The 113,670-nt window shown below is 59.6% G+C and carries 109 protein-coding genes and 1 tRNA gene (2 of these 110 only partly in view); 57 read left to right on the top strand and 53 right to left on the bottom strand.

What is annotated here, in order from left to right; translation table 11 throughout:
* A protein-coding gene (locus BLQ09_RS14650; protein ID WP_092357562.1) for a LysR family transcriptional regulator crosses the window boundary here: on the bottom strand, positions 1-92 show its start. Its footprint begins 838 nt before the window's first position; only the first 92 of its 930 coding nucleotides appear in the window; its start codon is at positions 90-92; its stop codon lies beyond the left edge, outside the window.
* Positions 93-321: 229 nt separating this feature from the next.
* Between BLQ09_RS14650 and BLQ09_RS14655 the strand changes: the two genes are divergently transcribed.
* Together BLQ09_RS14655 and BLQ09_RS14660 are read left to right on the top strand one after the other, a co-directional pair.
* Positions 322-1,608 (top strand): dicarboxylate/amino acid:cation symporter, encoded by a 1,287-nt coding sequence (locus tag BLQ09_RS14655; RefSeq protein WP_092357708.1) that lies wholly within the window; start codon positions 322-324, stop codon positions 1,606-1,608.
* 10 nt (positions 1,609-1,618) lie between these two features.
* The gene (locus tag BLQ09_RS14660) at positions 1,619-3,091 is read left to right on the top strand and encodes a cysteate racemase (protein WP_092357564.1); all 1,473 of its coding nucleotides are present in this window, start codon (positions 1,619-1,621) and stop codon (positions 3,089-3,091) included.
* A 265-nt stretch (positions 3,092-3,356) separates the two neighbouring features.
* Here the strand turns inward: BLQ09_RS14660 and BLQ09_RS14665 are convergent, their stop codons facing one another.
* The 3 genes from BLQ09_RS14665 to BLQ09_RS31610 all read right to left on the bottom strand — a co-directional run bounded on the left by BLQ09_RS14665 (position 3,357) and on the right by BLQ09_RS31610 (position 7,231).
* Positions 3,357-4,712 (bottom strand): hypothetical protein, encoded by a 1,356-nt coding sequence (locus tag BLQ09_RS14665; protein WP_139202115.1) that lies wholly within the window; start codon positions 4,710-4,712, stop codon positions 3,357-3,359.
* A gap of 302 nt (positions 4,713-5,014) precedes the next feature.
* Positions 5,015-6,430 carry a hypothetical protein gene (locus tag BLQ09_RS31605; protein ID WP_256568788.1) on the bottom strand — a complete coding sequence of 472 codons (1,416 nt, stop codon included), beginning with the start codon at positions 6,428-6,430 and terminating at the stop codon, positions 5,015-5,017.
* 174 nt (positions 6,431-6,604) lie between these two features.
* Positions 6,605-7,231 (bottom strand): hypothetical protein, encoded by a 627-nt coding sequence (locus BLQ09_RS31610; RefSeq protein WP_256568789.1) that lies wholly within the window; start codon positions 7,229-7,231, stop codon positions 6,605-6,607.
* A 424-nt stretch (positions 7,232-7,655) separates the two neighbouring features.
* Between BLQ09_RS31610 and BLQ09_RS14675 the strand changes: the two genes are divergently transcribed.
* Genes BLQ09_RS14675 through BLQ09_RS14685 form a run of 3 tightly spaced genes read left to right on the top strand, consistent with a single transcriptional unit; the run spans position 7,656 to position 11,678 of the window.
* Positions 7,656-9,221, top strand: a complete 1,566-nt coding sequence (locus BLQ09_RS14675) for an ATP-dependent nuclease (protein ID WP_092357567.1) — start codon at positions 7,656-7,658, stop codon at positions 9,219-9,221.
* On the top strand, positions 9,206-10,237 hold the full coding sequence (locus tag BLQ09_RS14680) for an AAA family ATPase (RefSeq protein WP_092357569.1): 1,032 nt from the start codon (positions 9,206-9,208) through the stop codon (positions 10,235-10,237). Before BLQ09_RS14675 ends, BLQ09_RS14680 begins: the two co-directional genes overlap by 16 nt.
* Positions 10,176-11,678: a Shedu immune nuclease family protein gene (locus BLQ09_RS14685; RefSeq protein WP_175472315.1), complete on the top strand. Its 1,503-nt coding sequence runs from the start codon at positions 10,176-10,178 to the stop codon at positions 11,676-11,678. The genes BLQ09_RS14680 and BLQ09_RS14685 overlap by 62 nt, the downstream gene beginning before the upstream one ends.
* Positions 11,679-12,053: 375 nt before the next feature.
* On the opposite strand, the gene BLQ09_RS14695 is transcribed toward BLQ09_RS14685, so the two are convergent.
* From BLQ09_RS14695 to BLQ09_RS14705, 3 genes are all read right to left on the bottom strand, one after another.
* Entirely contained in the window at positions 12,054-12,437 is a 384-nt protein-coding gene (locus tag BLQ09_RS14695; protein WP_092357576.1) for a hypothetical protein, read from the bottom strand.
* A 91-nt stretch (positions 12,438-12,528) separates the two neighbouring features.
* The gene (locus BLQ09_RS14700; protein WP_256568790.1) at positions 12,529-12,819 is read right to left on the bottom strand and encodes a hypothetical protein; all 291 of its coding nucleotides are present in this window, start codon (positions 12,817-12,819) and stop codon (positions 12,529-12,531) included.
* Between the two features lie 210 nt (positions 12,820-13,029).
* Positions 13,030-13,425, bottom strand: a complete 396-nt coding sequence (locus tag BLQ09_RS14705) for a DUF6957 family protein (protein ID WP_092357580.1) — start codon at positions 13,423-13,425, stop codon at positions 13,030-13,032.
* Positions 13,426-13,594: 169 nt separating this feature from the next.
* Between BLQ09_RS14705 and BLQ09_RS14710 the strand changes: the two genes are divergently transcribed.
* Complete coding sequence (locus tag BLQ09_RS14710; RefSeq protein ID WP_092357582.1) at positions 13,595-14,059, top strand: helix-turn-helix domain-containing protein; 465 nt, start codon at positions 13,595-13,597, stop codon at positions 14,057-14,059.
* A 137-nt stretch (positions 14,060-14,196) separates the two neighbouring features.
* Here BLQ09_RS14710 and BLQ09_RS14715 read toward each other — a convergent pair whose 3' ends face one another.
* The 4 genes from BLQ09_RS14715 to BLQ09_RS14730 form a co-directional block, all read right to left on the bottom strand.
* Positions 14,197-14,850, bottom strand: a complete 654-nt coding sequence (locus BLQ09_RS14715; RefSeq protein WP_139202116.1) for a hypothetical protein — start codon at positions 14,848-14,850, stop codon at positions 14,197-14,199.
* Between the two features lie 4 nt (positions 14,851-14,854).
* Positions 14,855-18,262, bottom strand: a complete 3,408-nt coding sequence (locus BLQ09_RS14720; RefSeq protein ID WP_092357586.1) for a hypothetical protein — start codon at positions 18,260-18,262, stop codon at positions 14,855-14,857.
* Complete coding sequence (locus BLQ09_RS14725) at positions 18,255-19,601, bottom strand: tyrosine-type recombinase/integrase (RefSeq protein WP_256568791.1); 1,347 nt, start codon at positions 19,599-19,601, stop codon at positions 18,255-18,257. Before BLQ09_RS14725 ends, BLQ09_RS14720 begins: the two co-directional genes overlap by 8 nt.
* Before the next feature lie 969 nt (positions 19,602-20,570).
* Positions 20,571-20,658: transfer RNA gene (locus BLQ09_RS14730), tRNA-Ser, on the bottom strand.
* Positions 20,659-20,943: 285 nt separating this feature from the next.
* On the opposite strand from BLQ09_RS14730, the gene BLQ09_RS14735 reads away from it, so the two are divergent.
* Positions 20,944-21,615, top strand: a complete 672-nt coding sequence (locus BLQ09_RS14735) for a Bax inhibitor-1/YccA family protein (protein WP_027607314.1) — start codon at positions 20,944-20,946, stop codon at positions 21,613-21,615.
* A gap of 63 nt (positions 21,616-21,678) precedes the next feature.
* On the opposite strand, the gene murB is transcribed toward BLQ09_RS14735, so the two are convergent.
* The 8 genes from murB to BLQ09_RS14775 all read right to left on the bottom strand — a co-directional run bounded on the left by murB (position 21,679) and on the right by BLQ09_RS14775 (position 28,534).
* Positions 21,679-22,698 (bottom strand): UDP-N-acetylmuramate dehydrogenase, encoded by a 1,020-nt coding sequence (murB, locus tag BLQ09_RS14740; protein WP_027607315.1) that lies wholly within the window; start codon positions 22,696-22,698, stop codon positions 21,679-21,681.
* On the bottom strand, positions 22,695-23,159 hold the full coding sequence (locus BLQ09_RS14745) for a low molecular weight protein-tyrosine-phosphatase (RefSeq protein ID WP_027607316.1): 465 nt from the start codon (positions 23,157-23,159) through the stop codon (positions 22,695-22,697). Before BLQ09_RS14745 ends, murB begins: the two co-directional genes overlap by 4 nt.
* On the bottom strand, positions 23,159-23,923 hold the full coding sequence (gene kdsB, locus BLQ09_RS14750; RefSeq protein ID WP_027607317.1) for a 3-deoxy-manno-octulosonate cytidylyltransferase: 765 nt from the start codon (positions 23,921-23,923) through the stop codon (positions 23,159-23,161). The genes BLQ09_RS14745 and kdsB overlap by 1 nt, the downstream gene beginning before the upstream one ends.
* Entirely contained in the window at positions 23,920-24,105 is a 186-nt protein-coding gene (locus BLQ09_RS14755; protein ID WP_003174668.1) for a Trm112 family protein, read from the bottom strand. The genes kdsB and BLQ09_RS14755 overlap by 4 nt, the downstream gene beginning before the upstream one ends.
* 23 nt (positions 24,106-24,128) lie before the next feature.
* Positions 24,129-25,139: a tetraacyldisaccharide 4'-kinase gene (gene lpxK / locus BLQ09_RS14760; RefSeq protein ID WP_074847165.1), complete on the bottom strand. Its 1,011-nt coding sequence runs from the start codon at positions 25,137-25,139 to the stop codon at positions 24,129-24,131.
* Entirely contained in the window at positions 25,139-25,567 is a 429-nt protein-coding gene (locus BLQ09_RS14765; protein WP_027607319.1) for an ExbD/TolR family protein, read from the bottom strand. Before BLQ09_RS14765 ends, lpxK begins: the two co-directional genes overlap by 1 nt.
* Positions 25,564-26,199, bottom strand: coding sequence for a MotA/TolQ/ExbB proton channel family protein (locus tag BLQ09_RS14770; protein WP_027607320.1), 636 nt, complete (start codon positions 26,197-26,199; stop codon positions 25,564-25,566). The genes BLQ09_RS14765 and BLQ09_RS14770 overlap by 4 nt, the downstream gene beginning before the upstream one ends.
* Positions 26,200-26,308: 109 nt before the next feature.
* Positions 26,309-28,534 (bottom strand): ComEC/Rec2 family competence protein, encoded by a 2,226-nt coding sequence (locus BLQ09_RS14775; protein WP_256568792.1) that lies wholly within the window; start codon positions 28,532-28,534, stop codon positions 26,309-26,311.
* 135 nt (positions 28,535-28,669) lie between these two features.
* Here BLQ09_RS14775 and BLQ09_RS14780 point away from each other — a divergent pair, with 135 nt between their 5' ends.
* Positions 28,670-29,185, top strand: a complete 516-nt coding sequence (locus BLQ09_RS14780; protein ID WP_065940048.1) for a DUF2062 domain-containing protein — start codon at positions 28,670-28,672, stop codon at positions 29,183-29,185.
* 3 nt (positions 29,186-29,188) lie between these two features.
* Here BLQ09_RS14780 and BLQ09_RS14785 read toward each other — a convergent pair whose 3' ends face one another.
* On the bottom strand, positions 29,189-30,556 hold the full coding sequence (locus BLQ09_RS14785) for a sensor histidine kinase (protein ID WP_092357590.1): 1,368 nt from the start codon (positions 30,554-30,556) through the stop codon (positions 29,189-29,191).
* The gene (locus BLQ09_RS14790; protein ID WP_092357592.1) at positions 30,546-31,274 is read right to left on the bottom strand and encodes a response regulator transcription factor; all 729 of its coding nucleotides are present in this window, start codon (positions 31,272-31,274) and stop codon (positions 30,546-30,548) included. The genes BLQ09_RS14785 and BLQ09_RS14790 overlap by 11 nt, the downstream gene beginning before the upstream one ends.
* Before the next feature lie 205 nt (positions 31,275-31,479).
* Here BLQ09_RS14790 and BLQ09_RS14795 point away from each other — a divergent pair, with 205 nt between their 5' ends.
* The 4 genes from BLQ09_RS14795 (at position 31,480) to BLQ09_RS14810 (ending at position 36,159) form a co-directional block, all read left to right on the top strand.
* Positions 31,480-34,233, top strand: coding sequence for a response regulator (locus BLQ09_RS14795; protein ID WP_092357594.1), 2,754 nt, complete (start codon positions 31,480-31,482; stop codon positions 34,231-34,233).
* 23 nt (positions 34,234-34,256) lie between these two features.
* The gene (locus BLQ09_RS14800) at positions 34,257-35,246 is read left to right on the top strand and encodes a 2-hydroxyacid dehydrogenase (RefSeq protein WP_092357596.1); all 990 of its coding nucleotides are present in this window, start codon (positions 34,257-34,259) and stop codon (positions 35,244-35,246) included.
* A 71-nt stretch (positions 35,247-35,317) separates the two neighbouring features.
* Complete coding sequence (locus BLQ09_RS14805) at positions 35,318-35,758, top strand: hypothetical protein (RefSeq protein WP_092357598.1); 441 nt, start codon at positions 35,318-35,320, stop codon at positions 35,756-35,758.
* Entirely contained in the window at positions 35,755-36,159 is a 405-nt protein-coding gene (locus BLQ09_RS14810) for an META domain-containing protein (protein WP_092357600.1), read from the top strand. Before BLQ09_RS14805 ends, BLQ09_RS14810 begins: the two co-directional genes overlap by 4 nt.
* A gap of 140 nt (positions 36,160-36,299) precedes the next feature.
* On the opposite strand, the gene BLQ09_RS14815 is transcribed toward BLQ09_RS14810, so the two are convergent.
* Positions 36,300-36,761, bottom strand: coding sequence for a TlpA disulfide reductase family protein (locus tag BLQ09_RS14815; RefSeq protein ID WP_032889653.1), 462 nt, complete (start codon positions 36,759-36,761; stop codon positions 36,300-36,302).
* Between the two features lie 115 nt (positions 36,762-36,876).
* On the opposite strand from BLQ09_RS14815, the gene arsC reads away from it, so the two are divergent.
* From arsC to BLQ09_RS14830, 3 genes are read left to right on the top strand one after another with little or no spacing between them, the layout of a single operon-like run.
* Positions 36,877-37,230 carry an arsenate reductase (glutaredoxin) gene (arsC, locus tag BLQ09_RS14820; RefSeq protein ID WP_092357602.1) on the top strand — a complete coding sequence of 118 codons (354 nt, stop codon included), beginning with the start codon at positions 36,877-36,879 and terminating at the stop codon, positions 37,228-37,230.
* Positions 37,227-37,841, top strand: coding sequence for an NAD(P)H:quinone oxidoreductase (wrbA, locus tag BLQ09_RS14825; protein ID WP_092357604.1), 615 nt, complete (start codon positions 37,227-37,229; stop codon positions 37,839-37,841). Before arsC ends, wrbA begins: the two co-directional genes overlap by 4 nt.
* On the top strand, positions 37,825-38,232 hold the full coding sequence (locus tag BLQ09_RS14830) for a DUF2069 domain-containing protein (protein ID WP_092357606.1): 408 nt from the start codon (positions 37,825-37,827) through the stop codon (positions 38,230-38,232). Before wrbA ends, BLQ09_RS14830 begins: the two co-directional genes overlap by 17 nt.
* Before the next feature lie 7 nt (positions 38,233-38,239).
* Here BLQ09_RS14830 and BLQ09_RS14835 read toward each other — a convergent pair whose 3' ends face one another.
* Both BLQ09_RS14835 and ttcA read right to left on the bottom strand, forming a co-directional pair.
* Positions 38,240-38,911: a DNA-3-methyladenine glycosylase I gene (locus BLQ09_RS14835; RefSeq protein ID WP_027606358.1), complete on the bottom strand. Its 672-nt coding sequence runs from the start codon at positions 38,909-38,911 to the stop codon at positions 38,240-38,242.
* An 80-nt stretch (positions 38,912-38,991) separates the two neighbouring features.
* The gene (gene ttcA / locus BLQ09_RS14840; RefSeq protein ID WP_092357608.1) at positions 38,992-39,816 is read right to left on the bottom strand and encodes a tRNA 2-thiocytidine(32) synthetase TtcA; all 825 of its coding nucleotides are present in this window, start codon (positions 39,814-39,816) and stop codon (positions 38,992-38,994) included.
* A 264-nt stretch (positions 39,817-40,080) separates the two neighbouring features.
* Here ttcA and BLQ09_RS14845 point away from each other — a divergent pair, with 264 nt between their 5' ends.
* Together BLQ09_RS14845 and BLQ09_RS14850 are read left to right on the top strand one after the other, a co-directional pair.
* A complete protein-coding gene (locus tag BLQ09_RS14845; RefSeq protein ID WP_027606356.1) occupies positions 40,081-40,683 on the top strand; it encodes a Yip1 family protein in 603 nt (200 codons plus the stop codon).
* A 129-nt stretch (positions 40,684-40,812) separates the two neighbouring features.
* On the top strand, positions 40,813-41,307 hold the full coding sequence (locus BLQ09_RS14850; protein ID WP_027606355.1) for a SprT family zinc-dependent metalloprotease: 495 nt from the start codon (positions 40,813-40,815) through the stop codon (positions 41,305-41,307).
* Positions 41,308-41,340: 33 nt separating this feature from the next.
* Here the strand turns inward: BLQ09_RS14850 and BLQ09_RS14855 are convergent, their stop codons facing one another.
* Positions 41,341-42,516, bottom strand: coding sequence for a CaiB/BaiF CoA transferase family protein (locus BLQ09_RS14855; RefSeq protein WP_027606354.1), 1,176 nt, complete (start codon positions 42,514-42,516; stop codon positions 41,341-41,343).
* A 157-nt stretch (positions 42,517-42,673) separates the two neighbouring features.
* Here BLQ09_RS14855 and tusD point away from each other — a divergent pair, with 157 nt between their 5' ends.
* The 6 genes from tusD to BLQ09_RS14885 all read left to right on the top strand — a co-directional run bounded on the left by tusD (position 42,674) and on the right by BLQ09_RS14885 (position 46,110).
* Entirely contained in the window at positions 42,674-43,066 is a 393-nt protein-coding gene (tusD, locus tag BLQ09_RS14860; RefSeq protein ID WP_092357610.1) for a sulfurtransferase complex subunit TusD, read from the top strand.
* Between the two features lies 1 nt (position 43,067).
* Complete coding sequence (gene tusC, locus BLQ09_RS14865) at positions 43,068-43,418, top strand: sulfurtransferase complex subunit TusC (RefSeq protein ID WP_027606352.1); 351 nt, start codon at positions 43,068-43,070, stop codon at positions 43,416-43,418.
* Entirely contained in the window at positions 43,418-43,696 is a 279-nt protein-coding gene (gene tusB / locus BLQ09_RS14870) for a sulfurtransferase complex subunit TusB (protein ID WP_027606351.1), read from the top strand. Before tusC ends, tusB begins: the two co-directional genes overlap by 1 nt.
* A complete protein-coding gene (locus BLQ09_RS14875; RefSeq protein WP_027606350.1) occupies positions 43,693-44,028 on the top strand; it encodes a TusE/DsrC/DsvC family sulfur relay protein in 336 nt (111 codons plus the stop codon). The genes tusB and BLQ09_RS14875 overlap by 4 nt, the downstream gene beginning before the upstream one ends.
* Positions 44,025-45,026 carry a glycosyl transferase family protein gene (locus tag BLQ09_RS14880; RefSeq protein ID WP_027606349.1) on the top strand — a complete coding sequence of 334 codons (1,002 nt, stop codon included), beginning with the start codon at positions 44,025-44,027 and terminating at the stop codon, positions 45,024-45,026. The genes BLQ09_RS14875 and BLQ09_RS14880 overlap by 4 nt, the downstream gene beginning before the upstream one ends.
* A gap of 88 nt (positions 45,027-45,114) precedes the next feature.
* Positions 45,115-46,110, top strand: coding sequence for a glutathione S-transferase family protein (locus BLQ09_RS14885; RefSeq protein ID WP_027606348.1), 996 nt, complete (start codon positions 45,115-45,117; stop codon positions 46,108-46,110).
* A gap of 50 nt (positions 46,111-46,160) precedes the next feature.
* On the opposite strand, the gene cysG is transcribed toward BLQ09_RS14885, so the two are convergent.
* From cysG to BLQ09_RS14915, 6 genes are read right to left on the bottom strand one after another with little or no spacing between them, the layout of a single operon-like run.
* The gene (gene cysG, locus BLQ09_RS14890; RefSeq protein ID WP_027606347.1) at positions 46,161-47,555 is read right to left on the bottom strand and encodes a siroheme synthase CysG; all 1,395 of its coding nucleotides are present in this window, start codon (positions 47,553-47,555) and stop codon (positions 46,161-46,163) included.
* Positions 47,556-48,836: a serine--tRNA ligase gene (gene serS, locus BLQ09_RS14895; protein WP_027606346.1), complete on the bottom strand. Its 1,281-nt coding sequence runs from the start codon at positions 48,834-48,836 to the stop codon at positions 47,556-47,558.
* 16 nt (positions 48,837-48,852) lie between these two features.
* Entirely contained in the window at positions 48,853-49,227 is a 375-nt protein-coding gene (crcB, locus tag BLQ09_RS14900) for a fluoride efflux transporter CrcB (protein ID WP_027606345.1), read from the bottom strand.
* Positions 49,227-50,549, bottom strand: a complete 1,323-nt coding sequence (locus BLQ09_RS14905) for a replication-associated recombination protein A (RefSeq protein ID WP_027606344.1) — start codon at positions 50,547-50,549, stop codon at positions 49,227-49,229. The genes crcB and BLQ09_RS14905 overlap by 1 nt, the downstream gene beginning before the upstream one ends.
* Positions 50,550-50,576: 27 nt before the next feature.
* Positions 50,577-51,200 (bottom strand): outer membrane lipoprotein periplasmic chaperone LolA, encoded by a 624-nt coding sequence (lolA, locus tag BLQ09_RS14910; RefSeq protein WP_027606343.1) that lies wholly within the window; start codon positions 51,198-51,200, stop codon positions 50,577-50,579.
* Positions 51,201-51,254: 54 nt separating this feature from the next.
* Positions 51,255-53,663 carry a DNA translocase FtsK gene (locus tag BLQ09_RS14915; RefSeq protein ID WP_027606342.1) on the bottom strand — a complete coding sequence of 803 codons (2,409 nt, stop codon included), beginning with the start codon at positions 53,661-53,663 and terminating at the stop codon, positions 51,255-51,257.
* A gap of 498 nt (positions 53,664-54,161) precedes the next feature.
* Here BLQ09_RS14915 and aat point away from each other — a divergent pair, with 498 nt between their 5' ends.
* The 3 genes from aat (at position 54,162) to infA (ending at position 55,924) form a co-directional block, all read left to right on the top strand.
* Complete coding sequence (gene aat, locus BLQ09_RS14920) at positions 54,162-54,842, top strand: leucyl/phenylalanyl-tRNA--protein transferase (RefSeq protein WP_027606341.1); 681 nt, start codon at positions 54,162-54,164, stop codon at positions 54,840-54,842.
* A 55-nt stretch (positions 54,843-54,897) separates the two neighbouring features.
* Entirely contained in the window at positions 54,898-55,605 is a 708-nt protein-coding gene (locus tag BLQ09_RS14925; protein ID WP_027606340.1) for an arginyltransferase, read from the top strand.
* 100 nt (positions 55,606-55,705) lie between these two features.
* Complete coding sequence (gene infA / locus BLQ09_RS14930) at positions 55,706-55,924, top strand: translation initiation factor IF-1 (RefSeq protein ID WP_002553999.1); 219 nt, start codon at positions 55,706-55,708, stop codon at positions 55,922-55,924.
* 163 nt (positions 55,925-56,087) lie between these two features.
* On the opposite strand, the gene clpA is transcribed toward infA, so the two are convergent.
* Positions 56,088-58,358: an ATP-dependent Clp protease ATP-binding subunit ClpA gene (gene clpA, locus BLQ09_RS14935; protein ID WP_027606339.1), complete on the bottom strand. Its 2,271-nt coding sequence runs from the start codon at positions 58,356-58,358 to the stop codon at positions 56,088-56,090.
* A 29-nt stretch (positions 58,359-58,387) separates the two neighbouring features.
* Positions 58,388-58,756, bottom strand: coding sequence for an ATP-dependent Clp protease adapter ClpS (gene clpS, locus BLQ09_RS14940; protein WP_010567912.1), 369 nt, complete (start codon positions 58,754-58,756; stop codon positions 58,388-58,390).
* A gap of 225 nt (positions 58,757-58,981) precedes the next feature.
* Between clpS and cspD the strand changes: the two genes are divergently transcribed.
* Positions 58,982-59,260, top strand: a complete 279-nt coding sequence (gene cspD, locus BLQ09_RS14945; protein ID WP_043293603.1) for a cold shock domain-containing protein CspD — start codon at positions 58,982-58,984, stop codon at positions 59,258-59,260.
* Between the two features lie 81 nt (positions 59,261-59,341).
* On the opposite strand, the gene icd is transcribed toward cspD, so the two are convergent.
* Entirely contained in the window at positions 59,342-60,598 is a 1,257-nt protein-coding gene (icd, locus tag BLQ09_RS14950) for an NADP-dependent isocitrate dehydrogenase (protein WP_027606337.1), read from the bottom strand.
* Between the two features lie 493 nt (positions 60,599-61,091).
* Between icd and BLQ09_RS14955 the strand changes: the two genes are divergently transcribed.
* Positions 61,092-63,317, top strand: a complete 2,226-nt coding sequence (locus BLQ09_RS14955) for an NADP-dependent isocitrate dehydrogenase (protein WP_092357612.1) — start codon at positions 61,092-61,094, stop codon at positions 63,315-63,317.
* 57 nt (positions 63,318-63,374) lie between these two features.
* Here BLQ09_RS14955 and BLQ09_RS14960 read toward each other — a convergent pair whose 3' ends face one another.
* Together BLQ09_RS14960 and BLQ09_RS14965 are read right to left on the bottom strand one after the other, a co-directional pair.
* The gene (locus BLQ09_RS14960) at positions 63,375-64,247 is read right to left on the bottom strand and encodes a LysR family transcriptional regulator (RefSeq protein WP_027606335.1); all 873 of its coding nucleotides are present in this window, start codon (positions 64,245-64,247) and stop codon (positions 63,375-63,377) included.
* A 72-nt stretch (positions 64,248-64,319) separates the two neighbouring features.
* Positions 64,320-65,216 (bottom strand): DMT family transporter, encoded by an 897-nt coding sequence (locus tag BLQ09_RS14965; RefSeq protein WP_092357614.1) that lies wholly within the window; start codon positions 65,214-65,216, stop codon positions 64,320-64,322.
* Positions 65,217-65,405: 189 nt separating this feature from the next.
* On the opposite strand from BLQ09_RS14965, the gene BLQ09_RS14970 reads away from it, so the two are divergent.
* The 21 genes from BLQ09_RS14970 to nuoN all read left to right on the top strand — a co-directional run bounded on the left by BLQ09_RS14970 (position 65,406) and on the right by nuoN (position 89,034).
* A complete protein-coding gene (locus BLQ09_RS14970) occupies positions 65,406-65,852 on the top strand; it encodes an NUDIX hydrolase (RefSeq protein WP_027606333.1) in 447 nt (148 codons plus the stop codon).
* 59 nt (positions 65,853-65,911) lie between these two features.
* Complete coding sequence (mnmA, locus tag BLQ09_RS14975; protein WP_092357616.1) at positions 65,912-67,036, top strand: tRNA 2-thiouridine(34) synthase MnmA; 1,125 nt, start codon at positions 65,912-65,914, stop codon at positions 67,034-67,036.
* The gene (gene hflD, locus BLQ09_RS14980; RefSeq protein ID WP_027606331.1) at positions 67,033-67,656 is read left to right on the top strand and encodes a high frequency lysogenization protein HflD; all 624 of its coding nucleotides are present in this window, start codon (positions 67,033-67,035) and stop codon (positions 67,654-67,656) included. The genes mnmA and hflD overlap by 4 nt, the downstream gene beginning before the upstream one ends.
* 125 nt (positions 67,657-67,781) lie before the next feature.
* A complete protein-coding gene (gene purB, locus BLQ09_RS14985) occupies positions 67,782-69,152 on the top strand; it encodes an adenylosuccinate lyase (protein ID WP_027606330.1) in 1,371 nt (456 codons plus the stop codon).
* A gap of 83 nt (positions 69,153-69,235) precedes the next feature.
* A complete protein-coding gene (locus BLQ09_RS14990; protein WP_027606329.1) occupies positions 69,236-70,402 on the top strand; it encodes a ribosomal protein uL16 3-hydroxylase in 1,167 nt (388 codons plus the stop codon).
* Complete coding sequence (locus tag BLQ09_RS14995; RefSeq protein ID WP_027606328.1) at positions 70,395-70,817, top strand: GNAT family N-acetyltransferase; 423 nt, start codon at positions 70,395-70,397, stop codon at positions 70,815-70,817. Before BLQ09_RS14990 ends, BLQ09_RS14995 begins: the two co-directional genes overlap by 8 nt.
* A gap of 126 nt (positions 70,818-70,943) precedes the next feature.
* Positions 70,944-71,681 (top strand): secretin N-terminal domain-containing protein, encoded by a 738-nt coding sequence (locus BLQ09_RS15000; protein WP_027606327.1) that lies wholly within the window; start codon positions 70,944-70,946, stop codon positions 71,679-71,681.
* Between the two features lie 494 nt (positions 71,682-72,175).
* Positions 72,176-73,501: an isocitrate lyase gene (gene aceA / locus BLQ09_RS15005; protein ID WP_003219577.1), complete on the top strand. Its 1,326-nt coding sequence runs from the start codon at positions 72,176-72,178 to the stop codon at positions 73,499-73,501.
* Positions 73,502-74,095: 594 nt separating this feature from the next.
* Complete coding sequence (locus tag BLQ09_RS15010) at positions 74,096-74,509, top strand: NADH-quinone oxidoreductase subunit A (RefSeq protein WP_003219575.1); 414 nt, start codon at positions 74,096-74,098, stop codon at positions 74,507-74,509.
* Positions 74,510-74,519: 10 nt separating this feature from the next.
* Entirely contained in the window at positions 74,520-75,194 is a 675-nt protein-coding gene (locus tag BLQ09_RS15015; protein WP_003174719.1) for a NuoB/complex I 20 kDa subunit family protein, read from the top strand.
* Between the two features lie 72 nt (positions 75,195-75,266).
* Positions 75,267-77,051 carry an NADH-quinone oxidoreductase subunit C/D gene (gene nuoC, locus BLQ09_RS15020; RefSeq protein WP_027606326.1) on the top strand — a complete coding sequence of 595 codons (1,785 nt, stop codon included), beginning with the start codon at positions 75,267-75,269 and terminating at the stop codon, positions 77,049-77,051.
* A 2-nt stretch (positions 77,052-77,053) separates the two neighbouring features.
* A complete protein-coding gene (gene nuoE / locus BLQ09_RS15025) occupies positions 77,054-77,551 on the top strand; it encodes an NADH-quinone oxidoreductase subunit NuoE (RefSeq protein WP_010566874.1) in 498 nt (165 codons plus the stop codon).
* A complete protein-coding gene (gene nuoF, locus BLQ09_RS15030) occupies positions 77,548-78,903 on the top strand; it encodes an NADH-quinone oxidoreductase subunit NuoF (RefSeq protein ID WP_027606325.1) in 1,356 nt (451 codons plus the stop codon). Before nuoE ends, nuoF begins: the two co-directional genes overlap by 4 nt.
* Positions 78,904-79,038: 135 nt before the next feature.
* Complete coding sequence (gene nuoG, locus BLQ09_RS15035) at positions 79,039-81,753, top strand: NADH-quinone oxidoreductase subunit NuoG (RefSeq protein WP_027606324.1); 2,715 nt, start codon at positions 79,039-79,041, stop codon at positions 81,751-81,753.
* Entirely contained in the window at positions 81,750-82,757 is a 1,008-nt protein-coding gene (nuoH, locus tag BLQ09_RS15040) for an NADH-quinone oxidoreductase subunit NuoH (RefSeq protein ID WP_017137518.1), read from the top strand. The genes nuoG and nuoH overlap by 4 nt, the downstream gene beginning before the upstream one ends.
* Before the next feature lie 11 nt (positions 82,758-82,768).
* Positions 82,769-83,317 (top strand): NADH-quinone oxidoreductase subunit NuoI, encoded by a 549-nt coding sequence (gene nuoI / locus BLQ09_RS15045; RefSeq protein ID WP_003174725.1) that lies wholly within the window; start codon positions 82,769-82,771, stop codon positions 83,315-83,317.
* Between the two features lie 9 nt (positions 83,318-83,326).
* Positions 83,327-83,830, top strand: coding sequence for an NADH-quinone oxidoreductase subunit J (nuoJ, locus tag BLQ09_RS15050; protein WP_003174726.1), 504 nt, complete (start codon positions 83,327-83,329; stop codon positions 83,828-83,830).
* Positions 83,831-83,832: 2 nt separating this feature from the next.
* Positions 83,833-84,141: an NADH-quinone oxidoreductase subunit NuoK gene (gene nuoK, locus BLQ09_RS15055; protein WP_003174727.1), complete on the top strand. Its 309-nt coding sequence runs from the start codon at positions 83,833-83,835 to the stop codon at positions 84,139-84,141.
* On the top strand, positions 84,138-85,991 hold the full coding sequence (gene nuoL, locus BLQ09_RS15060) for an NADH-quinone oxidoreductase subunit L (RefSeq protein WP_027606323.1): 1,854 nt from the start codon (positions 84,138-84,140) through the stop codon (positions 85,989-85,991). The genes nuoK and nuoL overlap by 4 nt, the downstream gene beginning before the upstream one ends.
* Positions 85,992-86,030: 39 nt before the next feature.
* Complete coding sequence (nuoM, locus tag BLQ09_RS15065; protein ID WP_017527174.1) at positions 86,031-87,563, top strand: NADH-quinone oxidoreductase subunit M; 1,533 nt, start codon at positions 86,031-86,033, stop codon at positions 87,561-87,563.
* Positions 87,564-87,570: 7 nt separating this feature from the next.
* On the top strand, positions 87,571-89,034 hold the full coding sequence (gene nuoN / locus BLQ09_RS15070; RefSeq protein ID WP_003174731.1) for an NADH-quinone oxidoreductase subunit NuoN: 1,464 nt from the start codon (positions 87,571-87,573) through the stop codon (positions 89,032-89,034).
* Between the two features lie 124 nt (positions 89,035-89,158).
* Here nuoN and BLQ09_RS15075 read toward each other — a convergent pair whose 3' ends face one another.
* Both BLQ09_RS15075 and BLQ09_RS15080 read right to left on the bottom strand, forming a co-directional pair.
* Positions 89,159-89,911 carry an outer membrane beta-barrel protein gene (locus BLQ09_RS15075; RefSeq protein WP_027606322.1) on the bottom strand — a complete coding sequence of 251 codons (753 nt, stop codon included), beginning with the start codon at positions 89,909-89,911 and terminating at the stop codon, positions 89,159-89,161.
* A 123-nt stretch (positions 89,912-90,034) separates the two neighbouring features.
* Positions 90,035-90,874: an arylamine N-acetyltransferase family protein gene (locus BLQ09_RS15080; RefSeq protein ID WP_092357618.1), complete on the bottom strand. Its 840-nt coding sequence runs from the start codon at positions 90,872-90,874 to the stop codon at positions 90,035-90,037.
* 120 nt (positions 90,875-90,994) lie between these two features.
* Here BLQ09_RS15080 and BLQ09_RS15085 point away from each other — a divergent pair, with 120 nt between their 5' ends.
* Positions 90,995-91,231, top strand: coding sequence for a DUF6555 family protein (locus BLQ09_RS15085; protein ID WP_027606320.1), 237 nt, complete (start codon positions 90,995-90,997; stop codon positions 91,229-91,231).
* 32 nt (positions 91,232-91,263) lie between these two features.
* Here the strand turns inward: BLQ09_RS15085 and BLQ09_RS15090 are convergent, their stop codons facing one another.
* On the bottom strand, positions 91,264-91,464 hold the full coding sequence (locus BLQ09_RS15090) for a DUF6021 family protein (RefSeq protein WP_027606319.1): 201 nt from the start codon (positions 91,462-91,464) through the stop codon (positions 91,264-91,266).
* Between the two features lie 12 nt (positions 91,465-91,476).
* Positions 91,477-91,656 carry a hypothetical protein gene (locus BLQ09_RS15095; RefSeq protein WP_027606318.1) on the bottom strand — a complete coding sequence of 60 codons (180 nt, stop codon included), beginning with the start codon at positions 91,654-91,656 and terminating at the stop codon, positions 91,477-91,479.
* Between the two features lie 134 nt (positions 91,657-91,790).
* Between BLQ09_RS15095 and BLQ09_RS15100 the strand changes: the two genes are divergently transcribed.
* A complete protein-coding gene (locus BLQ09_RS15100) occupies positions 91,791-92,312 on the top strand; it encodes a DUF3087 domain-containing protein (protein WP_092357620.1) in 522 nt (173 codons plus the stop codon).
* A gap of 1 nt (position 92,313) precedes the next feature.
* Here the strand turns inward: BLQ09_RS15100 and BLQ09_RS15105 are convergent, their stop codons facing one another.
* The 4 genes from BLQ09_RS15105 to BLQ09_RS15120 all read right to left on the bottom strand — a co-directional run bounded on the left by BLQ09_RS15105 (position 92,314) and on the right by BLQ09_RS15120 (position 96,499).
* Complete coding sequence (locus BLQ09_RS15105) at positions 92,314-93,447, bottom strand: MFS transporter (protein ID WP_092357622.1); 1,134 nt, start codon at positions 93,445-93,447, stop codon at positions 92,314-92,316.
* 57 nt (positions 93,448-93,504) lie between these two features.
* A complete protein-coding gene (locus tag BLQ09_RS15110; RefSeq protein ID WP_027606315.1) occupies positions 93,505-94,872 on the bottom strand; it encodes an MFS transporter in 1,368 nt (455 codons plus the stop codon).
* A 144-nt stretch (positions 94,873-95,016) separates the two neighbouring features.
* Positions 95,017-95,472: a hypothetical protein gene (locus BLQ09_RS15115; RefSeq protein WP_092357624.1), complete on the bottom strand. Its 456-nt coding sequence runs from the start codon at positions 95,470-95,472 to the stop codon at positions 95,017-95,019.
* A 151-nt stretch (positions 95,473-95,623) separates the two neighbouring features.
* Complete coding sequence (locus tag BLQ09_RS15120; RefSeq protein ID WP_027606313.1) at positions 95,624-96,499, bottom strand: Dyp-type peroxidase; 876 nt, start codon at positions 96,497-96,499, stop codon at positions 95,624-95,626.
* Between the two features lie 151 nt (positions 96,500-96,650).
* Between BLQ09_RS15120 and BLQ09_RS15125 the strand changes: the two genes are divergently transcribed.
* Positions 96,651-98,267, top strand: coding sequence for an NADP-dependent glyceraldehyde-3-phosphate dehydrogenase (locus BLQ09_RS15125; RefSeq protein ID WP_027606312.1), 1,617 nt, complete (start codon positions 96,651-96,653; stop codon positions 98,265-98,267).
* 90 nt (positions 98,268-98,357) lie between these two features.
* On the top strand, positions 98,358-99,419 hold the full coding sequence (locus BLQ09_RS15130; RefSeq protein WP_092357626.1) for an FUSC family protein: 1,062 nt from the start codon (positions 98,358-98,360) through the stop codon (positions 99,417-99,419).
* A 166-nt stretch (positions 99,420-99,585) separates the two neighbouring features.
* Here the strand turns inward: BLQ09_RS15130 and BLQ09_RS15135 are convergent, their stop codons facing one another.
* Positions 99,586-100,338, bottom strand: coding sequence for a TetR/AcrR family transcriptional regulator (locus BLQ09_RS15135; RefSeq protein ID WP_027606310.1), 753 nt, complete (start codon positions 100,336-100,338; stop codon positions 99,586-99,588).
* A 362-nt stretch (positions 100,339-100,700) separates the two neighbouring features.
* Here BLQ09_RS15135 and BLQ09_RS15140 point away from each other — a divergent pair, with 362 nt between their 5' ends.
* The 4 genes from BLQ09_RS15140 to BLQ09_RS15155 are packed head-to-tail and all read left to right on the top strand — an operon-like array spanning position 100,701 to position 105,303.
* Complete coding sequence (locus BLQ09_RS15140) at positions 100,701-101,405, top strand: ABC transporter ATP-binding protein (RefSeq protein ID WP_027606309.1); 705 nt, start codon at positions 100,701-100,703, stop codon at positions 101,403-101,405.
* The gene (locus tag BLQ09_RS15145) at positions 101,402-102,601 is read left to right on the top strand and encodes an ABC transporter permease (protein ID WP_027606308.1); all 1,200 of its coding nucleotides are present in this window, start codon (positions 101,402-101,404) and stop codon (positions 102,599-102,601) included. The genes BLQ09_RS15140 and BLQ09_RS15145 overlap by 4 nt, the downstream gene beginning before the upstream one ends.
* Positions 102,594-104,072: a TolC family protein gene (locus tag BLQ09_RS15150; protein WP_092357628.1), complete on the top strand. Its 1,479-nt coding sequence runs from the start codon at positions 102,594-102,596 to the stop codon at positions 104,070-104,072. The genes BLQ09_RS15145 and BLQ09_RS15150 overlap by 8 nt, the downstream gene beginning before the upstream one ends.
* Positions 104,062-105,303 carry an efflux RND transporter periplasmic adaptor subunit gene (locus tag BLQ09_RS15155; RefSeq protein ID WP_092357630.1) on the top strand — a complete coding sequence of 414 codons (1,242 nt, stop codon included), beginning with the start codon at positions 104,062-104,064 and terminating at the stop codon, positions 105,301-105,303. The genes BLQ09_RS15150 and BLQ09_RS15155 overlap by 11 nt, the downstream gene beginning before the upstream one ends.
* A 76-nt stretch (positions 105,304-105,379) precedes the next feature.
* Here BLQ09_RS15155 and BLQ09_RS15160 read toward each other — a convergent pair whose 3' ends face one another.
* The 8 genes from BLQ09_RS15160 to BLQ09_RS15195 form a co-directional block, all read right to left on the bottom strand.
* Positions 105,380-106,774 (bottom strand): FAD/NAD(P)-binding protein, encoded by a 1,395-nt coding sequence (locus BLQ09_RS15160; protein ID WP_092357632.1) that lies wholly within the window; start codon positions 106,772-106,774, stop codon positions 105,380-105,382.
* A gap of 12 nt (positions 106,775-106,786) precedes the next feature.
* On the bottom strand, positions 106,787-107,554 hold the full coding sequence (locus tag BLQ09_RS15165) for an ABC transporter ATP-binding protein (RefSeq protein ID WP_027606304.1): 768 nt from the start codon (positions 107,552-107,554) through the stop codon (positions 106,787-106,789).
* Between the two features lie 3 nt (positions 107,555-107,557).
* The gene (locus BLQ09_RS15170; RefSeq protein ID WP_065940088.1) at positions 107,558-108,898 is read right to left on the bottom strand and encodes an ABC transporter substrate-binding protein; all 1,341 of its coding nucleotides are present in this window, start codon (positions 108,896-108,898) and stop codon (positions 107,558-107,560) included.
* Between the two features lie 18 nt (positions 108,899-108,916).
* Positions 108,917-109,966: a branched-chain amino acid ABC transporter permease gene (locus BLQ09_RS15175; protein WP_092357634.1), complete on the bottom strand. Its 1,050-nt coding sequence runs from the start codon at positions 109,964-109,966 to the stop codon at positions 108,917-108,919.
* Between the two features lie 4 nt (positions 109,967-109,970).
* Complete coding sequence (locus BLQ09_RS15180) at positions 109,971-110,852, bottom strand: branched-chain amino acid ABC transporter permease (RefSeq protein ID WP_092357636.1); 882 nt, start codon at positions 110,850-110,852, stop codon at positions 109,971-109,973.
* A complete protein-coding gene (locus BLQ09_RS15185; RefSeq protein WP_065940090.1) occupies positions 110,852-111,622 on the bottom strand; it encodes an ABC transporter ATP-binding protein in 771 nt (256 codons plus the stop codon). Before BLQ09_RS15185 ends, BLQ09_RS15180 begins: the two co-directional genes overlap by 1 nt.
* A complete protein-coding gene (locus BLQ09_RS15190; protein WP_027606299.1) occupies positions 111,619-112,467 on the bottom strand; it encodes an AMP-binding protein in 849 nt (282 codons plus the stop codon). Before BLQ09_RS15190 ends, BLQ09_RS15185 begins: the two co-directional genes overlap by 4 nt.
* Positions 112,468-112,582: 115 nt before the next feature.
* Positions 112,583-113,670 carry the 3' portion of an LLM class flavin-dependent oxidoreductase gene (locus tag BLQ09_RS15195; protein WP_092357638.1) on the bottom strand. It continues 361 nt past the right edge of the window, so 1,088 of the gene's 1,449 nt are visible here — the last part of the coding sequence; the start codon falls outside the window, past its right edge; the stop codon is at positions 112,583-112,585.

Raw genomic sequence — 113,670 nt, forward strand, 5'->3', positions numbered from 1 at the left:
GCCGACTGGGTCACACAGCGAACCTCGGCAGCCCGAGAGAAATTCTTCCACTCCGCGACCGCTAAAAGATCATCCAGCCATTTGATTTGCATAACCACACCTCATGTCCCGAGTGAGCAGTTTACGGCCCCGGAGTCAGCGCAAAGCAGCGATTTCGAAAACTATTCCAAAAACGCATGAGCCTATCGGGATTACTCATCATGCCCCTGCAAACCCGACCATAGAATCGAAATCGTAGAAGCGAGGCCGAAGAGCTTCGACCGAATGACACTTGTCTCCTGCCAAGTAAAAAAAGCAAAAAAACCACTTGAGGATAGCTCCGTGAAGAAAAATAAACTTCCGCGTCGGATTGCAATTGGCATCGCCTTAGGCGTGCTTGTCGGTTGGGCGTGCCATCACTTCGCAGGGAGCGAACAAAACGCCAAAGAGATAGCGTCTTACTTCTCGATGGTCACTGACATCTTTTTACGCATGATCAAGATGATCATCGCTCCTCTGGTGTTCGCCACCTTGGTCGGCGGAATTGCCAGCATGGGAAACTCTCGCTCCGTTGGCCGCATTGGCCTAAGAGCCATGGTCTGGTTCGTCACCGCTTCGGTGATCTCGCTGGCAATCGGCATGGGCCTGGTGAACCTGTTTCAGCCTGGCGCAGGACTGAACATGGAGGTCGTCCAGCACTCGGCGAGTCCCGTTGTAAACACCGGGGATTTCAGCCTCAAGGTTTTCATCAGCCACGTGTTTCCACGCAGCATCGCTGAAGCAATGGCCAACAACGAAATCCTGCAAATCGTGGTCTTCTCGTTGTTCTTCGGTTTTGCCTTGGCGGGTGTGAAGCGAGCAGGTTACACAACGATAGTCGATGGCATCGAAGAGCTGGCCAAGGTGATGTTCAAGGTTACGGACTTCGTCATGGCCTTCGCGCCCATCGGTGTATTTGCAGCCATCGCATCAGCTATCACCACTCAAGGCCTCGGATTGATTGTTGATTACGGCAAGCTAATTGCCGAGTTCTACCTGGGCATTGTGATTCTGTGGTGTGTGTTGTTCGGTGCTGGCTACCTGTTCTTGGGCCGCTCGGTATTTACATTGGGTAAGCTGATTCGCGAACCTGTTCTGTTAGCGTTTTCTACTGCCAGTAGCGAGTCTGCATATCCCAAAACCATGGAGGCACTAGAGAAATTTGGTGCGCCAAAACGCGTTTCCAGCTTCGTTCTACCGCTGGGCTACTCATTCAACCTTGATGGTTCAATGATGTATCAGGCGTTCGCCATCATGTTCATTGCCCAAGCCTACAACGTCGACCTGAGCTTTACACAGCAACTGCTAATCCTGCTGACGCTGATGATTACCAGCAAGGGGATGGCAGGTGTAGCGCGAGCATCGGTGGTTGTGGTGGCGGCGACGTTGCCCATGTTCAACCTTCCCGAAGCAGGCATTTTGCTGATCCTCGGCATTGACCAATTCCTCGACATGGCCAGAACTGCCACCAACGTGGTTGGCAATAGCATTGCAACTGCAGTGGTTGCCAAATCAGAGCCACATGAAGAGGCTGAAGACGAGCCCGAAAACGCATCTGCAATCCCTACCCAAACTGTAGCCAGCGCTTGAGAGCATAGAGATGAAAGGTAAATCGAAGCCGTCCAGCAAGTCATCGTTTGCTCGCAAATTAGGTATCGTCGGCGGACTTGGATCACTGGCCGGCGGCGATCTTTTCTACAAGTTGGTGAAGTCCAGAGCGGTTTTGGAAGATCAAGGCCGCTACCACTTCCTGTTTGAGCAACACCCCTTCAAGGACGTCCTGATGCCCCTTGATCAGGGCGCCAACATGAGCTCCAGAAAGTTCTACGTGTTCCAGGTTTGCCAGACATTCGAGGCCAGCGAAGTAAACGCAGTATTACTGCCTTGTTTCGCCAGCCACACGTTTCGTGAGGAGATCCAGGAAGAGATAGGAATACCTGTCTTGGACATGATGACGGCATTGCGCAAGCACATCGATCATGTCGCGGAGCCTGGTACCACGTTGGGCATCGTCGCTTCGGACTATGTCAGGCACTCCGGGTTGTTCGAGCGCTATTTTGGCACCGACTTCAAGCTGGTCTATCCCCGTGACACCGAGCAGACTGGGTTAATGGACGCCATGTATGGGGTCAACGGCATCAAAGATGGACACCTTGATGGGGTGCCAGTGGAGTGCGTGTATCAGGCATGCCTCTCACTTCAGGATCAGGGTGCCACGATAATTCTGCCCGGCATGACTGAGCTCTCATTGGTCTGCGGCGATCTTCAAAGACGTGGCCTGACTGTCCTAGATATCAACGAGATTTATGCGACTTTTGCCACCTTGGAAAAAGGCCAGTCAACCCGCCCGCCATTTAAGCTTGGGATAGTAGGCGGAGTTGGGCCGGCGGCAACGGTCGACTTCATGGGTAAGGTCGTGGCACACACACCCGCAGGCCGCGACCAGGAGCACATCAAAATGGTGGTAGAACAAAACCCCCAGATCCCTGATCGCACGGCCAACCTGCTGAATGACGAAACTGATCCAACGATGGCGATGTACGCAACATGCAAGCGGCTGGAAAGCGCAGGCGCCAATGCCATAGCCATTCCTTGTAATACCGCTCATGCATTTGTTGAGCGCATCCAGACACATCTGCGTGTGCCTATCGTGAATATGTTGACTGAGACAGTAGAGGCAATCGTGCACAGGTATGGCGCAGGCAAAACCGTTGGCCTGCTTGCTACTTCCGGCACGATAAAAAGTCAGGTGTATCACGAAGCAGCGCGACGGGCTGGACTTCAAATCATCATCCCCGGCACGAACTACCAAACGCTGGTGATGGAGTCGATCTACGGAGATCACGGAATCAAGGCGGGTTTTACGGAGGGCATCTGTAGAGATCAGTTACTCACCGCCGCAGAGCATTTATGTGAACTGGGTGCAAATGTACTCATCCTGGGGTGCACAGAGCTTCCGTTGGTGCTCGAGCATAGCGAATCCTACATGATCAAAAATCATGAGGTTGCATTGGTCGACCCGACAACCATTTTAGCATTGAAGTGTATCGAGCTAGCACAAGCAAATCGGTAGCTGGTCGGCAGTGCTCCATTATCCCAATTTCCCGCGCACGTTAGCTGAAGTGTCTAAGGCGATCCGTGCGCGGGCGTGCTCAGCTGCCAGAACCAGTGGCCTCACATCACGAATGTCGACTATGACCTCATAAATTTTCTCAGCTTGTCCATTCGTCACCATGTTGAGCCCAGCAAGATGTTTCGCATTTGCTTGTAAATGCTTTTCAAACTATTGGAAAACAATAAATTTCGAGATTTTGGCCATTCAGCCTTTTAATTTCCGATCAATCTGTATGATCGAAGGGCGAGCTATAGATTATAGGATCGTTTGGTAATCTGTAAAATTTAGTTGCACTATCTCCACGACAAAGTTTATCTATATCCACAGAAATAGACGCATAATTCAACAGATACTCTTCCACATCGATATCAATCCTATTCGGAGGACAGGCGACACTTCCATCCTCTAAAAAAAAATCCATCAGTTTGAGCTTATCGAATCCAACACTAGCCATATTACCAAAACTTAACGCAGCTCTATTAAATTTGGATTCAGCATACAACTTGAATTCCTCCTCAAGCAAGCAAAGTGAATACATATTTTTATACTGAACATCAAACTCATAGTCGGTAAGTTCTTTCGACAGAGTCGTCATACCAATAGAGCTCCAGCAGTGCTCAATGGCGAGTTGAGGATTTTGCTTGAGCAATTGATCATGATGTGACCTAGCATGAGAGCTAATAGCATTTCGCCATCCATGCATTATGAGTATTGTTTTAAATGCAACAACTGCTCTCGATGCCCCCCTACGCATGTCATCCGATATAACTTCACCTGCATACTTACTTTCAATTGAACGCTGCACATAATTCGCCATTTCTGACATTTCAAAGCTATTTAGATCCAGTGTAAACTTTACAAGCGCATTCATTAACAGCATCAACTGCTTGGTATCAAGTAGAGGAAAATGGAGCTTTGCGAGTGAAATCAGCACTGTATATACGGATTGACCCGGATCATCTAAAACGCCCTCAAAATCATCCTCCGCCTCTTGTAGGGCAATCGCTCGAGCGACAGGGTCTACTAAGCGCTCTGCATCGTAGATTCGTGACAAGATCTCACATGCGTACGCATTCGCCTCTAGCACTGCCATCATGCTAAGCGGGACAGACTGGATTATTTCTTCTTCGACATTGTAATATATGAATATTATTGGCCCAAATCGTTCATCAATTACAACTTCGTGATTCATCAGCGTAGTCTTTAAAAGCCCTACACCGCTTGTTCGAACGAGTTGTTCATGAGCATGGAGCTCGGAAACATTTATCAACGAAACATCTTTTCGCGTGTGGATTTCACCATCGTCAGCGATAGCTTTAGCTAATAAATTTTTACGAGCAATGTATTCCATGCCCCACAAGGTAGTCGTGAGATCTAGAAAGTGCACATACTCGTGAACCACCAATGACTTCATAGTGCGTAGCACTTTGGATTCTGGCTGCTCTATCTCTTCAAAGACACCCGAAATCGCTCGCTCAATTAGCTTCCGCGCACTTGCATTGTACTTTTTGATCTCAATCATATTGGCAGTGAAATCAAATACGCCATTCTTGTCCGAAACCTTCATAAATCCTGTCACTTCAGACCACCTATATGTAAGATCTCTTTATTATCTTTCAACAACACTAAGAACAGACTGCATCACCCTTGAAATTCAGATCATGGCATGAGCCAATCATCCACATTCCAAATGTATGGCACAATAAGCGCAACAGCCGCTAAACGTCAATAAAACAGCCGCCTAACATCATGTCAACCTCACTTCGGGTATTATTGCTTCGTCCTACTCTCAATTCAACTTTGGAATTTTATGGAGATCCCGATTTAAACTAAATCCCTTCCTTCCTCAAAAACCAAGAGGCAGAGTTTGGCGATCCCAATTTACAGTGTGGCCTCGTACCCCTGGCTTCGCTTGGCATGAAACTCTTTCACCTCATTCCACGTCATCTTGATCGCGATGTTCATTGCTGAGGACTCATCTAGTACATAAACCTCAATTTCAGGATCACTGATAGGAGAAAGGAGCCTAAAAGGCTCAACTAGGCGACAACTGCCTACCATCCCATCCTGGCTAAAAACGATAGCTGGGCAATGATCCCCGCTTTCAAACAACGCCCTGATGCCGCCCTTCAGCCATTCCCAGTCAACCAGCACGGGGAAAGGCGCACGAGTCTTGTGTAGGACTACAGGGATAATGGAGTCTGCGCCTTTTACGACACTAATTGGAAAGCTAGCCAGTAGCACATCGGTCGGGATAGCCTCAATCACTTCATTAATTTCTTGTGCATTGCCAAGGTTGATCCCATCGTCAAAATAAGGATCAAGGAAAGCCATAAAATCTACGAACCCGGAGGATTGGAACATTTGCCCTTGGCTACCCTCCGCACGAGAAAGCAGCGCCTTGACAATATTGCGGGTGATTGATGCTGCTGCCTCATAGTCGCTCGGGTCAGCCTGATCAGCGTGTTGCGCCGCCAGCAAGTTAAATAGCCAGGCTTGTCGGTAACCTAGATCGAAGCATGCTTGGTGAAACGGATGCCGATTACTAATGAGATCCGTGCTAATCCATTGGGCTAGCTCCACCGTGGCCTGCACGCGCTTAGCTGGATCTCTAGAAAGCACGGGCATTGGTGTAATTATTTCTTCCGTGATGTCGTACATTTGCTTCATCTCTATCGCGAACCGCAGCGCCTCCAACTGAGCCCACTCCACCAAGGGCTCAAATTTCGCCGCTAGCTCCTTATCAGGAGCAGTGTTGAAGGCTGCACCTAGGAGATCCCCAAGCACGCGTCCGACCAAAAACGCGTCGCTGCACTTGATTACCCCTCTTGGAAACGGATTTCCCTGTGATAGGTTCGTCACTAGCGTCATCGCAACTGCGGGATCCGTCCAATCCAACTGGTTGAATCCTACAAAGGGCATGTAATTGTTCCGAACAGCAGGATTGCACACAAATTCGCGGGCGTGCTGTCCGAGGCTACCCCAGAAATCAAACCTCGTAGGTACGGCTCTATGGCGATACTGGCGTGTCTTCAGGTGCCAATGGAAATCCCCGCCAAACTCGGGATCAAAGTGTTCCTTGAGTATCGGAAATGCAGCTTTAGCGATGTCATAGACAGTCGTGGGCGTTTGCCCCGAGAGGTCACCTCTGCGCTCATGAAGAAAAGCTGCTGCTTCAGATTCTCTCTGCGGCAGACCATTGTCTCGGCACCAGGCGTGCATTGTGTAAGGATCAATGGCCGCAAGGGTGATGCACCAGCGACCACGGCCAAAGCCATTTACGTCACGCCAAAGCATCATAAAACCATGCGACCCAGCCCTATCCCCAGCCCGTGAAATCACATCCATGGCGGTAAGAACAACCCTCGGGGGCGATGCTACGTCATCGTCATCTTCCCTGACGGAATCGACATCGTCTTGGTCGGCTCCAAAACCATCGTCGATACCTTTGTAAGCGAGATAAAGATCGATTTAAGGAAGTGCCTCTACCGGGAGATTTGTACTACCGGTTAGGTGCCAGGCCTCAGGAAGATGAGCTACCAAGCCGAAGCCAGCGTCATCATTGGTCAGCTTGAGTGCCAAGCATTGTTTTCCAGACCAGGCGTTCATGCTGCCAACCGCATGAACAAGAAGTGTCGACCAGTCAGCCGCTACGACTACAAAGCACACGTCGAAACCGCCTAGGAACGGAAGCATGTTTCGAAGCTCCTGTTCGTACCCTGCAAGCTCAGTGACAGTTTGACGCTCGGTTTCGCTCGCTCGCTTGACCTCAAATACCACCAGCGTTTTGGTTTCAGGATTGAAACAAAGAATGTCCGGGCGTAGCACCTCTCCAGTGGTCAATGAAATGCTGGTGTTGATCGATATGATTTCCAGCAAACTCAAGCGACTCAGCACAAAGTCTGCTGCCTCCGCTGAGGCTCGTCGAGAGATGTAATCGATGCCAAAGCACGGAAGGAAATGCTCCTGAATAACAGTGTCCGTCAAGGATGTGATCACTTCTTGCCCTGTGATCGACTCGAGCAATTCCTCATTCTCGATGATCTGTTTTAGCCAGGAAACTACCTCGGACTCTGGGGGGAGCTTTGCCTTTGACATAATTCTTCCTTGGGTTGATAGCGGCCAACGCCCCTTAGACGCGAGAGGGAGCTGGGTCAGGTTAGCTGACCCTGCCTAGGGAAACCAATCGACAGCCAAGGTGCCTCTAGGCTTGCGCAGCCGCCTAGCGAAGCATCGCAATGGGGCAGCAGCCCCTGCGTTAATCAAACGCCGGACGTATAGAAGCAAAGCGCTAAACCAGTTCGCTCAATGGCTTCCCTCACCTCCACCCTAGCGCCTCTATAACTTTGTAACGTCTTTTGGTTTTCAGCACTCGATCCCAGTCGAGAAATTAGGTATCAATAGGCTATCAGCTTCAGATTCCGCCTCGTCGAGCGATGCCACCTCGAGCAGATCACAGAAGCCCGCATCAACCTGGGCGATCAAGTGTCCAGACTATGGAAGCTCCGAACAAGGATTAGAGATGCCGGCGATCACCAAACTGATGCTTCAAAATTTCAAGCAGTTTTCTTCTCTCCTGATGGACTTTGACCCTGGGACGAATGTGCTCATCGGTGATAACGAAACAGGCAAAAGTACCGTATTGCTCGCAATCGATTTAGTGAATGGCGCTAGTCGAAGCCGGGTAGAGACACTAGGACTTGAAGCACTCATCAACCGCCAGGCAGTCCTAGCTTTCCTCAATAGCGAGAGGAAAGTCTCGGACTTGCCAGTGGTGATAGTCGACGTTTTCCTGCAAGAGGGTGATCAACCTTATTGGAATGGTCGACAGAACCAGGCAGGTGACGATTACGATGGCATACGGATGAAAATAGCAGTATTAGATGACTACCATCTCGCGATCAAACAGATGTTAGAGGACGATCCTCAAAACTTTCCTTTTGAATATTACTCCGTCAGTTTCCATACCTTTTCCGGAGAGCCGTTCAACAGCTATCGGCGCCCGTTCAAGCACCTTCACTTGGACAGTTCTCGCATCGATAGTGAATATGCCGCCAAAGAGTACACAAGAGCGGTCTTCGGTCTCAATACAGAAATTGCCGAAAGACACAGACTTGAGAACCTTTACAGGAGAGGCAAGGAAGGCTTCCGGGACAAACAGCTAGCTGAACTCAATAGAAAATTCCCTCCTTATGCGTTTGGGATCCGCAGCAGCATACGGGCGAGTTTGGAAACGGATTTAGTCATTACCCAAGACGGGATATCGATTGAAAATCGAGGCAAGGGCGCACAATGTTTTATCAAAACTGAGTTCGCTTTAGGTCGACGCGATGTGCAAGGAGGCCTTGATGTGTTGCTGCTTGAGGAGCCTGAGAATCACCTCAGCCATTCCAACATGAAAAGGTTGGTCGAACAGCTATCTCACACCGGATCAACACAGCTTTTCATCGCCACTCACAGCAGCCACATCTGCTCCAGGCTCGATCTCCGTAACGCACTACTGCTCGGAACTCTTCAAAATACAGGCCGACTAAAAGCGCTTTCTCCTAAGACCGCAGGGTTCTTTATGAAAGCGCCAGATAACAACGTGCTGGAGTTTGCCCTTTCAAAGAAGGTCATCTTGGTCGAAGGTGACGCTGAGTTCATCCTTATGGAGGAACTATACAAACGCATCTCTGGTGGCTGCACACCCCAAGCCGACCAAGTCCACATCATTTCGATTGGCGGCACTAGCTTCAAGCGCTATCTGGAACTCGCGAGACTTTTAAACATCAAGGTCGCAGCGATCAGGGACAACGACAGAAACTATGAACAGAACTGCGTAGAAAATTACGAAGGGCACACATCCGACAACGCCAAAATGTTCTCTGACAAGGATGGCCAGCGCTATACCTTCGAGGTCGGTCTGTACCTAGACAACAAAGAAATCTGCGACGAGCTCTTCGGCAAGGATCGAAAGACGCTAAGCGTTCAGGACTACATGTTGAAGAACAAGGCAGAGGCGGCCTTTGCGCTGCTCGAAGATAATCATCAAAACCTAACTGCTCCCGACTACATCAAGGAGGCAGTATCATGGATAAGAGAGTAATTTTTGCGGTCGCTGGATCTGGGAAAACTAGCGAGATTATCAACAGACTGAACGCAGGCAAACGCGCCATCCTCATAACCTACACTGAAAACAACTACAAGCATCTCCGAAACAAGGTGATGGAAAAATTTGGGTACATTCCAAGCCACATCAGTGTTATGACCTATTTTTCATTTCTGCATGGTTTCTGTTACCGCCCAATGCTCCAGCAGAAAATGAAAACCAAAGGCCTCTATCTCAAGCTGCCTGCAGAGTCGGTAACACGGGCCAGAGACAAAATGTCTCACTACCGCCACTCCAGTGGACGGCTCTACTACAACAGGCTTGCGAAATTTCTCGATCAAACCAGGTCATACGAGGACGTCATAAAACGCTTGGAGCGGTTCTACGATCAAATCTTTGTCGATGAAGTTCAGGACTTTGCTGCAAACGACTTTAATTTTTTGATGGCCCTATCTCCTGCCAAGATAGAAATGCTTTTAGTTGGTGACTTTTACCAACACACCTTTGACACCAGTCGAGATGGAAACATCAACTGCAGTCTTCATAAAGACATAGGAAAATATGAAAAACGGTTTACGACAGCGGGATACGAGGTCGACAAGGAAACACTCAAGGAAAGCTGGAGATGCGGAACAACAGTTTGCGATTTCATCAGGGAAAACCTTAAGATCGAGATTTACCCGGCCAATCAAAAGCATACTGGAATAATAAATATTCAAGATCAGACTTCTGCTGACCTTATTCGCAGCGACAACAGCACTGTAAAACTATTCTACGATACGCACCACCGCTACGAATGTCATTCAAATAACTGGGGAGCATGCAAGGGTCTAGATCACTACGAGGACGTTTGCATTATCCTGAGCGAAACTCAGTGGCGGCAATACCAAAACGGGCAGCTATATAAAATGAAGCCCAGAACTAAAAATAAGCTCTATGTGGCGTGTACTCGTGCGCGCGGAAAAATCTATTTCTCACCAGAACATTTTTTCGCAGAGCGCAAAAAAAACTGAGAACTTCAACAATGGATCTTTTATGCCTTCAATGACGCCCTCCGAATACGCAATGCAGCTTCGAAATGACGGTGGCCCGTTCGTTAAGTTTGAGCTACTGGACGCTAACGAAAACATTATTACTGGGCGATCCGAGAAAGACCTGGAGCACGCCGCATCTTCTAAAATCTATTATCGCGACGTGCCGAACTATAACGGGAGAGATCTCACCTGGTTGCTTATTATCGAAGCACACAGAGACATAGTTATAACTTACCCAATACAAGCCAGGATAGGAAAACAAAACTATGGAGAGCCGAAGTATAACGCCATAACCAAAATTGTTTTCGATGATAACGTCTCCGGAAACTTACCTTTCGAAGAAAATGGACTTGAAGAGCTACTTAAAAAACTTCCTAAGGGTTTCATCAAAGACTGGAGATTTGGATTAGGCATCCTCTACGACTATAGATACATACCCTACGCTATTGAAGATATTGACGAAATCACCACCATCATGGTCATAAGTGGTAATGAGCCTTGCGCACAGGCGCCTGACGGGGATGTGTTTATCCTCAGTGAGAAACGGTTTGAAACTCTCAGGGCAAAAATAGATCAGCTTGATGGTAAATACAGTCGCGAGCGCAGGAGCGATATGCAACTGCTTTGCTATTCATCGTTGCTCCATGAATCCATGCCCAATAAATATCCTGCAAAAGCAAGAAAGCTCCCCCCTGACCTCTTGGCCGAACTGGTGGCGTTGGGAAGCACTAACCCTACCCTAACCCAGCGTGACCGAAAAACAGTGGTTGATCTGGTGGAAAAAAATCTTCCCCCACTTGCCAAGGATGAACGGAGAGCCCTCTATAAACTAAAAGCCGATATTGAACTCGTTACCTTGAGTGAGCTAATCACGGTTTTTGAAAAACTACTTGATGCGAATAGCAATGAGGAACGCTGGCAGCAATTCCTGGCCGAAAATATTTTTATACTGGACTTAGCTTTCGGCTACCCAGTCAAAATTATTGGAGAAAAACCGTATGTTGGTGGCAAAGGATTTAATGGACAAGGCGGCCAGTTTAGCGATTTCGTAATGGCATCAGAATCTACCTCCAGTCTAGCAATAATCGAAATCAAGGCTCCTTCGAAAGAACTTTTATCTTCGACTGAATACCGAGCGTCCGTATATGCACCATCAAGGGAGCTAAGCGGCTCTGTGAGTCAGGCACTAAGCCAAAAAATGTCTCTTCAACAAAATTTCTTTTCATTGGCTAACAGACTTACAGAACGTGTCAATGCAGTATCTGTCCCCATAGTCATAATCATAGGGCGAAATCCGGTTGAAGATTCAAAGAAAATCTCCTTTGAATGTTACCGAAACAGCCTGCGTGACGTATTAATTATTACGTTCGATGAGCTTTTGTTGAGACTAAAAACAATCTACAGAGCACTGCAGCCATAGTGGTAGCTGACAACTGCGAGCAGGGGTACGGTAGGACACCTTAAATGGTCGTCTTTCTCCTCTCCCAGCCCGAACTCACTTAAGCCGCCTAAGTAGATTTTTGGGCACGGCATTACGGAAGTCACGACTTGGGCGGGAAGCATCCAGGGATTTCATACACGAGCCCAGGCACCTCCATGTCACCTTAAACGCATCCTTAGTCTTGTCTACAAATAGCTCGAGAACGAAGTCTCGCATGACCGTGAAAGGGTTGTCTCTGTCGTACGCTTCATAGATACCAGATGCGATAGAGATCACCTCGCCCGCTTTCAAGACCATGGCGGACATATACCCATCGACTCCCTCAGTCCTCGACTGTCCCGGACAACCACTCCCCTACTGCAACACGTGCGGGGACAGATGGTGATGCCTCCTAGACAACCGCAGAAACTGGCGAAGGCTCGCACGCCCATTGTCACGCTGGAACGTAGCTAGCACGTACCGCGAATTTACGGTTGTCATCACCCAGAACCGGCCTTCACGCTCGATTTTGACTACATCAGAAGTGCGGATCAAATGACCATCTCCAAACCGCCCATACTGGTCTTTTCTCTTGTGGCCAAAAACAACACCGATGCCTGCGCGAGACCTGATGGAAACACCGCATAGATAGGCGGTCACTGGCACATCAAAGCCTTGCTCCTGAGCTTTTATAATTCGTTTGAGATCAAAATCTGTATGGCGCTTTCCGTGAAAATTGACATCAATGGTGTCGAGCATATATGCGCTCCAATGGGCAGTCCATATGGCGTTATCAGGAATCTCACACGCAACCAGAGGTGCTGGTATCGTGCGGAATTCTTGGTAAATTTCAGGCAGATCGAATCATGCTTGAGAGAAAGACGGGCCTCAGGTTAGCCAGCGCTTCAATCTTGAAATCTCGCTGGTGTGAGGTGTGATACACCGCCCCTTTAGCCACTTCCAGCAAGCAAACCTCAGAACCAAACCTGTCCTCACCTACGGTTACTCTGGTTAACCGTTCCATCTGCCAGCCTCCGGACTTATTCATCCAAGATGGCGTCACAGCCATAATCTCGGTGATAGCTAAATCCACACCTTGGCTTACCAACATTTTTTGAAGCTGGTGGGTGTCGTCAATCATCACCGCGCACTCGCTGAGCCGACCCTCGTTTTCGACGCTAAGGGTTAAGTGATACCAAGGCGTTCGGAGCAGCCTTGAGACTCCACGCCAATGGGACACGCCCTCCCCGAACATTCCTGGGACGCCTATCAGGTCGTTGTGTAAGGTTCTGAACATGTGTTGCCTCAAACTGCTGGAGCACGTCAGTTGCCCAGCAGAACCGGTGGGTAATCAGAAAAGAGAAAATATCGCTTCGATAGAAGCAGACTTACGATGGCCTGGGCCAAGCAAGACGTAGACCGTGTTGCGTGTTTCGAATAGGTAGCCTTCTTTGAAAGCGGTGCCCATGCTTGAGCGCACCCAATGACCTGGTTCGAAACGCCGCTGCTCGTCATCCACAACTTTGTGGGCAAACATAAACATTGGTTGGCAGCCTGCTGCGGTAACTTTCGCTCGCTCTTCGTCGGTGACGATGGCATCTAGGACGATCCACTCCTCGACGACGCATAGGGGCATCCATTTGTAGCGCTTTCTGGCTACATTAAGGGCCTCGTCTATAGCGAGTCTGCAGCCTTCCAATTTAGTCCCATCATCCCCCAACAGCCCATCGTCGATAAGACTGCCCATCCACTCCTCCCTAATTGCATGAATTGACGACACCCACCAACAGCAGCAGAGATCGATTGCGGCGCAATACTCACATGTCATCTTGACCAATGCGCCACTCATATCAATATATAGATTTGTGTGACGCTAGGCAAACACGGCATACCGTCTACTTTTGCGGGTATGGAAAATGTCGCTGCGTAAATCCTTCGCAGCAGCGCTCAAGCTGCTTCGCACACAAAGTGGTTTTTCTCAGGTTGAGATCTCCAAAACCGTTGTGCAATCCCACGTCAGTCAGCTCGAGAGTGCATTGACCACTGCTACAGTCGACGTGAGCTACGAGCTCGCCTGCGCCCTAAGTATTCAACCACTGACGTTGTTCACGCTGACACTCGCTGGACACGAGCAAAAGACGGGGCGCCAAATGCTTCTAGACTGCTTGGCTGAGCTAGAAAAATTAGATTTAGCGGATACGCTCCTACCAGATGAACCACCAGCAAAAATGACGCCAGCGATGGTAGAAGCTAGAAAGAAGTGGGTCGCAGTACAGGAAATGAAAGCTCAAGGTTTAACCCAAGCAGAGGTGCGCAAGCGACTAGCCCTACCTGAGCCGACAGTTCGTAGGCTCTGGCATCGAGAATCGGCGGGCGACTAAGAGGACGGCAGACGAGTGCAACCTTAGATTAGATAGCTATCCATCAACCAGAAAAAGTGCTTTGAGTTGAGATGTGCTAAATCGTAAAAGATTTATTTTAAATACGGAGCTACTCCATATTTTCCTAGGGTAAAGTTTTATAAATCCAGTTTCTGACGCAAGCCCTCAAGCCGCAATAGGTCATCGTACGTAGCAATCAAGTCCATCGGCCCATGCAAGCCAGCAACCGTGAAATCTTTATCTTCCTCACCTGGCATTTTCGTAACAAACATCCCGCCTGCGCCACTTAATACGTCATCAAGCATACCAATAACGAACTTAAGATCGTCTGATAAGCAAGCATTATCTTTTAGCAATTTTTCGCCATCTAGACTCGATACAGAGTCGCCTGAATCAAGATTTCGGATCGTCAGTTTAAGCTGTTCAATGTGGCCCGCCAGACTAGCATTTCGTATTTTTAGCGCTTCGAAGTCCGAGGAGCTTATCGAGACTGGAACGCAAGATTCCACATTCTGACCTAGATGCTGCTCAAGGATTTGCCGGTACTTATCATTTCTCAACAGCGTGATGTGACTGATAGGTTTAAAGACTTTAGCTTGGATCTCACTTGGCAAGCCTAAATAGTTCCTTAACTCAATTTCGGCGACGATTTTGGCAACTGCTTTAGCCAAATTAGTTATATTTTCATAGTTAGCAGATGACAAAACATCCAAGGCACTTTGGATACGTGCAATTCGAGCAGCCCTAGCCTCCTCCCTGTGTTCTTCAAATGTATCAACGCGCGATGCCAAGAGATTACCCCTCCGGTAGAATGACCCCAATTTTAGCAGACATGGATTGCACAGGCTTAGCTTCCAAGGACGGATTAGCAGCAGCGTGTCCAATTTTAACCACATCCCTCACATTCAGCACTCCGGCGGTAAGCATGCTCGCAATCTGGGAGGATAGCTGATGGCTCGGAGGCCTGGGGTCGACACGCAACAGTTCTTCAAACTTACCTTGCCGCACAAGCATCATGCTACGCATGTAAGCAAATTTTTGATCAAGACGCGCACTGTTAACATCAGGAAAGTTTTGAACGTCGATAAGACGCTTCAGCAGGTGCTCACCTTCTGAAAGGTGAATTTTCTTATAATGAGCGGTCAACCCTTTCTTATCCGTGAGAAATAGGCTTTTGACATCCCCATCAGTAGCCATTTTGTAGAGCTGTTGTTCAATTGCTTCAAGAGCACAAGCCTCCCTAGCATGGCGGTCGTATTCACTATTGAGCGTCTCCTCCACCTGGTGATTCCGAGAGGACGGTTTCAGAGCCTGGTACTCCCTCAGTTTGTCCAAGACACCCCGCATCATTTCTTTAGACTTATCTTTTTCCGCACACACGGCTGCCAGATGATCAACGCCTCGAATTGCGTAGGGGCAAAGTGCGCACGGTCTACCCACGCCGAGTTGATCCACAACCTCTTTCGGACAATGGTTGTTAAAAGGACAGATATGACAGTTGTTATATGCCAGTGTTGTGTAACGTTTGGCGCGCAAAACCTCCAGGCCGTTTTGCTCTTCCTTAACACCAGTCAAGCTCATCAGACCATGAGTCTCAATAGCCTTAATTGGGTCTTGATGTACGCTGTCCTTCAACCTTGCATTCAGCTTGAGAACCGCCTGCGCAAGTTCTGGCGCTTCACCACCTTGAAGCTTGTCCATATTCTTGGTCATATAGTCAGCGAGTAGCTTCTGGTGGTCGGGCATATTTTCATCATCGAAAATGGTGTAATACCATACCAGCTCTTCCGTCTGCCCCGTCATAAATTGACCAATGATAGAAGGTGGCAGGAAGCGCATCGCCTCAGTCACAAATCCAGCACGCAAACCGTGAGGGGTATGCGGACTGCTGAGTGAGCTCACTGAAACCTTACTCAGAGACAAATCGTCGTATCCTGCGATAGGCGTTTTCTCATTCGGTGCGGTCTTAATGAAAACCAAATCCTCACCAGAGTCATCTTCCATAATGATCTTGATGAAATACTGAAGAATCATCAAAAAAATAGGAAAATGCCGGTTATTTTTCCAGTTACTGTCTGTGGTACCTGAATTACGAAAAAGAGGTTTGTATTGACCAAATTTCGAACCCTCTGTCATACCATACCAGAGATCTTCCTTATAAGACTCGGAACTGCACGAGTCATACCATTTCTTTTGTCGATCCATGATATGGATAACATGCCTGGACACAATGGCAGTCCATTCACCATGAGACTTATCTGAACTTACGAAAAGCGGCGCTAAAGGACTCTTCCAGTAGCGATCCAGAACACAATCATATTTATCCTTGTTAAGCCACGCGAGGTGGTGCTGACGAAGCCCCGTCTCGCACATAAGCTGTGTCAATCGTACCTCGTTGGGAGAGACGAGTTGCAACACACGCCCTCCAATTTCGAAGTCAACAATTTTATAAAAGCGGGGTAAGAAATCAAACCTATATATCTGTTTCTCATGATAAAAAATAGGCGTGTAATTCAACAGGGATTGGTTGACCTGTTCCATGCCCTGAACCTCCCGCGAAATCAACCCCGCCCATGCATGGGAGTGCAGAAGGTCAGCCATAGACGGCTGAAGTAGCTTTCCATCCATTACGCCGTAATTGATGTCCATTTCCTTCCGACCTGCGACGAATGGCATCAAATTGATATGCTCGGCCAGGTACTCAAGGCTATAGAGCATGCTGAGAAATGTGGCGAAATAAGGGCGTGGGATAGGGCGCTTCACTGTTCCCGACTTCTTTTCAATCGACGGAAAGCAAGAACTTGTGAAAGTACACTTAGATTCGTTAGCGTCAGGCAAGGCAAGACGATTATCTTCAACATACTCACAGAAGTGCTGCATAATCAACACTCGCGAATAGTGAGTTTCATTAGTCCAACCATGCGCTCTAGCGAACGCCTCCACATATGTCAAAAAAGTATGAGGCGGAACCCGCAAATATTTGATAACGCCGTCTAAAAAAATTGATTCACGTGTAAAATACAGACTACAAGAAAATTCATTAAGTGTCCTGGGATAGTTTTCAAGCGACCCGTCACGGCGCATGAAGAAATTCGGTAGGTAGGCTAACAAATAGCTCATAAGCATACCAAGCATGAACGTGTGGCCGTCCGACTTCTGCAACCGCTTAGACTTCAAAAAAGATCTGAAAACGGCGTCAATATGAAGCGCAAACGCCTGTACTTGCGGATGCGACCATTCAAAAAAAGGGAACCGGGCGCCCTCCTCTCCTAAACTGAAGATTTCTCTGATACGAGGTGAGGGGAAGTGGGCTTTGAACGTTTCTTTGAAGTCGAAATCACGATTTCCAGAGGCTAACTGTTGCGCTACTTCAAACGACCTCAAAACCGACTCTTCAGCTGCAGTCTTTACCTTCACCTTAGTCGAGACGCGACGTCCCAAGCGAACACGCTCCGGCTTTGCTACTAGCTTAGATATCTTGTATTGGGCAAAGATCGCTTCTACTAACGCCTTTTTTTCTTCGCACGCGGCAGTAACACTCAGGAGGAAGTCGTTGACGTAATACCTACGAAGCGGCAAGACGCCAACACCGTTCGCACTATCAAATAACTTCTGACAGTCCTCCGACTGGATATCATCCACACCATAAAAGTTTGTACTCAGCAGCAACCTCAGCCAAAAATTAACTCGACTACTTCCGTCATTGAATTCGCCTCTTTTGAAGATACTCGCGATCTTTGACTCAGGATGCAGGCCCCGAATCAAGGTGAGCGACTCAACATCAAGCTTCTCACAGAGCATATCAAAACACTCAATCTGATGATTGATTGTCTGAATTGACAACGGTGCAATCAGCACTCTCCGCCCCCAAAGGGCAATGAACACCATACGAAAAAATTGGCTCAGTGCCGGGCCGTAGGAGGGTGGTGTATTTGCGAGCGTGCGGTCGACATCGCTAAGCGTGACTTCACTATCACGAAATGTCACTTGCAAAAGAGCATCGAGTTCTAGTCTTCCCCACCTACTGATATCGACGCCACAATTCAAAACCACCTCAACCTTATAAGCTAAGGAAGTGGTGCTGCTTACACCATGAACTTTCCTGTAAATTTGGTGTACAAGCGAGACGGCCTGTCGAAACTCGCCATTCAGTTGCTCGTCGGAAACCAACCAAATAGCGCTGTTCTTATTCAAATTAATCATGCCGCCTCCCTACAGAGATCAAAAGCTTCAACTGCTCAATTTCACTCTCCAGATGTTCGATCTGCACTTGAGTTACGCTGAAATTAGATGCAGACATTCGAAGCATGTTAATCGCGGCAAATGTCGCTTCGAGCATTTTTGCATCCTTGCGCGCGTAACGTTCCGTAGATTTAATTGACTTATGCCCCATCAACGTCTGCACCACTTTGAGCTCCAACCCGAACTTGTTTTTACCCGCTGGATTAGGACAATGATTAACAAGATAATAGGCGTACATATGGCGCAATGAATGGAAGCCATAGCTAGTGCCCGTCAAGTTGGCTGCGGCTCTACTGAATCGTTCCCAAACTGCTTGGTAGGATAGAGGCATAGCATTGCCATTTTTGAGGTTACGAAAAAGAAAACGATGCAGAACTGGACGGCGCCGTTCTTTTTCCTTTGCACGCTGCTCTTCGTTGTAGAGACCAAGGTTGTACCAAAACATCGAGGCAAATGGCTCAATTAGGAAAGTACCGGGCTTGTCCCTTCCTTTATGATTAAGCTTATTCAGATCTGCTTCAGACATGTAATCAATCAGCACATCCCGACGCGTATCAGGATCTACGATATATATCTTGTTCAGATTCGGATGCTCAGTGTCGATTTCAATATCATCAAGCAGTACCGTCAGGGCTTCTGAAATCCTACAACCAGATGCAGCGATTAGCGACCACAGCACCTTGTCTCTCAGACAAAGTGCACAGTCGATCAGAGCTTTGCACTTATCAATAGGAAATGCTATCTCGTCGCCCCCAAACTCATCTGTGCGCGCCAAAGTTGACGCCTTTGATTTGGGTGCAAGATTTTGCATCTTGATTCGCTTCGCACCGCCTGCAAGGCAACCCGCTAACCAACTATTAGCTTTAATAGATGCACTGACAGCCTTAGGAGCATCAATGTGTTTAGAGATAGTAAGGGGCATCATCGAGATCGCCGCTTCAGATACATAACCGCTGCGCTGCATTTGAAGCAAGCCGTCTCGCATAGCCTCACTAGCAGCGATGAAACGGTTTACTGCAACAAGATGCACACCGACAGATGCCCCCGAAATTTTCGGGGAACCCAGCGCCTTTGCGGCTTCACGAGCGATCGGTGCATCACTACCTTCTCCGAAGACCAGATAACTTTCATAGCTATCCAAAGCATCATTGAGAAGAGTCGGGGTAAGGCCATGGTTATAGATGCTGACTTGGTGCATAAAGTTAAGAAGGCTTTGAACCGCATAGCAGTACGCCTTAACGGTTTTGAATTTCTTCAATTTGGCTAGTTGATAAGCCCAGCTATCGAAAAATTCAGACATCGCCTGATCCGGACAGAGGAGCCGGAAAGTAGGGATACCGTTACGGGTGGTTTCATACAGTTCTACGTGTTTCATAACCTGACATGCGCCCTTATATAGTTCTTCAGAGCATGACTGGCTCCAAATTTCGGGCGCATCCTTTCACATCAAAATGATCAACGCAATAAGATGCAATAAATTAGTTGCATCTTACAGTATGCTCGCAGCATACCGTTTTTTAAACGCTCAATGAGGGCAGCTCTGATTGCGTGACACCGCTCCCAATAGAGGGCTAGCCATATCGTCGCAATTAACAGTGACGGACGAAACAGGTGGCTCTGCGTCCAAGCGAATGCTTTGTCAGCTCGGGCTCTCCTATGACGCACATCCCATCTCGTTTACCGCTGCTAAGGGAACGGAAGCTTTTTAAGACAAGAAATGGATTCAAGCTGGCGCCACATCGGCGGCTTCTCGCTACCAAAAATCCAGCGACATCGTGCGGGGAGGAGGAGCCGGGAATCGGAGGAAATCGGTCTCTGAACGAAGACTCTGCACGGAACGTAATTTTGCCGAAGGAGGAAGCCAATCAGTTCGCCAATCTGAAAATGTCCCTACCGAGCATCTTACGCCGCAGCTTTTTCATTCTTCTAGTCATCAACGGGGCATCACAATGTGCACATGCCCTCTCCTTTGGCCACATCAGACTCTGGGCTCTAGCTCATATTAGGATTGCGGCAAATCGCCCGACCAGCGAACCACGTTCATTTATTGGACGTGCGTCTAGGGGAAGCACAGAGAGAAGTGAAAGGTAGTTACCCCCCCCAAAGCGTCAATTGAAAGGATTGATAAGGTGCAACTGGAATTGTTGCACTCTTAGAGACCACTCATTTTATCCAGTGAGTGGAACGCCCTACCCCATCTCTCGGCCGAAAAAACACAAAAAAAGGGCCTAGATTTTCATCTAAGCCCTTGATTTTGTTGAGTTCGCGGCGGGAAACCAGGGATTCGAACCCTGGGAACGCTATTAACGTTCGCCGGTTTTCAAGACCGGTGCATTCAACCACTCTGCCAATTTCCCGTTTATTCCGATGAAGCAATGAAGCGGTACAACAAGGTGCAACTGGAGATAGCCTTAGATAAGAACCCTGGGAACGCTATTAACGTTCGCCGGTTTTCAAGACCGGTGCATTCAACCACTCTGCCAATTTCCCTTGTGCATCACAGGATTAGGATAGCCCATCCTGTCTCAGCGGGCGCCATAATACCCGAATGAAACACACTGTCAAACTCTCGCCATCGCTTGTTACAGAGCGTCTGTTATGATCTTTGCGACTGAACGTTTCAAAACCGAAGGAGTGTCGCCATGCGCGAACAGAATTACGCAGTGAATGGTAACGCGCAGGCTGAGCAGCTTGAAGTCAGCCGCGTGTTGCGCAACACCTATGGACTGCTCGCCCTTACCCTCGCATTCAGCGGCTTAATGGCGTTCGTGGCCCAGCAGATGCACGTCGGCTACCCGAATATCTTTGTCGTACTGATCGGTTTCTATGGCCTGTTCTTCCTGACCAACAAGCTGCGTGACTCGGCCTGGGGCCTGGTGTCGGCGTTTGCCTTGACCGGTTTCATGGGCTTTATCCTCGGCCCGATCCTCAACCGTTACCTCGGCATGGCCGGTGGTGCGGAAGTGGTCAGCTCGGCGTTTGCCATGACCGCCCTGGTGTTTGGTGGTCTGTCGGCCTACGTGCTGGTCACCCGCAAGGACATGAGCTTCCTGGGTGGTTTCATCACCGCGGGCTTCTTCGTGTTGCTGGCGGCGGTGGTGGCGGGCATGTTCTTCCAGATCAGCGGCCTGCAACTGGCGATCAGCGCGGGTTTTGTGCTGTTCTCCTCCGTGTGCATCCTGTTCCAGACCAGCGCCATCATCCACGGCGGTGAGCGCAACTACATCATGGCGACCGTCAGCCTGTATGTGTCGATCTACAACCTGTTTATCAGCCTGTTGCAGATCTTCGGCATCATGAGCCGCGACGACTGATTTACTTGTTGCATAAAAAATGCCCCGTATCGAAAGATGCGGGGCATTTTTGTTTTCACTGCATTAGTACTGGTTGGGTTCCATTTCCAGCTCGACCTTGAAACGCTGGGCGATGTCGCGCTGGATACGCTGGGCCAGGTTGGCAATATCGTGCCCTGTGGCGCCGCCATAGTTGACCAGCACCAGCGCCTGCAGGACATGCACGCCGGCATCGCCGTCACGAAAGCCCTTCCAGCCGGCCTTGTCGATCAGCCAGCCAGCGGCCAGCTTCATCTGCCCATCCGCCTGCGGGTAAGCTACCAGGTCCGGATACTGCGCCTGTAACTCTTCAGCCAGGGCCTTGGACACCAGCGGGTTCTTGAAGAAGCTGCCGGCATTGCCAAGCACTGCCGGGTCGGGCAATTTTTCGCTACGGATACTGCAAATCGCGCGACTGACATCGCTCGGTGTCGCCTCGGTGATCCCCTGCCCTGCCAGGCGCTGCTGCACTGGGCCGTAGTCGAGCTTGAGGCGGCTGGCGCGACTCAGGGCGAAGCGTACCCGCAGGATCAGCCAGCGCCCGGTTTCGTGCTTGAACAGGCTGTCGCGGTAGGCAAAGTTGCATTCTTCCAGGCTGAAGTCACGCAACTCGCCCGTCTGGCGATCGAGGGCGGTCAAGCCGGCAAAGACGTCCTTGATCTCCACGCCGTAGGCACCGATGTTCTGCATGGGGGCAGCACCGACGGTGCCGGGGATCAGGCTGAGGTTTTCCAGGCCGCAGAAGCCCTGCTCCAGGGTCCACAGTACAAACGGGTGCCAGGCTTCGCCGGCTTCGGCTTCGACCACCACCTGCATGCCATCATCCTGAAGCACCCGAATGCCCTGGGTGGCCATACGCAACACCAGAGCAGGAATGTCCTGGGTCAGCAGCAAGTTGCTGCCACCGCCAATCACCAGCAAGGGCAACGCCTGGGTCGACGCATAGGCCAGTGCCTCGCGCACATCGGCGTCACTGCGGGCCTCGGCGAAGAGTTGGGCACGCACATCAATGCCAAAGCTATTGAATGGCTTGAGCGACACCTGCGTCCGCACTTGCAAGGTCATAACCGTCCCTTCAATTCGATCACCAGTAAATCGCACGCCCGCTCGATCAGGTCCAGGACCCGTTCGAAGCCTTGTTCACCTTCGTAGTAGGGATCCGGCACCTCGTCCACTTCAGCCTCATAGCGGCGCAGGAACAGGTCCAGCTCCGCCTTGCCCTGGCCGGGCTGCATGGCCTTGAGGTTGCGCAGGTTGCTGTGGTCCATGGCCAGGATCAGGTCGTAGCGCGCAAAGTCGGCGCGGGAGACCTGCCGGGCCCGCTGGGCCGACAAATCGTAGCCGCGCACCAGCGCCGCACGTTGGCTGCGCGGGTCCGGCGGGTTGCCGACATGCCATTCGCCGGTGCCGGCGGACGCAACATCGACCTGCCCCGCCAGCCCGGCTTCGCGCAATTTATGGCGCAGTACGCCCTCGGCGGTGGGCGAGCGGCAGATATTGCCCAGGCAGACAAACAGAACCTCCATCAGGCCCCCAGCAGGCGACGGACGCGCTCAAGGTCTTCCGGGGTATCGACACCCGCAGGCGGTGCTTCCAAGGCGTCCCCCACGTGGATACGTACACCGTGCCAGAGGGCTCGGAGCTGCTCCAGGGATTCGGTGTTTTCCAACCAGCAAGGCCCCCAACTGACGAAGTCATGCAGGAAACCGGCACGGTAGGCGTAGATGCCGATATGGCGACGGTACGGCACGCCTTGCGGCAACAGGTCAGGGTTCCTGGCGAAGGCATCACGCGCCCAGGGCAAGGTCGAACGGCTGAAAGTCAGCGCCAGGCCGTTGACATCACTGACCACCTTGACCACGTTCGGGTTGAACAGGGTGTCGATGTCTTCAATCGGCTCGGCCAGGGTCGCCATACGCGCTTCACCATGGGCGGCCAGGTTGGCGGCCACCTGGTCGATCACGCCCGGCGGGATCAACGGCTCGTCACCTTGCACATTGACGACGATGGCGTCGGGCGCCAGGCCCAACTGCGTGGCCACTTCGGCCAGGCGATCGGTGCCGGAGTTGTGATCTTCACGGGTCAGCACCGCTTCGGCGCCGAACCCTTTGCAGGCTTCGATGATGCGCGGGTCATCAGTGGCCACCACGACACGCTCAGCGCTGCTTTTGCAGGCCTGCTCCCACACCAGCTGGATCATCGGCTTGCTGCCGATCAGTTGCAGTGGCTTGCCCGGCAGGCGTGTCGAGGCGTAGCGGGAAGGAATGACAACGGTAAAGGCTGTGGTCATTTATCCAGGCGCTCGTCGGTGGTCAGGGTGCGGGCTTCGCTTTCCAGCATCACCGGGATGCCATCACGGATCGGGTACGCCAGGCCGGCGCCCTTGCTGATCAGCTCGGTTTTATCGGCGCTGAGCTTGAGCGGGCCTTTGCAGATCGGGCAAGCGAGGATGTCGAGCAGTTTGGTGTCCATGAGTGTTTCCTGGATAGCAGCGTTTAAGGCAAAAGACGGGCGGGCAGCAGACGCATCAGCTGCGTGTCGAACCAGGCGACGAACGCCGGCGACGGCACCGCATCCACCGCAAGGTACCACCAGTCGGGCTGGGCAAAGGCGCGGCACTTCACCGCGTCCTTCTCGGTCATGACCAGTGGCAATGACGGGGTAAAACTCAAGACCTCGGCACTGTAGGGCGCATGGTCGGCGAAAGCATGGGGAATCGGCTGCCAGTGTAGCGTTTCGAGGGTGTTGAAGAAACGTTGCGGGTTGCCGATACCGGCAACCGCATGTACCTGCTGCCCCTCAGGAAAGTAAGCCAGCGACTGGCGCTCGCCGCTGTGCAGGTTGACCAGTGCGGTGGGTTGCAGGCGAAACCCAAAGCCATCGTCGCGATCCGAGCCGGCACCGTTGTAGAGCAATGCATCCACACTGTGCAAACGCTCAACCGGTTCGCGCAATGGCCCCGCCGGCAGGCAACGGCGATTGCCCAGGCCCCGGGCGGCGTCGATCAGCACCAGTTCCAGGTCACGGGCCAGGCGGTAGTGTTGCAGCCCGTCGTCGGAGAGGATCAGGTCGAGGGTCTCGCTGGCAAGCAGGGCCTGCACCGCACGACTGCGATCGGGATCGATCATCAGCGGCACGCCGCAGCGCTGCACGATCAGCAAAGGCTCGTCGCCCGCCACAGTGGCGCTGTGGCTCGCCTCGACGCGCCATGGCAACTGCGGCGGCTTGGCGCCATAGCCGCGACTGACCACACCCACCCGCAGGCCACTGCGCCGACAGTGTTCGATCAACCACAGGATCAACGGCGTCTTGCCGGTGCCGCCCACGGTGATATTACCGACCACCACCACCGGCACCGGCGATTGATAGATCTCGCCCTCTCCCGCCAGGAACCGCGCGCGCTTGCGCTGCACCACCCGGCGATACAAAGACTCCAGTGGCCGCAACAACGCCAGCGCCGGATGGCCCTCGTACCAGGCCTTGAGCAAACGATCGGACATGGCCATCAGGGTTGGCTCGCCGCCTCGACAGTGCTCATGCGCAGATGGCTGAAACCGAGCTTGCCGGCGGCGTCCATCGCCGTGATCACGGCCTGGTGCTGGGTCTTGCCATCGGCACTGATGGACAACGGCATCTTGGTATCGCCGCCGGACTCTTTCTCCAGGGCCGCCATGAGGCTGGCGAGGTCGTTTTTCTCCAGCACCTGGTTATTCACCGAAAACGCCCCGTCGGCGCTGATGGCGATGTCCAGTTGCTTGACTTCCTGGTCTTCGGCCGGCGAACCACTCACGGCTTCCGGCAGGTCGACGCGCAGTTCGGTCTGCCGGGTGAAGGTGGTGGTGACGACAAAAAACAGCAGCAGGATAAACACCACGTCGATCAACGACGCGAGGTTGATGTCGACATTTTCCCGTTGCTTGCGGCGAAATTTCACGCTTTGCCCCCAACCAGGTCCACATCACGGTCGCCCTGCACCACTTCCACCAGCTTGATGGCTTCCTGCTCCATACCGACCACCAGTTCATCGATGCGCCGCTGCAGGAAACGGTGGAAGAACACCGAAGGAATACCGACCATCAGGCCCGCCGCCGTGGTAATCAGGGCCTTGGAGATACCGCCGGCCAGCACGGCCGCGTTGGTGGTCATGCCCGAGCCCATGAACGAGCTGAAAATATCGATCATGCCCAGTACCGTCCCCAGCAAGCCGAGCAACGGCGCCATGGCTGCGATGGTGCCGAGGGCGTTGATATAGCGCTCAAGTTCATGGATAACCCGGGCGGCGGCCTCTTCGATGCATTCTTTCATGATCTCGCGACCATGCTTGGAATTGGCCAGGCCGGCGGCGAGGATCTCACCCAGGGGCGAGTTGGCGCGCAGTTCCTTGAGTTTGTCCTTGTCCAGTTGCTTGTTCTTGATCCAGCTCCAGACCTGCCCCAGCAGATGCTCGGGGGTGACGCGACTGGCGCGCAGGGTCCACAAACGTTCGGCAACGATGCCGAGTGCGGCGATGGAGCTCAGGATGATGGGCAACATCATCCAGCCGCCAGATTTGACCAATTCCCACACAGTGAATGTCCCCTCGAAAAAGTGCGCCACTTTACCATATAGGTTCGGCGGCGGGGTTCGTCGGCCATGGACCCGTCTGTCCCAGGCGCCGGTCTTTGGCATGGCCGGCTCAGGGTAACGTTTCGCGCCAAAAACGGCGTTGACTACGCGCAACAGTCGGTGGCTGGAAAGCCCCTAATTGCACACGCACCGCGCCCTGCTCGGCACTGTCGTATATCTGGCTGCCCAGTCGCTGGTAGCGCTCTACTACCTGCGGGTGAGGATGGCCGAACGCATTGCCACGCCCACGGGAAATCAGCACCGACGTGGGCGCCAGCCGCTGTAGAAAAGGCCACGACGACGAACTGCGGCTGCCATGGTGAGGCGATTGCAGCCAATCGGTGCGCACTGCCAGCGAAGACGCGAGAAATGCTCGCTCGGCAGCCCGATCAATATCCCCCGTGAGCAGCAGCCGCTCACCATTGGCCTGGACCTGCAGAACACAGGACTTGGGATTGCCATCAATCGCATCAGGCCACTGCCACAGCTCGAATGCCACACCGTCCCACTCCCACCGTTCGCCGCTGACACAGGGCTGGGTGGCGAGAAACCCGGGCAACCCCTCGGTTTCACCGCCCACGACACGCCGGATCGGCAACCCTCGGGCCACAGCCGACGCCCCACCGGCATGATCGGCGTCGGCGTGGCTCAGCAGCATCATATCCAGCGTCCCGACGCCGAGTTTTTTCAACGCAGGCACTACCACACGGGCACCAAGGTCAACCGTCCCCGAACGCGGGCCGGCATCGTAGAGCAACGTGTGATGGCGGGTACGCAGGATCAAGGCCTGACCTTGCCCGACATCCAGTTGCACCACCTCCACCCGCCCATGGGGCACGAGCTCGCGGGGTGGAAACACGGCCAACAACAGCAGCGGCAAGCCCAGGGGCCGAAACGGCACGCCGCTGGGCAGCAGTAACAGCACCGCGCCGACCAGGCTGATCAGCCAGTAACCCAGGGGCACCTCGGCCGGTATCCAGGCAGGCATTAGCCCAGCGAGCCATGCCAAGCTCCGGAACAACCCGTCAAGCGCCCCACCCGCCAGCCACAACAAGCCCTCACCCGCATACGGCAGCGGCAACAATGCGCTCCCCAGCAAGGCCAGGGGCAACACCACCAGGCTGATCCACGGCACGGCAACCAGGTTGGCCAGCGGCGCACTGACGCTGACGGGCAAGCCGAGCACCAGCAACACAGGAAACAGACCAACGGCAATCAAGCACTGGGGGCGTGTCCATGCCTGCCAGACACTCCACGGCCCCAAGCGCCCACCAAATCCCAGGACCAGCACCGCGACAGCCATGAAGGACAGCCAGAATCCGGGTTGCAGGCTGGCCAGTGGCTCCAGGATCAGCACGCCATTGAGTGCCAGCAACAACGGCCACCAGAAGCCCAGATGACGAAAGCGCAGGCGCCACAACAACACCAGCCCCACCATGGCGCAGGCCCGTTGCACCGGCACGCCAAACCCTGCCAGCAGGCCGTACCCCAGCGCGGCGGCAAACGCCAGGCCGCACGCCCAAGGCAGCCACGGCCAGGTACGGGGCCAGCAGCCGTAGCGTGCAAGTAGCGCGACCAAGCCGTAGATCAACCCCGCCAGCAAGCCAATGTGCTGGCCGGAAATCACCAGCAGGTGCACCGTGCCAGTGTCCTGCAACACCTGCCAGTCTTCGGCCGCCAGCCCGGAGCCATCCCCCAGCACCAAAGCCGCCAGGCCCGCCTCGCGGCCTTGGGCGTCCACCGCCATCAGGCGTTGGCGGACCGTGTCACGCCAGGCATGACGCGCCGGCGCCAGGCGCTCACCATCCTTCACCGAGCCGGTGGCGCCAATGCGCTGGGCCAGCAGCCAGGCCTCCTGATCGAAACCGTGAAAATTGAGCAGCCCGGCAGGCCGTTTCAGCGTTACGGCCAGACGCCAGCGCTCGCCGCTGCGTATCGGCGGCCCGCCGTGCCAAAACACCCGGATGCGCTTGGGCAACCGGGCGTTGCGCGCCTGGCTGTCGGCCAGCTCAAAACGCACGCCCTTCCCTGTCTGCTGCGGCAACCCGGTTACACGGCCTTCCAGCCATCGCGTCTGGCCATCCAGCACCGGCCGTAGTCGATCATCCAGCGCCCACTGCGCGCTGATGCAGGCCCAGCTCAAGCCCAGCAGGAAAAATGCCAGTGGCGACGTACGAAAAGGCAATAGCATCAATGCCAGCACCAACATGGCTATCAGCCACCCCGTCGACGGCAACGCCGGTAGAAAGCGCAAGGCAAGCAACCCCAGCGCGAGCGCGAACATCCCTGTCTTCATGAACCCTCCTTTTCAAGTGATCCACTCAGTCTTAGACGAGGGCCCAGCGTGTCCTATGATGTTTTGTCACAAAGTCTGAATTTTCTGTTTATAGAATGCGGGCATACTTGCCCCTCGAACTGACCTGGACCCCCTATGCCTCGGCGCTTATTCAAACGGTACATGCCCGACCCCACCAGTATCAGGGAACACAAGTCATTACAGTTTCTTGGCACGTTGCTGCACGACCCGAACCTCTGGCACCTGAACCGGCACTCCGTGGCACGCGCCATGGCCGTGGGTTTGTTCGCGGCGTTTATCCCGATCCCGTTGCAGATGCTGCTGGCGGCAGTGCTGGCGATCACCGTGCGCGGCAATATGCCCATCGCCATCAGCCTGGTATGGCTGACCAACCCGATCACCATGCCGGTGGTGTTCATCTGCACCTACATGACCGGCGCCTGGCTGATGAATGTGCCACCGCGCAGCCTGCCCGACGACCTGACCTGGGAATGGATCAGCGGCCAGTTGAGCACCCTGTGGCAGCCCTTCCTGCTGGGTTCGGTGGTGTTGGGGCTGGTGCTGGGCGCACTGGCCTACTGCCTGACCATGGGGTACTGGCGCTGGTGGGTCGCGCACCAATGGAAAAAGCGCAGGCAGCGCCGAGGCTGAGACCTATCGCGCCGGCAACCGCAGGTGCACACGCAGGCCCTGGCCGGTATTTTCCGCCCACAGGCTGCCGTCCTGGCGTTGCACGGCATTGCGCGCGATGCTCAGGCCCAGCCCGAAGCCACCATCGCCGGGCCTCGAACCGTCCAGCCGCGTAAACGGCGCAAAGATTCGCTCCAGATCCTGCTCATCGATTCCCCCGCCCTGGTCTTCCAACCAAAGGTGCCAATACTCCCCTTCGCGGCATCCATCCAGGCACACGACCCCCTGCGCCGGGGAATGGCGTATGGCGTTGCGCAGGATATTCTCCAGGGCCTGGGCCAGGGCATTCAGGTTGCCCCGCACCCAACTGTCGGCGCCCAGAAAGCAGGGCAGCCGCGATGCCGGCCAACCGCTTTCAAAGCACGCGTTCTCGCGCAGCATGTCCCACAGCGCCTGCACCTGAATATCTTCTTTGGGCAGCGGCGCCCGCTCGGTATCCAGCCAGGCCAGTTGCAGACTGTCTTCCACCAGGCGCTGCATGGCGTCGATCTCCCGCCCCAGCCGCTCACGCAGGCGCGCAAGATCCTGCTCACTGTCACAGGCCACCCGCAAACGGCTCAAGGGCGTGCGCAGTTCATGGGACATGTCCCTTAACAGCTGCTGTTGCAGCATCACCGTACCCTGCAAGCGCTCGGACATATGATCAAACGCGCGCCCCAGCTCGCCCAATTCGTCCTGGCGGCTGGTGGCGTCGTGGGACATCCGCGTATTCAACTGATCGGCACGCCATGCGTTGGCCTGCTCGCGCAGTTGATTGAGGGGCATGATCAGCAACCGATAGAGGCCGATGCACAGCAACAAGGTAAAAAGGCCGGGAATCACGCCGTTGGTCAGCACCCGCCAGAACAGTTGGTAGCGCCCCGGCATAAAGCGCTGCGGCAGTTCAATCACCAGCGAACCGGCGCCCGGATCCACCGCAAACGGGATCTTCAACCACGGCAACCCCTTGACGTGGCGACTGACCGGCCAGTCCAGGCCCCGCAGGAAGGTCAGGCGCTGGCTTTCCGTATCGGTCAGCGGGTAGCTGCTCAACGACTGCAAGTCATTGCCGATCACCCCGACCCACGTGCTTTCGCGCTTGCCCATTGCCTGCAGCCACGCATCGACGCCGGCATTGCCGCCCTGGTTCCAGGCCTGCTCGGCGCCTGCCGCATAACCACTCAAGGTGCTCCTGGCCTCATCGGACAGGTAGGCGTTCTTTTGCTCCATGTACCGACCCCAGGACCAACTGAGCCAGATCATCAGCAAACAGAAGGCGATCAGCAGGCAGGCGAGCTTCCAGAATAACGAGTGCCTGCCCGGCAGCCGTTTCAGCGATGCCTCAAAGCCCATGGTCGTGACCGCTCAGCACATAGCCCTTGCCCCACACCGTGCGCACCTCACGCTCGGTGTAGCCGATGGCCTTGAGCTTGCGGCGGATCTGGCTGATATGCATGTCGAGGCTGCGATCATGGGGCGCATAACCCCGTTGCAACACGTGCTGGTAGAGGAAGGCTTTGCTGAGGACTTCTTCAGCGTTGCGATGCAGGGTTTCCAGCAGGCGGTATTCGCTACGGGTCAGGCCCGCCCAGCGCTCCTGATGAAAAACATCGCACAGCTCATCATCGAAACGCAGCGTGCGGGTGTCCTCGCGCACGGGCGCAAGCGTCGGCAACGGGCGCCGATCCAGGGCCACCCGACGCAGGATGGCTTCGATACGCACGCGCAGCTCAACCATGCTGAAGGGCTTGGGCAGGTAATCATCGGCCCCCAGGCGAAAACCGCTGACGCGATCGGTTTCAGCGCCCAGGGCCGACATCAGGATCACCGGAATCGAATGGCTCCGGCGCAAATGGGTGAGGATCGACAAGCCATCCAGGCCCGGCAGAAGAATATCCATCAACACCACGTCGAATGCCTGGTCGCGCGCCATCTCCAGGCCCTGCTGACCGTTCTGGCACCAGGTGACCTGGAAGCCACAGCGCCCCAAATGCTCGTGCACATAGGCACCCAGCACGGGGTCATCTTCAATTGTGAGGATACGGGGTAGGCCAACTGCCGCGGGATTCATTAGCGTCTGCAAGTCATTCTCAATCACTGATTATTCAAGATAACCCCGCCGCAGGCAATCGCCACACGGTGCCCAACGGCCCGAAGATTGCCGTCTGTCATTAATTTGCAAGATTCCAGGCCGCGCAAATGGCTACACTGCGCAGGTGGCGCGGGCCGGATGCCGGCGCGGAAGATTGATATCAGTGTGGTAGCAGGAGAGTGGCGTGCTTAAACGAATGGGGATAAAAGGCCGCGTACTGTTGCTGACCTTATTACCGACCAGCCTGATGGCCCTGTTGTTGGGAGGGTACTTCACCTGGATGCAGCTCTCGGAGTTGCAGGCCCAACTGCTGCAACGCGGCGAAATGATCGCCGAGCAGCTGGCGCCCCTGGTGGCCCCCGCCATGGGCAGCAGGAATACCGACCTGCTGGAGCGTATCGCCACCCAATCCCTGGAACAGACGGACGTGCGCACCGTGGCATTCCTGGCGCCGGACCGCACGCCCCTGGCCCACGCCGGCCCGACCATGCTCAACCAGCCGCCGGTCGGCAACAGCTCCCACCTGCTGCAACGCACCGGCAACGACGCCACGCGCTACCTGCTGCCGGTGTTTGGTCGCCATCGCAACCTGGCGGGCGATTTGATCCCCGATGAAGCCGATCGCCTGCTCGGCTGGGTCGAGGTGGAGTTGTCCCACAACGGCATGTTGCTGCGCGGCTATCGCAGCCTGTTCGCCAGCCTGCTGCTGATTGCCATCGGCCTGATCTGCACTGCGGCCCTGGCCTTGCGCATCAGCCGTACGATCAACGCGCCGATTGGCCTGATCAAGCAAGCGGTGGCCCAACTCAAGGACGGCAACCTGGAAACCCGCCTGCCACCCTTGGGCAGCCAGGAGCTGGATCAACTCGCATCGGGCATCAACCGCATGGCCGAAACCCTGCAAAATGCCCGGGAAGAATTGCAGCACAGCATCGACCAGGCCACCGAAGACGTGCGCCAGAACCTGGAAACCATCGAGATCCAGAACATCGAGCTGGACCTGGCGCGCAAGGAGGCCCTGGAGGCCAGCCGCATCAAGTCCGAGTTCCTGGCGAACATGAGCCATGAAATCCGCACGCCGCTCAACGGCATACTCGGCTTTACCCACCTGCTGCAAAAAAGCGAGCTGACCCCGCGCCAGTTGGACTACCTGGGCACCATCGAAAAATCCGCCGACAACCTGCTGGGCATCATCAACGAAATCCTCGATTTCTCGAAGATCGAGGCCGGCAAGCTGGTGCTCGACAGTATCCCGTTCAACCTGCGGGATCTGCTGCAAGACACCCTCACCATCCTCGCTCCCGCCGCCCATGCCAAGCAGCTGGAACTGGTCAGCCTGGTGTACCGCGACACGCCGCTGGCGCTGGTGGGCGACCCGCTGCGGCTCAAGCAGATCCTCACCAACCTGATCAGCAATGCGATCAAGTTCACCCGCGAAGGCACCATCGTGGCCCGGGCGATGATCGAGGACGAGCAGGAAGACAGCGTGCAACTGCGCATCAGCGTGCAGGACACCGGCATCGGCCTGTCCAGCCAGGACGTGCGGGCGTTGTTCCAGGCGTTCAGCCAGGCCGACAATTCACTGTCGCGCCAGCCCGGCGGTACGGGGCTGGGCCTGGTGATTTCCAAGCGCCTGATCGAACAAATGGGCGGTGAAATCGGCGTCGACAGCACGCCGGGCGAAGGTTCTGAATTCTGGATCAGCCTGAACCTGCCCAAGACCCGCGACGACGTCGAAGACCTGCCCTGCGCGCCGTTGCTGGGCCATCGCGTGGCGGTACTGGAAAACCACGACCTGGCGCGCCAGGCCCTGCAGCACCAATTGGAAGACTGCGGCCTGGAAGTAACGCCGTTCAATACCCTGGAAAGCCTGACCAACGGCATCACCAGCGCTCACCAGACCGAGCAGGCTATCGACCTCGCGGTACTCGGCGTGACCGCCAACGATATTCCGCCCGAGCGCCTCAACCAGCACCTGTGGGACCTCGAACACCTGGGTTGCAAGGTGCTGGTGCTGTGCCCCACCACCGAACAGATGCTGTTCAACGAGTCGGTACCCAACCCCAACAGCCAGTTGCAGGCCAAGCCGGCGTGTACCCGCAAGCTGCGCCGTGCGCTGTCCGACCTGATCAGCCCGCGGCCGTCCCGCAGTGAACCGGGCGAGCCGTTGTCCAGCCGTGCGCCGCGTGTGCTGTGTGTCGACGACAACCCGGCAAACCTGCTGTTGGTGCAGACCCTGCTGGAAGACATGGGCGCGCAGGTCCGTGCAGTGGAAAGCGGCTACGCGGCGGTCGACGCGGTGAAACAGGACACCTTCGACCTGGTGCTGATGGACGTGCAGATGCCGGGCATGGACGGACGTCAGAGCACCGAGGCGATCCGCCAGTGGGAAAGCGAGCGCCATGGCACGCCCTTGCCGGTGGTCGCCCTCACCGCCCATGCCATGGCCAACGAGAAGCGCGCCTTGCTGCAAAGCGGTATGGACGATTACCTGACCAAACCCATCAGCGAACGGCAACTGGCCCAGGTAGTGCTGAAATGGACCGGCCTGGCCCTGCGCAACCAGGTGCCGGAGCGCGCCGTCGAAGGCCTGGGCCCCGGGGTGCAATTGCCGGTGCTGGACCACGAGGAAGGCCTGCGCCTGGCCGCCGGCAAGATGGACCTGGCGGCCGACATGCTGGCCATGCTGCTGGCCTCCCTGGAAGCCGACCGCCAGGCCATTCACGTCGCCCGTGAGGCCAAGGACAACCTGGCCCTGATCGAACGCGTCCACCGTCTGCACGGCGCCACCCGCTACTGTGGCGTGCCGCAACTGCGCGCCGCCTGCCAGCGCGCCGAAACCCTGCTCAAGCAGGACGACGCCAAGGCCGTGACCGCGCTGGACGAGCTGGACATGGCCATTGCACGGCTGGCCAGTGAAGCGCGGGTCAGCGCCTGAATTCATCAAAAAGGAAGCCTTTGATGCGCGTGATTCTTTTCAGCAGCCAGACCTACGACCGCGACAGTTTCCTCGGCGAGCCCTTGCCGCACGGCCTGGAACTGCAATTCCAACCCGCCCGGCTCAACCTCGACACCGTCGCCCTGGCCGAACACCACGAGGTGGTCTGCGCCTTTATCAACGACGACCTCAGTGCCCCGGTGCTGGAACAGCTTGCCAAGGGCGGCACGCGGTTGATCGCGTTGCGTTCGGCCGGCTACAACCATGTGGACCTGCCTGCCGCCAAACGCCTGGGCCTGACCATCGTGCGCGTCCCGGCCTATTCGCCCCATGCGATCGCCGAACACGCGGTGGCCCTGATCCTCGCCCTCAACCGCCGCCTGCATCGCGCCTACAACCGCACCCGCGACGGCGATTTCAGCCTGCATGGCCTCACCGGCTTCGACCTGGTGGGCAAGACCGTCGGCGTGGTCGGCACCGGCCAGATCGGCGCCACGTTCGCCAGGATCATGGCGGGCTTCGGTTGCCGGCTGCTCGCCTACGACCCGTTCCCCAACCCCCAGGTCCAGGCCCTCGGCGCTGACTATGTGAGCCTGCCGGAGCTCTTGGCCCAGGCCCAGATCATCAGCCTGCACTGCCCGCTGACCGCCGACAGCAAGCACCTGATCAATGCGCACTCCCTGGCGCGGATGCAACCCGGCGCCATGCTGATCAACACCGGTCGCGGTGGCCTGGTCGACACGCCGGCGCTGATCGAAGCACTCAAGGACGGCCAGCTCGGCTACCTGGGGCTGGATGTGTACGAGGAGGAAGCCCAGCTGTTTTTCGAGGACCGCTCCGACCTGCCCTTGCAGGACGACGTGCTCGCGCGCCTGCTGACCTTCCCCAACGTGATCGTCACCGCACACCAGGCGTTCCTCACCCGCGAAGCCCTGGCGGCGATTGCCGGCACCACATTGGCCAATATTGCGGCATGGGCCGATGGCCGGGCGCAGAACCTCGTCGAAGGATGATCAGCGGTCACATACCAGGCTCATGATCAGCAGGCACCCGTGATAGGATGCCGCGCCTATTTGGAGGATCCATGGCCGAACACGATTTCCGCTTCAGCTTGCTGAGGCCGCAACACACCCTGATCGAATGCCGCGCCCTGGTGCCGGGCCGTTACCAGGTCACCGGCAACGGTGGCTCGATCAAGCATGATGACGTGCTGATCGTCACCCTGCGCGGCAGTAAAACCTTGTCCATGCGCCTTACCGTCGAAGGTGACGCGCGCTACTCCATCCGCCCTGCCGGCCAGTGGGTCGCCATGGCCCGCGGGCCGAAGTTCGGCGAGCTGGAGATTCACACCTGGAAGGTCAACTGCGACAGCTGCGACACCGTGCTGGAGTTTGAATTCGCGGTGGAAACCAAGCTGACCAAGGAGCCGCTGCAACCGGCCGCCAATGCACGCATTGCCGAGTTGGGCTGGGCCAGCGAAGGCGACAAGCACCGTTGCCCGACATGCCAGAAGGCCGGGCAATGAAAGGCCTGCTTCTGCTCGCCGCCGTCGGTACGGCCCTGAGTGGCTGCGCCGGTGACGCGGCCAAGCTCAAGCAGGATCACAGCTACGTGGTGGAGTGGATTGGTGAGCGGCCGTTGATGGATTACGCACACCTGACCGTCACCCTCGGCGCCGATGGGCGTGCCTACGGCAACGGCGGTTGCAACCACTGGTTCGCGCCGTACACCCTTGAGGGCGACAAACTCAGCTTCGGCAAGCTCGGCAGCACCCGCAAGCTCTGCGCCGAGGCCCTGATGGAGCAGGAACAGCGCTTCTTCCAGGCCCTGCAAGGCGTACAGCGCTGGGACATCTCGCCGATCGAGCAGACCCGCTTCTGGCCGGCCGAAGGCAAGCCGATTCGCCTGTGGCTCGAAGAGGGCTGATTCCACCGATCTACAGGTTGGTGAGATTTAAATGTGGGAGGGGGCTTGCCCCCGATGACGGTGTAACAGTCACTGATGTATTGACTGACACACTGCTATCGGGGGCAAGCCCCCTCCCACATTTGATCGAGGACAATACTCTAGCCGCGCAAGGCCTTGAGCTTGGCCAACACCCCCTCCGCCGTCTGCTCACCCATCAACTGCTCGCGCACCTTGCCCTTGTCATCGATGATATAGGTCACCGGCAACGCTTCGCTGCGCGGAATCTCGAAGATCCCATCCGGGTTCTGCGCCAGCACGGTGAACTTGATCCCCAGTTTGTCGCTGGCTTCCTTCAGCTCTGCACCCTGCACATTGTCGAAGTTGACCCCGAACACCCCCACGCCCTGCCCCTTCAACTGTTCCGCCAGGGCGTTGAGTTCGGGGATTTCCGTACGGCATGGGCCACACCATTCCGCCCAGTAGTTGACCACCAGCCACTGTTTGTCCAGGCGCTCGGCCGCGACCTTCTGGCCGTACTGGTCAACGCCGTAGTCATTGCCGCAGCCGCTGAGCAGCAGGGTTGTGATGATCGCCAATGCACCGATCAGTCGCCTTGTCATGGGGTATTCCTTCGCAAAAATGAACGTTGGCTGCGACCTATCGCCTCTTACGGTTTAAGGACAGGACGCCGCGCAGGTAGAATACCCGCCACCTTACGCAAGATGCGACCCGCACATGACCGATCTGACGCTTTATCACAACCCGCGCTGCTCGAAATCCCGCGGTGCGCTCGAACTGCTGGAAGCCCGAGGCCTCGCCCCCACCGTGGTGCGTTACCTGGAAACCCCGCTGAATAGCGCACAATTGAAGACACTGCTGGCCAAGCTGGGCATCAGCGCCCGCCAACTGCTGCGCACCGGCGAAGACGAATACAAGGCCCTCAACCTGGCCGACGCCAGCCTCAGCGAAGCGCAGTTGATCGCCGCGATCGCCGAACATCCCAAGCTGATGGAACGCCCGATCCTGGAAACCGCCGATAAAGCCATCATTGGCCGTCCGCCAGAGAACGTGCTGGAGATCCTGCCGTGACGTCGCCGTATGTGCTGGTGTTGTATTACAGCCGCAATGGCTCGGTGAGCGAAATGGCTCGGCAGATTGCCCGGGGCATCGAGCAAGGCGGCATGGAAGCGCGACTGCGCACCGTACCGGCGATCTCCACCGAATGCGAAGCCGTGGCGCCGAGCATCCCGGACGAAGGCGCGCTGTACGCCAGCCTCGATGACTTGAAAAACTGCTCGGGCCTGGCCCTGGGCAGCCCGACGCGCTTCGGCAACATGGCCGCGCCGCTCAAGTACTTCCTCGATGGCACCAGCAACCTGTGGCTCACCGGTGCGCTGGTCGGCAAGCCGGCCGGGGTGTTCACCTCCACCGCCAGCCTGCATGGCGGCCAGGAAACCACGCTGATGTCGATGCTGTTGCCGCTGCTGCACCACGGCATGCTGATCACTGGCCTGCCCTACAGCGAACAGGCGCTGCTCGACACCCAGGGCGGCGGCACGCCGTATGGCGCCAGCCACCATGCCGGGCCGGATGGCAAGCGCCTGCTCGACCCGCATGAAATCACCCTGTGCCGGGCCCTGGGCCTGCGCCTGGCCAAGACCGCCACGTTGCTGGAGAACGGCCGTGGCCAGGAAGCCTAAGGTTCTACCGCCGCAAGCGTGGCTGGAGCCACGGGTCAAGGCGGTACGCGCGTTAAGCCTGCTGGCGTTTTTCGCCCTGGTGGGTTTGTTGTGCGGGTACTACCTGTTCGTCGCCGACCTGCACGGCGCACGCCCGTGGGTGATCCTGCTGATCGAACTGGTGCCGCTGCTGGTGCTGGCGCCGGGGATGATCATCGGCAGCGCGCGCGGGCATTCGTGGATGTGCTTTGCGGTGAACCTGTATTTCATCAAGGGCGCGCTGGCGGCGTATGACCCGAACCGGCAGTGGTTCGGGGTGCTGGAGATGCTGGCCAGCCTGGCGGTGTTTTGCACGGCGCTGCTGTATGTGCGCTGGCGGCACCAGTTGAACCGCCGGTTGGCCACACCCTAGAAGCCGGTCAGTGATTCACCGTATAGGCCAGCATCATCGACAGCTGGCACATCGGCCGCCCGCTCTCGGCATGCCACTGGTTGAACGCAGCCTGCACCGTGGCCAGGTCGCGCAGGCTGGTGGGTGCCTTGTCGACAATCTTCTGCGCATTCAATGCCGCGACCACGTCATCGCTCGGCACAAAGGTATCCTTGCCCACCATCCGCAAAAAGCGCGGGGCCGACAGCCCGCCCAGCTGATGACCGTGCTTGCTCAGGTATTTCCATAACCCGACGATATCGGTCACCGGCCAGTCAGCGATAAATGCGCCGAAGCTGCCTTTTTCCTGCTCGATGTCCAGGATCATCTGCGCATTGCGCGGCACGCTCTTGAGCTTGCCCAGGTGACGGATGATGCGCGTGTCCTGCATCAGCCGCTCCAGGTGCTCGGCCCCCATCAGCACGACTTTTTCCGGGTCGAAGCCGAAGAACACCTGCTCGAACGCCGGCCACTTGGCATCCACCACGCTGTGCTTCAAGCCGGCGCGAAACACGCGCAACGCCAAGGTCGACAGGTAGCGATCATCACTGATCTTGCGTAACTGCGCCGGGGTCTTGGGCACCGGCAGGTGGGCGTCCAGCTCGGCCGCTGAACCGAAGCGGTTCAGACAATATTCGTGCAGCCACTTGTAATCGCGCATGCCCTCTCCTGCTGTTGAATGCTGGCAATGGAATTGAAAACGGCGCCCGCGAGCGCCGTGTGTCAGAGCGTTGAATGAGCTCAGAGGTTCACCACATTGACGAAACGCGGCGCGGCGCTCTCATCGATTTTCAGGCTGGTGAAGTCGAACAGGTTGCGGTCGGCCAATTGCGAAGGCTGCACGTTCTGCAGGCTGCGGAAGATACTTTCGGTACGCCCGGGGGTCTTGCGCTCCCAATCCACCAGCATGTCCTTGACCACCTGGCGCTGCAGGTTTTCCTGGGAGCCGCACAGGTTGCACGGGATTATCGGGAATTGCTTGAAGTCGGAGTAGGCCTGGATGTCCTTCTCGTTGCAATACGCCAGCGGGCGGATCACCACGTTGCGCCCGTCATCGGCACGCAGCTTGGGCGGCATGGCCTTGAGCGAACCGTTGAAGAACATATTGAGGAAGAAGGTCTCGACAATATCGTCGCGGTGGTGACCCAGGGCCATCTTGGTCGCACCGATCTCATCGGCAAAGGTGTAGAGCGTGCCACGGCGCAGGCGCGAGCACAGCGAGCAGGTGGTCTTGCCTTCAGGGATCAGTTCCTTGACCACCGAATAGGTGTCTTTTTCGACGATGTGGTACTCGACGCCCAGCGCCTTGAGGTAGGCCGGCAGCACGTGCTCGGGGAAGCCCGGTTGTTTCTGGTCCATATTGACCGCAACGATGTCGAACTTGATCGGTGCGACCTTTTGCAGGTGCAGCAGCACGTCGAGCATGGTGTAGCTGTCTTTGCCGCCGGAGAGGCAGACCATGACCTTGTCGCCTTCCTCGATCATGTTGAAATCGGCGACTGCCTCACCGGCCAGGCGGCGCAGGCGTTTTTGCAGTTTGTTCTGGTTGACCGTAAGAGTGCCCATGGCGCTTGGATCCGCTGGAGGTGTGTGACGAAAAGCCGGGTATTTTACGCAAAAAAAACAGCTAAAGGGCTAACAGTAAAAGACCCCGCCGCGATTAGGCCCCCTGTTTACAGCGCAATTTGCTCTAAAGGCCCTACGGTTATTCCGGTCATCCCTTCCTATACTGCGACTTGAGGTCGCACACATATATCCAGACCTTTGTGGCCATCTGGCCCGTGGGCGCTCCGATGGGGGGCGATGGTAATAACGACAGGAGTGACTGGCATGATCCATCACGTCGTGGGGCTGTTTACCCATCCCGACCAGGAATGGCGGGAAATTCGTGGCGATAAAGAAGAAAGCATCGGCCACATGTACCTCACTCACACCCTGATTCTCGCGGCGATCCCCGCCGTATCGGCTTTTATCGGTACCACCCAGGTCGGCTGGGTCATCGGCAACCGCTCCCCGGTCATGTTGACCCAGGAAAGTGCGCTGTGGATGACCCTCATGTCCTACGCGGCCATGCTCGGCGGCGTGGCAGTGATGGGCGCGTTCATTCACTGGATGGCCCGCACCTACGACGCCAACCCCAGCATGGCGCGGTGCGTGGCGTTTGCCACCTATACCGCGACACCTCTGTTCATCGGCGGGCTGGCGGCGCTCTACCCGCATATGTGGCTGGGCATGGTGGTGGGCACTGCGGCGATCTGCTACACGGTGTACCTGCTGTATGTCGGCGTACCGACCTTCATGAGCATCGACCCGGATGAAGGCTTCCTGTTTTCCAGTTCGATACTGGCCGTAGGGCTGGTGGTGCTGGTGGCGATCATGGCGTTTACCGTGATCGTCTGGGGCCTGGGCGTGGGGCCGATCTACACGAACTGACCCGTTCAATGGCAAAGGCAAGGCCACCGCAAGGTGGCTTTGTGCGTGATGGATGACCATTCGGCGCCTGACAGATTCGGAAACACTCGGTTTTGCGGCATACTGGACGTCTCTGGAGATATGTACAGCATGCCCGAGCAACTCAATACCCGCGTCGAAGATTGTTTCCTGCAAGCCGAATCCTTTTTCAAACGAAGCTTCAAACGCCCCCAGGTCAGCCTCAAGCTGCGGGGTCAGAAGGCCGGTGTCGCGCATTTGCACGAGAACCTGCTGCGCTTCAACCCACAGTTGTACCGAGAAAACAGCCAACACTTCCTGAAACAGACCGTGGCCCATGAGGTGGCGCACCTGATTGCCCACCAATTGTTTGGCGAGCGCATCCAGCCCCATGGCGAGGAATGGCAACTGATCATGCGTGGGGTCTACGAACTGCCGCCGGACCGCTGCCACACCTATGCCGTGAAGCGTCGCCAGGTGACCCGTTATATCTACCGGTGCCCGTGTGCCGACAGCGACTTCCCGTTTTCATCGCAACGCCATGGCATGGTGGCTCAGGGACGGCGGTATCTGTGCCGGCGGTGTCGGCAGACCTTGGTGTTTACCGGCGAAACCAGGGTGGAATAAAGGCCTCATCGAGAGCAAGCCTCCACCCAGCCACTACATAATCACCTTGGAGCTGCGCAGCTCGCTGATGCGCTGCGGGCTCAAGCCCAGCTCCGCCAACACTTCATCACTGTGCGCGCCCACGGCGACGCCAATGTGCCGGGGCGCTGGCAACCCTTCCGAAAACTTCAACGGGCAGGCTATCTGCGCCTGGCTCGAGCCATCGCCCCTGGGCACCTGGCTGACCAGCGCCCGCGCCTTCAACTGCGGATGGGCCACGGCTTCGCTGAGCGTCAGCACCGGCTCCACGCAGGCATCCGCCCCGGCAAACAGCTCGCACAACTGCTCGAAACTGCGCTTCTCGAACTCCACCTGCAAGGCCTGCCTAAGCGCCGGCTGCTGCTCAGGCTTCAAGCCCTGCGCGGCCAACTCCGGGCGGCCCAACGCTTCACACAACTGCTGCATGAAAGCCGGTTCCAGGCTGCCGACCGACATCCAGCGCCCATCTCGCGAGCGGTAGTAATCGTAGAAACTTCCGCCATTGAGCACATGGCTCTCCCGCTCAGGCTCTACACCACACGCCAGGTAACCCGCGCCGGCCATGGCATTCAGGCTGAACGAGCAATCGGTCATGCTCACATCCAGGTATTGGCCGACCCCGCTCTGCTGCCGGGCGATAACGGCCGCCAGCAGCCCCACTACCGCATGCAGCGAACCGCCGCCCACGTCCGCCAACTGCACGCCCAAGGGCAGTGGCCCGCTGTCCCGGCGCCCGGTGTAGCTGGCGACCCCGGCCAGCGCCAGGTAGTTGATGTCATGCCCGGCGCGGTCCTTATAGGGCCCGGTCTGGCCGTAACCGGTGATCGACACATAAATCAGCCGCGGGTTGATCGCCTTCAGCGCCTCATAGCCCAGGCCCAGGCGCTCCATCACGCCGGGGCGGAATTGTTCGAGGACAATGTCGTAGTCCTTGACCAGTTCGCGCACGATCTCCAGCCCTTCGGGCTGTTTCAAATCCAGCGCCAGGCTGCGTTTGTTGCGATTGAGGTAGGCATGGCTGGCCGAAGTCCCCCGGTCATGGGGCGGCAGCACCCGCAGCAGGTCCGTGCGCGTGGGAGATTCGATGCGCAGTACCTCGGCGCCCATGTCCGCCAGCATCAAGGAAGCAAACGGGCCGGGCAGCAAGGTGGAAAAATCCAGTACTTTGAGGGACGCCAAGGGACCTGACATGGAGACTCCATTTGGGTTTCGAATTCCCACAGACTAGGCAGCCTGGCGCCTACCGGCAATCGTCAGAACGATCATCGAGGGTGACCGTTTTGATCATGGCGGGCTTTTTCGTGGCAGCGGCTTTATCATTGCCCCACGTTTGCTTGCAGAGTGTTCCATGAAGTTTGCGATTGCAGTGTTTTCCGCCGCCCACGCGCCCTCCTCGCGCCGCGCCCTGCTGTTTGCACAGGCAGCGTTGGCCGGCGGGCATGAGGTTGTGCGGCTGTTTTTCTATCAGGACGGCGTCTACGGCGCCTCCAATAACATCGTTGCCCCCCAGGATGAGCAGGACATTGCCCGCCAATGGCGCGAGTTGGTCAATGCGCATCAACTCGACGGCGTGGTGTGCATCGCTGCCGCCTTGCGTCGTGGCGTGCTGAATGCCGAGGAAGCCACGCGCTATCAACGCAGCGCGGCCAACCTGGATGCGCCCTGGGCATTGTCGGGCCTGGGGCAATTGCACGACGCCACCCAGGCCGCCGACCGCCTGATCTGTTTTGGAGGGCCGTGACATGTCCAAATCCTTGTTAGTGATCAGCCGCCAGGCGCCCTGGTCCGGGCCGAGCGCGCGCGAAGCGCTGGATATCGTGCTGGCCGGGGGCGCGTTTGATCTGCCGATCGGCGTGCTGTTCATGGATGACGGCGTGTTCCAACTGGCGCCGCACCAGGACGCCAAGGCCGTGCAGCAAAAAGACCTCAGCGCCAATCTGCAGGCCTTGGGCCTGTTCGGCATCGATGAGGTGTTCGCCTGCCGCCACAGCCTGGGTGAGCGCGGGCTGACGCAGCCGGCCAATGCCCAGTCGCTGGACAGCGAAGCGATCTCCAGGCTGATTGACCGTTACGACCAGGTGATAACCCTCTGATGTCGACTTTACATGTGGTATCTCACTCTCCTTTTACCGATAGCCGCCTCGCCAGTTGCCTGCGTATCTGTGGCGCCGAGGATGCGATCCTGCTCTGCGGCGATGGCGCCTACGGGCTGCACGACCCGGCCCTGCGCACCAAGGGCGTGAAGGTGTTCGTGCTGGCGGAAGACATGCAGGCGCGCAATCTGCCGCTGCCGGACTGGGCCGACAGCGTGGACTACCCGGGTTTCGTGCAGCTGTCGCTCGACTACCGCAAGGTCAACACCTGGCTATGAACACCCTGACCGTAGGCCCGCGCACCCTCGAACTGGACAAGGACGGTTACCTCGTCGACCTGAACGAATGGTCCCCTGAGGTGGCCGAGGCCCTGGCCGCCGCCGAAGCCCTGGAGCTGACCCCGGACCATTGGCAGATCCTCGAGCTGCTGCGCCAGTTCTATGCCGAGTTCCAGCTGTCCCCCGCCACGCGCCCGCTGATCAAGTACACCGCCTTGAAGCTCGGCCCGCAAAAGGGCAACAGCCTGCACCTCAACACACTGTTCAACGGCACTCCCGCCAAACTCGCCGCCAAGCTGGCGGGCCTGCCCCGGCCGACGAATTGCTTATGACCGACTTTGCCCCACTGACCCTTGAAACCCCTGCCGAGCATCCGTTTGCGCAGTTCGTGCGCATCCTGGGCAAAGGCAAGCGCGGCGCGCGCAACCTCACCCGCGAAGAGGCCCGCGACGCCATGGGCATGCTGCTCGACGAACAAGTCGAAGACACCCAGCTCGGCGCGTTCCTGATGCTGCTGCGCCACAAGGAAGAAAGCCCGGAAGAACTCGCCGGTTTTACCCAAGCCGTGCGTGAACGCCTGGACGCCCCCGCACTGAATGTGGACGTCGACTGGCCGACCTACGCCGGCAAGAAGCGCCACCTGCCGTGGTTCCTGCTGGCCGCCAAGTGCCTGGCGCAACATGGCGTGCGCATTCTCATGCACGGCGGCGGCGCACACACGGCGGGCCGGCTGTACACCGAACAATTGCTCGAAACCCTGCATATCCCGCTGTGCCGCAATTGGCAGCAGGTCGGGACCGCGTTTGAACAAGGCAACCTGGCGTTTATCCCGCTGGGCGACTGGGCGCCGCAACTGCAACGCATGATCGACCTGCGCAACACCCTGGGCCTGCGCTCGCCGATCCACTCCCTGGCGCGCCTGCTCAACCCGCTGAATGCGCGCTGCGGCCTGCAAAGCATTTTCCACCCCGGTTACCAGGGCGTGCACCGCGATGCCAGCGGCCTGCTTGGCGACCATGTGATCGTGGTCAAGGGCGACGGCGGCGAAGTCGAGATCAACCCCGACACGATCAGTCACCTCTATGGCACCACCGGTGGCGAAAGCTGGGATGAAGAATGGCCCGCCCTCTCCGACCAGCGCCACGTCAAGCCGGCAACCCTGGAGCCTGATCACCTGAAGGCCGTGTGGCGCGGCGACGTAGAAGACAGCTACCCGCAACTGGCGCTGATCGCCACCATGGCCCTGGCCTTGCGCGGCCTCGGCCACCCACGGGAACAAGCGTTCGCATTGGCCCGACAATACTGGGATGCACGGGACAAATCGATTTAATCGATCATTCCCGCCCGGTCTTTGCGCTTTTAGTTCGAACTCATCCCTTTAGACTGGGCTCCAACGCTTATTAGCCAAGGAGCCAGTCATGGGTTTGCTGATCGAAGGACACTGGAAAGACCAGTGGTACGAAAGTAGCGCAGATGGCGCTTTCCAGCGCGAACAGGCCCAGCGCCGCCACTGGGTGACCGCCGATGGCCAGCCGGGGCCCAGCGGCGAAGGCGGCTTCAAGGCCGAGGCCGGTCGTTATCACCTCTATGTGTCCCTGGCCTGCCCCTGGGCCCATCGCACCCTGATCCTGCGCAAGCTCAAGGGCCTGGAAAGCATGATCGACGTGTCCGTGGTCAGCTGGCTGATGCTGGAAAACGGCTGGACCTTCGACAAGGCCCACGGCTCCACCGGCGATAAGCTCGATGGTTTCGAATTCATGCACCAGCGCTATACCGCCGACACCGCCGACTACACCGGCCGCGTCACCGTGCCGGTGCTGTGGGACAAGCAGCTCAACCGCATCGTCAGCAATGAATCGGCAGAGATCATCCGCATGTTCAACAGCGCGTTCAACGGCCTGACCGGCAACACCCTGGACTTCTACCCCGAGGCCCTGCGCCCGACCATCGATGGGCTGAACGAGCGGATCTACCCGGCCGTGAACAATGGCGTGTACCGCGCAGGCTTTGCCACCTCACAAAAAGCCTATGAAAGCGCGTTTGATGATGTGTTTGCCGAACTGGACCATCTGGAGCAGCACTTGGGCGACCATCGCTACTTGGCCGGCGAGTACCTGACCGAGGCGGATGTGCGCTTGTTCACCACGCTGATTCGTTTTGATGCGGTGTATTACAGCCACTTCAAATGCAATCTGCGGCGGATTGCCGATTATTCGAACCTGTCGAATTGGCTGAGGGAGATGTATCAGTGGCCGGGCGTGGCCGAGACGGTGGATTTCGCACACATCAAGGGGCATTACTATGGGAGCCACCGCACGATCAACCCGACGGCGATTGTGCCGAAGGGGCCGTTGCAGGCGTTTGATGCCGGGCATGATCGAGTGCGGCTGACAGGTCAGGGTGTCTTGAGCTGAGTACGGCTGGCAAGCCCGTCTTGGTGAGCGGGCTTGTCGCAAGAGTGTTGTCAAACCTGAGACTGGGCGCCTTCAAACCACTTCAGCTTCTCGCGCAGCACCACCACCTCACCGACAATCACCAGTGTCGGCGCATGCACTTCATGCTCCGCCACCATGCGCGGCAAGTCCGCCAGGGTGCCGGTAAACACGCGCTGGTTGGACGTGGTGCCCTGCTGGATCAACGCCGCCGGGGTATCCGCGGCGCGCCCATGCTTGATCAGTTGCTCACAGATGATCGGCAAGCCAATCAAGCCCATGTAGAACACCAAGGTCTGTGACGGCCCCACCAGGTCACTCCAAGGCAGGTCCGACGTCCCGTTCTTCAAGTGCCCTGTGATAAAGCGTACCGACTGCGCATAGTCGCGATGGGTCAGCGGAATCCCGGCGTACGCCGCGCAACCACTGGCTGCGGTGATCCCCGGCACCACCTGGAACGGGATGCCATGAGCCGCCAGTTCCTCGATTTCTTCACCGCCACGACCAAAGATGAACGGATCGCCCCCCTTGAGGCGCAGCACGCGCTTGCCTTGCTTGGCCAAGTCCACCAGTTGCTGGTTGATCTGGTCTTGCGGCACGGCGTGGTCGGCGCGGCGCTTGCCGACGTAGATGCGCTCGGCATCACGACGGCACAGCTCCAGAATCGCCGGCGCCACCAAACGGTCGTACAGCACCACGTCGGCTTGCTGCATCAGGCGCAGGGCACGGAAGGTCAGCAGGTCCGGGTCGCCCGGGCCGGCACCGACCAGGTACACCTCGCCCGGCGCATAAGGCGGTGCGCCGTTGACCTTTTCGATCAACAGACGCTCAGCCTCATCGCCCTGCCCGGCCAACTGACGGTCGGCAATCGGCCCTTGGAACACTTCTTCCCAGAACGCCCGACGCTGCTGCACATCCGGGTACAAACCTTTGACCTGGGCACGAAAGCGCGCCGCCAGCCCGGCCAACTGGCCGTAGGTGGACGGAATCCAGGTTTCCAGCTTGGCGCGGATCAAGCGCGCCAGCACCGGCGCATCGCCGCCGCTGGACACCGCGATCACCAAGGGCGAACGGTCGACAATCGCCGGGAAGATCACGCTGCACAAGGCCGGCGCGTCCACCACATTGACCGGTACGCAACGACGCTTGGCGTCACTGGACACTTGCGCGTTCAGTGGCTCGTCGTCGGTCGCCGCGATAATCAGGGTGCAGCCTTCCAGGTCGGCCTCCTGATAACCGCGCAGAATCATTTCCCCGCCACTGCCCTGCACCAACTCGCGCAACTGGTCTTCGATCTGGGGAGCAACCACCCGCAGCACGGCGCCAGCGTCAGCCAGCAGGCGGGATTTGCGCAAGGCAATCTCCCCCCCACCGACGACCAGCACACGACTGCCGCGCAGGTTATGAAACAGCGGCAGGAATTCCATTTAGCGGATGACCTCGACGCCCGCCATGTATGGCTTGAGCACTTCAGGTACGCGGATCGAACCGTCAGCTTGCTGGTAGTTTTCCAGCACCGCCACCAGGGTGCGACCTACAGCCAAGCCCGAACCGTTGAGGGTGTGCACCAGCTCCGGCTTGCCGGTTTCCGGGTTACGGAAACGCGCCTGCATGCGCCGGGCCTGGAAATCACCGCAGTTGGAGCACGACGAAATCTCGCGGTATTTGTCCTGGCTGGGTACCCACACCTCGAGGTCGTAGGTCTTCACGGCGCTGAAGCCCATGTCGCCGGTGCACAGCGCCAGGACGCGGTACGGCAGCTCCAGCAGCTGCAGGACGCGTTCGGCGTTGGCGGTCAGGCCTTCCAGGGCGTCCATGGAGGTCGACGGCTCGACCACTTGCACCATCTCGACCTTGTCGAACTGGTGCTGGCGGATCATGCCGCGGGTGTCACGCCCCGACGCACCGGCTTCACTGCGGAAGCACGGGCTGTGGGCGACGAACTTGAGCGGCAGTTGCTTGGCATCGAGGATCTCGCCGGCAACGATATTGGTCAGCGACACTTCGGCGGTCGGGATCAGGTACAGATCGGCTTCGCCATCGCGGCTGATCTTGAACAGGTCTTCCTCGAACTTCGGCAGCTGGCTGGTGCCCATCAGCGCCGGCGCCTGCACCAGGTACGGAGTGTAAGCCTCTTCGTAACCGTGCTCGCCGGTGTGCAGGTTGATCATGAACTGCGCCAGGGCACGGTGCATGCGTGCGATCGGGCCGCGCAGCAAGGCAAAGCGCGCACCGGACATTTTGGCGGCGGTTTCGAAATCCAGGCCACCGGTCAATTCGCCCAGGGCGACGTGGTCCTTGATCTCGAAATCAAAGGCCGTTGGCGTGCCCCAGCGGCGCACTTCGACGTTGCCGTCTTCGTCGTCGCCAATCGGCACGGACTCGTGCGGCAGGTTGGGGATGCCCAGCAGGATCGAATCCAGCTCGGACTGAATGCCTTCCAGCTCGACCTTGCCGTCGGACAGCTCGGTGCCCATGCGCTCGACGTCCGCCATCAACGGCGCGATGTCTTCGCCACGTTGCTTGGCCTGACCGATGGATTTGGAACGCGCATTCCGCTCAGCCTGCAGTGCTTCGGTGCGGGTCTGGACGGTCTTGCGCTGTTCTTCCAGCGCTTCGATGCGCGCAACATCCAAGGCAAAGCCACGGGATGCCAGGCGGTCCGCTACGTCCTGAAGGTTGCTACGTAACAGTTTGGAATCGAGCATGTCGGTCTCTCGTTTATCAAAGTTTGGTCAAGGACAGGCCGGCCCAGGTGGCGAGCAGCCCGCCGAACACGCTGATGCCCAGGTACCCGAAGGCGACCAGGGCCTGCCCGCTTTCCAGCAGGCGCAGCGTATCCAGTGAAAAGGATGAAAAGGTCGTCAGACCGCCTACAAAGCCGACAATCAAGCCGGCGCGAATTTCAATCGGTACTTCCGGGCGCAACAGGAACCAGCCGTACAACAACCCGATGATCAGGCAACCCACTAGGTTGACCGCCAGGGTCGCCGCATAAAAATGCTTCGGCCAATTGGCGCTCACCCAAGTACCGGTGGCGAAACGCAATAATGTACCAGCGATGCCGGCTGCGGACACGGCAAGAATCGTCTTGAACACTACTTTCTCCGCTGTTTGGGGCTGAGGCGGTCGAGTTGGGCGAGGTGATTGAGCTTTTCACCGATCTTCAGCTCCAGGCCGCGGGGCACCGGCTGGTAGAACGGCTGCGGCTCAAGCTCATCGGGGAAATAGTCTTCGCCGGCGGCATAGGCGTCCGGCTCATCATGGGCATAGCGGTATTCATCACCGTAGCCCAGTTGTTTCATCAACTTGGTCGGCGCATTGCGCAGGTGCAGCGGCACTTCGAGGGAGCCGTGTTCGGCGGCCGCACGCAGGGCGGACTTGAAGCCCATGTACACCGCGTTGCTTTTCGGTGCGCAGGCCAGGTACGTGATGGCCTGGGCCACCGCCAGCTCGCCTTCCGGGCTGCCGAGGCGCTCCTGCACTTCCCAGGCCGCCAGGCATAGGCTCAAGGCACGCGGGTCGGCGTTGCCGATGTCTTCACTGGCCATGCGCACCACGCGGCGCGCCAGGTACAGTGGGTCGCAGCCGCCGTCGATCATGCGCGCAAACCAATACAGCGCGCCGTCCGGGTTGGAGCCGCGCACGGATTTGTGCAGCGCCGAAATCTGGTCGTAGAAAGCTTCGCCGCCCTTGTCGAAACGTCGACGCGTATCGCCGAGCAGGCTTTGCAACAGGTCGACGCCAATCTCGCTGCCGTCTTCGGCGAGGTCGGAGGCGTTCTCCAGCAGGTTGAGAAAGCGGCGACCGTCGCCGTCGGCAGCGCTGAGCAGGATCTTGAAGCCTTCGTCGCTGAGGCTCAGCTGACGCTTGCCCAGGCCCTTGTCTTCGCTCAAGGCACGGTGCAACAGCTTCTGCATCGCGGCTTCGTCGAGGCTCTTGAGCACATAGACCCGCGCCCGCGAGAGCAACGCATTGTTCAATTCAAACGAAGGGTTTTCGGTGGTGGCACCGATAAAAATCAGCGTGCCATCCTCGACGTAGGGCAAAAACGCATCCTGCTGAGACTTGTTGAAGCGATGCACTTCGTCGACAAACAGGATGGTGCGCTTGCCGTACTGCCCGGCCTGCTGCTTGGCCACCTCGACAGCCTGGCGGATCTCCTTGACCCCGGCCAGCACGGCCGAGACCGTTTCGAAGTGTGCATCCGAGACTTTTGCCAGCAGCCGCGCCAGGGTGGTCTTACCCACGCCCGGCGGCCCCCAGAAAATCATCGAGTGCAGCGCACCCTGCTCCAGGGCTTCGCGCAACGGCTTGCCGCGAGCGAGCAGGTGTTCCTGACCGACGTACTCATCCAGGTTGGTCGAGCGCAGGCGCGCGGCCAAAGGCTGGGCAATCGGGTCACTTCGAAACAGATCCATGGGCAGCGTTTGAAACCTCTGGGCAGTTTATTCCTGGATCACGTCGGCACCCTTGGGGATGTCGAACTTGAACTTGGACGCCGGTACCGGCTGGTTGGCCTTGACCCCGGAGAACAGGATATCGGTGCGCTGGCCGACGCTGTCGACCAGGCGCATGTTGTTGATCACGCCGTTGCCGAACGACAGGGACAGCGTGTCAAACAGCGTGTCCTTGGATTTCGGCTTGAGGGTGAACTCGATCACGTTGCTGGTCTGCTTGGAGGTGATGTCGAAGCTGTCGTTGATTTTCGACACGTCGCCCGAGAGCAGCAGCGCCGGCGTCTGGTTCAGGCGCGGGTCGAGCTTCTTGATGGTGGCCTGCTCCAGGTCCGGGTCCCACAGGGTGACTTTCTGGCCGTCCGAGACAATGGTCTGCTCGGCCTTGCCTTCGGTGTGCCAGTAGAACAGCCCTGGGCGCTGCACGGCCATCTCGCCGGCGGTTTCCTGCAACTGGGTGCCACCGGCATCCAGGGTGAGCTGGGAGAAGCGCGCAGTCAGGGTCTGGGATTTGTCCAACAGGTTTTTCAGGCTGGCGACGGAGGCCGGGTCAGCGTGGGCCGAAACAGCGGTCAGGGCCAGTACCGGCAACAACAGCATGCGGATAAGACGCATGGGAGTCCTCATTGAGTCGTAAGGGCGCGCCGCGTGCTGCCACGCGGCACGGAATCAGTCGCGCATCTGCCCGGGGGCGATGACTTCGCGCGAGCCGTTGGTGTTCATGGCAGTGACGACGCCAGCGTTTTCCATGGCTTCGATCATGCGCGCAGCGCGGTTATAGCCGATCTTCAGCTTGCGCTGCACCGCAGAAATCGAGGCGCGGCGGCTTTCCAGCACGAAGGCCACGGCTTCGTCATACAGCGCGTCGGTTTCGGCATCGTCGTCGCCACCGCTGCTGCCGCCGTCGAAGCCGCTGCCGGCCTCTTCGACACCGGCAAGGATGTCGTCGTTGTATTCGGGTGCGCCACGCAGCTTCCAGGCTTCCACCACGCGGTGCACTTCATCGTCGGAGACGAAGGCGCCGTGGACCCGGATCGGCAGGCTGGTGCCGGGCGGCATATAGAGCATGTCGCCGTGGCCCAGCAGTTGCTCGGCACCGCCCTGGTCGATGATGGTCCGTGAGTCGATCTTGCTCGACACCTGGAACGCCATGCGGGTCGGGATGTTGGCCTTGATCAGGCCGGTGATCACGTCCACCGACGGACGCTGGGTGGCAAGGATCAAGTGAATACCCGCCGCCCGCGCCTTCTGGGCGATACGGGCGATCAGTTCTTCGACCTTCTTGCCGACGATCATCATCATGTCGGCGAACTCGTCGACCACCACCACGATGGTCGGCAGCTTGCCCAGCAGCGGAGCCTCGTCGTGGATACTTTCGCGCTTGTACAGCGGGTCGGTCAGCGGCGTGCCGGCGTCCTGGGCTTCCTTGACCTTGGCGTTGAAGCCCGACAGGTTACGTACGCCCATCTTCGCCATCAGTTTGTAGCGGCGCTCCATCTCGGCCACGCTCCAGCGCAGGGCGTTGGCGGCGTCCTTCATGTCGGTGACCACCGGGCAGAGCAGGTGCGGAATGCCTTCGTAGATCGACAGTTCGAGCATCTTCGGGTCGATCATGATCAGCTTGGCGTCTTCCGGGCCGGACTTGAACAGGATCGACAGGATCATCGCGTTCACGCCCACCGATTTACCCGAACCGGTGGTACCGGCCACCAGCAGGTGAGGCATTTTGGCGAGATCGGTGATCACCGGCTTGCCGCCGATGTCGTGGCCCAGGGCCAGGGTGACCGGCGATTTGAAGTTGTCGTATTCGGGCGTCGACAGCACTTCGGAGAAACGCACGATCTGGCGGTCCTCGTTGGGAATCTCGATACCCACGGTGGTCTTGCCCGGGATCACTTCCACCACGCGCACGCTGGTCACGGCCAGGGAGCGCGCCAGGTCCTTGGCCAGGTTGGAAATGCGGCTGACCTTGACGCCGGCAGCCGGCTGGATTTCGTAACGGGTAATCACCGGGCCGGGATGGATCGAGTCCACCGACACCTCGACGCCGAACTCCTTGAGCTTGATTTCCAGCAGATGGCCGACGGCCGCCAGGGACTCAGGGGAATAGTTGAGCTGTTTCTTTTCGGCCGGATCGAGGATCGAGATCGGCGGCAAGGTGCCTTCCACGGCGCTGTCGACAAACAACGGCGCCTGTTTCTCTTTCTGCACGCGGTGGCTCGGCTCGGCCGGCTTGGGCGGCGCCGGGGCGATCACCGGCGGTACCTGCTTCTCGCGGTCCGACATGTGCTTGCTCAGGGCCTGCTCGCGTTCGATCAGGCGTTCCTTGACCTTGGCCTGCTCACGGCGGTCCGGTGTGCTTGGGGCCACCACTTCGTTGACGCGGGTATCCACCTCGCGCAACTGGGCCACCATGCGCTTGCGTTCGACCCGGGCGGCCCACCAGCGGTTGGCAGCGCCCTGGAACAGCTCCAGCAGGTCGAGGGTGATCTTGCCCGTCACGTCCATCACCTTGAACCACGACAGGTCGGTGAACACCGTGAGACCGAACAGGAACAGCGCGATAAACATCAGGGTGCTGCCCTGGATATTCAGGGTCTTGCGCGCCAGGTCGCCGAGGCTCTCGCCCAGCGCCCCACCCGCGCCCGCCGGCAGGCCGGTGGGTGCGTGGAAATGAATATGCGCCAGGGCGGCACCGGACAGCACCAGGAATACCAGGCCGATCAGGCGCCACGAAAACAGCCAGCCGCTCCACTGCCACGGCTCATGACGCTGGCGGAAGATCTGCCAGGTCTTGATCGCCAGCAACAACGGGAAGATATAGGCGAAGTAACCCAGCACCATGAACAGGATGTCGGCGCTGTAGGAGCCGGCAGGCCCACCGAAGTTCTGCACGTCTTCGATCTTGCTGTTGTGGCTCCAGCCCGGATCGTCCTTGCCATAGGTGAGCAAGGCCATCATCAAGAACAGGCACAGCGCGCCGATAGCGATCAGCGCGCCTTCCTTGAGTCGATAGTGCAGGTGCTGGCGCCAGGCCGGCACGACGGCTGCTTTAGGTGTTGCGGCGGATTTCTTCAAAACGGGTCTTTTCCTGCGCCTGTTAGCGCGTCCATCTGTTGAATAAGTGCAAATACTGCCCAATCCGAGCAGTTGAAAAATGAACGAACGTCGTGGAATCTACTTTTAACACTGGGCGATTGCTGGATGAAATGGCGATAACGCCACAATGGCCGCATTGTACGGGTTTGTGTTGCGGTTGCCACGCCACTTGGCTTTCTTCAGGCAGCATAGCCAATTGTGTGTCACAACATGTTCAATTTGAGCATGCATTGCCTTTGCTGACAAAGGCTTATGAGCTGTTTTTACCAATCCAGGCAAGCTTGGCAAATGGCCTGCATGGGCCAGACCCGATTACGACCACGCCTCACGCAGAGAGTTGCAGAAACACCCGCTCACGCTTATGCACGCCAACAGCCGATTCGGGCTGGCCCCACAGCGCTGCGTCGACAATAATCACACCCCTTGGGGCACGCGATCCGCCTGCCACTCCCCTCCCCTTCCGCAAGCCTGGATGCCATGCTGACCTGGTTACAACGCGACTCACTGACATTCCCCCCGCTGGCCAAGGCCATGCGCGAACCCAATGGCCTGCTCGCCGCCGGCGGCGACCTGTCGGCCGAACGACTGGTGCAAGCCTACCGCCACGGTTGCTTTCCCTGGTTCTCGGAGGGCCAGCCGATCCTCTGGTGGTCGCCGGACCCGCGCACCGTGATATTCCCCGACGAGCTGCACGTCTCCCGCAGCCTGGGCAAACTATTGCGCCAGCAGCGCTATACCGTGACCTTCGACCAGGACTTTGCCGCCGTCATCCAGGCGTGCGCCGCGCCGCGTGCGTATGCCGATGGCACCTGGATCACCGAAGGCATACAGAGCGCCTACCTGACGCTGCACCAGCGCGGTTACGCCCATTCGGTGGAGGTATGGGACAACGGCGAGCTGGTAGGCGGCCTGTATGGCCTGGCGATGGGCCAGCTGTTCTTCGGCGAGTCGATGTTCAGCCGTGCCGACAACGCCTCGAAATTCGGCTTTGCCACATTGACCCGGCAATTGCAGGCCTGGGGCTTTGTACTGATCGACTGCCAGATGCCCAACGACCACCTGCACAGCCTGGGTGCCCGCGCCATATCCCGCAGCGACTTTGCAGGTTTCCTGCGCAACCATCTGGACCAACCCAACGCAGGGCCATGGGTTTCTTAGGCGACATCCGCACACCTGGCTTACACTTATTTCAAAGCTTATCCGAGGGTTGATCATGACCGAGTTGGCGCGTTTGAAGTTTTATGCCACTCAACCCCACTCTTGCAGCTATCTGCCCGACGAGCAGGCCACCACGCTGTTCCTCGACCCCAGCCAGCCAATGGATGTGCACGTGTATGCCGATCTCTCGGAAATGGGTTTTCGACGCAGCGGCGATCATCTGTACCGGCCCCACTGCCAGAACTGCAATGCCTGCGTGCCGGCACGCATCCCCGTGGCGCAGTTTCTGCCGGACCGCAATCAGAAGCGCATCCTCAAGCGCAATGCCGACCTGACGGTGGCAGCTGCCAAGCCGCGATTCACCGAAGAGTATTTCGACCTGTACCAGCGCTATATCGAGCAGCGCCACGCCGACGGCGATATGTTCCCACCGAGCCGAGACCAGTTTTCCACCTTCCTGGTGCGCGACCTGCCGTTCTCGCGCTTTTACGAATTTCGCGCGGACGGCCGCCTGGTGGCCGTCGCCGTAACCGATTTGCTGCCTAACGGCCTGTCAGCGGTCTACACCTTCTACGAGCCGGCCGAAGAGCGACGCAGCCTCGGGCGTTTCGCGATTCTCTGGCAAATCGGTGAAGCACTGCGCCTGGAACTCGAGGCGGTGTACCTCGGATACTGGATCAAGAACTGCAAAAAGATGAATTACAAGACCCAATATCGCCCCATAGAACTGCTGATTAATCAAAGATGGGTCACGCTTAACTAGAACCCCTTGGCTTAAACACCCTTTTTCGGGCACAATGCACGCCGCTTTTGCCTGGCGCAGTTGCACCGGGCCATTCACTGGATACCGAGGGCTTTACTGCATGTCGAAAGAAGACAGCTTCGAAATGGAAGGCACTGTCGTCGACACCCTGCCCAACACCATGTTTCGTGTGGAGTTGGAAAATGGGCACGTCGTAACCGCGCATATCTCCGGCAAGATGCGCAAGAACTACATTCGTATTCTTACCGGTGACAAAGTGCGCGTCGAGCTGACGCCCTATGACTTGAGCAAAGGGCGTATCACTTACCGCGCTCGCTAAGCAAGTCAATACAAGACGCCCGGTTATGCCGGGCGTTTTTGTGTGCATGGGATTTCTCAAACACCGAGGGATCCTGCGGGAGGGGGCAAGCCCCATTCTGAGAATTGCATTTCAAGACAGCAAAAAGGCGCCTTTCGGCGCCTTTTGCGTTGTTACAGAACGATCAGGCCATTTCAGCCGTGGTTTCGAACTCGAAGGTCAGCTCGCCATCCTTCAGGTCGATATGCACCACGCCACCATGGTCGGAAAGCTCGCCAAACAGGATCTCTTCGGCCAGCGGCCGCTTGATCTTGTCCTGGATCAGGCGCGCCATCGGGCGAGCGCCCATTGCCGCGTCGTAGCCACCTTCGGCGATCCAGCTGCGCGCCGCTTCCGTGACATCCAGTTGCACGCGCTTGTCTTCCAACTGCGCCTGAAGCTCGGTAAGGAACTTGTCCACCACACTCTTGATGACCTCATGGCTGAGGCGACCAAACTGGATAATGGTGTCCAGGCGGTTGCGGAACTCCGGCGTGAAGCTCTTCTTGATCACTTCCATCGCATCGGACGAGTGATCCTGGTGGGTAAAGCCGATCGAAGCCCGCGCGGCCGTCTCGGCACCGGCGTTGGTGGTCATGATCAGGATGACATTGCGGAAGTCCGCCTTGCGCCCGTTGTTGTCGGTCAGGGTCCCGTGGTCCATTACCTGCAGCAGCAGGTTGAAGACTTCCGGGTGGGCCTTCTCGATTTCATCGAGCAGCAGTACGCAATGGGGCTGCTTGGTAATCGCTTCGGTCAACAGGCCGCCCTGGTCGAAACCGACATAGCCCGGAGGCGCACCGATCAGGCGCGACACGGTGTGACGCTCCATGTATTCGGACATGTCGAAGCGCACCAGCTCGATCCCCATGGCCTTGGCCAATTGCCGCGCCGCCTCGGTCTTGCCGACACCGGTAGGACCGGCGAACAGGAACGAACCGACAGGCTTGTCCGGCGACTTGAGGCCCGCACGCGACAGCTTGATCGCAGTGGACAGCGCGTCGATCGCTGCGTCCTGGCCGAACACGGTGAGCTTGAGGTCGCGCTCCAGGTTACGCAGCAGCTCCTTGTCAGAACTGTTGACGTGTTTTGGTGGAATCCGCGCGATCTTCGCGACAATGTCCTCGACCTGAGGCACGTCGATGCGCTTAACACGCTTCTCGACCGGCTGCAGGCGTTGGTAGGCCCCGGCCTCGTCGATCACATCGATGGCCTTGTCCGGCATATGCCGGTCATTGATGTAGCGCGACGCCAGCTCAGCGGCCGCACGCAACGCCTCATCGGTGTACTCGATGCCGTGGTGCGCTTCAAACCGCCCCTTGAGCCCGCGCAGGATGCCGATGGTGTCTTCGACCGACGGCTCGGACACGTCGACTTTCTGGAAGCGACGCGCCAGGGCACGGTCTTTCTCGAAGATGCCGCGGAATTCCTGGAAGGTGGTCGAACCGATGCAGCGGATATCACCCGACGACAACAACGGCTTGAGCAGGTTGGAAGCATCCATCACCCCACCGGATGCCGCACCCGCACCAATGATGGTGTGGATCTCGTCGATGAACAGGATCGCCTGCGGGCGTTTTTTCAGCTCGCCGAGCAGAGCCTTGAAGCGCTTCTCGAAATCGCCACGGTACTTGGTCCCGGCGAGCAACGCGCCCAGGTCAAGGGAGTAGACGACACTGTTGGCCAGCAGGTCCGGCACCTGGTTGTCGACGATGCGCTTGGCCAGGCCTTCGGCAATCGCGGTCTTGCCCACGCCCGCCTCACCCACCAGCAACGGGTTGTTCTTGCGACGGCGCGCCAGGATCTGCGCTACGCGCTCCACCTCAAGCTCACGCCCCACCAGCGGGTCGATCCGCCCCTGGCGCGCCAGCTCGTTGAGGTTGCTGGCATAGGCATCCAGCGGGTTGCTTGAAGAAGAAGACTCACCGCCCTCGTCGTCCTGCATATCCTGCTCACCCTCGGAATGATCGCCGTGCCCAGGCACCTTGGAGATACCGTGGGCGATGTAGTTGACGACATCGATACGGGCAACGCTCTGCTGCTTGAGCAGGAACACTGCCTGGCTTTCCTGTTCGCTGAAGATCGCCACAAGCACATTGGCGCCTGTGACTTCACGCTTACCGGAGCTCTGTACGTGGAAAACAGCACGTTGCAATACCCGCTGGAAGCCCAGGGTTGGCTGGGTTTCACGATCCTCGTCATGCACGGGGATCAGTGGCGTGGTGGAGTCGATAAACTCCTGCAGGTCATGCTTGAGCTTGTCGAGATTGGCGCCGCACGCACGCAGAACCGTGGCGGCAGCTTCGTTATCCAAAAGTGCCAGCAGCAGGTGTTCGACGGTCATGAATTCATGACGCTTCGAACGAGCCTCCTTGAAGGCAAGATTGAGGGTGACTTCGAGCTCGCGGTTTAACATAGCTTCACCTCATACCCAAGTGGTCGGCGTTAACCGTCCTTCTCGATTTCACAGAGTAGCGGATGCTGGCTTTCCCTGGCGTACTGGTTGACCTGCATGGCCTTTGTCTCGGCGATGTCACGGGTAAACACTCCACATACTGCCCGTCCTTCTGTGTGAACGGCCAGCATTACCTTGGTCGCCAACTCGCGGTTCAGGTTAAAAAACACCTCGAGCACTTCGACCACGAAATCCATCGGTGTGTAGTCATCGTTGAACAAAACCACCTTGTACATCGGCGGCGCCTGTAAAGCAGGCTTGGCCTCCTGAACAGCAATGCCTGCAGAACCGTCGTCATCGTGTTCGTGATCCGGTCGATCCTGATTGAATGTTAGTCGAATCTGGCTGATTGCATGCATGGAAAGAAAGGTTCGTCAGTGGTTCAAATACAGTGGTGGGGGCGACCTGTCAGAATTTCAACTCCTGACCACCCGGTCGCCTTGACTATCGGCAAATCGGTGTTACAACCAATAGAACCCACAGTGGGTAAAAAAGGTCCGCGCAGTCAACCTTATTTATTCGGGTTAGGACGGATAAACTGGATGATACTCCAGTGATGGAGTCTGGTGCAGAGGGATATGGGTATGTCTGGCGTCAAGATCAGTGGCAAGGTCAAGTGGTTCAACAATGCCAAGGGATATGGCTTTGTTAATGAAGACGGTAAAACCGAGGACCTTTTTGCGCACTACTCAGCGATTAACATGGATGGGTACAAAACGCTGAAGGCGGGCCAAGCTGTGAGCTTTGAAATCATTCAAGGACCGAAAGGGCTGCACGCCGTGAATATCGGTGCAGTGAAAGCCGAAACACATGAAAAAAACACGCCATCAACCGCTCATAACGAAAAGAAACAAACGGCCTGACACCCCGCGAAGCGAGTGACATGCGATAAAAAACCGGCCGCCCGATCGACTTGGGTTGGCCGGTTTTTTTGTACCAGGCTTTTACATATGCGAAATCAACGCATCCCCAAAGCCCGACGACGACACCAGCTTCGCGCCATCCATCAGGCGCTCGAAGTCATAGGTCACGGTCTTGGCCGAAATAGCACCATTGGTGCCCTTGATGATCAGGTCGGCCGCTTCGGTCCAGCCCATATGACGCAGCATCATTTCCGCCGACAGGATCAACGAGCCCGGGTTGACCTGGTCCTTGCCCGCATACTTGGGCGCAGTGCCGTGGGTGGCCTCGAACATGGCCACGGTGTCGGACAGGTTGGCACCCGGCGCAATCCCGATGCCACCCACCTCCGCCGCCAGGGCGTCGGACAGGTAGTCGCCGTTCAGGTTGAGGGTCGCGATCACGTCATACTCGGCCGGACGCAACAGGATCTGCTGGAGCATGGCATCGGCGATGGCATCCTTGACCACTACATTCTTGCCGGTCTTCGGGTTCTTGAACTGCATCCACGGGCCGCCATCCAGCAGGGTCGCACCGAATTCTTCAGCCGCCACTTCGTAGGCCCATTCCTTGAAGGCCCCTTCGGTGAACTTCATGATGTTGCCTTTGTGCACGATGGTCAGCGAGTCGCGGTCGTTATCCACTACATATTGCAGGGCCTTGCGCGCCAGGCGCTTGGTGCCTTCCAGCGATACCGGCTTGATCCCAATGCCGCAATCCTGGTCGAAACGAATCTTGGTGACGCCCATTTCCTCCTTGAGGAACTTGATGACCTTGGTCGCTTCCGGCGAGCCGGCCTTCCACTCGATCCCGGCGTAAATGTCTTCGGAGTTTTCGCGGAAGATGGTCATGTCCACGTCGCCTGGTTTCTTGACCGGGCTGGGCACACCTTCGAACCAGCGCACCGGGCGCAGGCAGACGTAGAGGTCGAGTTGCTGGCGCAGGGCCACGTTCAGCGAACGAATGCCACCCCCTACCGGAGTGGTCAGCGGGCCCTTGATGGACACCACGTAATCCTTGACCGCATCCAGGGTTTCCTGGGGCAGCCAGGTGTCCTGGTCGTAGACCTGGGTCGCTTTCTCGCCGGCGTACACCTCCATCCACGAGATCTTGCGCTTGCCGCCGTAGGCCTTTTCAACAGCTGCGTCGACCACCTTGATCATCACCGGGCTGATGTCGACGCCAATACCGTCACCTTCGATATACGGGATGATCGGTTGGTCAGGAACATTGAGAGAATGGTCTGCATTGACGGTGATTTTGTCGCCGACTGCCGGAACCTGAATCTTCTTGTATCCCATGCTGAACTCCATCTATGGATTGAACATCTGGCTGCGTTCGAGCCTACTCCAGATAAATGGCGACTGAAACCTCGCGCCATGCTCATTTGCATCGAAAACAGCATAAATTGTCGCCTACAAGCCTGAAAGCAAAGGGAAAAGCGCCAATCTTGAGCACTTCGTGCGACTTTAGGCGTAACCCGGTACCTGCGACCTTTAGACCAATGGACGACACACCTTTTGTATGAAGGCTCGGCGTAAGCATAGCGACCTATGTATAATGCCGCCGCTGACCAAAGAGTCACGATGGCAGACCGCTCTGGAACAGGGCCCTCCGCTACAAAGCAGGACTAATACAATAGTCCACCCGCTTGACGCTCGACTGATGCAACCCAACATCACCGCGAAGAAACCTCGACCTTTCGCTCATGGATGACTTTGAACGAACGCGCTCCACCCGGCGCATCTCGAGTTTCTGCGCACGCTTTCAGCAAAGAAGAGAGTTAATCCGAATATGCCCACCCGCTCGAAGATCATCTACACCTTCACCGACGAAGCCCCAGCCCTCGCCACCTATTCACTGCTGCCTATCGTAGAGGCCTTCACCGCTTCCGCTGATATTGCCGTGGAAACCCGCGACATCTCCCTCGCAGGGCGCATCCTCGCAAGCTTCCCCGAGCAACTGGGCACCAAGGCCGTACCGGACCACCTCGCCGAACTGGGCGACCTGGCCGTTACCCCTGAAGCCAACATCATCAAGCTGCCGAACATCAGTGCCTCGACCCCGCAACTGCAAGCCGCGATCAAGGAACTGCAGGCCCAGGGCTATGCCCTGCCGGACTACCCGGAAACCGTAACCACCGACGCGGAAAAAGAAACCCGTGCACGTTACGACAAGGTCAAGGGCAGCGCCGTGAACCCGGTACTGCGCGAAGGCAACTCCGACCGCCGCGCGCCGCTGTCGGTCAAGAACTACGCTCGCAAGCACCCGCACAAGATGGGCGCCTGGGCTGCGGACTCCAAGTCCCACGTTGCCCACATGAGCAACGGCGACTTCTACGGCAGCGAAAAAGCCGTGCAGATCGAAGCCGCTGACGCGGTCAAGATCGAGCTGGTCGCCCAGGACGGCACCACCACCGTCCTGAAAGAAAAGACCACCGTCAAGGCCGGCGAAATCATCGACAGCGCGGTACTGAGCAAGAACGCCCTGCGCAGCTTCATCGCCGCTGAAATCGAAGATGCCAAGAAACAAGGCGTGCTGCTGTCGGTCCACCTGAAAGCCACCATGATGAAGGTCTCCGACCCGATCATGTTCGGCCAGATCGTTGCCGAGTTCTATAAAGACGCCCTGGCCAAGCACGCAGACGTGCTGGCACAGATCGGCTTCAACCTGAACAACGGCATCGGCGACCTGTACGCCCGCATCAAGGCCCTGCCGGCCGAGCAACAAGCCCAGATCGAAGCTGACATCCAGGCGGTCTACGCCGCTCGTCCTTCCCTGGCGATGGTCAACTCCGACAAAGGCATTACCAACCTGCACGTGCCGAGCGACGTCATCGTCGACGCCTCGATGCCGGCCATGATCCGTGACTCCGGCAAGATGTGGGGCACCGACGGCCAACTGCACGACACCAAGGCCGTGATCCCGGATCGCTGCTACGCCACCATCTACCAGGCGGTGATCGAAGAGTGCAAGGCCAACGGCGCCTTCGACCCTACCACCATGGGCAGCGTGCCGAACGTTGGCCTGATGGCGAAAAAAGCCGAAGAGTACGGCTCCCACGACAAGACCTTCCAGGTCAAGGCTGACGGCGTCGTCCGCGTGACCGACAGCAAGGGCAACCTGCTGATGGAACAGAAAGTCGAAGCCGGCGACATCTTCCGCATGTGCCAGACCCAAGACGCGCCGATCCAGGATTGGGTCAAGCTGGCCGTCAACCGTGCCCGCGCCAGCAACACCCCGGCCATCTTCTGGCTGGACCCCCAGCGCGCGCACGACGGCGTCGTGGTCGAGAAAGTCCAGACCTACCTGAAAGACCACAACACCGAAGGCCTGGACATCCGCATCATGTCGCCGGTCGACGCGATGAAGTTCACCCTGGAGCGTACCCGCAAGGGCCTGGACACCATCTCGGTGACCGGCAACGTGCTGCGTGACTACCTGACCGACCTGTTCCCGATCATGGAACTGGGCACCAGCGCCAAGATGCTGTCCATCGTACCGCTGATGAATGGCGGTGGCCTGTTCGAAACCGGCGCCGGCGGCTCGGCACCGAAGCACGTACAGCAACTGCTGGAAGAAAACTTCCTGCGTTGGGACTCCCTGGGCGAGTTCCTGGCCCTGGCCGCTTCCCTCGAGCATTTGGGTGTGACGTACAACAACCCGAAAGCCCTGGTACTGTCCAAGACCCTGGACCAGGCCACCGGCCAGTTCCTCGACAACAACAAGTCGCCATCGCGCAAAGTCGGCAACATCGACAACCGCGGCAGCCACTTCTACCTGGCGCTGTACTGGGCCCAGGCCCTGGCCGCCCAGACCGAAGACACGGCACTGCAAGGCCAATTCGGCGAACTGGCCAAGACCCTGGCCGCGAACGAAGCAACCATCGTTGCCGAGCTCAATGCCGTACAGGGCAAGCCAGTGGACATCGGCGGCTACTACGCGCCGAACCCGGCGCTGACCAGCAAGGCCATGCGCCCAAGCAACACCCTCAATGCGGCGATTGCCAAGTTGAAGTAAGGTTGTAGGGATGCATCACAAACCCCGGCCACGTGCCGGGGTTTGTGTTTTCAGGGTTTATGCAACACCGTATTCCTCGCGCCATGCGGCCTCGATAATCGCCAGGAACTGCGGTTTGTACCAAGGTTCCCAGCCCGGCCTCTGCTTGAGTTCAACCCCAAACCCCGGCAGCGCAGGCAAATGCGCGAGCGCTTCGACGTTTTTCAAGCCCGGCACCTGGGCAAACCAGGGTAAAAGCGTCACACCGACTCCCGCCTGGACCGCTGAACGCAGCGACATCAAGTCTTCAGACTCATACACGCAGCGCCACCTGATGCCACTCTCCTCCAAACGCCGAATCGCCAGGCTCCTGAACACGCAGGGCGCCTTGAACAGCGCCAGCGAAACTTCCTGCCCTTCCATGGGGGCTGCCGCACACTCGCCACCCAGCCACATCAACGAAAGTGCATGCAAAGGCACGCCAGCGACTTTTGGCAACTCATCAATCATCAGGCCAATATCGATTCGTCCCTCACTGAACGCCTCTGCGAGCAACAGGGAACGCGCGACCTTGACCACAATTCGCACTGAAGGTAATTCAAGCGCCAGAGCAGGAATAATGCGCTGCAGGATTTCCTCGCTGAAATATTCGGGAATACCCAGCGTCACGGACTCTTGAGTGCGACTGGCATCAAACAGGCTCCCCACTTTGTCGTTGACGCTGACCATTTGCTGGGCATAGCCGGTCAAGCGCTCTCCTTCGAGGGTGAGCAACACCTGCCGATTGTCGCGGGCAAAAAGCTCGACACCCAGCAAATCCTCAAGTCGTCGAATTTGCTGGCTGATTGCCGGCTGGGTCAGGCTCAACGCTTGCGCGGCCCGGGTGAAACTGCCCAGCTCTGCGACCTTGAGGAAACTGCGCAGCGACTGAATATCAAGATTGACTCTCATGCCACACCCATGGGAGTGAGTAATTATTCCCCGCCATTAGTGCAAGGCGCCCGCTATACCTGTCAAGACTACCTACTTGGCGCGCACATGATTCATCCAATAAACCCCTGCCCCTGAAACAACAAACCCTACAATCGCCACCCCACTCGGCACCTCACCCAACACCAACGACGCCATGATCTGCGTGACCGCCGGAATCACATGAAACAAGTTCGTCGCCTTACTCGCCTCCCCGCGTCGAATCATCAAATACAGCAGCGTCAGCGCACCCACGGAGTTCATCAGCGTGATCCAGGCCACCGACGCTGCGAATGGAACCCACTCGGTGACCTGCATGGTTTCGGTGGTGTAGGCCAGCAGCAACATGACCAACGACGCGGTGACCATCTGAATGAAACACCCCACCCATAGATTCACCCCGCCAAGAAAGCGCTTCTGGTAGAGCGTGCCAAGCGTGATACCCAATAGCGCCAAGCCCACCGCGCCGTAACCACCCACTGACGCCTCGGAGCCAAAAAAGCTGCTGGCCACGACGATGGCCACGCCGCCAACGCCGAGGATCGAACCCGGCAGGTCGCGCCAACTCAATTGTTCACCCAGGCAGAAATAGGCACCGATCACCACGAACACCGGCATCAGCCCGACGATCAATGCCGCCTGCCCTGCGGGAACGCCGTGGCTGATGCCGGTGTAAAGGCCGCCGAACTGCAGGGCCTGCAACAGCAGCCCCACTGTCGCAGCATGGAAGTAGGGTGCAAGTCGTTTCGGCCATTGCGCCTTGATGGCGAGTGCAACGCCCAGGAACACCAGGGCAGCCAGGGCAAACCGATAGAACGTCATGGTGAAGGGCTCGCCATAACGCACACCGAACGCACCGCCGATGTAGCCGGAACTCCACAGCAGGATGAAGGCAATGGGCAGTGGCGATGTAAGGCGTACTTCGTAGCTTTTATCGGCAATCGGGTTCATGACACTCTCCAAACTGAGGGTTCTGGAGAGATAAGCTGCGCCAGGCGCTGAAATCGGTAAAATCATAAAATGTCAGGCGCATCATGCAGATTGCTTATGCATCATCCTTGTGGGAGGGGGATTGCCCCCTCCCACACTGCTGTAATCCTGCTCCAAGACTGCGCTGCATTCAGAATCGAGACGCATCCCATGACCTGGCAACCCCACATCACCGTCGCCACCATCGTCGAAGACAACGGCAAATTCCTGATGGTCGAAGAGCTCAAGGGCGGCCGCGCCGTGCTCAACCAGCCCGCCGGCCATCTCGACCCGCATGAAACCCTGACCGAGGCCGCCGTGCGCGAGACCCTCGAAGAAACCGGCTGGGACGTGGAAGCCACGGGTATCGTCGGCATCTACCTGTACACCGCACCCAGCAACGGGGTTACCTATCAACGCGTCTGCTTTATTGCCAAGGCACTGAAACACCACCCGGACTATCAACTGGACGAAGGCATCCTGCGCGCCCGCTGGTTGAGCCGTGACGAGCTGATGGCCGTGCGCGACGACTGGCGCAGCGAGCTGATCATCCGCTGTATCGATGATTACCTGGCCGGTCAGCGTCACAGCCTGGAATTGATCCGCCCTTCTCTTTAGCCTTGCGGGCCCAGGCCTGTTAGAATCGCGTCCTTTTTCAAGACACCCGTTGAAACCCTATGCGTGATCCAGCCCCTTCTGACACACAAAAGAAGCGCGTCATCGTCGGCATGTCCGGCGGCGTGGACTCTTCCGTTTCCGCCGTTCTGCTCATGGAGCAGGGTTATGAGGTGGAAGGCCTGTTCATGAAGAACTGGGAAGAAGACGATGGAACGGAATATTGCACCGCCATGGACGACCTCGCGGACGCCCAGGCCGTGTGCGACAAAATTGGCATCAAGCTGCACACCGCCAACTTCGCCGCCGAGTACTGGGACAACGTGTTCGAGCACTTCCTGGCCGAATACAAGGCCGGTCGCACGCCGAACCCGGACATCCTGTGCAACCGCGAAATCAAGTTCAAGGCGTTCCTCGACTACGCCATGATCCTTGGCGCCGACTTGATTGCCACTGGCCACTACGTGCGCCGCCGTGACATCGATGGCCGCACCGAACTGCTCAAGGGCCTGGACCCGAACAAGGACCAGAGCTACTTCCTGCACGCCGTCGGTGGTGAACAGATCGCCAAGACCCTGTTCCCGGTGGGCGAGCTGGAAAAGCCAGAAGTGCGCAGGATCGCCGAGCAACACGGCCTGGCGACCGCCAAGAAGAAGGACTCCACCGGGATCTGCTTTATCGGCGAGCGCCGCTTCAGCGACTTCCTCAAGCAGTACCTGCCGGCGCAACCGGGCGAGATCAAGACCACCGACGGCGAAGTGATCGGCCGTCACCACGGCCTGATGTACCACACCATCGGCCAGCGCCAGGGCCTGGGCATCGGCGGCCTGAAGGACGCCGGCGAAGAGCCGTGGTACGTGCTGGTCAAGAACCTGGAGCACAACGTGCTGATCGTCGGCCAGGGCAATGAACACCCGCTGCTGTTCTCGGGCGCACTGCTGGCCTCGGAGATCTATTGGGTCAACCCGATCGACCTGAGCACCCCGCGCCGCCTGACGGCCAAGGTACGCTATCGCCAGGGCGACCAGCCCTGCGTCCTGGAAAAAACCGCGACGGGCTACCGCGCCACCTTTGATGACCCGCAACGCGCGGTCACCCCTGGCCAGTCCGTGGTGTTCTATGACGGCGAAATTTGCCTGGGCGGCGGCGTGATTGAAGTCGCCGAAGCCTGGAGCAACCCGGCATGAGCCCGACCCAGGAGCAATTGACAGCACTCGGCGGGGTATTTCTCTCCGCCGTGCTGGTGGACAAGATCGCCAAGACCGGCCAGGTTACCGAAGCCGGCCTGACCTGCATGCTCGGCAGCCTGCTGATCCGCGACCCCAAGGACACCCTGGAAGTCTACGGCGGCGACGACCTCGCACTGCGTGAAGGTTACCGCGCACTGATCGGCGCCCTTGAGCGCGACCCGAGTACCTTGCAGCGTGAGCCGCTGCGCTACGCCCTGTCGATGCTCGGCCTCGAGCGCCAGCTGGCCAAGCGCGAAGACATGCTGGAAACCATCGGCAAACGCCTGCCGCAGATCCAGTCCCAGGTAGAACACTTCGGCCCGGCCCACGAAAACGTGATCGCCGCCTGCGGTGCGCTGTACCAGGACACCTTGAGCACCTTGCGCCAGCGCATCCAGGTGCACGGCGACATGCGCAACCTGCAGCAACCGAACAACGCCTCGAAAATCCGCGCACTGCTGCTGGCCGGTATTCGTTCGGCGCGGTTGTGGCGGCAATTGGGCGGTCATCGCTGGCAGCTGGTGATCAGCCGACGCAAATTGCTCAAAGAGCTTTACCCGTTGATGCGCAACGAATAAGTCGCACCGACAGGCTATTTTCAAGCCGTTACGCGTAATACGCCGGTCAGTTGGCAACGGACCGGCGGATTTTTTCATGTATGATACGCGCCCCATTTCGTTGCCCGACTGTCCGAGAACACCCCATGCAGCTCTCTTCGCTCACTGCGGTTTCCCCTGTTGACGGCCGCTACGCCGGCAAAACCCAGGCCCTGCGCCCTATTTTCAGCGAATACGGCCTGATCCGTGCTCGTGTACTGGTTGAAGTGCGCTGGCTCCAGCGCCTGGCCGCTCACCCCGCCATCAGCGAAGTGCCGGCGTTCTCCGCCGAAGCCAACGCCGTACTCGACGCCCTGGCGGACAACTTCTCCCTGGAGCACGCCGAGCGTGTGAAAGAGATCGAGCGCACCACCAACCACGACGTCAAGGCCATCGAATACCTGCTCAAGGAGCAGGCGGCCAAGCTGCCGGAACTGGCCCAGGTCAGCGAATTCATCCACTTTGCCTGCACCAGCGAGGACATCAACAACCTGTCCCACGCCCTGATGCTGCGCGAAGGCCGTGATGACGTGATGCTGCCGCTGATGCGCCAGACCGCCGAAGCGATCCGCGAGCTGGCCATCCGTTTCGCCGACGTGCCGATGCTGTCGCGTACCCACGGCCAGCCGGCGTCGCCGACTACCCTGGGCAAGGAACTCGCCAACGTGGTGTATCGCCTGGAGCGCCAGATCGCTCAAGTCGCAGCAGTCCCACTGCTGGGCAAGATCAACGGCGCCGTGGGCAACTACAACGCCCACCTGTCGGCCTACCCTGAGATCGACTGGGAAGCCAACGCCCGCGCCTTCATCGAAGACGAGCTGGGCCTGGGCTTCAACCCGTACACCACGCAGATCGAACCCCACGACTATATTGCCGAGCTGTTCGACGCCATCGCGCGCTTCAACACCATCCTGATCGACTTCGATCGCGATATCTGGGGCTACATCTCCCTGGGCTACTTCAAGCAGCGCACCATTGCCGGTGAAATCGGTTCGTCGACCATGCCGCACAAGGTCAACCCGATCGACTTCGAAAACTCCGAAGGCAACCTCGGCATCGCCAACGCCCTGTTCCAGCACCTGGCCAGCAAGTTGCCGATCTCCCGCTGGCAGCGCGACCTGACCGACTCCACCGTACTGCGCAACCTCGGCGTGGGCTTTGCCCACAGCGTGATCGCGTACGAAGCCAGCCTCAAAGGCATCAGCAAACTGGAGCTCAACGCGCAGAAAATCGCCGCTGACCTGGACGCGTGCTGGGAAGTGCTGGCCGAGCCGATCCAGACCGTGATGCGCCGCTACAACATCGAAAACCCTTACGAGAAGCTGAAAGAGTTGACCCGTGGCAAGGGCATCAGCCCTGAAGCACTGCAAACTTTCATCGACGGCCTGGACATGCCAGCCGCGGCCAAGGCCGAGCTGAAACTGCTCACCCCGGCCAACTACATCGGCAACGCTGTAGAGCAAGCCAAGCGCATCTGATTCGCGCAAGCCCCTTGAGACGCCCGGCCGCGCCGGGCGTTTTTATTTCAGTCTGAAAAGTGCTTTTTTTCAATAGGTTACACATGAATCCTGATATCCCTCTTCAACTTCTGGGCGGCATCACGGCACGGGAATTCCTGCGCGACTACTGGCAGAAAAAACCGCTGCTGATCCGCCAGGCGATCCCTGACTTCGAAAGCCCGATCGACGCCGACGAACTCGCCGGCCTGGCCCTGGAAGAAGAAGTCGAATCGCGCCTGGTGATCGAACACGGCGAACGCCCGTGGGAACTGCGCCGCGGCCCGTTCGCCGAAGACGCCTTCAGCACCCTGCCTGAGCGTGAGTGGACACTGCTGGTACAGGCAGTCGACCAGTTCGTGCCGGAAGTGGCCGAGTTGCTGGAGCAGTTCCGCTTCCTGCCAAGCTGGCGCATCGACGATGTGATGATCAGCTTTGCCGCACCCGGCGGCAGCGTAGGCCCGCACTTCGACAACTACGACGTGTTCCTGCTGCAGGCCCAGGGCAAGCGCAACTGGAAGATCGGCCAGATGTGCAGCTCCGAAAGCCCGCTGCTGCAACACGCCGACCTGCGCATCCTCGCCGAATTCGAAGAAAGCGCCGAATGGGTGCTGGAACCGGGCGACATGCTCTACCTGCCGCCACGCCTGGCGCATTTCGGCATCGCCGAAGATGACTGCATGACGTACTCGGTGGGCTTTCGCGCCCCAAGCGCCGCAGAAGTACTGACCCACTTCACCGACTTCCTCGCCCAGTACCTGACCGACGAAGAGCGCTACACCGACGCCGACGCGCAGCCGGTCAGCGACCCGCACCAGATCCAGAGCGACGCCCTCGACCGCCTCAAGAGCCTGCTGGCCGAGCACATGAGCGACGAGCGCATGCTGCTGACCTGGTTCGGCCAATTCATGACCGAGCCGCGCTACCCGGAACTGGTGGCAGGCGAAGAACTGGGCGAAGACGACTTCATCAACAGCCTGCAGGACGGCGCAATCCTGGTGCGCAACCCAAGCGCGCGCATGGCCTGGTCGGAAGTCGACGATGACGTCCTGCTGTTCGCCAGCGGCCAGAGCCGTTACCTGCCGGGCAAACTGCGCGAACTGCTGAAACTGGTCTGCGCCGCCGATGCCCTGCACGCCGAAAACCTCGGCGAATGGCTGCTGGACGAAGACGCCCGTGACCTGCTGTGCGAGCTGGTCAAGCAAGGAAGCCTGGGGTTTGCCGATGAATAGGATTCACGTAGGTGTCGCGGACTGGCATAAGGATATCGCCGAGATTCGGCGCATTCGTGAAGCGGTATTTATCGCTGAACAATCGGTTCCACCTGAGCTTGAGTGGGATGCGGACGACGCAGACGCAGTGCATTTCCTTGCATTCGAAGGCGACTTTCCGATTGGCACCGCGCGCCTGCTGCCCAGCGGCGAGATCGGCCGGGTGTCGGTGCTCAAGGACTGGCGCGGACTGAAGGTCGGCGACAAGCTGATGGAAGCGGTGATCGGCGTGGCCGAGCAACGTGGCCAGACCAAGCAGTTCCTGAGCGCGCAGGTGTATGCGGCGCCGTTCTATGAGCGACTGGGCTTCAAGATCGTCAGCGAGGAATTCCTGGAAGTCGGGATTCCCCATGTCGATATGGTGCGCGGAGGCTGATCCCTGCTGTAAGGGCTTGCCCGTGGTGAGCCAGCTTGCCTGTGGTGAGCGGGCAAGCCCGCTCACTACACCCCAGGCCGACAAACTGGCACTATCAAGCCTAACTGACTCGCAGAGATAACGGACATGTCCCTACGCACCCTGCTCACCGCCCTCCTCCTCACCGCCAGCTGCTCGGCAATGGCCGACACCGAAGTCGTCAACCTGAGCAACCGCACCAGCACCGACCTGCTCCCGGTTGCACAGAACTTCATCGGCAAGGACGGCACCGTCAGCGCCTACGGCAACCAGCTTATCGTTAACGCTGCCCCCGGCAAGATCCAGGACCTGCGTGCGCTGCTCGCCCAGCTGGATACACCAGCCAAGCGCCTGCTGATCACCGTCGATACCAATGAAAACAACCAGCAGAACAGCGGCGACAGCCAGACCCGCATCATCAGCTACGGCACGGCCAGCCGCGACGGCGGCATCCAGCAGATCCAGGCCAGCGAAGGCGTGCCCGCGCTGATCCAGGTCGGCCAGAGCGTGCCACTGACCACGACCCAACCCGACGCTTACGGTCGCCCGCAGAACCAGACCCAGTACCGCAACGTCACCCAGGGCTTCTACGTCACCGCCAGCGTCACCGGCGAGACCGTGCACCTGGCGATCAGTACCAACCGTGACCGCATGAGCCAGGAACGTCCCGATGTAGTGAATGTGCAAAGCACCGACACAACCGTCAGCGGACGTCTTGGCGAATGGATCCCCCTGGCCGGCATCAACCGCGAGACCCAGGCCGATAAATCCTCCACAACCCGCAGCTACTCTACCCAGGGCCGCGATGACCTGACGTTGCGGGTCAAGGTCGACACCCTGAACTGAAGCACCAAAAACTGACTGATGAGTCGTATTAGACTAAAGATGTAGTGCCTGAAAAAAAGCACTACAAAACATTTGACGATCCAAAAAAGCATGGGCATGATGGCCTCGCTCCCGCTAATCAGGGGCCCTGGCAAGGGCCTTCGGATCGCCGCTCCAAGCTACCCACCCGAGCCGATTCGTGTCTGTACCGCCCACAAGGTGTGTTTGACGAGGTTGCGACTGGAACGAAGTTGTCCCGAGGGACGGAAGCTAACCAGGTAACCCGGCTACACACTGATGGATAGTACAAAGGCCCACGATGCCCGAAGACCGTTCGCAGTTCGCCCTTACCTGCTCAACTCCTCCCTTGAGCCATCGTTCATCCCGTCGCCTGCCCCGCCGAACTTGACTTGAACACCTGAGCTTCTGGTCAGCGAGCAGCCATAACCACGCATTCACTACGTGGCTGGCAAATGGAATTTTCCACCTAGACCTATGCGACGAGGTTTTCCCCCATGGCACTGACACGCGAACAGCAAATTGCAGCCCTCGAGAAAGACTGGGCTGAAAACCCACGCTGGAAAGGCGTAACCCGCGCTTATTCCGCTGCTGACGTCGTCCGCCTGCGTGGCTCGGTTCAACCTGAGCACACCTTTGCAAAACTCGGCGCCGAGAAGTTGTGGAAGCTGGTCACCCAAGGTGCCAAGCCGTCCTTCCGCCCCGAGAAAGATTTCGTCAACTGCATGGGCGCCCTCACTGGCGGCCAGGCAGTCCAACAGGTGAAAGCCGGTATCCAGGCGATCTACCTGTCCGGCTGGCAAGTGGCAGCGGACAACAACTCCGCTGAATCCATGTACCCCGACCAATCGCTGTACCCGGTGGACTCCGTGCCGACCGTGGTCAAGCGCATCAACAACTCGTTCCGTCGTGCCGACCAGATCCAGTGGAAAGCCGGTAAAGGCCCGGGTGATGAAGGCTACATCGACTACTTCGCGCCCATCGTGGCCGACGCCGAAGCCGGTTTCGGCGGCGTACTGAACGCCTATGAGCTGATGAAGAGCATGATCGAGGCTGGCGCGGCCGGCGTGCACTTCGAAGACCAACTGGCTTCGGTGAAGAAATGCGGCCACATGGGCGGCAAGGTACTGGTACCGACCCAGGAAGCCGTACAGAAGCTGACCGCTGCCCGCCTGGCGGCTGACGTTGCCGGCACGCCGACCATCATCCTGGCCCGTACCGACGCCAACGCTGCAGACCTGCTGACCTCGGACTGCGACCCGTACGACCAGCCGTTCGTGACGGGCGAACGCACCCAGGAAGGTTTCTACAAAGTGCGCGCCGGTCTCGACCAGGCCATCGCCCGCGGCCTGGCCTACGCGCCGTATGCCGACCTGATCTGGTGCGAAACCGCCAAGCCGGACCTGGACGAAGCGCGTCGCTTTGCCGAAGCAATCAAGAAGGAATACCCGGACCAGCTGCTGTCCTACAACTGCTCGCCTTCCTTCAACTGGAAAAAGAACCTGGACGACGCGACCATCGCCAAGTTCCAGCGCGAACTGTCCGCCATGGGCTACAAGCACCAGTTCATCACCCTGGCCGGCATTCACAACATGTGGCACAGCATGTTCAACCTGGCGCACGACTACGCCCGCAACGACATGACCGCCTACGTGAAGCTGCAGGAACAGGAATTCGCTGACGCCGCCAAGGGCTACACCTTTGTGGCCCACCAGCAGGAAGTCGGCACCGGCTACTTCGACGACATGACCACCGTGATCCAGGGCGGCACCTCGTCCGTGACCGCGCTGACCGGTTCGACCGAAGAAGAGCAGTTCCACTGATCGATGTGAGTACACGGCCACGGCGGATCCGTTAAAGAGCTAACCGCAGTGCCGCACGATCTGACGCCCCGACTGGTTCGGGGCGTTTTTTTTGCCGGTACACATCCCACTGATTCAATCGGGAAAATGTGGGAGGGGGCTTGCCCCCGATAGCGGTGAGGAACCCTCGCAACCTGAAGATTTTGTACAAAACCTTGATCCAGAGCGGTATTGGCTGCAGATAAATCGGTTAAAAGATCCGCTCCAACAACTCGCGCTAATCAGGCAAGTAACGGCAACTTACTCCGCTGTATGAGAAACAATCGCTTCAACCCCGCGCAAACAATATTCATTATCATTTAGAACATAAAAACTTCGTTACAGGTTAAACAAAACACATTTGATCAAATGCCCGCTAATGCCCGCCCCGCAAGGGCTACAGCCCCAAGAAGGTGCACTATGTGCTTATTCCATCGAATAATTTCGCCCTAGGAATTTTACTTGCCCGGTGTTTAGCCATAAAATCACCGCGATTGATTGCAGTGCGACATATCGTCACTGCATCGTTACTTTTTCGAGCTCAGAGACCTTTGCTCTCTGTTAAGGATTTCCAGCATGACCGAAGCGACAGGACTCATGGCCCACAACTGGGGCTTTGCCATTTTCCTCCTCGGTGTTGTCGGCCTTTGCGCCTTCATGCTCGGTGTGTCCAGCCTCCTCGGGTCAAAAGCCTGGGGCCGCAGCAAGAATGAACCGTTCGAATCCGGCATGCTGCCTACAGGTGGCGCCCGCTTGCGGCTCTCAGCCAAATTCTATCTGGTCGCGATGCTCTTCGTGATCTTCGACATCGAAGCCCTCTTTCTCTTTGCCTGGTCTGTGTCCGTCCGCGAAAGCGGCTGGACCGGATTCGTCGAAGCCCTCGTTTTCATAGCAATTCTGTTGGCAGGCCTTGTCTACCTATTTCGAGTGGGCGCCCTTGACTGGGCTCCGGAAGCTCGTCGTAAGCGGCAAGCGAAGCTGAAACAATGAGGCTTTGGCGATGCAATACAATCTCACCAGGATCGACCCGGATGCTCCTAACGAGCAGTACCCCATCGGCGAACGGGAAACCGTTTCCGATCCGTTAGAAGACCAAGTCCACAAGAACATCTACATGGGCAAGCTCGAAGACGTGCTGAGTGGCGCGGTCAACTGGGGACGTAAGAACTCCCTGTGGCCGTACAACTTCGGTCTTTCGTGCTGCTACGTGGAAATGACCACCGCCTTCACGGCGCCCCACGACATCGCGCGCTTTGGCGCCGAAGTTATCCGGGCATCACCGCGCCAGGCGGATTTCATGGTTATCGCCGGTACCTGCTTTATCAAGATGGCGCCGATCATCCAGCGTCTCTACGAGCAAATGCTCGAGCCAAAGTGGGTTATCTCCATGGGTTCGTGCGCCAACTCCGGTGGCATGTACGACATCTACTCCGTGGTTCAGGGGGTGGACAAGTTCCTGCCCGTGGACGTCTACGTGCCTGGCTGCCCGCCCCGCCCCGAAGCATTCCTGCAAGGCTTGATGCTGTTGCAGGAATCGATTGGCAAGGAGCGTCGCCCGCTTTCCTGGGTCGTCGGCGATCAAGGCGTGTACCGCGCCGAGATGCCGTCGCAAAAGGAACAGCGCCGCGAACAGCGAATCGCAGTCACCAACCTGCGCAGCCCCGACGAAGTCTGATCCAGCCCCGCTTCTTTTATAGAACGAAAACCTGGCTTCATTCTTTACGTTGACCGAAAGCGATAAAAAACCATGACTACAGGCAGTGCTCTGTACATCCCGCCTTATAAGGCAGACGACCAGGATGTGGTCGTCGAACTCAATAACCGTTTTGGCCCTGACGCCTTCACCGCCCAGGCCACACGCACCGGTATGCCGGTGCTGTGGGTGGCGCGCGCCAGGCTCGTCGAAGTCCTGACCTTCCTGCGCAACCTGCCCAAGCCGTACGTCATGCTCTATGACCTGCATGGCGTGGACGAGCGCCTGCGCACCAAGCGCCAGGGTCTGCCGAGCGGCGCCGATTTCACCGTGTTCTATCACCTGATGTCGCTGGAACGTAACAGCGACGTGATGATCAAGGTCGCACTGTCCGAGAGCGACCTGAGCGTGCCGACCGTGACCGGTATCTGGCCGAACGCCAGCTGGTACGAGCGCGAAGTCTGGGACATGTTCGGTATCGACTTCCCGGGCCACCCGCACCTGACGCGCATCATGATGCCGCCAACGTGGGAAGGTCACCCGCTGCGCAAGGACTTCCCTGCCCGCGCCACCGAATTCGACCCGTTCAGCCTCAACCTCGCCAAGCAGCAGCTTGAAGAAGAGGCCGCGCGCTTCCGTCCGGAAGACTGGGGCATGAAGCGATCCGGCACCAACGAGGACTACATGTTCCTCAACCTGGGCCCGAACCACCCTTCGGCCCACGGTGCCTTCCGCATCATCCTGCAACTGGACGGCGAAGAAATCGTCGACTGCGTACCGGACATCGGCTACCACCACCGTGGTGCCGAGAAGATGGCCGAGCGTCAGTCGTGGCACAGCTTCATCCCGTACACCGACCGTATCGACTACCTCGGCGGCGTGATGAACAACCTGCCGTACGTGCTCTCGGTCGAGAAGCTGGCCGGCATCAAGGTCCCGGACCGCGTCGACACCATCCGCATCATGATGGCCGAGTTCTTCCGGATCACCAGCCACCTGCTGTTCCTGGGTACCTATATCCAGGACGTCGGCGCCATGACCCCGGTGTTCTTCACCTTCACCGACCGTCAGCGCGCCTACAAGGTCATCGAAGCCATCACCGGTTTCCGCCTGCACCCGGCCTGGTACCGCATCGGCGGCGTCGCCCACGACCTGCCGAATGGCTGGGAACGCCTGGTCAAGGAATTCATCGACTGGATGCCCAAGCGCCTGGACGAGTACCAGAAGGCTGCGTTGGATAACAGCATCCTCAAGGGCCGTACCATCGGCGTCGCCCAGTACAACACCAAAGAGGCCCTGGAATGGGGCGTCACCGGTGCCGGCCTGCGTTCGACCGGTTGCGACTTCGACCTGCGTAAAGCGCGCCCCTATTCCGGCTACGAGAACTTCGAGTTCGAAGTCCCGCTGGCCGCCAATGGCGATGCCTACGACCGTTGCATCGTGCGCGTCGAAGAAATGCGCCAGAGCCTGAAGATCATCGAGCAGTGCATGCGCAACATGCCGGCCGGCCCGTACAAGGCGGATCACCCGCTGACCACGCCGCCGCCGAAAGAGCGCACGCTGCAGCACATCGAAACCCTGATCACGCACTTCCTGCAGGTTTCGTGGGGCCCGGTAATGCCGGCCAACGAATCCTTCCAGATGATCGAAGCGACCAAGGGTATCAACAGTTATTACCTGACGAGCGATGGCGGCACCATGAGCTACCGCACCCGGATTCGTACCCCAAGCTTCGCCCACTTGCAGCAGATCCCTTCGGTGATCAAAGGCGAGATGGTCGCGGACTTGATTGCGTACCTGGGTAGTATCGATTTCGTTATGGCCGACGTGGACCGCTAAGCATGAACAGCACGCTTATCCAGACAGACCGTTTCACCTTGAGTGAAACCGAGCGCTCGGCCATCGAGCACGAGCTGCATCACTACGAAGACCCGCGCGCGGCGTCGATCGAGGCCTTGAAGATCGTCCAGAAGGAACGTGGCTGGGTGCCGGACGGCGCCCTCTACGCCATCGGCGAGATCCTCGGCATCCCCGCCAGCGACGTTGAAGGCGTGGCGACGTTCTACAGCCAGATCTTCCGCCAGCCGGTCGGCCGCCACATCATTCGCGTGTGCGACAGCATGGTCTGCTACATCGGTGGCCACGAGTCGGTGGTCAGCGAGATCCAGGCCAAGCTGGGCATCGGCCTCGGCCAGACCACCCCGGACGGCCGCTTCACGCTGCTGCCGGTGTGCTGCCTGGGCAACTGCGACAAGGCGCCGGCGTTGATGATCGACGACGACACATTCGGTGACGTGCAGCCTGCTGGCGTGACCCAATTGCTCGAGGGCTACCCATGACCCTGACTTCCTTCGGCCCGGCCAACCTGATCAAGCGTTCGGCCGAGACCCACCCGCTGACCTGGCGCCTGCGTGACGACGGCGAGCCGGTATGGCTCGACGAGTACCAGGCCAAGAACGGCTACGCCGCTGCGCGCAAGGCCTTCGCCGACATGGCCCAGGACGACATCGTCCAGACCGTGAAGGACGCCGGCCTCAAGGGTCGCGGCGGTGCAGGCTTCCCCACGGGCGTGAAGTGGGGCCTGATGCCCAAAGACGAATCCATCAACATCCGCTACCTGCTGTGCAACGCGGATGAAATGGAACCCAACACCTGGAAAGACCGCATGCTGATGGAGCAACTGCCCCATCTGCTGATCGAAGGCATGCTGATCAGCGCCCGCGCGCTGAAAACCTACCGTGGCTACATCTTCCTGCGCGGCGAATACACCACCGCCGCCAAGCACCTCAACCGTGCCGTGGCAGAAGCCAAGGCCGCAGGCCTGCTGGGCAAGAACATCCTCGGTTCGGGCTTTGACTTCGAACTGTTCGTGCACACCGGCGCCGGGCGTTACATCTGCGGTGAAGAAACCGCACTGATCAACTCCCTCGAAGGCCGCCGCGCCAACCCGCGCTCCAAGCCGCCCTTCCCTGCCGCCGTGGGCGTGTGGGGCAAGCCGACCTGCGTGAACAACGTCGAGACCCTGTGCAACGTGCCGGCGATCATCGCCGACGGCGTGGACTGGTACAAATCGTTGGCCCGCGAAGGCAGCGAAGACATGGGCACCAAGCTCATGGGTTTCTCCGGCAAGGTCAAGAACCCTGGCCTGTGGGAGCTGCCCTTCGGCGTGACCGCACGCGAGCTGTTCGAGGACTACGCCGGCGGCATGCGCGACGGCTACACCCTCAAGGCCTGGCAGCCAGGCGGCGCCGGCACCGGCTTCCTGCTCCCCGAGCACCTCGACGCACAAATGTACGCCGGCGGCATCGGCAAGGTGGGCACCCGGATGGGTACCGGCCTGGCGATGGCGGTGGACAACACCGTGAACATGGTCTCGCTGCTGCGCAACATGGAGCAGTTCTTTGCCCGTGAATCCTGCGGCTTCTGCACCCCATGCCGCGACGGCCTGCCGTGGAGCGTGAAGCTGCTGATGGCCCTGGAAAACGGCGAAGGCCGCGAGGGTGATATCGAAACCCTGCTGGGCCTGGTCGGTTTCCTCGGCCCAGGCAAGACCTTCTGTGCTCACGCACCGGGTGCCGTGGAGCCATTGGGCAGCGCAATCAAATACTTCCGCTCGGAGTTCGAAGCCGGCATTGCGCCCACCAGCGCCGCCGTCCCGCCTCTGGCAAGGCCGATCGTAGTCGGCGCGTAACGCTTAAACAGGCGAAGGGTCCGTGCCCTTCGCCTGCTCATGTGCTGACGCCTTCATGGCTGTGTAGATGCACATGAATAACAAGATTCCATTAGCCACGCCCGCTGACAACGGGCCAACGAAGAACTTTGAACCATGGCCACTATCCACGTAGACGGCAAAGCGCTCGAAGTCGATGGGGCGGACAACCTGTTACAGGCGTGTCTGTCACTCGGCCTCGATATCCCGTATTTCTGCTGGCACCCCGCGCTTGGTAGCGTCGGTGCCTGTCGCCAGTGTGCGGTCAAGCAGTACACCGACGAAAACGACACCCGTGGTCGTATCGTCATGTCCTGCATGACCCCAGCCACCGACAACACCTGGATCTCCATCGACGATGAAGAATCCAAGGCGTTCCGCGCCAGCGTTGTCGAATGGCTGATGACCAACCACCCCCACGACTGCCCGGTCTGTGAGGAAGGCGGTCACTGCCACCTGCAAGACATGACGGTGATGACCGGCCACAACGAGCGCCGTTATCGCTTCACCAAGCGTACCCACCAGAACCAGCAACTGGGCCCGTTCATTTCCCACGAAATGAACCGCTGCATCGCCTGCTACCGCTGCGTACGTTTCTATAAAGACTACGCCGGCGGCACCGACCTCGGCGTATTCGGCGCCCACGACAACGTGTACTTCGGTCGCGTTGAAGACGGCGTGCTCGAAAGCGAGTTCTCCGGCAACCTCACCGAGGTCTGCCCGACCGGTGTGTTCACCGACAAGACCCACTCCGAGCGCTACAACCGTAAGTGGGACATGCAGTTCTCGCCAAGCATCTGCCATGGCTGCTCGAGCGGTTGCAACATCTCCCCGGGCGAGCGCTACGGCGAACTGCGTCGCATCGAAAACCGCTTCAACGGTTCGGTCAACCAGTACTTCCTGTGCGACCGTGGCCGTTTCGGCTATGGCTACGTCAACCGCGAAGACCGCCCACGCCAGCCACTGCTGGCCGATGGCGCCAAGCTGAGCCTGGACGCGGCGCTGGACAAAGCCGCCGACCTGCTGCGCGGCCGCAACATCGTCGGTATCGGCTCGCCCCGCGCCAGCCTCGAAAGCAACTACGCGTTGCGCGAGCTGGTGGGTGCCGAGCACTTCTACTCCGGTATCGAAGCCGGTGAGCTTGAGCGCATCCGCCTGGTCCTGCAGGTGCTGAACGACAGCCCGCTGCCGGTGCCGAACATGCGCGACATCGAAGACCACGATGCCATCTTCGTGCTCGGTGAAGACCTGACCCAGACCGCCGCGCGCATCGCGCTGTCCCTGCGTCAGTCGGTCAAAGGCAAGGCCGAAGACATGGCCGACGCCATGCGCGTCCAGCCTTGGCTCGACGCTGCGGTGAAAAACATCGGCCAGCACGCGCTGAACCCGCTGTTTATCGCCAGCCTGGCGGAAACCAAGCTCGACGACATCGCCGAAGAATGCGTCCACGCCGCACCGGACGACCTGGCCCGCATCGGTTTCGCCGTGGCCCACGCCCTCGACGCCAGCGCACCGGCAGTCGAAGGCCTCGACACTGAAGCCGCCGAACTGGCCCAACGCATTGCCGATGCCTTGCTGGCAGCCAAGCGTCCATTGATCATTGCCGGTACCTCGCTGGGTTCCAAGGCCTTGATCGAAGCCGCCGCCAACATCGCCAAAGCCTTGAAGCTGCGCGACAAGAACGGCTCCATCAGCCTGGTGGTGCCGGAAGCCAACAGCCTCGGCCTGGCCATGCTCGGCGGCGAGTCCCTGGATGCCGCCCTGCAAACCGTGATCGACGGCACTGCCGATGCGATCGTGGTGCTGGAAAACGACCTGTACACCCGCACCGACGCCGCCAAGGTTGACGCTGCGCTGAACGCCGCCAAGGTCCTGATCGTCGCCGACCACCAGAAGACCGCCACCAGCGATCGCGCCGACCTGGTACTGCCGGCCGCCACCTTCGCCGAAGGCGACGGCACCCTGGTCAGCCAGGAAGGCCGTGCCCAGCGCTTCTTCCAGGTGTTCGATCCGAAGTACATGGACGCCAGCATCCTGGTTCACGAAGGCTGGCGCTGGCTGCATGCCCTGCGCGCGACCCTGCTGAACCAGCCGATCGACTGGACCCAGCTCGACCACGTCACCGCCGCAGCCGCCGCGAGCGCGCCGCAGCTGGCGCGTATCGTCGACGCCGCACCGTCCGCCGCGTTCCGCATCAAGGGCATGAAGCTCGCCCGTGAGCCGCTGCGTTACTCCGGTCGTACCGCCATGCGCGCCGACATCAGCGTGCACGAACCGCGTACCCCGCAAGACAACGACACCGCGTTCGCCTTCTCCATGGAAGGTTACTCGGGTTCGGTCGAGCCACGTCAGCAGGTGCCGTTTGCCTGGTCGCCGGGCTGGAACTCGCCACAGGCCTGGAACAAGTTCCAGGACGAAGTCGGTGGTCACATCCGCGCCGGCGACCCGGGCACTCGCCTGATCGAACCCCAGGGCGACGCGCTGAACTGGTTCGCTGCGGTCCCGCGTCCGTTCAACCCGGCCCAGGGCACCTGGCAGGTTGTGCCGTTCTTCCACCTGTTCGGCAGCGAAGAGACCTCTTCCAAGGCCGCGCCGGTACAAGAGCGCATTCCCGAGGCCTACGTGTCCGTGGCCAAGTCCGAAGCGGACCGCCTGGGCGTCAACGACGGCGCCCTGCTCGACGTGACCGTGGCCGGCCAGACCCTGCGTCTGCCGCTGCGCATCAACGAAGAGCTGGGTGCCGGCCTGGTTGCCCTGCCTAAAGGCGTCGCCGGCATCCCGCCTGCGATCTTCGGCAAAACCGTTGACGGTCTGCAGGAGGCAGCGCAATGACCTGGTTCACCCCTGAAGTGATCGACGTGATCATCTCGGTCGTCAAGGCCATCGTGATCCTGTTGGCCGTGGTCGTCGCGGGCGCCCTGCTCAGCTTCGTCGAACGTCGCCTGCTGGGCTGGTGGCAGGACCGTTACGGTCCGAACCGCGTTGGCCCGTTCGGTATGTTCCAGATCGCCGCCGACATGCTGAAGATGTTCTTCAAGGAAGACTGGACCCCGCCGTTTGCCGACAAGGTGATCTTCACCCTGGCACCGGTCGTGGCCATGAGCGCCTTGCTGATCGCCTTCGCGATCATCCCGATCACCCCGACCTGGGGCGTGGCGGACCTGAACATCGGCTTGCTGTTCTTCTTCGCCATGGCCGGCCTGTCGGTCTACGCGGTGCTGTTCGCCGGCTGGTCGAGCAACAACAAGTTCGCCCTGCTGGGCAGCTTGCGGGCCTCGGCCCAGACCGTGTCCTACGAAGTGTTCATGGGCCTCGCGCTGATGGGCATCGTGGTGCAGGTCGGCTCGTTCAACATGCGCGACATCGTCGAGTACCAGGCGCAGAACCTGTGGTTCATCATTCCGCAGTTCTTCGGCTTCTGTACCTTCTTCATCGCCGGCGTCGCCGTGACTCACCGTCACCCGTTCGACCAGCCGGAAGCGGAACAGGAACTGGCCGACGGTTACCACATTGAATACGCCGGCATGAAATGGGGCATGTTCTTCGTCGGTGAGTACATCGGCATCATCTTGATCTCGGCCCTGCTGGTCACGCTGTTCTTCGGCGGCTGGCACGGTCCGTTCGGCATCCTGCCGCAGCTGGCGTTCTTCTGGTTCTTCCTGAAGACCGCGTTCTTCATCATGCTGTTTATCCTGCTGCGCGCTTCCATTCCGCGTCCACGATACGACCAGGTGATGGATTTCAGCTGGCGCTTCTGCCTGCCGCTGACCCTGATCAATTTGCTGGTGACTGCTGCCGTTGTGTTGTTGAACACGCCAGCGGGCGCGGTTCAGTGAGGATTTGACCCATGTTCAAATATATTGGCGACATCGTTAAGGGTACCGGTACCCAGTTGCGAAGCCTGGTGATGGTTTTCGGCCATGGCTTTCGTAAACGCGACACCCTGCAATACCCGGAAGAAGCGGTGTACCTGCCGCCGCGCTATCGCGGCCGCATCGTGCTGACCCGCGACCCCGATGGCGAAGAGCGTTGCGTGGCCTGCAACCTGTGCGCCGTGGCGTGCCCGGTGGGTTGCATCTCCCTGCAGAAAGCTGAAACCGAAGACGGTCGCTGGTACCCGGACTTCTTCCGCATCAACTTCTCGCGCTGCATTTTCTGCGGCCTCTGCGAGGAAGCTTGCCCGACCACCGCGATCCAGCTCACACCGGATTTCGAGATGGCCGAGTTCAAACGTCAGGACCTGGTGTACGAGAAAGAAGATCTTTTGATCTCTGGTCCCGGTAAAAACCCTGATTACAACTTCTATCGTGTTGCAGGTATGGCCGTTGCCGGTAAGCCGAAAGGCGCCGCACAAAACGAAGCCGAGCCGATCAACGTGAAGAGCTTGCTGCCTTAAGGAAGAAAGATGGAATTCGCTTTCTATTTCGCATCGGGTATCGCGGTTGTGTCCACGCTTCGCGTGATCACCAACACCAACCCCGTGCACGCCCTGCTCTACCTGATCATTTCGCTGATCGCCGTGGCCATGACCTTCTTCAGCCTCGGCGCACCGTTCGCCGGTGTGCTGGAAGTGATCGCCTACGCCGGCGCCATCATGGTGCTGTTCGTGTTTGTGGTGATGATGCTCAATCTCGGGCCGGCCTCGGTCGCCCAGGAACGCGTCTGGCTCAAGCCCGGCATCTGGCTCGGCCCGGTTGTCCTCGCAGCGCTGCTGCTGGGTGAACTGCTGTATGTGCTGTTCGCTCACCAGAGCGGCCAGGCCATCGGCCATACCACCGTGGACGCGAAAGCCGTGGGCATCAGCCTGTTCGGCCCGTACCTGCTGGTGGTCGAACTGGCGTCGATGCTGCTGCTCGCCGCAGCCATCACTGCCTTCCACTTGGGCCGCAACGAAGCCAAGGAGCAATGACGATGCCTGCTATCCCTTTGGAGCATGGTCTGGCGGTCGCCGGCATCCTGTTCTGCCTTGGCCTGGTCGGCCTGATGGTTCGCCGTAACATTCTGTTCGTGTTGATGAGCCTGGAAATCATGATGAACGCTGCGGCACTGGCGTTCATCGTTGCAGGTGCACGTTGGGGCCAGCCGGATGGACAAGTCATGTTCATCCTGGTGATCAGCCTGGCAGCCGCCGAGGCCAGTATCGGCCTGGCGATCCTGCTGCAACTGTATCGTCGCTTCCACACGCTTGATATCGACGCTGCCAGTGAGATGCGCGGATGAACATGATCTTTCTGACTTTCGTATTTCCCCTGATCGGTTTCCTGCTGCTGTCGTTCTCTCGCGGACGCTGGTCGGAAAACCTTTCGGCCCTGATCGGTGTGGGCTCCATTGGCCTGTCGGCTATCGTTGCCGCCTACGTCATCTGGCAATTCAACGTGGCACCGCCGGAAAGCGGCCACTACACCCTGGTGCTGTGGCAGTGGATGTCGGTGGAAGGCTTCAAGCCCAACTTCGCCCTCTACGTCGACGGCCTGTCGATCACCATGCTTGGCGTGGTGGTGGGCGTGGGCTTCCTGATCCACCTGTTCGCGTCCTGGTACATGCGCGGTGAAGCGGGCTACTCGCGCTTCTTCTCGTACACCAACCTGTTTATCGCCAGCATGCTGTTCCTGGTGCTCGGCGATAACCTGTTGTTCCTGTACTTCGGTTGGGAAGGTGTGGGCCTGTGCTCGTACCTGTTGATCGGTTTCTACTACAGCAACCGCAACAACGGTAACGCGGCACTCAAGGCATTTATCGTCACCCGCATCGGCGACGTGTTCATGGCCATCGGCCTGTTCATCCTGTTCCAACAGGTGGGCACGCTGAACATCCAGGAACTGCTGGTGCTGGCACCGCAGAAATTCCAGGTCGGCGACTTCTGGATCACCCTGGCGACCCTGATGCTGCTGGGCGGCGCCGTGGGTAAATCCGCGCAACTGCCGCTGCAGACCTGGCTGGCGGATGCGATGGCCGGTCCTACCCCGGTGTCGGCACTGATCCACGCCGCAACCATGGTGACCGCCGGTGTCTACCTGATCGCCCGTACCCACGGCCTGTTCACCCTGGCGCCGGACATCCTGCACCTGGTGGGCATCGTCGGCGGCGTGACCCTGGTACTGGCCGGCTTCGCCGCGCTGGTGCAGACCGACATCAAGCGGATCCTCGCCTACTCGACCATGAGCCAGATCGGCTACATGTTCCTGGCCCTGGGCGTCGGCGCCTGGGACGCGGCGATCTTCCACCTGATGACCCACGCCTTCTTCAAGGCCCTGCTGTTCCTGGCCTCCGGTGCGGTGATCGTGGCCTGCCACCACGAGCAGAACATCTTCAAGATGGGCGGCCTGTGGAAGAAACTGCCACTGGCCTACGCCAGCTTCATCGTCGGTGGTGCCGCCCTGGCCGCCCTGCCGCTGGTGACCGCCGGTTTCTACTCCAAGGACGAAATCCTCTGGGAAGCCTTTGCCAGCGGTAACCAGAACCTGCTGTACGCAGGCCTGGTGGGTGCGTTCATGACCTCGCTGTACACCTTCCGCCTGATCTTCATCACCTTCCACGGTGAAGCCAAGACCGAAGCCCACGCAGGCCATGGCATCTCCCACTGGTTGCCACTGTCGGTGCTGATCATCCTGTCGACCTTCATCGGCGCGCTGATCACCCCGCCACTGGCCGGTGTACTGCCGGAAAGCGCCGGCCATGCCGGCGGCGCCGCCAAGCACAGCCTGGAAATCGCCTCGGGCGCCATTGCCATCGCCGGTATCCTGCTGGCGGCCCTGCTGTTCCTCGGCAAGCGTCGCTTCGTGACCGCCGTGGCCAACAGTGGCATCGGCCGTTTCCTCTCGGCCTGGTGGTTCGCGGCCTGGGGCTTCGACTGGCTCTACGACAAACTGTTCGTCAAGCCCTACCTGGCCATCAGTCATGTACTGCGTAAAGACCCGCTCGACCAGACCATCGGTTTGATCCCGCGCGCGGCCAAAGGCGGTCACACCGCCCTGAGCCGTACCGAGACCGGCCAGTTGCGTTGGTATGCGGCTTCCATGGCGGCCGGTGCCGTGCTGGTGATCGGCGCCATCGTTGTGGTAGCGGTCTGATATGAACTTTGCGAACTTGCGAAAGGAAACGAGCCCGTCATGATTCTGCCCTGGCTAATCCTGATCCCCTTTATCGGCGGCCTGCTCTGCTGGATGGGTGAACGCTTCGGCGCCACCCTCCCCCGCTGGATTGCGTTGCTGACCATGTCCCTGGAACTCGCACTCGGCCTCTGGCTGTGGGCCCATGGCGACTATTCATTCGCTCCGGCACCGGGTGTCGATCCGACGTTCGCGCTTGAATTCAAGCACGTGTGGATCCAGCGCTTCGGCATCAACGTGCACCTGGCCCTCGACGGCCTGTCGCTGTTGATGATCCTGCTGACCGGCCTGCTGGGTATCCTCTCGGTACTCTGCTCCTGGAAAGAGATCCAGCGTCACGTGGGCTTCTTCCACCTGAACCTGATGTGGATCCTGGGCGGCGTCGTCGGCGTGTTCCTCGCCCTCGACCTGTTCATGTTCTTCTTCTTCTGGGAAATGATGCTGGTGCCGATGTACTTCCTCATCGCGCTCTGGGGTCACAGTTCTTCGGACGGCAAGAAAACCCGGATCTACGCGGCGACCAAGTTCTTCATCTTCACCCAGGCTTCCGGCCTGATCATGTTGGTGGCGATCCTGGGCCTGGTACTGGTCAACTTCAACTCGACGGGCGTGATTACCTTCAACTACGCCGACCTGTTGAAAACCAAGATGTCCCTGACCACCGAGTACATCCTGATGCTGGGCTTCTTCATCGCCTTCGCGGTGAAGCTGCCGGTGGTGCCGTTCCACTCCTGGCTGCCTGACGCTCACGCCCAGGCGCCGACCGCCGGTTCCGTGGACCTGGCCGGTATCCTGCTGAAGACGGCGGCCTACGGCCTGCTGCGTTTCGCCCTGCCGCTGTTCCCGAACGCCTCGGCCGAGTTCGCGCCGATTGCCATGACCCTCGGCCTGATCGGGATCTTCTACGGTGCGTTCCTGGCATTCGCGCAAACCGACATCAAGCGTCTGATTGCCTTCTCGTCCGTTTCCCACATGGGCTTCGTACTGATCGGCATCTACTCCGGCAGCCAGCTGGCGTTGCAAGGTGCAGTGATCCAGATGCTGGCCCACGGTGTCTCGGCCGCCGCACTGTTTATCCTGAGTGGCCAGTTGTACGAGCGCCTGCACACCCGTGACATGCGCGAGATGGGCGGCGTGTGGTCGCGCATTGCGTACCTGCCGGCGATCAGCCTGTTCTTCGCCGCCGCTTCCCTGGGCTTGCCGGGTACCGGTAACTTCATCGGCGAGTTCCTGATCCTGATGGGTGCCTTCGTGCAAACACCGTGGATCAGCGCCATTGCTACCTCCGGCCTGGTATTCGGTTCGGTCTACTCGCTGATCATGATCCACCGCGCCTACTTCGGCCCGGCCAAGTCCGACACCGTCCTCAAGGGGATGGATGCTCGCGAACTGATCATGGTGCTCGGCCTTGCGGTATTGCTGATCTACATCGGCGTGTACCCGCAACCGTTCCTGGACACTTCTGCCGCGACGATGCATGGCGTGCAGCAGTGGTTCGGCACCGCCTTCTCTCAACTCGCTTCGGCCCGGTAAGAGCGCTATGGAATTCACGATCCAACACTTTATCGCGCTTGCGCCGCTGCTGATCACCAGCCTCACCATCGTGGTGGTGATGCTGGCGATCGCCTGGCGCCGCAATCATTCACAAACGTTCCTGCTGTCCTGCGCCGGTCTGAACCTGGCCCTGCTGTCGATTATCCCGGCACTCAAGGTCGCGCCACTGGCGGTGACCCCGCTGATGATGGTCGATGACTTCGCGCTGCTGTATATCGCGCTGATCCTCGTCGCCACCCTCGCCTGCGTCACCCTCGCCCACGCCTACCTCGGCGAAGGCGGCACCGGCTACCCGGGCAACCGCGAAGAGCTGTACCTGCTGATCCTGCTGGCTGCGGCCGGCGGTATCGTGCTGGTCAGCGCGCAGCACCTGGCCGGCTTGTTCATCGGCCTGGAACTGCTGTCGATCCCGACCTACGGCCTGGTGGCCTACGCCTTCTTCAACAAGCGCTCCCTGGAAGCCGGCATCAAGTACATGGTGCTGTCGGCCGCCGGTTCCGCGTTCCTGTTGTTCGGCATGGCCCTGCTCTACGCCGAAGCCGGCAGCCTGAGCTTCACCGGTATCGGTCACGCCCTGGCCGCCACCAACAGCCCCGCGCCGATTGCCCAACTGGGCCTGGCGATGATGCTGATCGGCCTGGCGTTCAAGCTGTCGCTGGTGCCGTTCCACCTGTGGACCCCGGACGTGTACGAAGGCGCCCCGGCGCCGGTGGCGGCGTTCCTGGCGACCGCGTCCAAGGTCGCTGTGTTTGCGGTGATGGTGCGTCTGTTCCAGATCTCGCCTGCCGCCAACACCGGCGTGCTGAGCAACGTGCTGACCGTGATCGCCATCGCGTCGATCCTGTTCGGTAACCTGCTGGCGCTGACCCAGAACAACCTCAAGCGTCTGCTGGGTTACTCGTCCATCGCCCACTTCGGCTACCTGCTGATCGCCCTGGTGGCGAGCAAAGGCCTGGCCGTGGAAGCCATCGGCGTGTACCTGGTCACCTATGTGATCACCAGCCTCGGCGCGTTCGGCGTGATCACCCTGATGTCCTCGCCTTACAAGGGCCGTGACGCCGACGCCCTGTACGAATACCGCGGCCTGTTCTGGCGCCGTCCGTACCTGACCGCCGTACTGACCGTGATGATGCTGTCCCTGGCCGGTATCCCGCTGACCGCGGGCTTTATCGGCAAGTTCTACATCGTCGCGACCGGTGTCGAAGCCCACGAGTGGTGGCTGGTTGCGTCCCTGGTGCTGGGCAGTGCCATCGGCGTGTTCTACTACCTGCGCGTGATGGTCACCCTGTACCTGATCGAGCCAAACCTGCGCCGTGTGGATGCCGAGCTGCACTGGGAACAGAAAGCCGGTGGCGTGATGCTGCTGGCTATCGCCCTGCTCGCCTTCTTCCTGGGCGTGTACCCACAACCGTTGCTGACCCTGGTGCAGCACGCGGTGCTGGGGGTTTGATCCCTTAGCGGTATGTGAACCAACAGAAACGGCGCCCCAGGGCGCCGTTTTTGCGTTCTGGGCTGACCTGCAACAGCCCAAAAAAACGCCCCGAATGTTCGGGGCGTTTTACATTGCAATCGCGTCAGAACGCGATACCGACCTTGACCCCGTACTCATCCCGCTTGAGCCGGGTGTTATCGGCCACTTCGGAATCACCGTCGAGCTTGTATTCGGTGCGGGTGTAGTAAAGGCCCGCCATCACCGGCAGGTCGCCCTTCTGGTTCATCAGCAGGCTGACTTCGGCGTAAGGGTTGGTGCGGTCCTTGAGGTCCACGGTGTCGCTGCCCACGCCGTCCACCTTGAGCTTGGTACGACCATCAATGGTGCGACGCGCACCGGCTTCGAAACGCAGCGTCATGTCATCGAACTGATGGTTGTAGCCCAGGGCTGCCTTGGCGAACGGCGACTTGTTGGTGAGCTCCATGTCGTAGTCGTTCGAGTCCAGCTCATAGCGGGTCCAGCTGTAACCGCCGCCCACGATCACGTCGACGAAGTTGCGCGCATCCAGCGCGGCACGCCAGCCGAGATCCAGGTCGGCCTGGCCTTCCTTGAGTTTGTTATCACTCTTTTTACCGTACTTGGCTTCCACACCTGCCTGGTAGATAAAGCCCGACTCGGCGGTGAGCTTGTTGCCGAAGTTGTAGAAAAGACCGGCTTCGGGCATGTGGTCCTTATCACTTTCACTACCGCCTTCGAGCTTGAAATCGTTGTAGCTGCCCAGAATCCCAAAGGTAGAAATCGGGTCAGTGGACGGTGCGGCGAACACCACGGCTGGCGCGGCGACCAGCGCCAGCAATGAGGAATGCTTGAGGAGGTTTCCGAATAGTTTGGACATCGTTTACATCTCCTTGTCTGGTGGGCAAATTATTCAGGAAACGCTTCGAACCCAGGCTGGCACCAAAGGTTCGAAAAAATTTGCCCCCACCTGGAGGTAAAACGGTTCAGCGATCGCTCTGGATTAATACTCCTGGCGTGCAGCCATTACCAAGCCCTCAAGGGTTGAATCAAGCTGAGGGTGAACCGGCACGCGAATCCCAAAGGTAGTGCCCAGTACGTCCAGCAGCTCGTCGGCGCTCTGGATCACACGCTTGTCACTCGGCCGATCCAGGTAGTGAATCCCATAGTGGGCGTTGTTCAAGGTGTGGCGTTCTCCCGCTGCCAGGCGTGCGACTTTCAATTGGCCCACGAACGGCGAACCTGGATGGGTCGAGACGTACCAGTTACCGATTTCGTAGTCGATGTCTGCCTGCACTTGCAGGTCGAAGACATACAAGCCACGCCACTCCCCCGCGACCTCGGCCCACAAGGTGTAGCTGCCCTCCTGCTCATTGAGTGTCAGGCGATACGGCTCATGGGCCGTGGCCTGCACGGCCTGCGTGTCCAACTGCAACGGACTGCTGGGCACCATGCCACCAAAGCCGACGTCGGTGATGTAGCGCACGCCGTCCAATGTCACCAGGCTCAGGCGATGGGTACGCGCCGTACGTGCATCCGGCGGCCCCCCCATCACAACCCGCCCGGTAATGCCGCGAGCATCGAAGCCCAGTGCCTGCAACAGCGCCAGGAACATCTGGTTCAACTCATAGCAATACCCACCCCGCCCATCGAACAGGACTTTCTGCTCGACGCTGGGCAAGTCGATCGGCACCGGCAGACGCAACAGGGTCGACAGGCTTTCGAAGGCGAAGGTGCACACATGACGCAGTTGCAAATCCCGCAGGGTCTGCAGGGTGGGCGGTGGTGGCGAGTCGTAACCCAGGCGTTGCAGGTACAGGCGGCTGTGGTTCAGGAGGGTCATGGCGCGATCCTTGGGCGCGGGAGGAATGCGTCACTATGCCGCGCAAGCATGCAGATTGTCATTTTGAGTGAACCTTTTTAAACCGTTCCCTATCCATCTATAACAAGACAGGGAGGCAACATGAGTACCGCAAAAATCTACACCATCCACTACCAACTGCACGGTCAACCGAAGTCCTTTGTGGTGCGTGCCGAAGTGATGAACAACGCCGAGGCCTGGCACTGGGCAGCCGTCGACGCCGACATAGCGCATGTCAGTCGTATCGGCCGGGTCGGCCATGAGCAGGTGAAAAAAACCACGCGCCCATGGGCCGAGAAGTACGGCATCACCGACGTCACCTGGATGCCGCCCAGATAAATAAAAAGCCCCGCTCATTGGCGGGGCCCAGCTCATTTCTTCAAGTCGCCCAACGGATCGTAGGGCGGCTTTTTTTTCCCGTCGTCCTTGGCCTTTTTATCCAGCGGGGCGATGGCCGGACCGATGGGATCAACCTGCGGATCGGCCACATCGGGCGAGTCCGGATCAAATCCCAGCTCATCCTTGCCGCTGGCGTGTTCGTTGGAGGGCGGTCCATCCGAGCGCTTGTTCATCATGGTCTCCTGTTATAGCGGGCGAGCTTTGTCGTGGAGGTTTTCCAGGTCGTCTTCGACGCGCTCCACATCATCCTGGGCGTCACGCTCTTTCGGGTCATTGGGGCGCAAGGCATCGTTGTCGCGCTCCTCTTCGCCGGGTGTGCGATCAGGGTCGGGGGTACCGGGCGGTGGCTGCTTGTACTCGGGCATGGTGGTTGACCTCAAAGGGGCTACACCGGTTTAGAGAAACTGCCCCAGATCATGGTTCAACTTGATTGCCCCACCACTGACCGCCGACCATGAGAAGATGCCTTCCCCCTACCCGCCCTGGAGACCTGGACCGGATGTTCGAGCTCAAACCCTGCGACCCCGTCACCTACCGCCAACAGACGCGCCGCAGCACGCTGATCGTGGCCGTGCTGTTCGTGGCCCTGGCCATGCTGCTGTCGAGCCTGGCGGTGATGCTGTTCGGCGAACCCGGCGGTGACAACTTCCGCTTCAATGTCGGTGGCGTATTCGCCGGGGTGTTGATAACGGTCGCCCTGCTGCGCGGCCCGCTCCGCACCCAACCGTGGTTGGCACCGGCCGTGTATGGCTGGCAGCTCAAGCGCACCCTGATGCGCGTGACCAACGTGATGCACACCGTCACCGAGCGTGTGCAGGCGAATGATCCGACGGCCATGAAGATCCTGCGCTTCTATCACCTGGGGCTGACGCAGATGCACGCCCTGGACGCCAACTCCAGTGCCCAGGCGCAGTTGGTGGGGGAAATCGAAGCACATCAGGCGAAGATGCACGTGCTGGGGATCGACACCGAACAAACCCGCTTTGATCCCGCGTGGCTGGAAGGATTGAAACGCACGTAAGTCAGCCGGCTGCCACACGGGTGCGCCAGCAGAACAACGCACTCACCGCAATCGCCGCACCCGCCACGCCAAACACCAGGGGTGCCGAGGCCACCGGCAACAGCAGGCCTGCCAGCAGTGGCCCGAGGCCCGCACCGATGTCACGCCATACCGCATTCGACGCCAGGGCCGACACCCGCAGCGAACCGGGGTTGCGCTCGGCGACCAGGGTGGTCACCAGGGGCAGTTGCAACGCGCGCAGCACCAACACCGCCGCCGCGCCGACAATCACCCAATAGCTGCCGAACGCCGTCAAGGCCAAGGCACTCAGGAACGAAAACAGCAACAACATCGAGGTCGCGCCAAAGCGCTGGGCGGCGTGGCCTCCCAGGGGACTCAGGAGCATTTCCGAGACATAACGCAGGGCCATCAAGCCGCCGGCGATCAGCACCGCATTACCGCCGAGCAGCTTCTGCGCCTGGATCGACAGGCCGAAAATAAACAGTCCGTCCAGCGCCACGCCTTCGATAAACGACCACAGCGCCACGCTGTCGGGCCACTTGAAACGGCGTCCCGGGGTGCTGTGCAAATCATGCCCGGCGCTGGGCAGGCCGCGCGCCATCCACAGCCCCACCAGGCAACAGCCGGCGAGGATCACAAAGATCGGACGCGGCCCGGCCCACAGCGTCAGCCAGCCACCGAACGGCAACGCCAACATCGGCCCCCAGGCGATCAGGGCCCGCGATCGCCCGGCCCGGCGAGCGGCGCCCTCCGGCTCGGAGGTGGCCAATACCTGGGTCGACAGGTTCAACGCAGCGAAACACAGGCCCCACACCAGCCGCAGCCCCAACAACGCGGCAAAGCCCGACAGTACCGAATTACCCAGGGCGCACAGCGTTGCGGCACCGGCGGCGATCATGCAGGTCAGGCGATCGCCGTTGCGCGCGTAGAAATTCAGCACATGGCGATAACCGAAAATCCGCACCAGCCGGTTGGCCGCCAGCAACACCCCGGCCTGGGCGAGCGTGATGCCGAAGGCCTGGGACTCCATGGGCAGCAGCAGATAGAGCAACACGTCACTGGGCAGGCATAACGCCAGGGTCAACGCAGCACGGCGGGAATGGGTATCGGCAGTGCGGAGGGCCAGGCTGGACATAAATCTGAAACATCCCGAAATATTCAGGTCGCCACGGTAGCCCTCCCGCCGCAGGTTTTACAACGGCTTTTTCCCGTAGGGCAGCAAACGCAGGCCACTGGCCACGGCGCCCACCAGCGCAAACACGCAACCCAGCCACAGCGCATACAGCGGGCCATTGCCCAGGGACAGGTGGAAACACAGCGCCACCAACGACGCCCCCAGCGTCTGCCCCAGCAACCGCGAAATCGCCACGATGCCGCTGGCCCCACCGCTGCGCGCCAACGGCGCACTGGTCATCAAGGCCTTGAGGTTGGGCGACTGGAAGAAGCCGAAACCGGCACCGCACAACGCCATGCGCCAGCCAATATCGAAGGCCGACGCGCCGTGGCCCAAGGTCGCCAACGCGGCCATGCCCACGCTCAACATCAACAGCCCGATACCGCACAGCAGGCCCAGGGACACACGGTCAGCCAGGCGCCCGGCGACCAACGCCATCACCGCCACGACCGCCGGCCACGGTGTCATGAGGAATCCGGTTTCCACCTGGCTATGCCCCAGCACCGCCTGCAACAGAAAGGGCAGCGACACAAAGGCCAGGCCCTGGGCGCTGAAGGCGCAGATCGCCGTCAGGGAAGACAAGGCAAACACCGGCCGCTTGAACAGATCCAACGCCAGCATCGGCGCCGGGTGACCGGCCTGCCGACGCAGCAGCAACGCGCCACACAGCAGCGCCACCGCAATCAAGCCCAGGGTCAACGCGCCCTGCGCACCATGCACCGCCGTGCCCAGCCCCAGCACCAGCAAGGCGAATAACCCGGCACACAGCGCCGCCGCGAGGCGGTCGAAGGCATGCCCGGTCATCGGCAGGGTCGGCAATGAACGCAGGCCCAGTCCCAGGGCCAACAGCCCCAACGGCACATTGATCAGGTACAGCCAGTGCCAGGTCGCCACCGACAGAATCGCCGACGCCGCCGTGGGCCCCAGGGTAAACGCCAGCCCCACCACCAGCGAGTTATAGCCCAGGCCACGCCCGAGCATTTTTGACGGGTAGATATGCCGCAGCAACGCCGTATTGACGCTCATGATCGCCGCCGCTCCCAGCCCCTGCACCACACGGGCGGCGGTCAGGCTGACCAGCGAGCCGGCCAGCCCGCAAAACAGCGACGAGACGATAAACAGCAGCAACCCGCCGAGATACACGCGGCGGTGCCCGAGCACATCGCTGAGGGACGCAAACGGCAGCACCGTGGCGATAATCGCCAACTGGTAGGCATTGACCACCCAGATCACCGAGGCGGAATCGGTGCCAATCCCTTCGGCCAGGGTCGGCAACGCCGTGTTGACGATGGCCGTGTCCAGGGTCGCCATGCCGATCCCCAGGGAAATCGCGATCACGGCCGGCAGGCGTTTATTGAGGGGCAGCCCATCGACGACAGAAGACATGAACCATCCGGACAGGTAACAAAGGCCACTAGCATACGATCAACGGGGATTGATTTCAGTGGCCCATGGCGCCGCTGTCAAAATTTTCATGTTGTTGAACATGGGATTCGCGCCTTATCCCGAATCACGCCTGCCTGTCATCCCCTAATAAACAATCAGGCTCGCAGCAATAGCGGGTTTAAGAAGCCAGGATCCAGGCGTTGGCGCAAAGCATTGTGGAGACGAAGCCGATAACTTATTGGCGGCCATGTCCGGATTCCACCGGCCAATAATGCCGTCCCGACCTGCAACATCCACCGTATCCAGTTGGTTCATCACCTGGTCACGCTTGAGCACTTCCCTGGCCAACATTGTCAGGTTGTCTTGCTGTGAATCGCCCGTCAGGGGGCGCCCCGCGACCTGACAAATTTCCCCCTGTGTCGCATAGGGCGAGCCTGCTGGCCTGAATGCATCGAAATTTTTGTCAAACTCCTGCGCCAGCGCGGCGTCGGACCGCCCCGCATAAGGGTTGGCAGGGTGCCAATGGGCAACAACAGGGGCATGGGTGGCGAAAGATGCACTATGGACAAGAGACACGTGGTGCTGATGAATGATAGCCATGAGTGAGTTTCCTTGATTACTCGACAAATCCGCGCTACATACCGTCGAAAAACGGATATGCAAAGCAGACTGTTGTCTCTGTGGCGACCCACGCCAGGGTGGTTCCGCAGTCGTACGCAGAAACCGCTTCGCCACCCAAGTCCGGACAGCGTTACATACGCGGTCCTTGAAGGATTGCACTCAGGTCCAGGCGTCCGTCCTTGACCGGCGGGCACCAGTAGTAACCACCGGTCAACGGCGTGCTGATGCGATACAGGCCATCGACAATCCCGTCCTCCAACCCGCTCATGCGGCGCAGTTGGGCTTCGAACGCATCGAAGGAATGGCCGAATGCGAGGAACATCAACCCGGCCTGGCCATTGTCGGCCCAGGGCATGGAGCGGCGCACCACGAAGGCTTCCGGGGTGAAGCTTTCCTGGGCGGTACGTTTGGTGTGGGCGGATTCGGGAGCGTCTTCCAGCTCTTCGTTGTCGCCATGGCGGCGGCCGATGATGTGGTCGCGCTCCTGGGCGGGCAACGCGGCGAAGCCATCGAGGTCGTGCTGCCATTGCTGGATCGCGGCGAAGCTGGCACCGCTGTCGGTCAGGGCGGCTTCAACGGCAGCGTCATCGTGGGGGTTTTCGGTGCCGTCTTCGTAGTCGGTGAGGTCGAAGCCGGTCTTGTAGCGGAAGCCTTCGGTCGACTGTACCAGGCGAAACGCCGGGGCCAGGGCCTTCTCGAAAGCGCGACTGCGCAGCAGCAACTCGCCGCGATCGACGCCATGCAGCCACACCCACAGTGCCTGCTGGGTGGACGGGTTGTGCGCGCCCGGTGCGCTCACGGCAGGAAAGCTGCGCAAACCATCAATCGTTGCACCCAGCGCGTTGACCAGCGGCTCGCCAAATCCGACCACTGCCGCCGAATCGGCCAACTGCACCAGCGCGTCCAGCGCAGCGGGCACGGCTGCCAGGGTGTCCACGGCAAAAAACAGATGGCGTGCCTGCAAAGGCACCGGTGCGGCAAGAATGCCCGGCTGGTACTGACTCATGTGAACTCCTTCAAGAAAGGCGCGCAGTCTACTATCTCGAAGAGCAGGCGACACGCCCCGGTGTGTAGTGCAACGCGCACAAGCCTTGCCATAGAGCCCTGTGTTGGGTGACTCTCTAGTCATGTTTTGCAACTATTTCAGGGGTAGTGCCATGACCACCAGCAACCTGCTCGCCCAGCTGTTTCCCACCAGCGTCGCCGATATTCCCGAGCAATACCGCCTGGCGGCGCCCATCGAACAGCGTGACTACCTGGTGGATGGCCAGTTGCAGGTGTGGAACGGCCCCTTGGCCCAGGTGCAGAGCCCGGTGCAATTGGGCGACCGCCGCGTGGTGATCGGCAGCACGCCGTTGCTGGATGCCGACACCGCCCTCACCGCCCTCGATGCCGCCGTGCGCGCTTATGATCGTGGCCAGGGTGAATGGCCGACGATGCGCGTGGTGGAGCGTATCCAGCACGTCGAGGCGTTTTTGCGACGTATGCGCGAACAGCGCGACGCAGTGGTCACCCTGCTGATGTGGGAGATCGGCAAGAACCTCAAGGACTCGCAGAAAGAGTTCGACCGCACCTGCGACTACATCACCGATACCATCAATGCCCTCAAGGAACTCGACCGCCGCAGCAGCCGCTTCGAGCTGGAACAGGACACCCTCGGGCAAATCCGCCGCGTGCCCCTGGGCGTGGCGCTGTGCATGGGCCCCTACAACTACCCGCTCAACGAGACGTTTACCACGCTGATCCCGGCGCTGATCATGGGTAATACCGTGGTGTTCAAGCCGGCCAAACTCGGTGTGCTGCTGATCCGTCCGTTGCTGGAAGCCTTCCGCGACAGCTTCCCGGCCGGAGTGATCAACGTGATCTACGGCAGCGGCCGCGAAACCGTCAGTGCGTTGATGGCCAGCGGCAAGATCGACATCTTTGCCTTTATCGGCACCAACAAGGCCGCCAGTGACTTGAAAAAACTGCACCCCAAGCCGCACCGCCTGCGTGCGGCCCTGGGCCTGGATGCGAAAAACCCCGGCATCGTGCTGCCCGAGGTGGACCTGGACAACGCCGTCAGCGAGGCCGTCACCGGTTCGCTGTCCTTCAACGGCCAGCGCTGCACCGCGCTGAAAATCCTGTTTGTGCATGAAGACGTGGTCGACAGCTTCATCGAGAAATTCAACCGCAAGCTGGAGACCCTCAAGCCCGGCATGCCCTGGGAAGACGGGGTTTCACTGACACCGCTGCCGGAAGTCGGCAAGGTGGATTACCTCAACGACCTGGTGGCCGATGCCCAACAACACGGCGCCCACGTGGTGAATGCCAATGGCGGTACCCATCGTGGTTCGTTCTTCTATCCGGCGGTGCTGTACCCGGTGAATCCGCAGATGCGCGTGTACCACGAGGAACAATTCGGCCCGGTGGTGCCCATCGTGCCCTACCGCGATCTGGAGACGGTGATCGAGTACGTACTCGACTCGGACTTCGGCCAGCAATTGAGTATTTTCGGCACCAACGCCGTGGAAGTCGGACGCCTGGTGGACACCTTCGCCAACCAGGTCGGCCGCATCAATATCAACGCCCAGTGCCAGCGCGGCCCGGACACTTTCCCGTTCAACGGGCGCAAGAACTCGGCCGAAGGCACGCTGTCGGTACATGACGCGCTGCGCGTGTTTTCGATCCGCACCCTGGTGGCGACCAAGTTCCAGGAAAGCAACAAGGCGCTGGTCAGCGATATCCTGCGCAACCGTGACTCAAGCTTCCTGACCACCGACTATATCTTCTAAGCACAATGCCGATCTCAATGTGGGAGGGGACCGCCCCCTCCCACATTTGGATTGTGTACATATCCAAAACCGAGGCCACTTTAATTACCGATGAACCTGCCACTCTTCGCCCGGCGCCTGCTGCGCCCCTTGCTCGACCCCTACCGCCGCTATCGCCACGCCAAGCTGATCCACGCCGTGCGCGTGTCCATCGGCTTGCTGGCGACGATCCTGCTGACCACCGGCATCAACCTGCCCCATGGTGAATGGGCATCGGTGACCATGCTGGTGGTGATCGGCGGTTTGCAACACCACGGCAATATCGGCAAGAAGGCCGTTGAGCGCGCCTATGGCACGCTGATCGGTGCCAGCGTCGGTCTGCTGCTGGTGGTGCAGGAGGCGTATGTCGGCCAGCCGCTGCTCACCTACCTGCTGATGTCGGTGGTGTGCGGGTTCTTTTCCTATCACGCCATCGGCAAGGGCGGGTACACGGCGCTGTTGTCCGCGATCACGGTGTTTATCGTCGCGGGGCACGGTGACAACCCGTTGTCGGACGGGCTGTGGCGCACCGTGGATATCCTGATCGGCATTGCCTTGGCGTTGGCGTTTTCCTTCGCCCTGCCGCTGTATGCCGTGTATTCCTGGCGCTACAACCTGGCCAGCGCCTTGCGTGATTGCGCCCAGATCTACAGCCGGATCATCAATGGCCAGTCGGTCACCGACGATGAACACCTGAAGCTGCTCAACCGCCTGAATGCGGCAATGCTGCAATTGCGCTCGCTGATGCCGTCGGTGTCCAAGGAAGTGCGCATCTCCATGACCGAGCTGGACGCGATCCAACGCCACCTGCGCATGTGCATCAGCACCCTGGAGATTCTCGGCAACACCCGCCCGGACCCGCGGGACGAACAGGCGATGGCGCGCATGCAAGTGATGTTGAAAGCCGAGCATCGACAGATTCGCGTGCAGTTGGTGGGGATGGCGCGGGCATTGAAGTCCGGGGTTACGGAGCGGCTGGAGCGCCCCAGCCCTGTCAGCGGCGGCGAGCCCAGCCTGGACGCGCCGGTTTACAGCGCGCTGGATGGGTATCGATTGTTGACCGTGCAACTGGCGGCGAATGTGGACGCGATGCGCCAACGCCTGGCTAAAAGCGCCGGGCGCTGGAATATCTAGAAAGGGAGTCCGTTGACCTGTTTACCCAGCTCAACAGTTTCACACTTTCTCTTACATTTTTTTCACGTTTTATTCACATCCCGGGACGTAGGGTGAAGCCTCATCCGTTACAAACGTTGCACATCAAGCCCGCCGCCCCAGCGGGCTTTTTTTTGCCTGGGATTTGTCAGCGCGAGGCCTTGGCGGCCGGCGCTGTCGCCTGTTCACGAATGGCACGCTGGGTGTCCAGCACCTTGGCCAACGCGTTTTCGGCTTCGGGGCTTTGCTGCGGCACACGAATCGCCGCCGAGACCAGGGTGATCAGCTTGGCCATCACCTCGGCATCCGTCGCCGGGCGGCCCAGGCTCATGGAGTTCATCAGCAGGCGCAATTCGGTACCGGCCATGACCCCGGAAATCGCCTTGAGGGCAAATTGCAGGCGCACCCCCAGCTCGTTGCGCGGCAAGTCCGGCAAGGCCAGGGCGAAGGCTTCGAAGAAGCGTTGGAACACCGGTTGGTAATGCACCTTGAGGTATTCCTGGATAAACGGCGAGGTGTCGCTGTACACCCGCCCGAGGAAACGGATGAACGAACGGCCTTCCCCACTCGCCGGGTCGCTGCGTTCCAGGCCCATGGCCGGGGCGAAGAGCACGCCGAGCAAGGTGTCGCAGTCGAGGGGGCCGTCGGATTCGGCCTCACAGCGCGCCAGCAATTCCAAGCGCTGCTCGTTGAGCGGCTCCAGGCGTTGCATCAGCAGGGTCTTCATCAAGGAGTCCTTGTCCCCGAAGTGGTAGTTCACGGCAGCCAGGTTCACCTGGGCGCGCTCGGTAATCTGCCGCAGCAGCACGGCGTCATAGCCGTATTTGATGAAGAGAGCCTCTGTCGCATCCAGCAATCGAGTCTTGGTAACGTTTGGAGCGCTGAGTTTCTTCGCGACCATAAGGGTTCCACGGCGGAAATATTGTTTTAAAAAATAATTTGATTTTTTATACCGGTGTGGCCGGTCGAAAGCAAGTAGTGACACACCGCCATACTATCCAAAGCCTTTGCCCATGGGGATTCTCAGGCAAGCCACGGACCTTTCGGTAGACCCCCGTACCGGCGAGGGAAATCTTTTCAAAGCGTAAAACCGCTCTACATCCACGGCTGGCGAAGCATCGGGAACACGGTTAGTATTCAAACAATATTTTAAAAACAAGAAATAAAACCAGTCCGTGACGCGAACCAGATAGCTCCCGAACTTGTTACAAAGATTTACAAAGGGCGCATGACGGCAGCGTCGAGACTGCAGGCGTAGTCACGATGACAGATACCCCCGCGCACCCAGGCTTGATTTCCCTGCAAGGCATCGGCAAGCGCTATCAGCTCGCCGGGCAGGAACTGACCATTCTCAATGAGGTGTGCCTGTCCATCGAGCGCGGTGACAGCTGCGGCATCCTCGGCGCCTCGGGCTCCGGCAAAAGCACCCTGCTCAATATCCTCGGCCTACTGGACCTGCCCAATTGCGGCCAGTACCATTTTGCCGGCCACGATATTTTCAGTGCATCCCCGGACGAACTGGCGGCGATCCGCAACCAGCAGATCGGCTTTGTGTTCCAGAGCTTCAACCTGCTGCCGCGCCTCAGCGCCCTGGACAACGTCGCCCTGCCCCTGAGCTATCGCGGTGTATCGCGGCATGAATCGGTGGCGCAGGCCCTGCGCATGCTCGAACAGGTCGGGCTGGCGGAACGCGCCCACCATCGCCCCGCCGACCTCTCCGGCGGCCAGCGCCAGCGTGTGGCGATTGCCCGTGCATTGGTGGGCAAGCCTTCGGTGATCCTGGCCGACGAGCCCACCGGCAACCTCGACAGCAGCACCGCCCAGGACATCATGGACCTGCTGCTGGCATTGAACCGCGAGCAACAGGTCACACTGATCATCGTCACCCACGACCCGCATATCGCCGAACGCCTGGAGCGCAAGATCCTGGTGCGCAACGGCGTAGTGCACGAGGCCGGGCGCCTATGAGCCTGCGGGTCGAACAGAGCTTCAGCCAACTGCTGCATGAAGCCTTCGTCAGCCTGCGCACCCTGGGCAAGCGCTCGGTGCTGGCCCTGCTGGGCATCGTCATCGGCAGTTCGTCGGTGGTGGCGCTGATCAATATCGGCCATAACGCGGCGGTGGATGCCGCGATGATTTTCAAGGACATGGGCACCGACACCCTGGTCGCCCAGTTCCCTCCCAAGGGCAGCAGCACGGTCCCCGCGCCCGCGAGGCTCGACCTGGATGCCGTGCGCCAGGCCGTGCCGGGCATTGCCCATATCGGCGCGCTGACCTTGTTCAGCGGGCCCATCGTGTTCCATGGCCGTACCACTAACGCCAACCTCGTCGGCAGCACACCGGACATCCAGGCGGCGATGCGCCTGGTGGTACGGCAGGGGCGCTTCCTGTCGAGCTTCGACGCCAACGAAACCTATGGCGTGATCGGTGACCAACTGGCCCAGGCCCTCGGAGCGCCGGGCGATCCGCTGCAACTGGGCGACCGCGTGCGCATCAACGACTACCTGTTCCTGGTGGTGGGCATTCTGCAGAACCAGCCCAGGGCAATGCTGATGCCGGTACAGGCCAACGAGTCGTTGTTCATTCCCGCCGAAGGCATGCGCCGCATCCATGCCATGCCGCAGATCGGCAATGTGATTATCCGCGCCGCGCCCGGCCAGGACATGGAACACATTGCCACGGAAGCCGCCAGCGCCTTGCAGACCCAACTCACCGACCACACGGTCGACATCCAGGTGCCCCAGCAAATGATCGACGGCATGACCCGGCAAAGCCGCACCTTCGCCTACCTGCTGCTGGCCCTCGGCGCCATTTCCCTGGTCGGCGGCGGCGTAGGCGTGATGAATGTGATGCTGATGAACGTGTCGGAGCGCCGTCGCGAGATCGGCATTCGCATGGCCCTGGGCGCTCGCCAGCGCGACATCCGCAACCTGTTCCTGCTCGAAGCCGTCACCCTCACCGCCGTCGGCGCGCTGTGCGGTGCGGTACTTGGCATGACCGCCGCCTGGCTCTATGCCTGGCTGTCGGGCTGGCTATTCGACCTGGCCGTCGCCGCCCTGCCCCTTGGCGTGGGCAGTACGTTGCTGGTGGGCTTGTTCTTTGGCATCTACCCGGCGGTGTCGGCCTCACGGTTGCAGCCGGTGGAGGCCTTGCGCGATGAGTAAATGGCTGGGGTTGCTCGTGTTGATCAGCCTGCACGGCGTGGCCGCCGAGGTGGTCATCAAGCCGTCGGCCCCCAGCAGCACCCGCAGCGGTTACGACCGGGGCGTGTCCTTGAATGCCCAGGTCACCAGCATGACCCTGGGTGACGCCGTGTACCTGGGCCTGCGCAACAACCCGGCAATCCGCAGCGCCTACCTGCAACGGGTGGCGCAGAAGTTCGACCTGCGCGTCGCCGAAGACGTGTTCAACCCCAAGCTCACCCTTAACAGCTATTACCGCAGCACCCGTGGCTCCCAGGACAGTGCGCGCAATGCCAACGTGGCGCCGGCCACCAGCTTGCTCAGTGAGTACGGCACCCGCCTGAGCATGGCCTGGACCCAGCAGCTGAACAACGCCGACCGCGCCGGCCGCTACCGCAGCGACGGCCTCGACCTGGCGATCATCCAGCCGTTGATGCGCGGCGCCGGCTGGGACGCCACCACCGCACCGTTGCGCCTGTCGCGCCTGTCGGAGCAGGCCAACCGCCTGAACCTCAAGGCGACCGTGGCGCAGACCATCAGCCAGATCATCGCCACCTACCGCGAACTGCTGCGGGCCCAGGAGCAACTGAGCATCGTACAGGACGCCCTCAAGCGCTCCGGCACCTTGCTGGAGGTGAACAAAGCCTTGATCAGCGCCGGGCGCATGGCCGAATTCGAGATCGTGCAGACCGAAGCCGATATCGCCACCCAGCAACTGGGCGTCGAAGAAGCGCAGAACCAACTGGACACCAACCGCCTGGCCTTGCTGCGCCTGCTGGCCCTGGACCTGTCGACGCCGATTCGCGCCACCGAAGCCCTGGAGGCCAAGCCCATGCAGATCGACAAACGCCAGGCCTTCAACCTGGCGCAGACCCAGCAACCGGAATACCTCGCCGCCCTGCTCGGCAGCCAGCAGGCCGACCTCAACCTGGTGATCGCCAAGGACTCCGGGCGCTGGCAGGTGGACCTGGTGGCCGGCGCAAACCAGATACGCGACGCCTACAATAACGACGGCGGCAGCACCAACAACCGGACCTGGGACAGCTACGCCGGGGTGCAGGTGCAGATCCCCATCGGCGACATCAGCACGCGCCAGGCCGAAGTGCGCGCGCGGGTCAATGTGGAGGACCAGGAGATCCGCATCACCGACGCCCGCCAGGAACTGGAACGCAACGTCAACGACGTGGTACGCGACCTCGGCACCCGCTGGCGCCAGTATGAAATCTCCCAGCGCGCGGTGGAGTTGTCGCGGCGCAAGATCGAGATCGAACGCGAGAAACTCAGCGCCGGGCGCTCCACCAACTTCCAGGTGCTGAGCTTCGAGACCGACCTGCGCAATGCCGAAAACGCGCAGCTCAACGCCCTGATCGCTTATTTGAACGCCCAGACCCAGCTCGACTTGACCCTGGGCATGACGCTGGAAAGTTGGGAAATCGCCCTCAATGACTACTAATCGAAAACGCCTGCTGGGCGTCGCATTGATTCTGCTGCTGGCCGGCGCGGGGCTGGCCCTGCGCAGCCCCGCAGAAGGCCCGGCCGGCGCCACCGAACAATGGCTGGCCGTCAAGCCCGACCCGCTGGTGCACCAGATCGGCCTGGTGGGCAAGATAGAACCCGACACCACCCTCACCCTCACGGCGCCGTTCGACGGTAACGTGCAGGCCAATCTGGTGGAGCAAGGCCAGCGGGTCGAGGCTGGCCAGGTGCTGTTGCGCATGGACCCGGCCACCCTTGAGGTGCAGTTGCGCGACGCCCTCTCCGCCCAGCTCAAGGCCCGCCGCGCCGTGCAAGAGCTGCAGGACTGGGACAGCGGCCCCACCGTCAGCCGTGCGCGCCGCAGCCTGCGCACCGCCGAGATGACCGCCGGCAACACCCAACGCAAACTCACCGAAAGCGAAAACCTGTTCAAGCGCGGCATCATCCCGCGCAATGAGCTGGACGACCTCAAGCAACAGGCTCAGCAACAGCAACTGGACCTCGCCTCCGCCCGCAGCGAACTGCAACAGGCCCTCGACCAGGGCAAGGGCGAATACCGCCAGATCGCCGACATGGAACTGACCAACGCCACGGTGAAATACGAGGCCTTGCGTACCCTGCTCGCAGGCAAGGAGGTGAAGGCGCCGTTCTCCGGCATCGTGGTGCCCGCCCCCGGCAACAATACGCCCCAAAGCGGCAACACCAACGCGCCGATTCAGGCCGGCAGCAAGGTCAGCCAGGGCCAGGTGCTGTTCGGCCTGGCCAATATCGAGCGGCTGAAAATCGTCGCCAAGGTGTCTGAGCTGGACATCAACCAGCTGCACCAAGGCCAGGCGGTGGAAGTGCTGGGCGATGGTTTTGACGGGGAACGGTTGAGCGGCTCGGTGAGCGTGGTCAGCGGCCTGGCGATTGCCAGCGACAGCCAGGGCAGCGCGCAGTTTCCGGTGACGTTGTCGATCCCCAGGCTGACCCCGCAACAGTTGCAGCGGGTGCGCCTGGGGATGAGTGCGCGGTTGACCATCGTCACTTACAACAATGCGCAGGCGATAGTGATTCCGAGCGAGGCGATCCAGGCGGACAGGACGGTGGAGTATCGAGAAGCGATGGATAAGCCGGTGGAGCGGGTGAAGGTGACTACCGGGCAATCGACGCCGCAGGGGGTGGAAGTGTTCGGCCTAAAACCCGGTTTCGTAAAGACCTCAAGATAAATGGAGATCCCCTGTGGGAGGGGTTGCCCGTTCTGTCCCTTAACTGACCGGCATTGGGGCTTGCCCCCTCCCACATTTAGAAATGCGCCAACTTCAATGCCAAGGCCTTGGCCTGAAGCGCCACATCCGTCACCGCCGTGCTCTCCCACCACATCCCGCGCAACGGCGGGCCCATGGCGAACAATCGCATGCTGACCTGGCCCTGGGCATCCAGCACGGCGCCGCACGTGTCCGCCGCAATCCCCAACGCCAGCGGCCCCGGCCTGATCAGCCCGCGCTTGAGCAACTGCTGCGGCAACGGCCGGGCCACGCGGCGCCAGTCGTATTCGATGCCGCTGGAGTTGATCAGCGCCGCTCCCGATACCAGGCTGACCACCTGTTCGCCACGGTAACGCAAGCGAATGGTCACGCCCTCGCCCGAGGGCTCCAGCCCCTTGAACGACGCCGCGCGAATGCGCAACCGCCCTTGCTCATGCAGCCGGGCCACCAACTGGGCACTCAACGGCGGCGAGCGGTGGTGATGGCTTTCCCACCAGGGCCGCACATGCCGCACGAACTGGCGTTTCTCGCCCTCGCTGGCCTGGCTCCACAGCCGGCCGATATGGGCGCGCACCGTGTCCAATGGCGCCTGCCAATCGATGCCCTGCGCCAATGCCAGGCGGCATTGACGCCGCACCTCGCGCAGCAGTTGTCGCGGGCTGCGCAAGGCGTGGTCGGCAGCGAGGAAATCGTCCCAGCCCGGCGGTTGCCGGCGCACATGGGGCAACAAGCCGTGGCGTGAAAACACCTCGATGGGCCCAAGGTGCCCGGCCTGTTCCAGGGACACCACGGCGTCGACCATGGTCAACCCGGAGCCGATGATCAGCACCGGCGCCTGCGGGTCGATCCGGGTCATGGCCTGCACGTCCCAGGGGTCCACGGCGGCGGCGTTCAAGCCGCTGGACTGGGTCTGCGGCGTGCGTGCCGCCGGGAACATGCCGGTGGCCAACACCGCCTGGGCGCCGCGCAGTTGCTGGCCGTTGTCGAGGGTCAGCAACACTGAATCGTCGCCGACCTGCAGGTCGACGACTTCGGCGCGGATATGCTCGACGGTGGACGCCGACAACGCCTTGGCCTCAGCCAGCCGTTGCTGCGCATACAGGCCAAAAATCCCGCGTGGCGGGAACAGTTCGCTGATGGGCACGTGTTGCTGGTCCGACTCGGGCCAACCGCCGGCACCGATGTAGGCGGTCAGCCATTGGGTCAGGTCATCGGCGTTTTCCGGGTCGACGCTCATGCGCGCCGCGTTGCCGTTCAAGGTGTGGCCCAGTTCGACGGCGCTGTAGGCCTCGCCACGGCCGAGTTCGGCGCGCGGTTCGATCACCAGGATCCGGCGCTGCCCAGGCCGGCGCAGCAGTTGCACCGCCAGCATCGTGCCGCTCAGGCCGCCGCCGATGATCAGCACATCAGCGTTGCGGAGGGATTCAGTCATGCACATTCGCCTTTACTGTTTACCCAGATAAATATCGTGCAAGTCGCCCCGCGCCAACAGCTCGGCGGCGCTGCCACTCAAGGCCACGCGCCCAGTATCCAGCACGTAGCCCTGGGACGCATAGTTGAGCGCGACGTTGATGTTCTGCTCGGCGATCAGGAAGCTCACCTGCTGCTCGCGGTTGAGCTGCGCGATGATCTCGAAGATCTCCTGCACGATCATAGGCGCCAAACCCATGGACGGCTCGTCGAGCAGTACCAAAGTAGGACGGGTCATCAACGCGCGGCCGATGGCGACCATTTGCTGCTCGCCGCCGGACGTCAGGCCGGCGCGGGTGTGGCGCTTGGTCTTGAGCCGCGGGAACCAGGCGTAGATGCGCTCCAGGTCCTGTTCCATGGCCTTGCGGCTCAGGCGCCGGACAAAGCCGCCGCTGCGCAGGTTGTCTTCGACGCTGAGCTGGCCGAAGACATGGCGGCCTTCCAGCACATGCACCATGCCCTGGCGCACACGCTGGCTGGGGTCGACGCCGGCCAGGTCGACGCCCGCGTATTCGATCACGCCCCGGCTGACTTCGGCGCGCTCGGCACGCACCAGCCCGGAGATCGCCTTGAGGGTGGTGCTCTTGCCGGCGCCATTGGCCCCCAGCAGGGCGACGATGGCGCCCTTGGGCACGCTCAGCGACACCCCGGCCACGGCGAGGATCGCGCCGTCGTAGATCACTTCAATATCGTTGACCGTCAACAACGACGGGCGCGTGGCTTCGCTGGCGAGCTGGCTCATGATTTATTCATCCCCGGTGCAGGTGCGTGGCGTCAGGCCTTTTTCCTTGGCGAACGCCGCGGATTTTTCATCGATCAGCGGGCGCAACAGGGCGCGGTCGGCGGCGATCCAGTCGCTGATCAGCGTCCAGTGGGCGCCGTCCCATTGCTGCACGCGCGCCGAGCCGCCGCCTTCGTGGTCGCGGCACGACAGCTTGAGGTTCTGCATCAGGCCCAGGTAGCCCATATCCTTCAAGCGCGCGTCATCGATATTCAGGTGTTCCAGGCCCCAGCGACCTTCTTCGCCATTGAGCGGGCGCTTGCCGAACCTGGCCTGGCCGGTGCGGATCGCTTCCACGGCCACGGCGGCGTTCACCAGGCCGGAGTTGTAGTAGACGCTGCCGAAATTCTTCAGGTCCTTGAGGTCGCTGTGGCCCTTGTCGAGGATGTACTGCTTGAGGCGCTTGTGGATCTCGAAATCCGCTCCTGCCGGGTAAGGCGTGAGCGCCAGGTAGCCCTTGGCGGCGGCGCCTGCGGGCAATACGTCTTCGCTGGAACTGGCCCAGATGTCGCCGATGATATGGTCCACCGGGAAGCCGAAGCGTGCGGCGGTTTTCACCGCCACCGGGGTGGACACGCCCCAGGTGCGCAGGAACACCCAATCCGGGTTGGCCTGGCGTACCTGGCGCCATTGCGCGGACTGCTCATTGCCCGGATCGGCCACCGGAATCTGGATGTTTTCAAAACCGTATTTTTCCGCCAGCAATTTCAGCGGGCCAAGGGTTTCGCGACCGTAGGCCGAGTCGTGGTAGACCGTGGCGATCTTCTTGCCCTTGAGTTTGTCGAAGCCGCCTTCGCGCTGGGCGATGTAGTTCACCAGGGTCGACGCCTCGCTGTAGAACGTCAGCATCACCGGGAAGTTGTACGGGAACACGGTGCCGTCGGTGGCTTCGGTGCGACCGTAGCCGAGGGTGATCAGCGGGATCTTGTCCACCTCTGCCCTTTCGCTGAGCGCATAGGCCGCCGGTGCGCCGTTGGGCTGGTACACCGCGACCGGCGCGCCATCCAGGCCGTTCTTGAAGCGCTCGTAGCACTCGATGCCTTTCTCCGCCGTCCACTCGGTCTCGCATTCCTGCCACACCAGCTTGACGCCATTGATGCCGCCTTCGACCTCGTTGATATAACGCAGGTAGTCGATCATCCCGGCCCACACCTGCACGCCGCTGGAGGCGTAGGCACCCACCCGGTAGGTGGCCAGGGGAAAGAACTGCTGGTCGGCCGAGGCTACCGCCTGGGGCACGGCACCGGCCAGGGCAGCCAGCGCGAAGGCGGCGCCGGCCAGGGAGCGTTTCAAGGATGCACGCATAGGGACTCTCTTATTCAGTCAGAAACGTAGGGGCCACTGACGCAGCCGGTCACGGAGGTTGTACAACAGGCGAATCAAGCCCTCGGGCTCCTTGATCAGGAACACGATGATCAACACGCCAAAAATGATTTTCTGCAGGTTTTGCAACTGCCCCGCGTCCACCGAGCCACCGAACAACGCCTGCCCGGCATGGCTGAGGAAGATCGGCAGCAAACTGATGAATGCCGCGCCGACGAAGTTGCCGGCAATGCTGCCCATGCCGCCGATAATGATGATGAACAGGATCTGGAATGAGCGGTTGATGTCGAAGCTGCTGGCGCTGGCCGTGCCCAGGTAGGCAAACGCCCACAACGCGCCGGCGATGCCGAGGTAGAACGAACTGACCGCAAACGCCAGGCGCTTGTAGCGCACCACCGGAATACCGACCACGGCGGCGGCGGTGTCCATGTCGCGGATCGCCATCCAGTTGCGACCCACCTGGCTGCGCACCAGGTTGACCGCGGCCCAGGTCAACAACAGCACCGTGACCAGGGTCAGCCAGTAGCGGCCCAGCGGCGTGTTGAGGTCATGGCCGAACAACGCCAGCTTCGGCGCCGAAATGGTCCCGGACGAGCCGTAGTTGTAGAACCAGGGGAATTTGACGAACAGCCACTCCAGGAAAAACTGTGCGGCCAAGGTGGTGACCATCAGGTAGAAGCCTTTGATCCGCGAGCTGGGCAAGCCAAACAGCAGCCCGACCAAGGCGCTGATGATCCCGCCGCCGAGCAGCGCCACCGGCAGGCCCAGCTCAGGCAGGCGCAGTAAAAACCCATAGGTGGCGAACGCCCCAACCGCCATGAAGCCGGCTGCGCCCACCGAGGTTTGCCCGGTATAGCCGGTGAGTAAATTCAGGCCCAGCCCGGCCAGGGACAGCACCAGGAACGGGATCAGGATCGCGTTGAGCCAATAGTCATTGCCCCACAGCGGCACCACGATAAACGCCAGCGCCAGCAGGCCGAGCAGGCTCCAGGGCACGCGCCGCTGGACCAGCAGCAAGGGGGCGGTGTGTTCAGCAACAGGGATCGACATGCTTTCAGACTCGCTCGATGGCGCGCTCGCCGAACAGACCGGCGGGACGGATATACAGGAAGGACAACGCCAGGACATAGGCGAACCACGGCGTGATACCACCACCGATCAGCGGGCCGATATACACCTCGGCGAGGTTCTCCGCAGCGCCGACAATCAGCCCGCCGACAATCGCCCCGCCAATCGAGGTGAAGCCGCCGATGATCAACACCGGCAAGGCCTTGAGCACCACCAGCGACAGCGAAAACTGCACGCCCTGGCGCGCGCCCCACAACAACCCCGCCACCAGCCCGACGATGCCGGCCACCGCCCAGACGATCTGCCAGATGCGGTTGAGGTTGATGCCGATGGACAGCGCCGCCGTGGTGTCATCCGCCACCGCGCGCAGCGACACGCCGATACGGGTCTTGTTGAACAGCAGCGCCAGCACGGTCACCAGCAACACGGCCACGGCCGCAGCGATCAGGTCGAACTGGCTGAGCATCAGCGGCCCGACGAACAGCGGTACATCGTCGATGCCCAAGTCCAGGGCGCGCACCTGCGAGCCCATCACGCCCTGGGCCAGGCCTTCGATAATGAACGACAGGCCCAGCGTCGCCATGAACAACGTGATCTGCGAGCGGTTCACCAGCGGCCGCAGCACCAGGCGCTCGATGAGCAAGGCGCCGACAATCATCACGATCACCGTCAACAGCAACGCCAGGGCAAACGGCACGCCCTGGTCGTGCAGGCTGACGAAGGTCAGCGCGGCAAACAGCAGCATCGAGCCCTGGGCAAAATTGAACACGCCGCTGGCCTTGTAGATCAGCACGAAGCCGATCGCGACCAGGGAATACATGGTGCCGGCGAGCAGGCCGCCGAGCAGGGTTTCGAAGAAGAACGTCATCAGTGCGTCACTCCCAGGTAGGCCGCGATCACCTCGGGATTGGCCTGCACCTCGGCAGGGGTGCCGTCGCCGACCTTGCGCCCGTAGTCGAGCACCACCACATGGTCGGACAGCCCCATGACCACGCCCATGTCGTGTTCGATCAACACCACGGTGGTGCCGAGGTCGCGGTTCACGTCGGCGACAAAGCGCGCCATTTCCTGTTTTTCCTCGGCGTTCATGCCGGCCATGGGTTCGTCCAGCAGCAACAGGCTGGGCCCGGCGATCAATGCACGGCCCAGCTCCACACGCTTTTGCAGGCCATAGGACAGGTTGCCCACCAGCACATCGCGGTAGGCTTGCAGCTCCAGGAACTCGAGGATGCCCTGGGCGCGCAGGCGGAAGGCTTCGGCTTCACGGCGTGCGCGGGGCAAGCCGAGGGCCTGTTCGATAAAGCTGGTGCGCATATGCCGCGACAGGCCGGTGAGGATGTTGTCGAGCACGCTCATTTTCTTGAACAGGGCGTTGTTCTGGAAGGTACGGCCAATGCCTCGACGCGCGGCGCCCAGCGGGTCGATACGCTGGAAATGCTGCGCCTCGAACACGATCTCGCCGGCATCGAAGCGATACACGCCGTTGAGCACGTTGAGCAATGAACTCTTGCCGGCACCGTTGGGCCCGATCAACGCGCAGATTTCCCCGCGCGCCACCTCGAACGACAGCCCATTGATCGCCTTGACGCCCTTGAACGACAGCGAGATGTCCCGCACCTGGAGAATGGCTTGGCTCATGCACGTTCCCGTTTGAATTCGGCAAGCCACGTCGGCTCGGCATTGGATTTGAGGGGCTGCCAGATATAGGCCAGGCGCTGGAAGCCCAACAGTGTGCGCACGCGGTTTTTCAGCAGGCGGCGCAGGCCGCTGTGCGGGTGGGCAATGGCCCAGTCGCACAGGCGTCGACGCCAGGTGCCGTGGGGTGGCAGGCGGCTTTCGATCTCGTCGGCCAGGTGCAGCAAACGGGCGGGCGACAGCAGCAGGCCGGTGGGCGCGACTTCGCTGCGATCACGTCGCGCCGAGGCCAGGCTTTCCGGGAAGGCCAGGCCGTGGCCGCTGCTCAGCCACTGCTCCAGCACCACCGCCAGGCCGCCTTGCCAGTGGGTGCCCTCCTCGCTCCACAACGCGGTTTCACCGGCGGGCTGCCACCAGCGCTGCAGGTGTTGCGCCGGGTCCACGGGGCCGAGCAGTTGGGCGAAATCCAACCGCTGGGTGAAGGTCCAATCGCGCTGGCGACCTTGAACGTAGGCGTGGCTGGGATGAATACGCCACAGCTGTTGCTCCAAGGCCTGCGGCTCGAGGTTATCGGCCAGCGTCAGCACCTGTGCACCGACGGAATGGGCCGCCAACGCCAGCAACAGCAGGTTCGGCTCAAAGGCGCCGCTGAGCACCAAGCGTGACTGTTGATCGAAACCTTGCTGGCGCAAACCATCGGCCAGGCGTTCGACATCGCGCAAGGTGTCGATCCAGCGCCAGGCGTACCACTGGCCCTGGCGCTTGTGGCGCAGGGCGATGTGCAACGGTGTGAGTTGCGCCCAGTGGCTCAGGTGTTCCAGGAGGGCCGTTGGTTCGTGCACGCTCATAGGGGGTTGCTCCTATTGGGGGGTGTGCGTGCGGTGGTCCGCTGGCTTGATTATTTGGATCGACACAGGACAACTGTGGGAGGGGCGGTACTTGCTCCCGATGGCGGTGGATCAGTTAGAACACCTTTGACTGAGCCACCGCTATCGGGGGCAAGTCGAATCGTCGCACCGCCCCTCCCACATTGGTTTTTTGTATCCCAGATAAATTGCGGTAGCCCGCGCCAGGGTGGTTCGCGCCCAACCTTGCACCATCGCCAAACAACTTCTCGCGCAACGTGCCCTGGGCGTATTCGGTCTTGTACACGCCGCGCTTCTGCAACTCCGGTACCAGCCATTCGACGGCGTCGACAAAGGTTTCATGGGTCAGCGCATAGGCGAGGTTGAATCCGTCCACGTCGGTCTCTTCGACCCACTCCTGCAACAGGTCCGCCACGGTCTCCGGGCCGCCGACGAACAGCGGGCCAAAGCCGCCGATACCGACCCAATCGGCCAGTTCGCTGGGGGTCCAGACCTTGTTCGGATCCGCCGTGGAGAAAGCTTCCACCGCCGATTGAATCGCATTGGTGTGCACGTGCTTGAGCGGTTCATCCGGCTTGAACTGGCTGAAATCGATCCCGGTCCAGCCGGAGATCAGCGCCATCGCGCCTTCATAACTGGCGTAGGATTTGTATTCGTCGAATTTGGCCTTGGCCTTGGCGTCGGTCTCGTCGACGATCACGGTCTGCAAGTTGAAAATCAGGATTTTCTTCGGGTCGCGTCCGGCTTCGGCCGCACGGCGGCGGATGTCGGCGACGGTCTTTTTCAGCAGCACCTTGGACGGCGCGGCAACGAACACGCATTCGGCCTGCTCGGCGGCGAACTGCTTGCCACGGCTGGAGGCACCGGCCTGGTACAGCACCGGGGTGCGCTGCGGCGAGGGTTCGCACAGGTGGATGCCGGGCACCTGGAAGTGTTTGCCGACGTGGCGGATCTCGTGGATCTTGCTCGGGTCGCTGAAGATCCGACGTTCACGGTCGCGCAGTACCGCGCCCTCTTCCCAACTGCCTTCCCAGAGTTTGTAGCAGACCTCCAGGTATTCCTCGGCATAGTCGTAGCGGGCGTCGTGTTCGGTCTGGGCTTTCTGGCCAAGGTTCTTGGCGCCGCTTTCCAGGTAGGAGGTGACGATGTTCCAGCCGATGCGGCCCTTGGTCAGGTGGTCGAGGG

The organism is Pseudomonas sp. NFACC25 (assembly GCF_900100935.1).
Classification (GTDB): domain Bacteria; phylum Pseudomonadota; class Gammaproteobacteria; order Pseudomonadales; family Pseudomonadaceae; genus Aquipseudomonas; species Aquipseudomonas marginalis.

Bases quoted from the DNA above. Each gene is read 5' to 3' on its own strand.
- nuoC (WP_027606326.1), top strand. From the start codon at position 75,267: ATGACTACAGGCAGTGCTCTGTACATCCCGCCTTATAAGGCAGACGAC.
- hflD (WP_027606331.1), top strand. From the start codon at position 67,033: ATGAGCCCGACCCAGGAGCAATTGACAGCACTCGGCGGGGTATTTCTC.
- BLQ09_RS14790 (WP_092357592.1), bottom strand. From the start codon at position 31,274: ATGAATCCCGCGGCAGTTGGCCTACCCCGTATCCTCACAATTGAAGAT.
- BLQ09_RS15130 (WP_092357626.1), top strand. From the start codon at position 98,358: ATGAACCTGCCACTCTTCGCCCGGCGCCTGCTGCGCCCCTTGCTCGAC.
- lolA (WP_027606343.1), bottom strand. From the start codon at position 51,200: ATGCGTCTTATCCGCATGCTGTTGTTGCCGGTACTGGCCCTGACCGCT.
- tusD (WP_092357610.1), top strand. From the start codon at position 42,674: ATGAAGTTTGCGATTGCAGTGTTTTCCGCCGCCCACGCGCCCTCCTCG.
- BLQ09_RS14845 (WP_027606356.1), top strand. From the start codon at position 40,081: ATGATCCATCACGTCGTGGGGCTGTTTACCCATCCCGACCAGGAATGG.
- ttcA (WP_092357608.1), bottom strand. From the start codon at position 39,816: ATGGGCACTCTTACGGTCAACCAGAACAAACTGCAAAAACGCCTGCGC.
- BLQ09_RS14835 (WP_027606358.1), bottom strand. From the start codon at position 38,911: ATGCGCGATTACAAGTGGCTGCACGAATATTGTCTGAACCGCTTCGGT.
- BLQ09_RS15075 (WP_027606322.1), bottom strand. From the start codon at position 89,911: ATGTCCAAACTATTCGGAAACCTCCTCAAGCATTCCTCATTGCTGGCG.
- BLQ09_RS15190 (WP_027606299.1), bottom strand. From the start codon at position 112,467: ATGAGCGTGCACGAACCAACGGCCCTCCTGGAACACCTGAGCCACTGG.
- BLQ09_RS14755 (WP_003174668.1), bottom strand. From the start codon at position 24,105: ATGGACACCAAACTGCTCGACATCCTCGCTTGCCCGATCTGCAAAGGC.
- BLQ09_RS15085 (WP_027606320.1), top strand. From the start codon at position 90,995: ATGAGTACCGCAAAAATCTACACCATCCACTACCAACTGCACGGTCAA.
- BLQ09_RS14875 (WP_027606350.1), top strand. From the start codon at position 43,693: ATGAACACCCTGACCGTAGGCCCGCGCACCCTCGAACTGGACAAGGAC.
- clpA (WP_027606339.1), bottom strand. From the start codon at position 58,358: ATGTTAAACCGCGAGCTCGAAGTCACCCTCAATCTTGCCTTCAAGGAG.
- BLQ09_RS15150 (WP_092357628.1), top strand. From the start codon at position 102,594: ATGAGTAAATGGCTGGGGTTGCTCGTGTTGATCAGCCTGCACGGCGTG.
- BLQ09_RS15175 (WP_092357634.1), bottom strand. From the start codon at position 109,966: ATGTCGATCCCTGTTGCTGAACACACCGCCCCCTTGCTGCTGGTCCAG.
- BLQ09_RS15120 (WP_027606313.1), bottom strand. From the start codon at position 96,499: ATGAGTCAGTACCAGCCGGGCATTCTTGCCGCACCGGTGCCTTTGCAG.
- aceA (WP_003219577.1), top strand. From the start codon at position 72,176: ATGGCACTGACACGCGAACAGCAAATTGCAGCCCTCGAGAAAGACTGG.
- BLQ09_RS14700 (WP_256568790.1), bottom strand. From the start codon at position 12,819: ATGATTGACGACACCCACCAGCTTCAAAAAATGTTGGTAAGCCAAGGT.
- BLQ09_RS15095 (WP_027606318.1), bottom strand. From the start codon at position 91,656: ATGCCCGAGTACAAGCAGCCACCGCCCGGTACCCCCGACCCTGATCGC.
- BLQ09_RS14965 (WP_092357614.1), bottom strand. From the start codon at position 65,216: ATGAACCCGATTGCCGATAAAAGCTACGAAGTACGCCTTACATCGCCA.
- BLQ09_RS14660 (WP_092357564.1), top strand. From the start codon at position 1,619: ATGAAAGGTAAATCGAAGCCGTCCAGCAAGTCATCGTTTGCTCGCAAA.
- BLQ09_RS14710 (WP_092357582.1), top strand. From the start codon at position 13,595: ATGTCGCTGCGTAAATCCTTCGCAGCAGCGCTCAAGCTGCTTCGCACA.
- BLQ09_RS15015 (WP_003174719.1), top strand. From the start codon at position 74,520: ATGCAATACAATCTCACCAGGATCGACCCGGATGCTCCTAACGAGCAG.
- BLQ09_RS14925 (WP_027606340.1), top strand. From the start codon at position 54,898: ATGACCGAGTTGGCGCGTTTGAAGTTTTATGCCACTCAACCCCACTCT.
- nuoI (WP_003174725.1), top strand. From the start codon at position 82,769: ATGTTCAAATATATTGGCGACATCGTTAAGGGTACCGGTACCCAGTTG.
- BLQ09_RS14955 (WP_092357612.1), top strand. From the start codon at position 61,092: ATGCCCACCCGCTCGAAGATCATCTACACCTTCACCGACGAAGCCCCA.
- nuoE (WP_010566874.1), top strand. From the start codon at position 77,054: ATGAACAGCACGCTTATCCAGACAGACCGTTTCACCTTGAGTGAAACC.
- BLQ09_RS14885 (WP_027606348.1), top strand. From the start codon at position 45,115: ATGGGTTTGCTGATCGAAGGACACTGGAAAGACCAGTGGTACGAAAGT.
- infA (WP_002553999.1), top strand. From the start codon at position 55,706: ATGTCGAAAGAAGACAGCTTCGAAATGGAAGGCACTGTCGTCGACACC.
- BLQ09_RS14905 (WP_027606344.1), bottom strand. From the start codon at position 50,549: ATGGATCTGTTTCGAAGTGACCCGATTGCCCAGCCTTTGGCCGCGCGC.
- BLQ09_RS15140 (WP_027606309.1), top strand. From the start codon at position 100,701: ATGACAGATACCCCCGCGCACCCAGGCTTGATTTCCCTGCAAGGCATC.
- BLQ09_RS14695 (WP_092357576.1), bottom strand. From the start codon at position 12,437: ATGCTCGACACCATTGATGTCAATTTTCACGGAAAGCGCCATACAGAT.
- BLQ09_RS14735 (WP_027607314.1), top strand. From the start codon at position 20,944: ATGCGCGAACAGAATTACGCAGTGAATGGTAACGCGCAGGCTGAGCAG.
- nuoL (WP_027606323.1), top strand. From the start codon at position 84,138: ATGAACATGATCTTTCTGACTTTCGTATTTCCCCTGATCGGTTTCCTG.
- BLQ09_RS15125 (WP_027606312.1), top strand. From the start codon at position 96,651: ATGACCACCAGCAACCTGCTCGCCCAGCTGTTTCCCACCAGCGTCGCC.
- BLQ09_RS14995 (WP_027606328.1), top strand. From the start codon at position 70,395: ATGAATAGGATTCACGTAGGTGTCGCGGACTGGCATAAGGATATCGCC.
- BLQ09_RS15110 (WP_027606315.1), bottom strand. From the start codon at position 94,872: ATGTCTTCTGTCGTCGATGGGCTGCCCCTCAATAAACGCCTGCCGGCC.
- BLQ09_RS14725 (WP_256568791.1), bottom strand. From the start codon at position 19,601: ATGTCTGAATTTTTCGATAGCTGGGCTTATCAACTAGCCAAATTGAAG.
- BLQ09_RS15100 (WP_092357620.1), top strand. From the start codon at position 91,791: ATGTTCGAGCTCAAACCCTGCGACCCCGTCACCTACCGCCAACAGACG.
- BLQ09_RS14850 (WP_027606355.1), top strand. From the start codon at position 40,813: ATGCCCGAGCAACTCAATACCCGCGTCGAAGATTGTTTCCTGCAAGCC.
- BLQ09_RS31610 (WP_256568789.1), bottom strand. From the start codon at position 7,231: ATGTCAAAGGCAAAGCTCCCCCCAGAGTCCGAGGTAGTTTCCTGGCTA.
- BLQ09_RS14745 (WP_027607316.1), bottom strand. From the start codon at position 23,159: ATGGAGGTTCTGTTTGTCTGCCTGGGCAATATCTGCCGCTCGCCCACC.
- serS (WP_027606346.1), bottom strand. From the start codon at position 48,836: ATGCTCGATTCCAAACTGTTACGTAGCAACCTTCAGGACGTAGCGGAC.
- nuoJ (WP_003174726.1), top strand. From the start codon at position 83,327: ATGGAATTCGCTTTCTATTTCGCATCGGGTATCGCGGTTGTGTCCACG.
- BLQ09_RS15170 (WP_065940088.1), bottom strand. From the start codon at position 108,898: ATGCGTGCATCCTTGAAACGCTCCCTGGCCGGCGCCGCCTTCGCGCTG.
- BLQ09_RS15105 (WP_092357622.1), bottom strand. From the start codon at position 93,447: ATGTCCAGCCTGGCCCTCCGCACTGCCGATACCCATTCCCGCCGTGCT.
- cysG (WP_027606347.1), bottom strand. From the start codon at position 47,555: ATGGAATTCCTGCCGCTGTTTCATAACCTGCGCGGCAGTCGTGTGCTG.
- aat (WP_027606341.1), top strand. From the start codon at position 54,162: ATGCTGACCTGGTTACAACGCGACTCACTGACATTCCCCCCGCTGGCC.
- BLQ09_RS15135 (WP_027606310.1), bottom strand. From the start codon at position 100,338: ATGGTCGCGAAGAAACTCAGCGCTCCAAACGTTACCAAGACTCGATTG.
- lpxK (WP_074847165.1), bottom strand. From the start codon at position 25,139: ATGGCCATGTCCGATCGTTTGCTCAAGGCCTGGTACGAGGGCCATCCG.
- murB (WP_027607315.1), bottom strand. From the start codon at position 22,698: ATGACCTTGCAAGTGCGGACGCAGGTGTCGCTCAAGCCATTCAATAGC.
- BLQ09_RS15115 (WP_092357624.1), bottom strand. From the start codon at position 95,472: ATGGCTATCATTCATCAGCACCACGTGTCTCTTGTCCATAGTGCATCT.
- nuoF (WP_027606325.1), top strand. From the start codon at position 77,548: ATGACCCTGACTTCCTTCGGCCCGGCCAACCTGATCAAGCGTTCGGCC.
- icd (WP_027606337.1), bottom strand. From the start codon at position 60,598: ATGGGATACAAGAAGATTCAGGTTCCGGCAGTCGGCGACAAAATCACC.
- BLQ09_RS14780 (WP_065940048.1), top strand. From the start codon at position 28,670: ATGCCTCGGCGCTTATTCAAACGGTACATGCCCGACCCCACCAGTATC.
- BLQ09_RS14680 (WP_092357569.1), top strand. From the start codon at position 9,206: ATGGATAAGAGAGTAATTTTTGCGGTCGCTGGATCTGGGAAAACTAGC.
- BLQ09_RS15090 (WP_027606319.1), bottom strand. From the start codon at position 91,464: ATGAACAAGCGCTCGGATGGACCGCCCTCCAACGAACACGCCAGCGGC.
- BLQ09_RS15160 (WP_092357632.1), bottom strand. From the start codon at position 106,774: ATGACTGAATCCCTCCGCAACGCTGATGTGCTGATCATCGGCGGCGGC.
- BLQ09_RS14880 (WP_027606349.1), top strand. From the start codon at position 44,025: ATGACCGACTTTGCCCCACTGACCCTTGAAACCCCTGCCGAGCATCCG.
- BLQ09_RS15000 (WP_027606327.1), top strand. From the start codon at position 70,944: ATGTCCCTACGCACCCTGCTCACCGCCCTCCTCCTCACCGCCAGCTGC.
- BLQ09_RS14675 (WP_092357567.1), top strand. From the start codon at position 7,656: ATGCCGGCGATCACCAAACTGATGCTTCAAAATTTCAAGCAGTTTTCT.
- BLQ09_RS14800 (WP_092357596.1), top strand. From the start codon at position 34,257: ATGCGCGTGATTCTTTTCAGCAGCCAGACCTACGACCGCGACAGTTTC.
- BLQ09_RS15010 (WP_003219575.1), top strand. From the start codon at position 74,096: ATGACCGAAGCGACAGGACTCATGGCCCACAACTGGGGCTTTGCCATT.
- nuoM (WP_017527174.1), top strand. From the start codon at position 86,031: ATGATTCTGCCCTGGCTAATCCTGATCCCCTTTATCGGCGGCCTGCTC.
- nuoN (WP_003174731.1), top strand. From the start codon at position 87,571: ATGGAATTCACGATCCAACACTTTATCGCGCTTGCGCCGCTGCTGATC.
- BLQ09_RS31605 (WP_256568788.1), bottom strand. From the start codon at position 6,430: ATGCTTTGGCGTGACGTAAATGGCTTTGGCCGTGGTCGCTGGTGCATC.
- nuoG (WP_027606324.1), top strand. From the start codon at position 79,039: ATGGCCACTATCCACGTAGACGGCAAAGCGCTCGAAGTCGATGGGGCG.
- BLQ09_RS14785 (WP_092357590.1), bottom strand. From the start codon at position 30,556: ATGGGCTTTGAGGCATCGCTGAAACGGCTGCCGGGCAGGCACTCGTTA.
- BLQ09_RS15080 (WP_092357618.1), bottom strand. From the start codon at position 90,874: ATGACCCTCCTGAACCACAGCCGCCTGTACCTGCAACGCCTGGGTTAC.
- BLQ09_RS14960 (WP_027606335.1), bottom strand. From the start codon at position 64,247: ATGAGAGTCAATCTTGATATTCAGTCGCTGCGCAGTTTCCTCAAGGTC.
- BLQ09_RS14970 (WP_027606333.1), top strand. From the start codon at position 65,406: ATGACCTGGCAACCCCACATCACCGTCGCCACCATCGTCGAAGACAAC.
- BLQ09_RS14705 (WP_092357580.1), bottom strand. From the start codon at position 13,425: ATGGGCAGTCTTATCGACGATGGGCTGTTGGGGGATGATGGGACTAAA.
- BLQ09_RS15165 (WP_027606304.1), bottom strand. From the start codon at position 107,554: ATGAGCCAGCTCGCCAGCGAAGCCACGCGCCCGTCGTTGTTGACGGTC.
- BLQ09_RS14855 (WP_027606354.1), bottom strand. From the start codon at position 42,516: ATGTCAGGTCCCTTGGCGTCCCTCAAAGTACTGGATTTTTCCACCTTG.
- nuoK (WP_003174727.1), top strand. From the start codon at position 83,833: ATGCCTGCTATCCCTTTGGAGCATGGTCTGGCGGTCGCCGGCATCCTG.
- tusC (WP_027606352.1), top strand. From the start codon at position 43,068: ATGTCCAAATCCTTGTTAGTGATCAGCCGCCAGGCGCCCTGGTCCGGG.
- BLQ09_RS14815 (WP_032889653.1), bottom strand. From the start codon at position 36,761: ATGACAAGGCGACTGATCGGTGCATTGGCGATCATCACAACCCTGCTG.
- BLQ09_RS15185 (WP_065940090.1), bottom strand. From the start codon at position 111,622: ATGAGCCAAGCCATTCTCCAGGTGCGGGACATCTCGCTGTCGTTCAAG.
- purB (WP_027606330.1), top strand. From the start codon at position 67,782: ATGCAGCTCTCTTCGCTCACTGCGGTTTCCCCTGTTGACGGCCGCTAC.
- kdsB (WP_027607317.1), bottom strand. From the start codon at position 23,923: ATGACCACAGCCTTTACCGTTGTCATTCCTTCCCGCTACGCCTCGACA.
- BLQ09_RS15155 (WP_092357630.1), top strand. From the start codon at position 104,062: ATGACTACTAATCGAAAACGCCTGCTGGGCGTCGCATTGATTCTGCTG.
- arsC (WP_092357602.1), top strand. From the start codon at position 36,877: ATGACCGATCTGACGCTTTATCACAACCCGCGCTGCTCGAAATCCCGC.
- cspD (WP_043293603.1), top strand. From the start codon at position 58,982: ATGTCTGGCGTCAAGATCAGTGGCAAGGTCAAGTGGTTCAACAATGCC.
- tusB (WP_027606351.1), top strand. From the start codon at position 43,418: ATGTCGACTTTACATGTGGTATCTCACTCTCCTTTTACCGATAGCCGC.
- BLQ09_RS15180 (WP_092357636.1), bottom strand. From the start codon at position 110,852: ATGACGTTCTTCTTCGAAACCCTGCTCGGCGGCCTGCTCGCCGGCACC.
- BLQ09_RS15145 (WP_027606308.1), top strand. From the start codon at position 101,402: ATGAGCCTGCGGGTCGAACAGAGCTTCAGCCAACTGCTGCATGAAGCC.
- BLQ09_RS14990 (WP_027606329.1), top strand. From the start codon at position 69,236: ATGAATCCTGATATCCCTCTTCAACTTCTGGGCGGCATCACGGCACGG.
- BLQ09_RS14810 (WP_092357600.1), top strand. From the start codon at position 35,755: ATGAAAGGCCTGCTTCTGCTCGCCGCCGTCGGTACGGCCCTGAGTGGC.
- BLQ09_RS14805 (WP_092357598.1), top strand. From the start codon at position 35,318: ATGGCCGAACACGATTTCCGCTTCAGCTTGCTGAGGCCGCAACACACC.
- clpS (WP_010567912.1), bottom strand. From the start codon at position 58,756: ATGCATGCAATCAGCCAGATTCGACTAACATTCAATCAGGATCGACCG.
- mnmA (WP_092357616.1), top strand. From the start codon at position 65,912: ATGCGTGATCCAGCCCCTTCTGACACACAAAAGAAGCGCGTCATCGTC.
- BLQ09_RS14720 (WP_092357586.1), bottom strand. From the start codon at position 18,262: ATGATTAATTTGAATAAGAACAGCGCTATTTGGTTGGTTTCCGACGAG.
- nuoH (WP_017137518.1), top strand. From the start codon at position 81,750: ATGACCTGGTTCACCCCTGAAGTGATCGACGTGATCATCTCGGTCGTC.
- BLQ09_RS14775 (WP_256568792.1), bottom strand. From the start codon at position 28,534: ATGAAGACAGGGATGTTCGCGCTCGCGCTGGGGTTGCTTGCCTTGCGC.